The sequence below is a fragment of the Paenarthrobacter sp. RAF54_2 genome (assembly GCF_052113945.1).
In the GTDB taxonomy this organism is placed as follows: domain Bacteria; phylum Actinomycetota; class Actinomycetes; order Actinomycetales; family Micrococcaceae; genus Arthrobacter.
This window is the reverse complement of the sequence record NZ_JBFRDV010000012.1, coordinates 56825-147571: the sequence shown is the minus strand read 5'-3', so window position 1 is coordinate 147571 and position 90747 is coordinate 56825. Positions and strand designations below refer to the sequence as shown.

The window sequence follows — 90747 nt, the reverse complement described above, 5'->3', positions numbered from 1 at the left end:
CCTACTCCCGCCCGTACCGATCAGAGACCGAGCGTGTTGCCGCCTTCGCGGACTGGCTCCATCACTACAATCATCATCGAGGCCACACCTCACTCAAAGGTCAGCCACCAGCCAGCCGCGTCACCAACCTCCGTGGGCAATACATCTAGGCTCAATCCATGAGTGAAGCTCCACAGGTGAAGGACGCGCCGGCTGCTACAGCCGACGCGTCCTTCGCTGAAATTGCCCAGCGCCGCCGGGGCCGTATCCGTCGGTACTTTTTCGAGCRTCCCCGTGCGATGGATGCCGTAGTTGTCCTTTGCTACGTCCTTTTGGCCTTGCCTACCATCATCGCCTCGATCATCGACGGCAAGTGGCTCGTCGTCGGGCTCTTGCTGCTGATCGCGACTGTCCTGATATTCCGGCGGCGCTACCCGCTTCAGGTGGTTGCCGCCGTCGCGGTTCTGGAAGTCCTGGCCACCGTGCTGAACCCGTGGGGCTCAAACGTTTCCGCGGGTCTGTGGTTCGCCCTCTACGCTGTAGCCACGAACCGGAAGCGGGCAACTTCACTGGTGGTGTTTGGCGCTGCCAGCCTGCCGCTGAGCCTGCTGTACCTTTTCATGTGGACAAGTCCCAGCAGTATGAACACCCTGCAGGACGTCCCCGAGAACTTCCACCTCATCAACAACATCGCCACTGCTGTAACCATCATGTTGTCCAACCTGTTAGCCACGGGCATTGGTATCTCGGTCCGCCAGCGGCGTGAGCATGAGGCCGAGATCGCCGCATGGGCGGCGCGGACAACGCAGTTGGGCAAGGTCACCGAGCGCAACAGGATCGCGCGGGAAATGCACGACGTCGTGGCTCACTCCCTGACGGTAATGATCAGTTTGTCGGACGGTGCGGCAGTCGTGGTCAAGAAGGACCCCGATCGCGCCGGCGACGTCCTGGGTGAACTGTCCCGAACGGGTAGGGCAGCACTTGCGGATATGCGTCGGGTGCTTGGCGTCCTGCGCGACGATTCCGGCCGCCCGGCGCCACTGACGCCGCTCGAGTCGGGGCTGAACCTGGCCAAGCTGCTGGATGGATTCCGTACGGCCGGCCTGCCGTTGCACTACGCGCACACTGGGCCCGCGCTTCCGGCCGATCCTGCGTTCGAGCTCACCGTTTACCGGATTGTGCAGGAATCGTTGACCAACGTTCTCCGCTATGGGCGCTCTCTTAGCCGCGTGGACGTGCAGGTAGCCCGCGACGGCGATCTGGTGACCATTGACGTGCTCGACGACGGCCGCGGAACCCGGGAGGGTGGCGAGTCAATGGACAGCCTGGGAACACGGCAAGGCGTTGCCGGAATGCGTGAACGGGCGGGAATCTATGCTGGAATCGTTAGTGCCGGTCCGAGCAAAAGGGGAGGCTGGGCGGTCCACGCCGAGCTGCACTGGAACGGCGACAAGGGGGAATAGTGGTAGATCAGGGCGTCATCAAGATCCTGCTGGTGGATGACCAGCCACTGCTGCGGATGGGCTTTCGACTCATCCTTGAAGGTGAAGAGAACTTCCATGTAGTGGGCGAGGCATCGGACGGAAACGAGGCTGTCCGGCAGGTGCAGGAGCTGCAGCCGGACGTGGTGCTTATGGACGTCCGAATGCCCACCATGGATGGCATCGAAGCCACGCGCCGCATTTCGGACTCCGGTTCCGAAGCCCGGGTCATCATCCTCACCACGTTTGATCTTGACGAATACGCCTTCTCGGGACTGCAGGCTGGCGCTTCTGCATTTCTGCTCAAGGATGTGGCCCCGGTTGAATTGGTGCACGCTGTGCGACTTGTGGCCAGTGGCGACGCCGTCGTGGCGCCCCGCGTAACGCAGAGGCTGTTGGAGACGTATGTACGCGGCGGCAGTGTGCCCGGCCAATCGCCCAGCCCACATCGGGATCCGTTATTGGACGATCTCACACCCCGCGAAACCGAGATCCTCACGACCATCGCCGAGGGGCTGTCCAACGCGGAGATCGCCCACAAGTTCTTCCTGTCCGAGGCCACTGTCAAGACCCATGTCCGCCGCATCCTCAGCAAGCTGCAATTGAGGGATCGTGTGCAAGTTGTGGTGTACGCGTACGAGACGGGACTTGTTGTACCGAGCAACCCGGACTACTAACCCCCCGCCGCACGTAACGTGCAACATATGCATTAACAAATGTTTTTAATGACCGTTTGCGCCGAGATTGTGTTACCTTCGTCACTACAGACGCCCTTCTTGGCACCCTCAGTCCGGATGTCCTCAGGCGTACCGTTCGCATCTGTCATTAACCGGAGACACCACATGGAACCTTCAGCACCCCTGCAATTGGACCATCTACCTGATGCTCCCGCTTCTCCCGGCTCGTCCACCGCCGCCGAAACCGGCCTGCGCCGAACGATGGGTCCGCGCCACCTCATCATGATCGCGATGGGAGGTGTTATCGGATCGGGCCTGTTCCTCAGTTCCGGATACACGATTTCGCAAGCAGGTCCCCTGGGCGCCGTCCTTGCATATCTGGTGGGGGCCTTCGTGGTCTACCTTGTGATGGCTTGCCTCGGTGAACTGGCCATTGCCTACCCGGTTTCAGGCGCCTTCCACATTTATGCTGCACGATCCATCGGTCCGGCCACGGGCTTCGCCACAGCCTGGCTCTATTGGCTTTGCTGGGCGGTTGCGATCGGGTCCGAATTCACGGCGTCGGGCCTGCTCATGCAGCGGTGGTTCCCCGGCGTGGACGTGTGGGTCTGGTGCGTGGTGTTCGCAGCAATCCTCTTCGGACTCAATGCCATTTCCTCCAGGTTCTTCGGAGAATCCGAGTTCTGGTTCTCCATCGTCAAGGTGGGTGCGATCATCGCGCTGATCGTGTTTGGTGGAGCCGCGCTCTTTGGATTCCAACCGCTCTCGGGATCCGGCAACCACCCCTTCCTTTTTGAGAACTTCAACACCTCAGGCGGACTCTTTCCCAATGGCTTCTCCGGGGTCCTTGTTACGGCCCTGGCAGTCTTCTATGCCTTCTCCGGCTCCGAACTCATCGGTGTCGCTGCTGGAGAAACTACCGATCCCGCCCGGAACATCCCCAAAGCCATGCGCAGCACTGTAATTCGTCTCCTGATCTTCTTCGTCGGTGCCATTGCCGTCATCGCCGCCACCGTTCCTTTCGATCAGGTGGGCTTGGATGAGAGCCCGTTCGTTACCGTGTTCTCCTCCGTTGGCATCCCCTACGCGGCGGACATCATGAACTTCGTCATCATCACGGCACTGTTGTCTGCCGGAAACAGCGGACTGTTCTCCTGTGCCCGCATGCTGTACTCGCTATCCGATGAGGGGCACGCGCCAAAGGCACTGAAGCGACTGACGAAGCGCGGGATTCCCCTTGTTGCCCTTTCTGTCAGCATGCTTGGTGGGCTGGCATCGCTGATCAGCAGCGTGGTTGCCCCCGAAACGGTGTACGTTGCCCTTGTTTCCGTGGCGGGATTCGCGGTGGTAGGGGTATGGATGTCAATCACGGCATCCCACTTCTTTCATCGCCGGGCATTTATCCGAAACGGCGGGCAGGTGGCCGATCTTGCCTACAAGGCCCCGTTCTTCCCGTTGGTTCCCATCCTGGCATTCACGCTTTGCCTGGTCTCACTGATAGGCATTGCCTTCGATCCAAACCAGGTTGCTGCCCTTTACTTCGGTATTCCGTTCGTGGCCGCCTGCTACATCTACTTCCACTTCAGGCATGGACGCGCGGCGGTTAAGCAGATCGCCTGATCAATCCAGCACGGGGCTTCACGGCCGGACTTCAGAGAGAGTCCGGCCGTGAAGCCGTTTGTCGTCCTGACCAAGGGCCCCTGATTCTTGCCCCTGACACGGGCGTGTGAGAATGGCGTGAGCGCTTGGCGGAAGGAGCGGGATTTCTTGGAGGTGTCACCGGAGGCGTCGTCGTTGGCGCAGGGGCTTCGTCTCGTTCGGTTGGTTATTGACCGCGAAAAGCAGGGCCGTCAGCTCCTTGGCGTATCCCAGCTCGCGGCTGAGCTGGACATGGAGCAGAGCCGGGTCTCGCGACTGGCCCAGGAACTGTGCGACTTGGGGCTGCTGGAGCGGCTGGAGCGCGGACCTTTCCGTGCGGGACCCCGGTTCTTCAGCCTGGCCGCCTCCCTTAATGTTGGCTGGGTGCGTGATTCCCGGGCAGAACTGGAAGAGTTGGTCTCGGCCCTGGGGCTTAGGTCCCGGCTGTCAGTGCGCGATGGTGTCAAGGTTCTGCTGCTGCGTTCCTCCACCAACAACTCGGTCCTGGGCGGATTCGCGAAGCCGGGAATGGTCACGCCTGTGTGGTGTACGGGTTCCGGGCGGGCATTGCTATGGGACCACTCCCGTAACGAGCTTGAAGCCCTGCTCAAGGATGTCAACTTCATTGGAGTTGGGGGGCCTGCTGCAGCGCATTCCGAGGCGGAAGTCGACGCCCTCATGGAGCGCGACAGGCCCCGGGGATTTGTTTTGGCGGCCGAGGAGTTCGAACACGGTGTGTGGGAACTGGGCGTACCTGTTCGGGATTCTTCAGGCGCCATCATTGCTGCGCTCAGTGTCCTGGGTACGCTTTCCGATCTTGAGAGGGCCGCGCCGGAACTGGCCCCGCTGCTGCATTCGGCAGCCCACCGGCTCGGTTCCGCATCCGGGACTCTCGGTTCCGCAACGGGGAACTGAGGTCAGGGCGGCTATTGAGGCCGTCCACCCACCATGGACTCCAGCCATCCCTGCCAGGAGTGGAGCGCGACGGCGTACGTTTCGCGGTGAGGTTCAATGCGGGACTTCGGGCCAACTATCTGCAGGGCCGCAGCAACCTCCCCTTTGAAGTCGCGTATAGGCGCAGCCAGTGAGTAGAGTCCGGGCTCAGCTTCTTCGTCCACGATCGAGTAACCGCGTTCGCGAGCATCATTGAGCCGCGCCAGGAAGTCCTCCACGGAGGAAGGCGTATTGGGTCCATGCTTCACGAACTCAACAGACTCGAAGATCTTGCGAACTTCATCGTCCGGGGCGTCCCACAGAAGTGCTTGGCCCGCGTCACTGCAATATGCAGGATAGGGACGTCCAAGCCACGATCCCACGAGGTTGGCGCTGGCAGGCACTTGTTCACCGATGGTGACCGTGCTGTTGCCGCTGAGGACGCCAAGAAAGCATGCCTCGTTGGTTTCAGAAGCGAGACCCTCAAGCGCAGTTAGCCCGTCCGTCTTCAGCCGTTGTTCAGCGACCAGTTGGGCGTCCGTCAGGATAGTCCAGCCCAAGCTGTATTTCCTCTGATCCCTGCGGGCCAGGAAACCCTCCTGCAAGGCACCCTTGAGACTCCGCGATACTTGGCTGCGGTCCTTATCCAGGTCGGCCGCGACGTCGGCGACCGTACCGCCGTCGTTTCCTTGCGCGTGACGGGCACCGACCGCAAGGATGGCCATCATGCCGCGGCCCATGCTTGAGGTCTTTGACATGGATTGATTCTAGCTAGTGGATGGCGAAAACCCTGGCCGGAAAGCCACTGCCTTCCAGGGGTTTGGCCCAGGTAGCAACCAGGACGGCGCCTGCCTCGGGCACGTTGTCCAGAGTGGCAAGGAGTTCAATCTGCCACTTATCGCGGGCCAGGACGTAAGTTTCCAGGCTGAAGTCCTGTTGGGAAGTGGCGACGCCGGGATCAGTGTCCGTTTGTTCGTGGCCGACCGCAGCCACGGCACGGTTCTCGAACAGGTATTCCAGAACCTCGCGTGACCAGCCTGGAGTGTGGCTGATACCGGCTTGGTCCTTGTTCGCCATGGCCTGGGCATCGGGCCATCGCCGGCTCCAACCAGTGCGGAGCGCCACAAACGAACCTGGCAAAATGTGCCCGTTCCTCGCCTCCCAGCCCTGAACGTCGGCGAGTGTTGGAGTGGCATCTTCATCGTTGTGGACACGGTCACTGATATCCAGGACGACCAACGGCAACAGCATTTGTTCCACGGGTATCTCGTCAAGCGTTCGGCCGCCCCGGACAAAGTGCGACGGCGGATCCACGTGGGTGCCCCACTGGCCAACTATCGAGTACCGGTGGGCGGTAAAGCCGTCCCCCTTTTCCATGTCAAAGAGGGCTTCGCGGGACTCATCCGGAAAGGCAGCAAAATGGGGCTGACCCGGATGGAACGCGTGCGTCAGATCGGTGTACGTCCTGCCTTCGAGCAGGGGCGCGAGCTGCTGCCATAACTGGGAATTCATCAGGCTACCCTGCTTTCAATGGCGGGAGCATGGACGCTGCTGGAGACACTCAGTGGCCCGGAGACTTCGATGACGGGAACTTCCCACGGGTGGATGTCCACGATCCGCTGGACGAGCTCATGAACGGCCTGGTCAGAGAGCGAGTCATCGAAGTATGTGGTGAACACGAATGTCGGCGAGATGGTCCTCTGCCCCACGCTTCCCAACGTGGGATTGGCACCTTCCGCGACGGTAAAGCCCTCGAACCCTGCCGAGGACTCGAAGACGTGGTGGTAATTACCGAAGCCACCCAGCTCCGGCGTTGCAGTGAGCGCTTGCAGCAGCGAGGCGATGCCTGGGTCAGACTCTAGGGCCCCCAGATCGCCACTGGCCAGTTGGGTCATCGTGTCCAGCGGGATGGGCCAGTGGATGCGGAGCTTTCGCACGGCTTTAAGTTCAATGTTCATGGGGCAATGCCTTCCGTGGATGTGCTTACTGGGAGCAATCGTGGCACAAGGTGACGAGCATTACAAGCATATAGAAATGTTTATATTGCACACACTGTTCGCGAGTCCTTAGCCCGCAGCTTTCACAGCTCCCCCATGGGTTTGGCATGTACAAGGCACAGCCCCTGTGGGTTTGATGGACCCATGACCTCCCCGCAGCCCCATCCAGACCACGATCGCGGCCTTGAATTCGATCTCTCCACTCTCCTTAGCCGCCGGCGCACATTGGGCGTCCTGTTCGGCGCCGGGACGGCAGCAGCCCTGGCTGCTTGTACGCCGGGTTCCGGAGGTGGCAGCGCATCGCCGTCGTCGTCTTCCAGCGCTGCTGCCGCTACCGGAACAGAAAGCACGACGGCGGCCGGAACGCCTTCCGCCACCAGTACCGTGACGCGTGCACTCGCTGAATGCGGAGTAGAGATCCCCGAGGAAACACTCGGCCCCTACCCCGGCGATGGTTCCAATGGGCCGAATGTGCTCGAAGCATCGGGAGTGGTCCGCAAGGACATCACCTCAAGCTTCGGTAGCTCCACCTCGAAGGCCACCGGTGTCCCACTGACTTTCACGCTAACTCTGCTGGACAACGCCAACGGGTGCTCGCCGCTGGCGGGCGCAGCGGTCTATGCATGGCACTGTGACCAGAATGGAAAGTATTCCCTGTACGACTCGGGGCTGAAGAACGAGAACTACCTCCGGGGCGTCCAGGAAGCCGACAGCAACGGCCAGGTCACTTTCACCACCATCTATCCCGGCGCCTACAGTGGCCGGTGGCCTCATATTCACTTTGAGGTATTTGAATCCATGAGCAACACGTCTGCGGCTGGGCAGGTGTTGGCAGTTTCCCAGATTGCCCTGACGGAGGCGGCCTGCAAGGACGTCTACGCCTCGGCGGGATATGAATCGAGTGGCCGGAACTTCGCAAAGAGCACCCTGGCAGACGACAACGTCTTTGGTGACGATGGAGGCATATATCAGCTGGCCACCATGTCTGGTTCGGTCCAGGGAGGTTACACAGCCGCGCTGAACGTCACGGTCTGACGCGAGGAGGTCGAAGCGCGCGGCTAGACTCGGGGGCATGCCTTCGAATGCCTCCGCAGCAGTTGACCACGTCCAGGACCTCGGTGCGTATGTTTCGGCGTCGCCGTCCAGCTTCCATGCAGTGCACGAGGCCGCTCGCCGGCTGAATAGCGCTGGCTTCAGCTCACTGGATGAACTGCAGCCGTGGGAAGGTGGCGCGGGTAACTTCTACGTCATCCGCGATGGCGCCCTGATCGCATGGGTTACTCCCCAAAATGCTGGTCCCACCACAGGCTTCAATATCCTGGGCGCCCACACGGACTCCCCCTCCTTCAAACTGAAGCCGAAGCCCACCACTGGCAAGTTCGGTTGGCTGCAAGCAGGAGTCGAGGTGTACGGCGGGCCTCTCCTTAACTCCTGGCTGGACCGCGAGCTGCAACTGGCCGGCCGCTTGGTGCTACGCGACGGCACGCACCACTTGACTGCAACCGGCCCGCTCCTGCGCTTCCCGCAACTGGCTATCCACTTGGACCGTGCGGTCAATGACAGTGGCCTCCTTCTGTCCAAGCAGCAGCACATGAACCCGATTTTCGGGCTGGGCGAGCCGGCCAACGAGGATCTCTTAGGCCTGCTTGCCGGTCGAATCGAGGGCATCACCGTTGATCCGGCAGATATCGGGGGTTACGACGTCGTGGTGGCGGACACGCAGGCACCCGCGGTTTTCGGCGCAAAGGGTGAGTTCTTCGCCTCCGGCCGCTTGGACAACCTTTCTTCGACCCACGCTGGCTTGGTGGCATTGATAGAACATGCGAAAGCGGGCGCTCAGGACGGCCCCATCGCTGTCCTCGCCGCGTTCGACCATGAAGAGATCGGTTCCAACTCGCGCTCGGGCGCCTGCGGACCCATCCTTGAGGACATCCTGACCCGAATCTCTGACGGTCTTGGCGCCTCGGGGAGCCAGCGGCGTCAGTCCCTGGCAGCGTCGTTCTGTCTCTCTGCCGATGCCGGCCACGCCGTCCACCCGAACTACGCTGAGCGGCATGATCCCGTAAACCGTCCCGTACTCAACGGTGGGCCGCTGTTGAAGATCAACGCCAACCAGCGCTACGCCACCGACGCGACGGGAGCTGCGCTGTGGGCGCGTATGTGCAAGGACGCTAATGTGCCGTATCAGGAATATGTCTCCAACAACGACCTTCCGTGCGGTTCCACCATCGGTCCACTGACCGCGACGCGGCTGGGCATCAGGACAGTTGATGTCGGCATCCCCCTGCTGTCCATGCATTCGGCACGGGAGTTGTGCGGCGTCGAGGACCCGCTCCGTTTGGCTTCTGTGGCGGAACTGTTCTTCCGGACCCAGGTCTAAGTTCCCGCATGGAGGCTAAAAAGCCTCAAAGACTCATTTCAATGGCGTTTCTAAAGTTTCCTATAGGAAACTTTCGATGCTTATTATCATACTTTTTGTGCATGCTTCCTTTTTTGAGAACCGCAAAATGTGCACCCGCACAGGATTTTTGCCCTGCCCGGATGGCTACTGTGGAAAAGCCATGTGGCCCGCTGCACATCAACTCGGGCACTCTCCAAAGACACTAAGGACGGCGCCGACCCATGCACGCTGACCAACAGCTCTCAAAGTCCCTGAAACCACGACACCTCTCCATGATCGCCATTGCCGGCGTGATTGGTGCTGGGCTGTTTGTGGGCTCCGGTGCCGCAATCCAACAGGCTGGGCCGGGCATCCTCGTCGCCTATTTGGCTGCTGGCCTGGTGGTTATCCTCGTCATGAGGATGCTTGGCGAGATGGCCGCGGCCAACCCGGAGACAGGCTCCTTCTCCACCTATGCAGACAAGGCGCTGGGCCGCTGGGCCGGATTCAGTATCGGCTGGCTCTACGCGTGGTTCTGGATCATCGTGCTCGGCATCGAGGCCACCGCCGGCGCTGCCATCATGCATCGCTGGGTTCCAGGCGTCGACCAATGGGTTTGGGCACTGGTTCTCATGGTGCTTCTGACGCTGACGAATCTTGGCTCGGTGAAGTCGTACGGCGAGTTCGAATTCTGGTTCGCATCCATCAAGGTGGCCGCAATCGTCATCTTCCTGCTCGCAGGCATTGCAGCGATCCTTGGCCTGATCCCGGGCGTTTCCGCGCCGGGCGTCGCCAACCTCCTGGATCAGGGCGGCTTCATGCCCAACGGTCCGGGCGCTGTCCTGGCCGGCATCCTCGTGGTGGTCTTCTCGTTCTTCGGTGCCGAGATTGCCACCATCGCCGCTGGTGAATCCGAAAATCCTGTGGACGCCGTCAAGAAGGCCGTGAAGTCCACGGTATGGCGCATTCTTATCTTCTACATCGGCTCCATTGCCATTGTGGTCACGCTCCTGCCGTGGAACAGCGCTTCAGTTGCCAAGAGCCCGTACGTTGCCGTGATCGAGCTCTACGGAATCCCGGGTGCCGGCACCATCATGGACATCGTGGTCCTCACATCGGTTCTTTCCTGCCTGAACTCGGGTCTGTACACAGCAAGCCGCATGCTTTTCTCGCTCTCGCAGCGTGGCGACGCCCCCAAATCCTGGATGAAGATTTCCAAGCGCGGCGTGCCTGCGGCGGCAGTACTGGCCTCCACCGTGGTCGGGTTCATCACGGTTGGCCTGAACTACGTTGCTCCGGACACCGTGTTCCTGTTCCTTGTCAATACGTCCGGTGCCATCGCCTTGTTTGTGTGGCTGGTCATCGCCAGCTCACAGCTCATCCTTCGCCGCCGAATGGGCGCGGCCGCCAAGGACCTCGATCTCAAGATGTGGTTCTTCCCGTACCTCACGTGGATGGCGATTGGAAGCATCATCGCGCTCATCATCGGCATGGTGATCCTTGAATCCACACGAGAATCGCTCTTCCTCTCGCTTGCTCTGGCTGCGGTTGTCGTCGCCATCGGCGTATTCCGATACCGCAAGCGCGGGACGCAGTCCGCTCCGGTGGGTGATGGGCAAGCCGAGCGTGTGACGTTGGGTTCCGGTCCGGCGTCGTAAGCGTCCTTTCGTCCGGGCAGCCGCCGTCAGCGTTCGACGGCGGCTGCCCCGTTTGTGGTTAAGGCACCTCAACGGGGAGGTACTGGATGGGCCCGGGGCATTGTGCGCCGGTGGTGTCCGGAACACCCGGTATCGCAGGGATGTCGAAGATGGCGTCCCGCTGGCGTTTGCCTGTCTCCTTGACCACAACGCGGACCCTGGCCACCACGCCCGGAGTGGAGGTTGACTGCCCGGCGGGTAGGTACGGAGGCTCCTGAGGGACGAGCCAGCGGCCATCCGTCTGCTGCTGGAGGGGCCGCGGTGTGCAGCCGTCTCCGAAACATGCCTGGACGCGGCTTGGCGTCGACGCTATCTTCAGCTCGATCGGCGTGGCGCTCCCAATGGCTGGGCACACGCGCGACTTGTCCACCGCGAACCACACCAGTCCGCCGATCGCGGCCACGAGAATGACGGCCGCAACCCAAATCAGCCGGGGCTTCATGGCAAGTAGCCTACGCCTGGGTGCGCCGCCGGGAACTTAGCGTCCCACCGGGAACGGAGCGTCGGGCGGTATGGGCTACTGGGCCAAGCCGATAACGAGGTTGATGGTGACTGCCAGGATAACGGTGCCGAACAGGTAGGACAGCAGACTGTGTTTCAAGGCCTCAAGCCGGATCCTATGGTTGCTCAGGTTGGTGTCTGAGACCTGATACGTCATGCCCAGGCTGGTGGCCAGGTAAGCGAAATCCGTGTATTGCGGTGGGCGATCCTGGTTAAAGCTGATGCCGCCAACTCCACCACCGGCGTCGGCGTCAGGGCTGTAGTAGAGCTCCGCATAGCGCAGGGTGAAGAGCGTTTGGACCAGCGTCCAGGACAGGGCTACGCATGCAAGGGACAGTGCGGCCGAGTAAAAGCGCGTGTCCGATCCTTCGGTGTGCGAGTTGACGATGACCGCGACCGCGGCTGCGATGCTGGCCAGGTTTGCGATGAGGATCAGAAGGTCGGTGGCCCCACGGGACGGGTCCTCGGAGGTCGCGTGGTGCTGCGTTTCGGCGGGATCCATCCGCGCTATCACCAGCCACACCCACGCAACATAGATCAGCGCGGCCGTTGCCCAGCCCACGGCCGGGGCATCAACCCAGCTGCCTGCGAAGCCTGTGACCACGAAGGCTGCGGCGCCCGCTGCCACCATGACAACGAAGCGCAACCGGCTGCGCCTGACTCGGACATTGTTCATGGCCACCTAGTCACCGACGCCGGTGCTGCTGCGCTTCTTGTCGGCCTGAAGGATGCCATCCCGTACGCCCGAACGGACCACGAAATAGAGGGCGTAGAGGAAGATCGCTGCGAAAACGACTGTCAGGACCAGGGAGTTGAGTGCATCCATGCCCCCACCCTAGCTCGGGTTCCCCTTTTGATCCGGGACGCAGGAATCTACGGAATGGGCATCCTCGTGTTAGTGTCTTTGTCGCTGTTACGGAGAAAAACGAAACACTGTTTCTTCGAATCACCCTGCGCGGGTGGCGGAATGGCAGACGCGCTAGCTTGAGGTGCTAGTCCTCGAAAGGGGGTGGGGGTTCAAGTCCCCCTCCGCGCACAGGAGACCCCTGGAAGATCGCTGATCTTCCAGGGGTTTTGTCGTTTCAAGCGGGCGCCAGCTTCCTGCAGAGCCGGGGTTATCCACATACGGCAACTGGCAGGTTTCGGTCCGCGACCCCACCGAATAGCTTTGAGTGCAGGAGATGCACTAAGATATTGAAGTCTGTGTTGCGCCCTCCTTCCGAGTCTTCGGCGGGGGAGCGAGCCACAGCATCGCAAATGAACCTCCTGTTACGGAAATACCGTAACCGCTTAGCCCAAAGGAGGTGGGTTCACATATGCGTCCTTACGAATTGATGGTAATCATCGACCCCGAGGTCGAAGAGCGTACCGTAGAGCCGTCGCTTCAGAAGTTCCTCAATGTCATCACCACCGATGGTGGAACCATCGAGAAGGTTGACATCTGGGGCCGTCGCCGTCTGGCATACGACATCAAGAAGAAGTCCGAAGGTATCTACGCAGTGGTGAACTTCACCGCTGAGCCGGCTACCGCCAAGGAACTTGACCGCCAGCTGTCTCTTAACGAGACGATCATGCGCACCAAGATCATCCGCCCCGAAGACCAGAAGGTCGTTGCTGAGTAATCAGCCCCTTCCAGATCTTTACACCGCAGGAACGAACAAGGAGGCAGTAGATGGCAGGCGAAACCACTATTACGGTTATCGGTAATCTCACCAATGACCCGGAGCTGCGGTTCACCCCGTCTGGCTCAGCAGTAGCGAACTTCACCATCGCTTCTACTCCCCGGACCTTTGACCGCCAGTCGAATGAGTGGAAGGACGGGGAAACCCTGTTCCTCCGCGCTTCTGTCTGGCGCGAAGCAGCCGAGAACGTGGCCGAGTCCCTCACCAAGGGCATGCGCGTCATTGTCTCCGGCCGTTTGAAGAGCCGTTCTTACGAAACCAAAGAAGGCGAGAAGCGCACCGTTATCGAGCTTGAGGTCGATGAAATCGGCCCCAGCTTGCGTTACGCAAACGCCAAAGTCAACCGTACCCAGCGCTCCGGTGGCCAGTTCGGCGCCGGAAACGGTGGCCAGGGTGGCTTCGGTGGCGGTAACGCCGGTGGCTTTGGAGGAGGTGCAGCAGCTGGTGCAAGCCAGGGCGGCAACTCCGGTGGAAACTGGGGCGGCAACCAGCCCGCACAGCAGGATGACCCTTGGGCTACGCCCGGTGTCAGCAATGCAGGCGGCTGGGGCAACGGCCCGGATTCCGAACCTCCCTTCTAAACACCAAGAAAAAGTCCGACGCCGGAACCCGCCGGGACTGCCGCAAGGCATCCGGGCGATTACCGCCGTCGAACACCACCATCCCGTGGATCAATATCCACGGGCTCCATAGAAAAGGAGCTCCACGATGGCTAAGGCTGAACTCCGTAAGCCCAAACCAAAGTCCAACCCCTTGAAGGCCGCTGACATCACCGTCATCGACTACAAGGACGTAGCACTGCTGCGCAAGTTCATCTCCGACCGCGGAAAGATCCGCGCTCGTCGCGTTACTGGCGTTACCGTTCAGGAACAGCGCAAGATCGCCCAGGCAATCAAGAACGCCCGCGAAGTTGCTCTGCTGCCTTACTCCGGCGCTGGCCGCGGCTAAGGGAAGGGATTAACTAACATGGCAAAGCTCATTCTGACCCACGAAGTAACCGGTCTCGGTGCTGCTGGCGACGTTGTCGAGGTCAAGGACGGTTACGCACGTAACTTCCTGCTGCCCCGCGGCTTCGCTCTGACTTGGACCAAGGGTGGCGAGAAGCAGGTTGAGTCCATCAAGGCTGCCCGCGCTGCTCGTGCCCACGCTTCTGTTGAAGCTGCACAGGCACAGGCTCAGGCTCTGTCCTCCAAGAAGGTCAAGCTCGAGGTGAAGGCCGGCGAGTCCGGTCGTCTCTTCGGCACCGTCAAGCCTGYTGATGTCGCTGCTGCTGTTGAGGCCGCTGGCCTCGGCGCCATCGACAAGCGCAACGTTGAACTGCCGAACCACATCAAGTCTGTCGGTTCGTACCAGGCCAACGTTCGCCTGCACGAGGATGTTTCCGCTGTTATCGACCTCGAGGTCGTTGCAGGGAAGTAGTCTCTGACTGCTAAGAAGGACCCCCGTCACCGGTTTCCGGTTGTGGGGGTCCTTTTGTTGCCCCCAACCCGCGCCGAGATGGCATTTAATGCCAATCCGGAGCGCTGGGATTGTCATTAAATGCCACCTCGGCGGAGATTTACGGGGTGTGGAGCTCCGACATGACGTGTTGGTAGCCCGTCCGGATCATCTCTGCGAGGACCTCACGGTCCACGTCGTCCAACCTATTGATGTATAAACATGCGGCTCCGGTCTTGTGCTTGCCCAACTCCGGAAGCAGGCGGTCGGCATCGGGGCCGTATGTGAGGCCATAGAGCGCCAGGTTCGCCTTGCGCGGTGAGAATCCGACGGCGGCGGAGTCACCTTCCCGTCCGCTCTCGTATTTGTAGTGGTAGCTGCCGAATCCCACGATGGTCGGCCCCCACATAACCCCTTCCTCGCCAGTGATCTCCTGCATCATCCTCCGCAGTTCCAAGCCATCGGCGCGCCGGCCAGGGTGCTCCACGGAGGACAGGAATTCATCCACGGACATGCTCGTGGGCTGGGTCTTGTTCTCTGCCATGCTCGTAGTTTTGCATGGGCACGCCTGGCCAGCCACCCAGTGATAGCCTGCAGCGGTGACTTCAGAATCCTTGCGCATCCGCCCGTTCCACCAAGTTGACGTCTTCTCAGCCCAGCCATATCGCGGTAACCCGCTGGCAGTAGTAGTTGACGCAGAGGGACTGAGCAGCGAGGCGATGCAGCACTTTGCTAATTGGACCAATCTCTCCGAGACCACCTTCCTTCTCCCTCCAACAGATCCGCGTGCCGATTACCGTGTACGCATCTTCACGGGCAGCGAGGAGTTCCCGTTCGCTGGGCACCCAACCCTCGGTTCCGCACACACCTGGCTGCAGGCGGGGGGAGAGTCCAAGGAAGACGGCGTCGTGGTGCAGGAATGTGGCGCAGGTTTGGTCCGGGTGAAGCACGACGCCGGTCGGCTGGCTTTTGCTGCACCACCACTGACCCGCTTCGAGCCGGTGGATGCCGATGTTCGTTCCCAGCTGGCGGCCGGTCTTAGGCTCCCGGAGGACTCCTTGCTGGACGCATCATGGCTGGTGAACGGCCCTGAGTGGGTTGGTGTCCTGCTTGAGTCCGCCGAACAGGTCCTGGCGATCGAGCCGGATCTGGTGGCCATGGGTGATCTCAAGGTCGGGGTGATCGGCCCGCACGAGCCCGGTTCCGACGTCGACTTTGAAGTGCGGACGTTCATTCCAGGCGACGCGATGGTGGAAGATCCCGTGACCGGCAGTTTCAATGCCGGTGCAGCGCAGTGGCTGATCGGCAGCGGCCGGGCTCCTGAAGAATACGTGGCGGCGCAGGGCACTGCCTTGGGCAGGGCGGGTCGCATCCATGTGAAGGCTGGGGGCGGTGACATCTGGGTCGGAGGGGCATCTGTTACTTGCATCCAGGGCACGGTCCTGCTGTAGTTCTACCGGCCCGGGGATTGGCGTCCCCTCCGGCGAGCGTTTAGCGTGAGACTTATGTCAGCATCCGATGCTTCCGTGAAGGCCAACGGCAACCCTTTGCTTGTCCTTGGCAAGATCACGTCCATCCTGGACGCCTTTTCCCTCTCGAAGCCGGTGCTGCAGCTGAGCGACATTCGCGAGTACACCGGGATGCCGACATCCACGGTGCAGCGTCTCGTCACCAACCTGACGTCCCAAGGATTCCTGGACCGGGAGGGCGACGCGTACCGCATCGGCATGCGGATGGCCTATTGGGCGGCTCCGGCCACCCGTGGCATGGAAGTGGTGGACATCCTCAGCCCGCTACTCAAGACGTTGCGCGATACTACTGGTGAGACAGCATGCTTCTTCAAAGCAGAACAGCACTACCGCGTATGCGTCGCCATGGCAGATACCCGTCACGCGCTCCGCCGGGAGATGCACCTTGGCAAGATCATTCCGCTCCACGCAGGTTCGGCCGGCAGGGTCCTGCTCGCTTGGTCTCCTGAATTAATGGAGGCTGTCCTTCGCGACCCGTTGGAGCCCATTACCGACTACACGATCACCAGCTCCGAGGAATTGGAGATTGCGGTCAAGAAGACGCGGGCCGATGGCTTTGCGATCACTGTAGGGGAGCGGGAAGACGGGGCCTCCGGGCTTTCGGCGCCAGTGTTCGATTCAGCCGCTGCCCTGGTGGGCGCAGTCACCATCAGCGGCCCCAAGCTGCGGATGCCACTGGAAACGTGCCAGGTGTGGGTGGAACCTTTGCTTGCGACCGCCGAACATATGACCAGACTCATTGGTGGGCGTTTCCCGGGGGAGTCGTAGGGGATATTAAGAGCGAACGGGTAGTAACCAAACGGGCGTACACGCAAGGAGCACATTATGGATTCTGCACGGACTTTTGAATCGATCGCCATTATTTTCAATCCCAACAGCACGGGTAATGCGCCCGAACTGGCCGAGCAATTACAGGTCAAGCTGAAGGACATGCTTCCCTACGCGCCGGAGATTACCCTGCAGCCCACCGAACACGCTGGACACGCCGTTGAGTTGGCCCGGACGGCGGCAGAAAAGGGAGGCGACGTCCTGGTTGTCTCTGTCAGCGGTGATGGTGGCTATAACGAGGTTGTCAACGGCGTGATGCACGCCGGAAATCCGCAGGCGGTATGTGCGGTCATGGCTGCGGGCAACGCCAATGACCACCGCCGGATCACGGGAACCAAGCCACTGGAAGAGGCCATTGCTGAGGGCCACGTCCGGAAGATTGACGTCCTGAGCATTCACACTGGCCAAAAAGACGGCGAGCCTTTGGAGTATGCGCATTCCTACATTGGCTTCGGCCTCACACCTGTTGTGGCCACCGAACTGGAAAAGGGTAGCAAGGGAGCCCTGACTGAAATGGTCTCCGTCATCAAGACCTTCTCAAAGTTCGAGCCCTTCGCCATCCGCACCTCCGATGGCAGACGCAGGAAATTCGACAGCCTGGTTTTCGCCAACATCCCCGAAATGGCCAAATACGCCACGCTCAGTGAGGCCGAAGATCATCCGTCGGACGGAAAGTTCGAAGTAATCGTCTTTCCGCACATGCCCAAATGGAAGGTGTTGCTGACTGCCCTCCGCGCAACCACGCAGGGCCTTGGCGATCAGCCGAGCGTGAGCAGCTACGAATTCACTACGCTCAAGCCCCTGCCGTACCAGATGGACGGCGAAGTGAAGACGGTGGAAGCCCATGTGAAAGTCAGGGTGGAATGCGCTCCGGCCGCTCTGGCGACAGTGGGCTAAGTAAGGCCGGTGCACGGCCAACCTAGCCGCGCGGAGATTTGCGTCACGTTTCCCCATGAACACTCACATAGCAAGTATCGGCACGTCACCTGTCATGGCGAACAGGCATCGAGACAAGGCCGTGTAGTCACAGTGCGAGGGGAAAATGAAACGTCTATTGAAAACCCGAACAACAACTGTCCTTCTGGGTGCAGTTCTTCTCGGGGGTGCCGGAATCGGAGTTGCCAGCGCTACATCCCAGCCGACGGYCAAGCCCCAAGTAGTGCCGCATGCGCCAGCTGTCGTGTTAGGTGACGCCACCTTCGAGAAGAATGCCGCTGGCCAAACGTATGGCCTTCCAACTGAGGTCGATGGGGTTTCCCTTGAACCGGACCTGATTCGGGCGTATGCAACCAACGATCGAATTGGGTATGTCAAGAACGAGGAACGAAAAGTAGCAACTGGCGATCCATCGCTGTTCAAGTCGCCAGAAGAGGCATTGCATTGGCAGGCAAGCCGGGCCAAGGGTCCGGTGAGTATCCCGGTTTACGAGCTCGACGGCGTCACCATCATAGGTGAATTCGTCTTCTCGGATGGGACCGTCACTTCGAGTAGTGACGAATAGAAAATCCCTAATGAACGGCTCCACCACAGGCCGCCGTCACGAAGTCGTAGATACGCCCACGCAACTCATTCGATGCCGCAACTTTCAGTACGCCTTCCCGGCCGCCCACCGAAATCCTTAGCGGCAACAGTGTTCCAACCTTGTCCTCGGCCACTGCATGCGGGTCGCATCGCGCCGGACGGATAGTCAAGGGCACCTCCTTCGGGGCCGCACCGGATGATATCGCGATGTCCCGCGGCCAAGGATCCGCGGGCGATTCGGCCAGCAGGGTGGTTCCGTCGATGGAGTTGATCGTGAGCTTTTGCGGTGACTCACCAGGAGTGCTCGCAGGAGTAATGACAAGACGCACGACGGCGGTGCGACCCGCCGGGGCCACCTCAAGATCGGGGTCCAAGACGATGGCAGCTACGGCGGCAGCGTCGGCTGCCAAGCACAGCTCGTCGGCGTTCCGGGGCAGGACGTTGAACGGATCCCGCGCCTCAACCGAGGTTTCTGTGGGTCCCTTGGCTGGCTCCGAATATTGAACGACGGCCATGAGGGGTTCAGTAGGCGACTGCCCGCAATACGGCGCAGGCAGGTTGGCGGGAAGGCTCTTGGGCTGCCGGGGTGGTAGCTCCAGGGCGCCGCCTGTTGGCTCCCAGATGATGTCCTTCTCAAACAACGCGGACTTCAGCCGCGCACCGCTCACGGTAACGGGAGTGTCTGTGGTGTTGGTGAGCTGTATGAGGATGGCTTGCTTGCCGTATTGGTCCCGGGATTGATTAACCTCCACCGAAATGGGTTGTGGCCCGGAACTGGTCGGCGGTTCTTGGTCGGGGGAGCCGTCACATGCCGCCAGCGGCAGGGTGGACAACAGAGCCAGGCCTGCCGCCCAATACCGCCATTCCCTGCACACCATGCCAACAGTGTAGGCGGCCTATGGCGGACAATTTATAAGCATGCTTAGCTTAGTCTCACCACAGATGACGAAGGCACACAGAAGGGAACTCCATGTCCACCGTTACCCAGCTGTTCAAGTCTTCTGCCGCAGACGTCTGGAACGTCATCGCTGACGGCTGGCTATACTCCGGCTGGGTTGTTGGCGCCTCAAGGATTCGCGCGGTGGATGACCAGTGGCCACGAGTCGGTTCCAAACTCCATCACTCCGTGGGAGCCTGGCCTCTCCTCCTCAACGACAGCACCAGCGTCACCGCCGTCGAACCTGGCCGGAGCCTGGAACTCCTGGCCCGTGGCTGGCCCGTAGGTGAAGCAACGGTCCGCATCACTTTGGAGGACCTGGGTGGTAACCAGTGCCGCGTTTCCATGGCCGAAGACGCGATCCGGGGCCCGGGAAAGGTGGTGCCAAAGGCACTTAGGGATCCGATGATCACCGTCCGCAACCGGGAAACTCTACGTCGTCTGGAGCTGATGGCGGCTGGCGGAGCGGGGAAGCCCAGCAGCTAGTCGCCCCCTGGGGAGGGGATGACCCAGTCAAAGGCTGCCGCCCGGGAGCGGGCGCCTTGGGCAGCCTTTGAACGGTTGGGTTCGCCCAGCTCTGCCAGCAGCTTCTCGGACAATACCACAAGTTCCCCGAACACATCCGGTGTCAGCCATTCGGGACGTGTGGCAAACAGGATGTCCTCGCTGGAAGTGTTGCCGCTGGCGCCGGGTGCGAAGGGGCAGCCACCCAGGCCTCCCAAGGCGCCGTCCACCATTGCAGCGCCCGCCTGGATTGCGGCGAGCGTGTTGGCGACGCCCAGGCCCCAAGTGTCGTGGCCGTGATAGACGATCCGCCGGGCAGGAGAATCATCCCGCACACGCGCGATCAGGCTGGACACCTGGGCAGGAACGGCCTGCCCCAAGGTGTCGCAGATGACGATGTCAGTGGTGCCCTCCGCCCGGGGATCATTGGCAATGGACAGGATTCGCTCCTCGGGAACGTAGCCTTCGAAAGGACAGGTGAAGGACGTCGCGATGCACAACTGAATCTGGCCATTCACTGCACGCGCGTACTCAACGGCCTCAGGCAAAGCAGCCAGGCTCTCGTCCGTCGTCCGGCCGATGTTCGCCTTGTTGTGTGAATCCGAAGCAGACAGGCAGTACTGAAAATTGCGCGCGCCTGCAGCTGATGCCTTGGCAACGTGGCCGGGTGTCGCTACCCAGATCCAGCACTTTTCGAGTTCCTCGGGCGTGAGAGCCCGGACCACCTCCAGAGTGTTGGCCATGGTGGGGACGAGGTCCGCGCGCGCCATGGATCCGAGCTCGATCGCCGGGACGCCCAGGCGCAGCAACTCGCGGACTGTTTCGATCTTTTGCTCTGTCGGCAGGAGTTTTCCGGTGAGCTGCAGCCCGTCCCGCAAGGTGACGTCCCTCAGGATGACGCTGCCCAAGGTGTTTCCAAGCGTTGTGGCGTGGGTGCTTTCAAAGCCGTTCATGGTCGGAGAGCCTCCTCGCGGCCGGAAGCCGCATCGATTTGGGCAGCATCCAAGTGAAGGAGCCCGCCAAGGATTTCTTCAGTATTCTCGCCGAGGTCCGGCCCAAGATTGCGGATGGGCAGGGACTGCTCCCCGATCACGGGCACGATACCCGGGAAACCTACTCCCGGGAGGATCTCCTCGCCTGTGGAAACATCGAACTTCTGGATCATGTTGCGGGCCGCGTACTGGCTGTCTGTGCTGATATCCGCGGCTGTGTAGATAGGACCAGCAGGAACTCCTGCCTCCTCCAGGGCGGCCAATGCTTCAGACGCGGTCAGCTGCCCGGTCCACTCGCCGATTGCCTGGTCCAGTTCCTCGCGGCTGGCCCAGCGCCCGGCATTTGTCTGCAGTGCTGGGTCCTCAGCCAAGTCCGGCCGGCCGATGGTCTGCATGTATCGCTGGAAAATCGAGTCGCCATTTCCGGCTACGACAATGCTGGCGCCGTCCTTACACACGTACGCATTCGAGGGCGCAATGCCTTCCATCCGGCCACCCACGCGCTGCCGGTCCACGCCGTAAGCCTGATAGTCAGGAATCAGCGATTCCATCATGGAGAACATCGCTTCGTTCAGCGCGACATCGATGATGCGCTCGGTGAGGGGAACAGCGCCAGTCGAGCTTCGGCGTCGTGCTTCACGTTGGTACAGGCTCATCATGGAGCCGAAGGCGGCGTAAAGGCCCGCGATCGAGTCTCCGATGGAGACGCCCACGCGCACCGGAGCGCGGTCCGGATCCCCCACCAGATTGCGGAAACCGCTAAAGGCCTCGGCGACGGCGGCAAACCCAGGCCGCTCGGACAAGGGCCCGGTCTGTCCAAAGGCAGAGATGCGGGTGACGATGAGGTCCGGATTGGCTTCGTTGAGGACTTCCGGTCCGAGGCCCCACTTCTCCAGCGTTCCGGGGCGGAAGTTCTCAAGCAGGATGTCCGACTTGGCAACCAAGGCCAGGACAGCCTGCTTGCCGGCCTCGGTGCGGAGGTCCAGGACCACTGACTTCTTGTTGCGGTTCAGCGTGCGGTAGAGCATGGAGGTGTTGCCCTTGTGGAGTCGCCAGTTGCGGAGCTCGTCGCCGGTGCCTGGACGCTCGACCTTGATGACTTCGGCGCCGAAATCGGCCAGCAGCCTGCCAGCCGTGGGGGCGGCGATGTAATTGCCGAGTTCGAGGACTCGGACGCCGTCCAACGGGGCGATTGTTTCGTGTGTCATGGTCTTCTCTCGTGCGGGGCTGATGCGTTCCCTGTGAGACGCGCCATATTCGCTAATCCCATACTATGAGTCTGAACTCATATTGAAAGCCTTCCCACAAATTAGACTGTCCCAATGTCTTTCCTCATACGTCCCGCTCGTGAGAGTGACGTTCCTGGCATCAGCGAAGTAGAGCTCACCGCCGGGCGAACATCCCTGGCCGCTGCCGGCAGGTTCGGAGAAGGAATCAGTGCCGCGATCAGGGATTCCCATCGGCTGGTCCTGGTGGCTGAAGCGCCACCGGACATGCCCCGGGATGGAGGTTCCGCCGTCGTGGGTTGGTCCAAAACGCACTATTGGGACTATTCCGACGGACACGCGCCGGCTGGCCATTACCTCGGCGGAATCACTGTTGCTCCGCATTTTCGTCGCCAAGGGGTGGCGGCAGCGCTGACGGAGGCGAGGCTGGAGTGGATCTGGGAGCGGGCGGATACGGCGTGGTACGTGGTCAATTCCCGTAATCAGGCGTCGCTCGCCCTCCACCAGCGTTGGGGCTTTCAGGAGTTGGCCCGCGGTCCCGGATTTCACATGGTAACGTTCGACGGCGGTGAGGGACTGCTGCTCAGGGCGCCCCGCCCGGAGGTCTAAAGAAGGGGACGCGGGCGATTTCACTGCCGTGCCCTTCGTGATGCAACTCCGGCGGCTTAGCATGGTCCCCAAGTACACCGACTGGGGGAGTGTGTAATGGGGCCACTGGAATCGACTCAAGCCAGCATGACTGGCGCGGCATCAGCCCGAACAGCGGCGGGAGGCGATTCCCCCTTAGGCTCAGGCTCCCGTGCGGCTTTGCGGGCCAAACGACGGCGCCCTTCCCGCCTGAGGAAACTGGACCTGGCCATCATTCTGGTCCTGATCATCCTCCTAGCCGTTTCCGCTACTCCTTGGCCGTCCGCCATGTTAATTCGCAGCGTTTTTGAACGCGGAGCTCAGTCCACTATTGATGAGATGACGCCGTATGTCCCGGACACTCCATTGCAGGAGCTCTCCGATGTCGTTTACAAGCCTGGCTCTGCCTTTGACGTTTTCAGCCCTGCGGGCACCACCGCGGCGCTCCCGACCATCGTTTGGATTCACGGCGGCGCATGGATTTCCGGGGCTCAAGGCGATGTGGAACCCTATCTTCGGATTCTTGCCGCTGAGGGATACACGACCATCGGGATGAGCTACCCGATTGCACCGGAGGCCGTCTATCCGACGGCTGTGCGGGACATCAATGATGCCCTTGGCTATATCAAGGCACACGCCACAGAATTGAATGTGGACACCACGCGGATTGTCCTGGCCGGCGATTCTGCAGGAGCGCAGTTGGCCAGCCAAATGACCACTCTCACTGTTAATCCCGAGTACGCCAACCTGATGGGGATCAAACCCGCGCTCCAGAAATCGGACCTTGCTGCCACCATCCTGCATTGCGGAGTCTACGATCTCCGGGCGATGGCGGACCTCAATGGCTTGGTGGCGTGGGGCTTCAAAACCTCGCTGTGGGCATACACGGGAACGAAGGACTGGTCCTCCACATATGCCGGCAGCACCATGTCCACCATCGATTTCGTGACCAAGGATTTCCCGCCGACCTTCATCAGTCGGCGGCAATGGCGATGGTCTGACGTGGCTTCAGTCGGTTCCCTACAGCAATCGCCTGAAGGAAGCGGGTGTTCCGGTGACCGAATTGTTTTGGGCTGCGGACCACGATCCCGAGCTGCCGCATGAGTACCAGTTCCACTTGAACTTCAGCGAGGCTCGCGATGCCAGGGACAAGACCTTCGACTTCCTGTCCACGCATGCCGCTAGAACGAATTGAGGTAAATGCCGTGGAGCACTCGGAAGAACATATCGAGGCCGGAGCCTTCTCCCTGCCGGAAGCCATGACCGGGAGGGCAAGCCCCGCCAAGGCGGCAGTTGGCGACGAGCCCGTCTTCGCCTACATTGCCAGCCTTCCGCAGCCTCAGCGTGGCGTCGCCGAAGCCATTGATGCGCTGGCGGCCAAGACACTACCGGGGCTCGGGCGCTCGGTGAAATGGGGCATGGCGTATTACGGCGTCGGCGACGGCTGGTGCTTCAGCTGCGGTGGCTTCGCTGGCCACGTCAAACTCATGTTTATCAATGGCGTGACACTCCAGCCGGTGCCGCCGGTGACGCCCGTGGGAATGGGCAAAGCGACGCGGGGTGTGGAGCTCGAATCCGTTGACGACATCGACGAAGACCAAATTGCGACCTGGATGAAACAGGTCACGGCCGTCCCGGGTGTTGGAGGAAAGAAGCGCTGACCGTAGATACCGTGCGGGAATAGTTTGTGATGCTCCCCCGTTCACTCATTTAGATGCATATGCATGTATGCTGGGAATGAACGAGCAACAGGAGAATGCCATGGAAACCCGCCGCATCACAGTCCTTTCCGCCGGACTCGGCGTCCCGTCGTCGAGCCGTCTGCTGGCCGACCAGTTGGCGGCCTCCGCCGAGCGGGAGCTGCGGGCGGCAGGCTACGAGGCGAGGATCGACGTCGTCGAACTTCGAGATTTGGCCGTGGACATCGCCAACAACTTCGTCACCGGTTACGCCGCTCCGCGCCTCGCAGAGGTGATTGCCGGCGTCGAGGATTCCGATGGCATCATCGCCGTAAGCCCTGTTTTCAGCGCGTCCTACAGCGGCCTCTTTAAGTCCTTCATCGACGTCCTGGACCCCAAGTCCCTCGACGGCAAGGCCGTACTGCTTGGCGCCACCGGCGGTACCGACCGCCACCAGATGGTCCTGGACTACGCCATGCGTCCGCTGTTCAGCTACCTGCGGACCCGGGTTGCGTCCACCGGCGTCTTCGCCGGGCCCCAGGACTGGGGAAACGACGACGGCGGCTCGCCCCTCTCGGCCCGCGTAGACCGGGCTGCCGGTGAACTCGTGCAACTGCTCAGCGGCCCCCAGCCCGGTCGCAAGGCCCCAGCCCTGGAGTCGCTGCCATTCGAACAGCTGCTGGCCGGTATTTCAGCTGGCAGGTAATCCTATGTCATTGGAGTCGTGGAAGTAGGCGCATTGCCACTCCTGCGTCTTTCGCGCCTGGCGACTCGACGTAATGGACCACGGGGGATAAACGCGGAAACCACGCTTCCCACCGGTGCCGCCGACGGAAACTATGCCGTGGCTGATCAGGGCTGACCGTGGAAACACGAAGTGACCGGACTTCGCCCCTTCCCTTACTGAGATCACCAGGGTGTCCGCGTCGTCGGCGGAAGGGTGGTCCGCGGGGAAAGGTTCCGTGCCTCCGTCGGCCGATCGCCGCCACACAGCCACGAACAGACCCACCTTCGTCGGCGTGAGCTTGCCGACCCGGAAACGAATCGACGCCCTGCCACTGATGGCGATAGCGGCTCCGTACTCTGCGTTGTCGGCCTCCGGAGTGGGTTGGGGGCACTCCCTCCCAAGCCGTTTGATGAGCCGCTGTGCTTCGACCAGCTCCGGAGGGATCATCCGTTCAGTATGCATGGTCCTTCCAACTCTTCGAATTTCAGGCGTCGCTCAGAAGGAAGGATTCCTGGGGGACCTGTTCGACTTTTAGTCGCGCTTACTCGTCCAGGAGTTCGATGAATTCACGGGCCTGTTTGATGGTGATGTCAGAGTGCCGTGTGAGGGCCAGAGCTGCGCCCTCCACATCCCCACTTTTTGCCAGCGTCCGGATTCGTCCGTAGATCTCGTCGTTGAGCATGTTGCTGCTCACCTCGCGCGTCACGTCGCCTTTGCTGACGATCGCCCGGTACCGGTAGGGGAAGCGCTCGGGCTCGTCGTCGTCGTCTGACAACAGATCCTTGGGCTGCGCCTCTGGCGTGAAGGGCTGCGGGTGGGCGGCCAGTGCGCCGACGGCGTCGCGCGACGCCCGTAACCCCTCCCCGGTGGCCTGYAGATACAGCTTGATCGCTGCCATGCCCTGTCCTTGCGCTATGAGCGAGTAGAGCCGCCTGTGCTGTTCCTCGTTCAGCTTCGCCGCGGATTCTTTGGCCAGCTGAACAGGATCCTTGGGGGAGTTGGCTGCAGCAGCACCGGCCTTTGTCTCGGCCGAACGCTTGCTAAAGGAACGCATCAGCAGCAATACGCCCGCAATGACCGCGATCAAAATCACGAGCGGGACAAACAAGGAATCCATGGCGTTATCAGAGCCGATCTACGTAGTTCTTAGCAGTGAGTAAGTCTGAATGGGTGGCCTGGCGGAAGACCTTGATGGCTTCTATCTTGCGCCCGCCACGGACCAGGTTCTGCAACTCAAAGGCGAGCTGCGGATTCAGCTGTCCATTGGGGAGCACCGCAGGCTGGTGCCCCGCTGGTGTACCTGCCGTCCTGGCGATTTGGGCCTGATGAGCGGCCCGGCTTTGCTCTGTCTGCTGGGTGTGCTGGGCCTCGTTCTGGCTTGGCTTGGTGGAAGCCTCGATCTTGGCCCTGGCAGCAAGTGCAGCCTGAACTTGCGAGGCTTGGTGCGCTGCGGAACGGGCCGCAAGTTCGTGTTGATAGCGCTCGGCATCAGAAAGGCCTGTATCGCGCGGTTTGAAGGCCGCTGAAAGCGCCCACAGCAGGCCCACGAGGACAATTAGCGGAAGGGCAATCATCAGCACGTCACCAAAGTTCATCCCCATGCTTAGAGCTTATGCCAGAACTTGGTTATCCACAGCACATTCCAGTCTCGGCATAGACTTCTGAGAGGGCAGTGTCAAATTAAGGCCTGCTTTGTAAGATGCATCACATTTGCGGCATGTTTAGCATGGATTTGAGGCCCTGATGACCAACCAGATCAGCTGGGTCTGTGGATGGTTTTCCACCAAAACTTTCTTTGCTCCACAGCCTGTGATGAATGTTTCCGCAGGTCAGACCCTAGTTACTGCAAAAAGAATTTCTCTATCCACAGGGTAACGCACAGACTGTGCACAACGTGGGGGTGGTATTCCACAGGTTATCCACATGTGCACTTGACGGCGGACTTTGCGCCCGGACTGCACACCGCTAACGTGGCTCGGGTACCTGTTTCAGTATGGAATTTGCCCTCTCAGTGACCTTCAAGCAGCCGCGCGCAAACATGCTTGGGGAGACTTCTGTGGATAAGTTGTGGAAATTGGGGAAAGCCGAAAATTGTCGGACCCCCATGGATATAACAGGAGCACTCGGCTGGTCCGGAGGCTCGGGCAATCCATCCCAGGTTCACCTGCGCTTTACGCACCACTGAGGGATTAACTCTCTGCAGCGGTACACAAATGGAGGACGGCTTTGTCAGTTACGCACTTGGACTCGATCGAGGGCACACGCGCTTCGGACTCGAGCCGGAAACCTCCGCAGGATATCCCCGCTGAGCAGTCAGTCTTGGGCGGCATGATGTTGTCCAAGGATGCCATTGCCGATGTCGTGGAAATCGTCCGTGGTCATGACTTCTACCGTCCGGCTCACGAGACGATTTACGAGTCCATCATTGATCTCTATGGCCGCGGCGAACCTGCCGACGCTGTAACGGTTTCCGATGAACTGACCAAGCGAGGTGAGATCAACAGGATCGGCGGACCTGCCTACCTGCACGAGCTCATCCAAACTGTGCCTACGGCAGCCAACGCCGGCTACTACGCCGAGATCGTGGCAGAGCGCGCAGTGTTGCGCCGCCTCGTGAACGCCGGCACCAAGATTGTCCAGATGGGCTATGGCCAGGACGGCGAGGTGGAAGACCTCGTCAACCAGGCACAGGCCGAAGTCTATGCGGTTGCAGAAAAGCGCACTGCCGAAGACTACGTGGCGTTGAAGGACGTCATGGAGTCCACCGTGGACGAGATTGAAGCTTCCGGGCACCGCGGCGAGGGCATGGTTGGCGTTCCCACCGGATTCTACGAACTCGACGAGCTGACCCACGGCCTCCACCCCGGCCAGATGATCGTTATCGCTGCCCGTCCTGCGGTCGGTAAGTCCACATTCGCGCTGGACTTCGCTCGTTCCGCCGCCATCAAGAACAATCTGGCCACGGTCATGTTCTCCCTGGAAATGGGCCGGAACGAGATCGCCATGCGTTTGCTCTCGGCGGAGGCAACCATCGGGCTGCAGGACCTTCGTAAGGGCACCATCAAGGACGAGCAATGGTCCAAGATCGCCACCACAATGGGCCGCATGAACGACGCCCCGCTTTTCATCGATGACAGCCCCAACATGTCACTCATGGAAATCAGGGCAAAGTGCCGCCGGCTGAAGCAGCAGCATGACCTCAAGCTCGTGATCCTGGACTACCTCCAGCTGATGAGCTCCGGTAAAAAGGTTGAGTCCCGCCAGCAGGAAGTCTCCGAGTTCTCGCGTGCCCTCAAGCTGCTCGCCAAGGAACTTCAGGTTCCTGTCATTGCACTGTCACAGCTGAACCGTGGTTCCGAGCAGCGCCAGGACAAGCGCCCCATGGTGTCCGACCTCCGTGAATCGGGTTCCATCGAGCAGGACGCCGACATGGTCATCCTGCTCCACCGTGAAGATGTGTACGACAAAGAATCGCCGCGAGCCGGCGAGGCTGACATCCTCATCGCGAAGCACCGTAACGGTCCCACCAAGGACATTGTTGTTGCCTTCCAGGGCCACTACTCGCGCTTCGCGAACATGGCCGGCGATTCTGGTGGTGGGGGCGGGTTCTAACCCTTCAGGCTCAGGGCCCGGCCTAAGCGAACGGGGGAGGGCCAACGATTTCGATGCCGCCATTTACCCGACCGGATTCTCGAATCCGGTCGAAGTCCACGGCCTGAGCCTCGTCTTCCGTGCGAAGAGGTTCGCTGGCGCCGTCGTAAAACGCCTGCGAGCTGCCGGGTGTGTGGAGGCATAAAACGCGGGTTCCGTCCTGAAGAACTTTGAACGCGTGTGGCACGCCGCGGGGCGCAATGGTCACTCCGCCGGCGGCGACGCGATGCTCCTCACCGTCCATGTTCATCAGGATCTCTCCGGCCAAAATGTACATGGTCTCGTCAGAGGCCGGATGAGAATGCATCGGCGTCACTTTATTGAGGGACATCTCGTCTTCAAACAGGAGGAACGCCCCTGCTGTCTCGTCAGCCGTCGCCTTCCAGGTATGGACGCCACCACCGAAGAACCAGCGCTTGGCCCCCTCTCCAGACTGTCGGATGATTGCTGATGCTGCCTTCTTCGTCTCCATGATGCTCGCCTCAATGCGTTGTAGGAAGACTTTATGAGACGTATGTCTCATGACAAGACTCATGTACCATGAAGGGTATGTCAAGAGCCTACGTCGACGTTGGCCGGACAGGTCAAAAGCGCCGCACGCTGGAGGCCCTCGTCGGGTCAGCTCGTACCCTGATCGCGTCCGGCATTTCCCCCACTGTGGATGAGGCCGCTCAAGCAGCAGGGATTCCGCGGAGCACCGCCTATAGGTATTTCTCCGGACAACGGGAGCTCCTGTCTGCCGCCCATCCTGAAACCGCACGAACATCACTGCTTCCCTCCTCTCCTCCTGAGGGGGTCGCGGAGCGATTGGAGGCAGTGGTAGTGGAGTTCCTTCGGATTATTGTTGAAACGGAAGTCCAGCAACGCACAATGCTGCGGCTTTCGCTTGAGCAGTCACGCGGAGAAGGCAACAGCCTTCCCCTCCGACAGGGCAGGGCAATTGGCTGGATCACCGAAGCCCTTGCCCCACTGCAAAGGACAATGACGGATCAGGACATCCATCAATTGGTCCTGGCCATCAGGAGTGCCATCGGCATCGAGTCCCTCGTCTGGCTAACCGACGTCGGCGGGCTTAGTCGTGAGGAAGCCGTCGCCTCAATGAGGTGGACGGCAGGGGCCCTCTTATCCCACGCGCTCTCCAGCGGACTCCCGGTCCGCGCATGAATCCGGTGCTTGGTTATAGGCGATGTTCCAACAGGACTAAGGCGTCTGTTCAGGGCCGTGGCAGTACCAGCAGGTACCCGCTGGGGAGCGCGCTGCTCCAGCGTCGCGGCTCCCGGACAACGAACTGCGTCGCCAGCTGCTCAGGGGTCAGCAGGCTGTTGGGTGCAGGCGAAGGCCCCCACTGCCCGCTGCCGTAGGGGTAGAGCGGATCCTGCACACGAATTCCCGTGACGGAGAAGTCCGGGAACTGGGAGGGATCCCCGAGTGACTCGAATCCGCTCATCACCCAGGCGTGGCGGCCACTCCACATGACCAGGCCGACAGGGCGGCCTGTAGTGGCCATGGCCCGTGCTGCAGTTCGAATTGCTTCCCCATAATTAGCGACGCTGACGACTTCGTAGGGTCCCATCCCGACGGCAGTCAGCACTGCCGCCCAGCCGAATGGATTCGCCCCGTTGAATGAGTCGGAGGACCGCATTCGCGCCATTTCCCACAGCTCGGACTGCTGGGCACGGCCAGCCCACGTGCCGCCTCCGGTATCGTCGACGAGGTTATGCGCGATCTGGATGCTCGCTGCGACGCACCAATCAAAGGTGTACTGCGGTACGAAGTCGCCTTCTTGGTACAGGTTCAGGGAATACGCCTGAGGCGCCGCTACAGGCGTTGGAACTGGAGCAGGTGTCGAAATCGGAGCAGGGGCTGTTGTCTGAGGGGGCCCCTGAGCTGGACCGGCGACACCGCCGGCCACTGGCTGGGCTGTGGAAGATGATGTCTGTTGATTCGGGGCGGCCTCGTCTACGCCTATCGGGGACGAACAGGCCGAGAGAAGGGTGGCAGAGGCGACGAACCAAGCCAGGAGACGGGCACGGGCACCGGTCATGATCCAGTTTAGCGCTCGGCCCTCCACCACCTGAAGGCAGCCTTTTCCACCATTGGACGGGGGCTACACCACGCTAAATGCGACGGAGGGTGGAGTAGGGGCGACTTGGGAGGGTTCCTGCCACCCACGGCTGAACTGATGGTTCCAGTGGAATCTGCCCGCGGCCGTCGCGAATAATCAGCACCACCGCGCCTATCGCGGCGGCAAGGGAAGCCAGGCCCAACAGGACTAAGACAACAGCAAAAGCCAGAGACATCTCCACGCACCTCTAGGCTTAATTTTACCGGTGTTCGTGCCTGAGGTGATGGAGTTTCAGCTAGTTGCCGGTCGCCTTGAGCAAATGATCCGGCAGCCGATTCCCCGGAGCCCGGCCTCGGATTTCCAACAACTCGCGGGCGTGCGCATGCAACTTCCTGTCCTCTTCCGATACAGGAATCCACTCAGGAATGGGCACCGCCGTTCCCGTTTCGTCCCGGGCCACCATCACGGTGAGGCAGTACGTTGTTAGGTTCATCTCGCGGGTTTTCGGATCACCGGAGCGGACGTGGACAGCGATGTGCATCCCCTTTGCGCCCGTGTAAACGAGGCGAGCTTCTACTTCCACCACGTGGCCGATCAACAACGGCCGGTAGAAGCGCACGCCGCCTGAGAACACTGCCACGGTGTCCTTGCCGCAGTATCGCGAGGCGCAAACGTACGCGGCTTCGTCGATCCACTTCATGACGATGCCGCCGTGGACCTTGCCGCCCCAGTTCACATCAGTTGGGGCTGCCATAAACCGCAGGACGACGCGCTCGGCGGTCCCGGCGTCGGTATATTCCTGGGCGTTCATCGCATTGACGATCTGTTCACGAACTTCAATGCGCGCAAGCGCATGATCCCTTTGCTCGATTTCTTCCGGGGTGGCGGGCTCGAATTGCGGCACGGGAATCGGCTTGCCGTCAGGTCCGACGGCCACGAAAATCACCATGCACTGGCTGTGCATCGTCTCCGGTCCGCCCTTGGGGTCCCGGGAACTGACCACCGTGTGGATGTGCATGGAGGATCGACCCGTGTACACGATGCTGGAAGTTACCTCCACCATGTCGCCGCTGTTCACCGGATCGGTGAAGTGAATGTTGCCCACGTAGGCGGTGACACAATACGACTTAGCCCAGCCCACCGCTGCGGCGTACGCGGCCTTGTCCACCCACTCAAGGACTGTGCCGGCGTCGACCGATCCGCTGTGTCCAATGTCCATCGGAGCCGCAAGGAAGCGGAGGGTCACGGAATTGCCGGCTGTCTCACTCATGCTGGAAGTTTACTGTCGGCATGTTTCTGTTACGCGAGTAAGTCTGGACCCGCTGTCCAGGTGACCGGACGACCGCTGCCTACCCGCGCTGGATTCCCAAGGTTGCGATGAGATCCTCATGCAGCTCGAACCATGCCCGATGGAATGAATCACGGTCGGTCGCAGTGAACCAAGCCGTGTCCGTCCGGGCGTGCTCTAGCGCATCCATCAGCCGCCGGGAGTAGCCCGCGAATCGTGGCAATAATCCCGCCAGACGTTCTTCCAACGGACTCCACGAAGCCAACGCCTCCTCCAAGATCCCGGCGGCAGCTGTGCCAGCTACCTGCTGCAGTTGGATGGCGCTGCAGGCACTGACAACGGTCAGATTGAGGTTCACGAACTCGCCGTGCACGCCGATCACCAGCGGCCGGGCATCTTCACGCTCCAGCTCAGCTGCGAGGAGGCGTTCATTCTCGACCCGCCCCAGGCTGGAAAGTGCCCATCCGCTGCTACCTCCAAATGAAGTGTGGGAAACGAAACCGAGCACGCCGGCGTCGATGAGTTCGGATTCGACCAAGCTGTGATCCCGACTGAATCGATCCGCGACGGCCTGGGTGTCGGCGAACCCGAGGAGTCGGACGGCGTGAAGTGTAAGCAACTAGTCGCCAGTCATTCGGCTGATTCCACAACGGCAGCACCGGCAACTGTGCCCAAGGAGCCGTTGACCGTCAGGGAAGTTCCGTCCGCGAGCAACGTCATAACGTCGCGAACACCTACCACGGCAGGTATTCCGAACTCACGGGCAACGATCGCGGCGTGGGACAACATTCCGCCACTCTGAGTGACAACTGCCGCAGCCATTCCAAAAAGTGGCGTCCAAGCGGGGTCGGTGGTGCGGCACACCAACACATCGCCAAGCTGGAACCGACCGAAGCAATCAGGCCCATTGATGATTCGCGCTGTCCCATGGGCGGACCCCGCGCTCGCCGCGGTTCCGCTCAGCGTCAGAGCCATCGTCACCGGCCACCCGCCGGGTTGGGTCGATCCGAAAGCCGATCCAGTCGTTGTTGTGCGGCCTGGGCGGAGCGGAGCCCGAGGCTCTCTGCAATCTGCGGCCACGTGAGGCCTTCTGCCCGCGCAAGAAACAGAAGCGCGGTTTCGACGGCGTCCATCTCACCACGAGCGGCGGCAACCAGTGCGAGAGCGGCACGTAGATCCGCGACCTCGACGGGGACGGGATTCGCGTCTGCGCCCTGGTCGGAACCCCGGGACCGCCACAGGACGTGCTGGATCAGGTCCATGGCGGAAGGAGGCTGACCCGGGGCGAGCCACGGCCGGGCATTGAGGTCCGAACCACCTCTGTCCATGAGCAACCGGACAGCGCTGGTTTCCCGCTCCGCTTCGTCAGCGTCGTGGGAGCCTCCGACGTTTTCCATGTGCTGCTCCTTCGCTTCTTCGACCCCAAGCATGGAATATCAACATGATGTTGTCAACATATTGTTGATGGCAGCCCTTCTAAGTGACACAGCCGCTGGACTTGATACACAAATGAGAATCAATATCATTTAACCCATGCCTCATCATCCAGTCCTTATTTCCCCTGTCCCAGCCACCTCGAAACGCCGGTTCCCCGCAAAGCCGCTTGCCGCCGTCGGGCTTTCCGCTCTTCTACTGACGGCGTGCGGAGCCCCTGGAGGGTCAGCCGGAAATGGCGCAGAGCCCGCCGCTTCCAGCAGTGAGAAGTCCAGCCCGAAAGAGGCCGGCGGGCCCACTCCGCGTCTGGTTTACACGCACGACGCCGGTATTGGAGTCCTGGACGCCACCACCCTCAAGCCTGTGGGAGGAGCGAAATTGTCCGGTTTCAACCGACTGAATCCAGCTGGAGACGGACGCCATGTGTTTGTTTCCACGGGAGACTCGTTCCGCCTGTTCGACGCAGGTGCCTGGACCGAGCCGCACGGTGACCACAGTCATCACTACGTCGCGGAGCCCAAGTTGACCGAACTGGCGTTCGAAGCGGACAAGTCCGGTCACGTGGTCCATCATGCGGGCAAGACGGTCCTGTTCAGTGACGGATCAGGCAAGGTCGAGAGCTTCAAGTCGTCCTCATTGGGTGCTTCGATCGAGGATGGTGCCCTGCCCGCAACCGACGTCTACACAACGCCGGAAGCGCATCACGGTGTGGCAGTCGAACTTGAAGACGGCAAGTTGCTGGTGACGCTCGGAAATGAGGAAAGCCGCTCCGGAATCGCCATCCTCTCCGCAGGTAAGGGCCAAGAGCGTCAGGAAATCGTCCGCAATGAGGACTGCCCTGGCGTCCATGGTGAGGCTGTTGCTGCCGGAGAAGCTGCGGTGGTCGGTTGCGAGAACGGCATGTTGATCTACAAGGATGGCGTGATTACCAAGGTCGCCAGCCCGGATGCATACGGACGTCTGGGTAATCAGGCGGGTTCCGAGAAGTCGCCCGTGATCCTGGGGGATTACAAGGTGGACAAGGCTGCTGAGCTGGAACGCCCAACCCGTATTTCGCTGGTCAACACTGAGACCGCAAACCTTCAGCTTGTGGATATTGGAACCAGCTACTCCTTCCGCTCGCTGGGGCGCGGACCTGCCGGTGAAGCTCTGGTGCTCGGAACTGATGGTTCCTTACGCGTTATCGACCCGGTTTCCGGTTCTGTGACCTCGACGATCCCGGTTGTCGCCGCTTGGGAAGAATCCACCACGTGGCAGGACCCGCGTCCCACGCTGTTTGTCCAAGGCTCGACGGCGTTTGTCACCGAACCTGCGACGAGCACCATTCACGCGGTGGACTTGAAGATAGGCAAAGTGAAGAAGTCGGCTCAGCTGGAGAATGTCCCGAATGAGCTGACTGGTGTGGAAGGCTAAACGCTCTCTCACTTCCAGCGGCTTTAAGCCGGATGTTCTATCGCTTTCCTGACGAAAGGGAGAGAACATCCGGCTCAATGGGCTGGTATGTGAGAGAACGTCTGGGGTTAGCAGGGCGCTTACGCGAGGACGCGGAGCTTGGATCCCTGCCTGGCGAAGAGTGCGTTGTCGGCGGAGAGCTTGCCGGCACCAGCAAGAGCGAGGGCCAGGGCGGCGCCGGCGAAGAGCAGAACCAGTTCGTATCCACCATTGGCGACGAAGACGCCAGCCGGTGCGTGAACCAGGAACAGTGCGCCGAGCATGTCAATGGCGAGGAGGGCTGCGAAGACCCTGGTCAGGAGCCCGATAATCAGCGCGATACCTCCCACGAGTTCAAGGGTTGCAACCACTGGGGCTACCGCGGAAGCGCCGGGGACACCCATCTGCGCGAAGGAGGCCTGCGTTCCGGCGATGGTGAATTCGTTGAACTTCTGCCAACCGTGCGCGGCGAAGAGAAAACCTGCAATAACGCGGAGGACGGTCAGGGCTGTGGTGCTCAGGCTGGACTTGTTCATAGCTTCAACCTTTGCCCAGATAAGTTGAAGAGTCAACCAATTAAGAAGTTCCGTGACTTTTCCCACGTGGCCTTGCTTGTAGCCATGGCTGCAGAAGGCGCGTTGTGATCGGCAGGAAGATGTACGTCATCAACGGCGTCAGGATGACGATGTTGAGGAGCACTTGGAACACCAGCGGCCACCCCTGCGTCAAAGGGTGCAGCAGGAAATTAGCCAACAGACTGAGGGGGAAGAAAGGCAGGAAGATGCTGATAGCTTGCTTCCAACGAGGCGGCACAAGGGTTTCGGGGACGACCACAGAGGCGTCGCCCGGCTGTGAAAACCAGCCCTCGATTCCTGTGCGCCGTTCAACGCGGGTGGTCTCCATCATTTCCCGGGCGCTATCAATCCACCACCGTCGCTCTTCAGACTGCTCCCATCCGTGCAGCGTTTCAGCATCAGCGAAGCGGTAGAGCATGTGCCATTCGTTTGAGCCAGCGCCATTCCGGACCCAACCCGACCCCAGATATCCGGGCCACTCCCGTGCCAGTTCCTGGCCGGCGTGTGCCCAGGCGTTTGCTTGTCGGGTGTACCCCGGAAGGATGGTACGGGCAACGGAAACTGTAACGGGATGCTTGTGTGACACGGCCCCAAATTTACCCGCCCCCAACCGGACTAGGCTTGTTTAGTGCCTCAAACCACAACCATCACCACTCGCTCCAATGCCCGCGAGATTCTGCGCCTGGCAGTACCCGCGTTCGGCGCGCTCATAGCCGAGCCGCTGTTCCTGCTGGCCGACTCCGCCATCGTTGGCCACCTTGGCGTGGATCAGCTCGCCGGTGTGGGCCTGGCATCCACGATCATGCATACCGCTGTGGGACTTATGGTCTTCCTGGCATATTCGACGACGCCGGCGGTTGCCCGCGCGATCGGTGACGGTAAGTTGGCGAAAGCTTTGGCGGCAGGGCGCGACGGCGTGTGGCTGGCTTTGGTGCTGGGCATTTCGCTCGCTGTGGTCGGCTTCGTCGCTGCCGAACCTCTCGTAGGCCTGATGGGCGCCACCGGCGATGTGCGTGGGTTCGCGGTCGACTATCTGCGCTGGTCGATGCCCGGGCTCGCCGCGATGCTCCTGATATTCGCAGGCACCGGCGTGCTCCGTGGTCTTCAGGACACCCGGACTCCTTTGGTGGTTGCCACTGCAGGTTTTGCGCTGAACATCGGGCTGAACTGGTTTCTCGTGTACGGCGTGCACCTCTCCGTTACCGGTTCGGCGATCGGGACCAGCATTGCGCAATGGGCCATGGCCGCAGTGTATTTGGTGATGGTCGGGCGGAATGCACGGCAACACGACGTGTCCTTCAAGCCCGACTGGCACGGCATCCGGGCCATGACCAAGGTTGGCTCCTGGCTGATGCTGCGCACGCTCAGCCTCCGCCTCGCCATCCTCGCCACCGTCCTCGTGGTCACAGCCCAGGGCGCAGTGAACCTCGCCGCGCACCAGTTGGCGATGACCATTTTCTCCTTCCTCGCCTTCGCTTTAGACGCCCTCGCCATCGCCGCGCAAGCCTTGATCGGCAAGGAACTGGGTGCGAGAAATGCTGGCCGCGTCCGGGAACTCACGCGGATCATGATCCGATGGGGGCTCGGTTTCGGGGTGGTCACCGGGCTGCTGCTGGCGTTGGTTGCTCCCTGGGCCGGCTACCTCTTCACCTCGGATGCCGGCGTCCGGGAGGCTCTTACCCTGGCCCTTTGGGTCCTCGCCGTTGGACAGCCGTTGGCGGGCTATGTGTTTGTCCTCGACGGAGTCCTCATCGGTGCTGGCGACGCGCGCTATCTGGCGATTGCCGGCGTCGTAAATCTTGCGGTCTATGTGCCACTGCTGGCGGCCGTCCATGTCATCAGGCCCGACGGCGCGGCGGGGCTGGTGTGGTTGTGGGTCGTCTTTGCGCTGGGCTACATGCTGGCCCGCGGGGTCACGTTGGGGTTGCGTGCGCGCACTGATAAATGGATGGTGCTGGGTTCGCACTAAACTGGACGCGTGACTCTCCCAGCGAATTCTGCCCAGACACCGTCTGCCTCCGTGGCCGAGCTCTGGAAACCCGTGCTGATCCGCGCTGCGGTTGCACTGGTATTTGGCCTTGTCACGATCTTCTGGGGATCGCCTTCTGTGCAGGTCCTCGCGTGGGCTATCGGCCTCTATCTGCTGGGGACGGCAGGCGCTTTGTGGATGTCCCGCGTTCTGCCGGCGGCTGTTCCGGTGGTGGTCGCTGCAGGCGGTGTGGTGGCTTTGGTCACTCAGTCCGACGCCGGCGTCGCGCTTTCCGCCGCCGCAGCGCTACTGGTACTTGGCATCTTTGAACTGGTTCATGGACTGCAGAATCGCGACTCGTTGACCCGTGACTGGCTTGTTTCCGGTGTTATCGCTTTGGGAACTGCCGTGGCGTTGCCGTTCTTCATTTCGCTCGGGGCCCACGCTCTTTTGGGCGTCGCTGGTGGTGGCGCTATCCTTTCCGGAGTGTTGTGGATGCTCTCCGGACTTACCCTCCGGCATGACGTTCGGTCGGGGACTCAGGCCACTGCGCCGGGTGCTTCCCCCGAGGCCGTAAACTAGTAGCTGGACGTTCTACTCGCTGTAGAACTTTTGCAACCGGCGGGGAGCCGAACAGGCCCGCCATCATTGGAGGAATGACCGTGGCAGACCAGACACCAAGAGAGCCGCGCAAGATGCGGACCTCGGTCAAGGGACCCCTCATGTTCTCCGCGTTCTTCGCAGTATTGGCATTTGTTGCGGTGCTGATCTTCGCCTCGGGTGGCAGCGCACGCACTCCCCGGTTCGACCTCGCGTTCACCGGCGCCGGTATCGCGTTCATCGTGAGCCTCGTAGTGGCTGCGATGCTTTCCATGAGCCACAAGGAAAACGCCGAGCACCTGGGCAAGGGCTCGGGCGTCAATCTCAGTTCAAAGCGCCCAGGGCACGGCGGCTCCGCAGCCCCCGGTTCGGCTGCTGATGAGACAGAAACGCCCGACGGCGGCCACTAACCTTCCAGCGCTTCCCCACTTCGGTGGGGAGGCGCTTTTTTGTGGGGCGGCGCGATTTAACGTCCCGGCCTGCTGACACGCACGCCCGCGACCGCCACGAAAATTTGTCTGCGCCACCTCAATCCGGGTGGCACTCGTCCGTTTATTGGGCGCTGAGTAATTTGCGTGGCGTGGGTGACACGCGCTTGGGTCTTCGGGGAAAGCCAGCGTTTACCGCGAGGAACGTCAGGAGCAAGCATCCGCTCATGAGCAAGCCTACGTCCGGCAGGACGACGTCGTAAGTGAATCCGTCGATCTCACCCACCTGACGTTCAGGCTTGTTGTAGCCCCAAACCAGAAGCAGGGCGCCCGCCACAGCGAGAACGATATACACGGCCCAATTTCCCACCCACCAAAGGCTCAGTCGACGATTAAGGCGTAGGGGAAGACCCAGGGCCACGGCGAGGCCCGTTGCAAAAATGGGTCCGATCATCAAAAAAAGAAGAGATCCCAGGAACTCATATGTAGGGCTGGCAGACATCATGACGACGAGCCACATTGCGCCCAGGAATGGGTACGCGATGGCCAACTGACTAACGGGGGCCATGTCCGGCCAGTCTGGTGGCCGAACCCAGGCGGTATGAGGTTGCCTGTGTGCCTGAAATCGCCGATCCTGGTTTGGTTGTTCCCCCATGTCAGCCATTATGCAGGCCTCTTAATCGCCCTCCGCAGCTTTCCTTGCCCGATATGCCGCGACGTGGGCTCGGTTGGCGCAGTTGCCTGTGTCGCAATAGAGCTTGGAGCGGTTGYGGCTGAGGTCAAGGACCACGGCGTCGCAGTCGTCGGCGGCGCACACGCGCATGCGATCCATTTCCTGGCTTCGGATCACGTCAATGATTGCCATGGCAGCTTCAGTGCCCATGCGGTCGGCCAAGGGTGCTTCCGGGGTTGTGGCGTGGAGATGCCAGTCCCAGTGATCGTGCTTGACGAGCTGCGGGAGTGCCTTGGCGTCAACCAGCAGTTTGTTCACAGTCTTTGCGGCGGTGTCCTCATCGGCGGACCACAGTGAAGCCAATTCGCTCCGGAGGCGCTTGATACTGCGCAATTCCGCTTCGTCATGAGTCCTCGAACCGGAAAATTCTTCGGCCGCCAGAAACGCGTCGAGGTCCTCCACGGACGTCAGGGAATCCTCTCCATTCGCTGCGGTGTTGACGAGATTTACGACGCTGCGAAGTGCAATCTCGGTGTCAGGCGCAAAATGCACTTTGACTCCTTACATGTTTCGGGAGTACTGTCATGACCATAAGCCCACTTTACTCCTGACAGGAGGCTGCTGTGTCAGCTACAAAGACGAAGGCTGATGCAAAAGGTTTCCTGGCCTCAGGACTCGGCATCGCTCTCTTTTCTTCCGCAGTTTTCGGCACCTCCGGCTCCTTCGCCAAATCCATGCTGGAAACTGGCTGGTCACCTGGCGCTGCTGTTGCCGTACGACTCACCGGTGCCGCACTGATCCTGGCGATTCCCGGCGTCGTAGTTCTCCGCGGCCGCTGGCATCAGCTTAAGGACAACTGGCTGACTATCCTGCTGTTCGGGCTCATCGGAGTGGCCGGCTGTCAGCTGTTCTACTTCAATGCGGTGGCCCGCTTGTCCGTGGGTGTCGCACTGCTGCTCGAATACCTGGCTCCGGTGATGATCGTGCTGTGGCTTTGGATCGCCAGCCGACGCCGTCCCCGGTCCCTCACTGCAGCCGGCGCACTGCTTTCGCTGGGCGGACTGGTCCTTGTCCTGGACCTGACCGGTGCTGTGAAGGTGGACTTCATCGGCGTCCTCTGGGGCATGGCTGCAGCAGTATGCCTGGTGATCTACTTCTTCATCACAGCCAAGGAAAATGACACTCTTCCTCCACTGGTGCTCGCCTCGGGCGGGCTTCTGGTGGGCGCGCTGGTCATGTGGCTGGTGGGTGCCTTGGGGCTGATTCCCATGACATTCAGTACCGCTGATACGACCCTCGGCCCATGGACAATACCTTGGTGGGTTTCGGCTGTGGGACTTGTTATTCTCGCGACCGTCCTCGCTTACGTTTCAGGGATCATGGCGGCGCGCAGCCTGGGGTCCAAAGTGGCGTCATTCGTTTCCCTGACAGAGGTGCTGTTCGCCGTGATCTGGGCCTGGCTGCTGTTGGGCGAACTGCCGGGTCCCATCCAGTTGCTGGGCGGACTTCTGATTGTGGGCGGTGTGGTCCTGGTCCGTGTGGACGAATTGCGCGGCGACCGCAAGGCCGCCCGGACCGCTGAAGAGGCCGTTCGCGCCAGGGTCCTGGATCACGCGAACGACGTCGAACCTGTCCCCTCGGGGCCTGTCGCCAAGGTCCCACGGGACTAAGGGCGGCCGCAAGTTTTGATCCTGGAAAAGCGAAAACCCCGAACGCCTTTGCGTCCGGGGTTTTCCCCACTGTCTTAGTTGGAAGCCTGCTGCTGCTGCTCAGCGTTCTTCTGAGCGCGGTCGCCGGCTTCGCGAAGGGCGTCGGCAACCTTCTTCAGGTTGGAAGCGTGCTGGCTGTCCCACTCGCCGCGGAACTTGTCAGCGTCCGGGCCCTTCCAGTCGGTGCCGTCAAGGGCACCCTTGAGCTGTGAACGCTGCTGCTCGATGTTCTCGGCACCGGCCTTCAGCTTGTTACCGAGCTGACGAAGCTGATCAACATCTGCACCCCAAATAGCCATGAGATTCTCCTTCATTTGTTCGGACCCGAGCTCTTCGGCATCCCCAGCGGCCTCCGGCTCATCCGGAAGATCCAATAGCTAAAACCTATCGTGGGATTCCAAAGAGCGTCGATGGGCACCCCTCCCCATGCAGCGCTGCCCATAGTTAGCATGGGGTTATGTGCCGGAATATCAGGACTCTCCATAACTTCGAACCACACGCTACGTCGGCAGAAGTGGAGGCCGCCGCGCTGCAATATGTGCGCAAGATCAGCGGTTCCACCAAGCCGTCCAAGGCCAACGAGGAAGCTTTCGCTGAGGCTGTCCACGAGATCGCCCACATCACTCAGCACTTGCTGGATTCGTTGGTGAGCCATGCCCCGGCGAAGAATCGTGACGAGGAAGCCGCCAAGGCAAAGGCCCGGGCTGCTGTCCGCTTTGGGACGGCTTAGCGGTACAACCCTGCAAAGTGAATAGCAGCACATGACGTTCCGGGAACCCGGACCGTCATGTGCTGCTACGTAGTAGGCGCTACTTCCCGAACGAGCGCAGCCGCAGGGAGTTCGCCACAACAAGCACGGAGCTCGCTGCCATTGCTGCGCCCGCGATCATCGGATTCAGCAGTCCAAGAGCTGCCACCGGGATACCGATCGCGTTGTAGAAGAAGGCCCAGAACAGATTAGTCTTGATAGTGGAGAGCGTCTTGCGGGAGAGCTCAATGGCCTGGACGAGCTGACCCAGATCGCTGCCCATTACCGTAAGGTCCGAGGCTTCGATCGCGACATCCGTGCCCGATCCCATCGCAATGCCAAGATCGGACTGCGCCAACGCTGCGGCGTCGTTCACGCCGTCGCCGGCCATAGCCACAGTTGCACCGGAGTCCTGAAGCTTCCGCACCGCATCCACTTTGCCTTCGGGCAAGACACCGGCGAACACGTCATCAGGAGAAATCCCGACGGCGGCAGCTACCTGGGTGGCCACGGCAGCGTTATCACCCGTCAGCAGCATCGGACGAATTCCCAGGTCCTTCAGCCGCTGGATCGCAGCAGCCGAGCTGGGCTTGATGGTATCGCTCAGGCTGACAATTCCCGCAGCTTGACCGTCCACCGCAACCCAAATTGCGGTTGCACCGCTGTTCTCCTGGGCTGCGAGTTCGTCCCGTTGGCTGGAATCGAGGGCAATGCCGTTCTCCTCAAGCCAGCCTGAGCGCCCAACGACAATCGTTTTTGCGGTGCCGTCCAACGTCACGGTTCCCCGGACACCGCCGCCAGGAGCGGAACTGAAGTCATCCACGCCCGGAAAGGTACCGGCGTCGGGCATTGCTTCCTTGGCCGCTGCTGCAATCGCGTGGGCGATGGGGTGCTCCGATGCCGACTCAACCGCACCGGCAAGGGTCAGAACTGCTGCCGGTGAGTGGCCATTGAGGGCAACTGTATGATCCACGGCAAGCTTTCCGCTGGTCACAGTGCCGGTCTTGTCCAACAGGATGGTGTCCACGTGGCGGGTGTCCTCAAGCACTTGTGGACCCTTGATGAGGATGCCCAGCTGGGCGCCGCGGCCCGTTCCTGTCAGCAGGCCCACAGGAGTTGCAAGCCCCAAGGCGCAGGGGCAGGCGATCACGAGGACAGCTACCGCTGCGGTAAACGCCGCATTGAGGTCGCTTGAGAAGAACAGCCACAACAGGAACGTCACCAGCGCAAGCACCAGCACGATCGGAACGAACACCGCGCTGATCCTGTCCGCCAGACGTGCGATCGGCGCTTTTCCGGTCTGCGCCTGGCTAACCAAACGGCCCATCTGCGCCAGGGTGGTGTCGGACCCAACCCGTGTGGCCCGAACCAACAGACGGCCAGAGGTGTTGATGGTGGCGCCTGTCACCTGACTGCCCGGACCGACCTCGACCGGAACAGATTCACCGGTAACGAGAGAGGCGTCGACGGCGGACGCGCCGTCAATGACCACGCCATCCGTCGCGATCTTCTCACCAGGGCGCACCACAATGACGTCATCTACCAGGAGTTCTTCAGCAGGTATTTTCTGCTCCCGGCCGTCCACCAAAATCGTGGCATCCTTGGCGCCAAGATTCAGCAGGGCCTTCAAAGCATTGCCGGCCTTTGCTTTCGCATTTGCCTCCAGATACCGGCCCAAAAGCAGGAACGTGGTGACAACAGCGGCGACCTCGAAATAGAGCCCACCACCGGACATGCTTTCCATGCCGGGATGCTCAGTCATCCGGGGATCCGCGAACAACTGCCAGGCGGAGTAGAGGTAAGCCGCGATCACCCCGATCGAAACGAGCGTGTCCATGGTGGATGCGAAATGCCGGGCATTGATAGCAGCGGCCCTATGGAACGGCCATGCAGCCCAGCTGACCACTGGCAGCGCCAGTACACCCACAATCCAGCCCCAATTTGTGAACTGCAGGGCGGGCACCATCGAGATCGCGAAGACGGGGATGGTCAGTATGGCTGCCGTGATCAGGCGTGGGCGGAGTGTTGACGCGGCTGGGCCGTGGGACATGTGGTCGGCGTGATTCTCGTGCCCGGTGTGGTCGGGTTGTGCGGTGCCACGGGCGCCATGCTCTGCATGCTCGCTCGTTCCTCGCTTAGACGCATGCTGCCGCATGCCGCCGGTGGCTCCGCTGCGGACGTGGCCGCTTCCCGGTTCCGCAGCTTGGGTCGACTCAGCCAGCGCCGCGTCTCCATTGTGGGTGGACTTATTTTGGTGGCCCTCGTGGGCCGAGTGGTCGTTCGTGAGACCGGTGGCGGTGCTTGGGTGATGACCGTGTTCGCTGGGGACGGTGGATTCGCGTCCGTCCGAGTGGGCGCCGTAATCGTGGCGCTCGCGGGTGTGGGGGGCCGGGGGTTGGCGGACTTTGGCTTTGTAGCCCGTGGCGTTGACGGTGTCCACGATTTGTTGATCCGTTACTGTGGCCGGAACGGTCACATGGGCTGATTCCAAGGGCAGGTTGACGCTGGCTTCAACGCCTTCAAGCTTGCCGAGCTTCCGCTCAACTCGATTGACGCACGAGGCGCAGGTCATGCCCTCTATGTCCAGTTCGATGACCCGGGTTTCGGGCTGATTGAAGGTCTCCTGGTTACTCAAGAGGTCTCCTAGGCTTCGTTGGCTACCACCAAGTAGCCGGCTTCAGCAACGGCCTCGCCTATTTCTGAAGGCGAGAGCTGGTTGGTGGATTTGATGGTCACCGTGGACAGTCCGCCGGGGTTGAGGTCCACTGAGACCTCTTCCACGCCGTTAAGTGCTTCGAGTTCCTCGCTCACGCTTGAAACACAGTGGCCGCAGGTCATGCCGGAAACGTTGACGTTTGTCTGGATGGTCTGGCTCATGATGCGCTCCTTTGTAGTGAGTTGAATGGTGTGGTGTGTGGTGCCGGAGTTACCGCAGCAGGCGCCCGATGGCATCGGTGGCCTCCTTCACTTTGGCGTCGATCTGTTCGGCGCGGGCTTCCGGGTTGGGCTCGGAGGCAGCGCCAACCACACAGTGGCCGATGTGCTCCTCGACGAGCCCAAGGCTGACGGCGTGCAGGGCTTTCGTGGCGGCAGCTACCTGCGTGAGGATGTCGATGCAGTACTTGTCCTCTTCCACCATGCGCGCGATGCCGCGGACCTGCCCCTCAATGCGTTTCAGGCGGCGCAGGTATGCATCCTTGTTGCTCGTATAACCGTGTGGCGCGGCGTGCTCCAGATCCACTTCAATGGTCGGGAAGTCACCGCCCGGCTGACTAATACTCAGGTCTGCATTGCTCATGCATTGAATGTATACCCCTTGGGGGTATCAAAGCAAGTACCCCCCGGGGGTATCTTCCTGTTTGTTGCCAAGGAGAGCGAAGCCAGCCCGCGATCACGTAGTCTTTGCTTTGGCGGAAGGAGAATGCCGCTGAATCCGCTTTTCTCAACGGAGGACACGTGAAAACCTCGCCGCTCGCCATAAATCTCGATCCCGCCGCCTATTTTCGCGCCAAGCTGCAGTGCGAGATTGACGTCATGGAAGTGGCAGAGTCGGAGCCGGGTTCCCTCGTTGTGGTGGACACACGCAGGCAGGCCTCATGGGATCACGGGCATATTCCCGACGCGGTACATATTCCGACTGCGCAGATTCCGACGCTGGCTGCTGGCTTGATCCCGGCGGGTTCAATAGTGGTGGTCTACTCATGGGGTCCGGGATGCAACGGCAGCACCTTCGCGGCGCTCGCATTCGCCGAGCTGGGATATTCCGTGAAGGAAATGATAGGCGGAATCGAGTACTGGATCCGGAATGGCCTCCCACTTGAGACTGCTTCCGGAGTCAGCTCGCAGAAGCCCGATCCACTGGTCACAGCTCACAAGTACGGGGACGGCTTGAAGGATTCTGCCCAAGACATCGCCCGAACCTCGGGCCGGTGATGTGAGGAACTTCGGCCGTCAGGCTTTCTTCAGTTCCTGGGCGAGCATCACGAGGATTCCGCTGGGGCCTCGGAGGTACGTGAGTTTGTAGACGTCGCCGTAGGTTGCCACGCCGCGAAGCGGATGGAATCCGTGCTTTGCAGCTACCTCGAGGGCCTTATCGATATCGTCGACCGAAAAGGCCACGCGGTGCATGCCAATGTCGTTGGGGCGCGTGGGGTCAGACTCGATCGCTTCCGGGTGGATGTATTCAAATAGCTCAAGGCGACCCTGACCGTCAGGGGTTTGTAGCATCGCGATCTTGGCATGGTTTCCGTCAAGTCCTACAGCCATGTCGGCCCACTCGCCGCTGATCGTGTCACGCCCGATGACTGAAAGACCAAGATCGGTGAAAAAGGCGATTGCTGCTTCGATATCGCGAACAGCGATACCGACATTCTCAAATTTGATGGCCATGCGTTGAAAGCTACCAAGGTCTGGCGATTGGCTCCAGTGATGGGGCGGCGCCGCCTGTTCATCCAGGTGACGGCTCGGCTTCCCGTTCCCGTAGCCTTGCGCAGGTAATTTGGCCGGTGCCCCCAAAGCCAAACCGATCTCTGGAGCCTGATATGTCACTCACACAACGTGCCCTGGGCGTAGCCGCCGCCTTGGTCCTCGGTGCCATCCCCGCATTGCCAGCCCAAGCGGCCCCGAGCGCAGACGCCGGTGACTCCTCCTTCACCTTCGGCGTGATCGGGGATGTTCCGTACGGTCCCGCCCAAGTCGAACGCTTTCCGCAGATGGTCACCGAGTTGAACAACCAGGACGAGTTGAAGTTCGTCACGCATCTGGGCGACATCAAGGCAGGATCCGCTCAATGCACGGACGAGTACTTCGCCGCCATCAGGACCCAGTTTGACCGTTTCGAAGCTCCCCTCATCTACACGCCCGGCGACAACGAATGGGTGGACTGCCACCGAGTAAACAATGGCGCCTACAACCCGCTGGAGCGGCTCGACACCTTGCGCGAAATGTTCTTCAGCACTCCGGGAAAGACCCTGGGTGGCAACATGCCGGTCAAATCCGCCGCGGAGCAGGGGCTGCCCGAAAATGTGACATTCAGCAAGGAGCGGGTCGCCTTCTCCGTCATCAACGTCCAGGGTTCCAACAATTCACTCGCGCCCTGGTCAGGTCTCGGTGAGACCGTGCCCAATGAAGCTCAACTTGCGGAGGTCCAGGCAAGGACGGCAGCGGATGTGGCCCAGTTGCAGCGAACATTGCAGATGCCAGGAAGACCGACTCGCGCGCCGTCGTAATCATGACCCAGGCCGACATGTTCGACCCGTTCATGCTCTCGCAGGGTGCCGAAGCGAACCCGGAGCTCGTGAGCGGCTTCCGCCCGATCGTCGAGGCAATTGCTGCCGGGTCCGCGTCCTTCGGCGGCCCGATCTACATCTTCAACGGCGACAGCCACGTGTACAACGACGATGCACCGTTGACTGCGGGCTCACCGTGGCTGGGCATCTACGGCGTGGACGCTGCAGAGAACATCCGCCGCGTGACCGTTGAAGGTGCAGCAACGTCCAACGAGTGGCTGCGTGTGACGGTTGCCCCCAACAGTTCTTCGGGTAACGACGTCCTGAGCTGGCACCGCGTGCCCTACACTTCCTGACCCACGCAAGAAGGCTCGACGTCGGCACTCAGCCGGGTGCCGACGTCGGGCGTTCTATTCGGTCTCCGCTTCCTTCAGAACCAGCGCGGTCCCCTGGAAGGCCTGAAGTTCGAGGAAGAAGCTGCCAAGATCATCCACTTGCCCAACGTTTTCGCCACTGAACAGATCGTGGACGCTGGCGCCAGGGACAAGATGCGAGGACTGGATGCTGCCCGCGATGTCTTGGTCGGAGAAGTTCAGGACGGTGACCTCAAGCTCGCCGCTGCCAAGTTGATTGACCAGAACGAGCAGCCCGCGGTTGGAAACGTCAGGTACGTCCAGCAAAGTGCTCGTTGCGATCCCTGATTCTTCCCTTACTTTCAGGATCTGCTGGAGCCGCCGGGCGTAGGAGGCCGGATCCTTGAGCTGTTCAGGCAGCGGACCATAAAGGCTGGTAGCGCGTGGCATCCCGGCCAACGATGTCTTGGCATCGGGGCTCGTCCCCATGAGGTCGTGTGCGCCGCGGTTGATCCAGCGTGTGTCGCCCTGCGACGTGAGCTCACGTACCGTGGCGCGGTCCAAGGCTGTGATGCCCGTGAGGTCCCAGCCGGAAAGGGCGAAGACCCCGGGCTGCAGCGCGTTGTACATGGAGAGGAGCACGTGGGCGTCAAGGACCTGAGACTCTTGCTCCTTGGTGATGGCGGCGTGGTTCTTGACGCCCAGGGCCGCCATGATGAAGCTGACGGTGGTGCAGGCGATGCCATTGGTTGTGAAGACCGCGTTGTACGGGCCATTCTCGCCCGTGAGGCGTTCCCGCAGGGTGTTCTGAACTTTCTCGGCAACCTCGGCACCGGTCAGCTCTTCGCCGGCAAGCTCGAAGATGTCCTCCCGGTGGCCAGCGGCAAAGTGGAGCAGTTCGTAGGTCAATTCATCGTGGTTCTGCAGCGCGTGCACCAGGGAGGCCTGGTCCACGCCGATCTCCATGGCAAGCCGAAGGGTAAGCCGCAGGAACTCGGTATCACCGGTGACCAGCGCGTAGTGGTAGGCGGGCCTGGTGATGAAGTCGTAGGACAAATCCGGGCCCGATTCGGACTGAGTCTTGATGTCGTCAATGGTGAGGTTGAGTTCCTGAAAAGAGAACCCACCCACCTTGCGGATCATGGAGCCAATGAGCTGGTTCGCTGCCTCGGACAAGGGGTGGCCTTCCGACCAGCCCGGCTGCTCCTCAGCGCTCTTCTCCACGCCGAGGAACCCGTTGGCATCCAGCCGCAGGGCGCCGGTGCCCAGGTCCAGGAGGGAGTGCAGCGCATCGCCCACCACCAAACGCATCCCGGCGAAGGTTGGGTCCAACCAGTTGATGGACGGCTGTCCGGCCTTGAAGTAGTGCAGATATACCCAGCGACGGGTTTTGCCGGTGGTATCCACGATCGGCCTGGTGGCGCTCCAGTTAGTCTCCTTGACCCCGGGCTCGTAGAAGATCACCCGTTGGAGCCTGCCGATGATGTACCCGGCCTTTTGCAGGGCCTGCTCCGCGTCGGGACTGATGTTCACTGAGTCTTCGCCCTCTGGAACATCAGGCAGCAGGTGCCAGTCTTCCTCGGGGATGTCCACCATGTGGTAGATGCCCGGGTAGTCGCGGAAGTTCATCTCGGCAAGACGGAAATCCGCGCCCTTGCCCGTGTGCCCGGGCACGATGTCGTCGATGACCGTCCCCTCATGATCTGCGGCGACTTCGCACATCCGGCGGAACTCTTCTTCGGTGCCGAACGCGGGATCGATCGCCATGCTGATGCGGTCAAAGTGACCATCTACGCTAGGCGTTTGGGACCAACCGCTGATGCCTCCGGCCAGCTTGACGGGTCCGGTGTGGAGTCCACGGATGCCGATCTCCCGGAACGCTTTCCATAGCCCCGGATCTCCCAACGCGGACAGGAATGACTGGCCCTCGCGGGTGATGAAGGAGAGAGGGTAGGCCGTGAACCACACGGGTGCGCGCTCCACAGCGGCCCTGGGGTTTGGCCGGGCGTAGGCGTTCTGCCACATACTCGCCTGGCCTGAGAGTTGCCGTGCCATGGTGTTCGCGTCGCCGAGCATCGACTGGTTCCGAAGCCAGTCCACATACGTTGGGTTGCGCCCGTCGAATTCCAAGGAGGGGCGGGCTGCGAAGAATTGCCGCCTGCGCGCTATTGGCCGCAGGGCTTTCGGGCGGGCGGGATAGAACTGTTCGTCAAAAGTGATTTCCGCCGGCTCGGATGCTGCAGTGTCAGCGGCCTCCGCGCCATTCGTAGGCTCTGCACCGTTCACACCCTGTGCAGGCTCAGCGCCGTCCGTGGGTTTCACGCCGTTGGCCGGCGTATCCTGCCCCCCGGAATCTCCTGCGAGGCTTCGGTTCTCTGACACGTTCTCGCTGGCTATGGGCTCCCGCACAGTTTTCTCCTTTACGCGGTCGCCGCTTTCGCGCCGACCTTCCGAGGGGTCGTTCAAGAGGTCGCGTACTCCGGCTTCCCGGAGTCTTCATGCTAAGCACCGGAGCACACCATTTGTMGACCCATGACGGACCTGTGGGTTGCGGAACCACCCGAAAAGGCTCGACGACGGCCCTCAGGTGAGTGCCGGCGTCGAGCCTTGGCTGTTGCTTTGGTCAGCCCTGGTGCAGTGCTTCCTGCCGGCGCTCCTCCAGGGCATTGCGGACACGCTCCACGTCCCGCGGGTAGCAGAAGTAGAGGGCCGTGAGGACTGCCGCGTTGACCAGCATAAGGATCACCAGGGTCCAGAGGAACACGGCCTGGATTCCGAGGCTTGAGGCCAGTGCGCCCGCTCCGAGGGAGAAGACGGCCCACCCGATGGTCTCGAAAACGGTCAGGAAGATGGCGAAGGCCTGGCCGCGAAGTTCCGGCAGGACGACGGCCGCGACGATCGGACGGTTGGCGGGCGGATTGGCTCCTTGGGCGAAGCCGATCAAGGCCCAGAACGCGCTGTAGATGCCGATGTTGTCGTAGTCGAATTGGGTGGCGAAGAATGCGACGGCGGCGAAGAGAACCTGGGCGCCCTGCAGGTAGGCAACCCGGCCGCGATCGGGAAGGACCCGATCCAGGAGGGCGACGAGCCAGCCGCCACCCGCGGTTCCGGCAAAGTAGCCAAGCCCAAAGGGCACCAGGACGATGGCCGCGACAGCGTTGGTGAACCCCCGTTCCACCACGAGGAACTGGATACCGAAGATCGCGATGAGGAGGTGCCCGGACAGCAACCGCGAGAGCATCATGATGGAGAAGCTCGGAATCCGGAACAGCGAGGTCACCGAGCGGACAGTGACTTTAGGGGCCAGGCGCTCGCGGCCGCTGAGGTCTGCGAGCTGCTTCTCGGAAGCGCCAACTCCCGGGTCCTTCAGGAGCAGTGCCACAAGCAAGCCGGCCAGGAGGCAGATGCCACCGATGGTCCACATGCCGAAGCGCCAGCCGTCAGTAATGCCCGTAAACAAGGCGATGAGCGGGGCAATGAAGGAGCTGATAAGGCTCATGAATCCGTAGAAGTAGCCCGCAGCCTTGCCGCGCTGGCTGTCATCGAAGGAGTCCGCGATGATGGCGTTGGCGATCGGGCTTCCACCGATGATCGATGCCGACATCAGCGTGTTGAGGATCAGCAGTTGCACGAAGTCCTGGGAAAAACCTGCTGCTATACCGAAGACGCCACCTGCCAAGGTAGTGGCGATCAGCGCTTTCCGTCGGCCGATCTTTCCGGCAAGCCAGGCCCACGCCGGACCGGCCGGGACAGCAATGATTTTGCCGAGTGCGGCCAGCAGGCCAAGGTGGCTGCTCTGCAGTTTCAGGGCTGCCGCAATGGTCGGGAAGAGGGTGGCACTGAGGCCGGCTTCCGTATTGTCCACGACGGTAACGCCGGTGAGGACAGCGAGGTTTCGCCAGCGGTGGGGGACTTTGCTGGCCTGGGCTGCTCCTTCTGCTGGAGCTTCCGTGGCGAGGGCGGGGCTGGGTTGGGTGGTCATGGGCTGTAGGTCCTGTCTACATTGTCAGGCTGGGTTGGGGATGTGTCACTGGCTTGGAGTTACGCCGTGGGGACGGCAGCCAGTTCCTCGGCAATGGACCCGAGGGCGCTCGAGGGAACCGGGATGACGGCTGCGAGCTGGTAGAGGCTGAGCTGGGCGGGGATGTTTACCAGCTCAGTGCTGATGAGGTCGGGGAGGTACCTCTCCACGGCTTCGCGGCCGCGGACGTCCTGGAGCAGTTCCAGAAGGGGCAGTGCCAGGGCCGCTCCGCCGTCGCCGAAGCTGTCGATCGGAGGCAGGGGTTCCAAGGCGAGCCGCGCCCTGTCCGCTTGCTGGGCGGCGAGCAAATGCTGCTCTGTGGGTTCGGAATCGAAAGGAATTCCGAGCCGCTGGAACTGGCTTTCCGGTGCATCGTTGGCGTGCATGAGTTTGGCCAGTGTTTTCAGAAGGCGCAGTTCCAACTCGTCATCGATGATCGGGTTCGTTTGGTGTGGGTCGTTTTCCACGTCGAACAGGAGGGTTCCGTGGACCCACGAGTTCATCATGGAGGTAGTCTGGAGTTGCATTGTCCGCAGCCCCTTGGTGAAGCTGAACGCTTCCGCAGGTTCCCACTGCGCGAGTTCCGCCGTTGAGAACCGGGACCGCATGTGGGTGGGCATCAGCGTGTAATCCTCCAGCGGTGCGTTGGAAGGATCGACGGCGGCACGCATGTAAACGTAGTGGCCGTCAGTGACGTTGACGTGGCCACCGTGAATACCGAACAGGGCCGCCTCGCGTACTTCGCTGTCATCCTGCAGCACGGCGGCAAGGTCGTGGCCCTGCATATCCTGCGTAGGTTCGACGCCGAAGAAGCGCAGCATGGTGGGTGCGATGTCGATGGTCTGGGCAAGAGCTCCACGCCGGGTGTCCTTGCCGCCGGTGCGCGGGTCCCACAGGAACATGGGCAGGTGAACCAGCTCGTTGAACCATGGCTGAACAGATTTGGCCCACCAACCGTGCTCGCCCAGCAGGAAGCCGTGGTCCGTGTTCACCAGGAGGAGGGTGTCTTCCCACAGGTTGTACTGATCCATGGCATCCAGAACGCGTCCGAGCGACTTGTCGCACATCGAGACCAAAGCGGCATACTCGCAACGGGCGTGCTCCACCTGATCCTGAGGCTCGGTGACCTTCTGATATCCAGGCCAATCGAATTCGGGGCCATCGTAGTCGTGCTCGTACAAAGCCTTGTATTTGCCGTGGGTGAAGAAGGGCTCATGCGGATCGAAAAGCTCGATCTGGAGCATCCACTTGTCTGCTTCATGGTTGGTATCTATGAAGTGCAGGCCAGCGTCCACGGTTTGGGTCTGGGAGTGGTCTGCCTCGGTGGACATGTAGCTGCGGTTGATGAGGTCCTGCCGTTTTATCCCGGCACGCCAGTCCTGGCTTCCGTCGGAAGGATGTACTACACCCTTCCACGGGTCGCCTTCCTGGCCCCGGAAGAACTCCCAGGTGGTGTACCGCGGATGGTATGTGGCGCCGCCGTCCTCCCAATAGTGCGGGTGGTCTGATACGAGATGCGTGTGCACCCCTGCTTTTCCCAGCATCTCCGGCATGGAATCGTCGAACGGTTCCAGCGGGCCCCAACTGCGGTGCAGGAAATTGTGCCGGCCCGTGTGCATTTCGCGGCGGGCTGGCATGCAGGGCATCGAACCGGCATAGAAATTGTCGAACGTGGCCGTCTTTGCTGCGAGGCGGGCAAAGTTGGGCGCATCCACGAACGTGTCCGCCGCGTAAGGGGAGAGCATGTGCCTGTTGAGGCTATCGAACATGAGAATGATGGCCCTCATGGTCGCAGCTCCGCCGGTACTGCGGTGAGGGAGCGGGACGACAGCTGTCCATCCAGGAGCTCCTTGCGCAGGCTGATCAGTCCAGCCACGTGGGCATCGATGGCGCTCGCGCCCATGACGTGCAGGCGCTCTCCCACAGATTCGGCCAGCTCGGTGTCAAAGGCGATCGTGGGAGCCCATTGTTCCCTGCGGTCGCGGTTGCGGTACCTGGCGATCTCGTCCTGGCGGGTCTGGATTTCGACGTCGAGAATCCGGAGGAGTTGCTCGGCGCTCATGAAGCCGGCAAAGGACAACCGTGCAGCGAGTTCGGGGTCCTGGAAACGGCTGGCCGGGTGGTACGGACCGGTGAGCCAATCGAGGAACACGGTGGCTCCTTCATCAGTGACGCGGTAGGTCTTTGCGTCCTGTGCGCCGGGCCGGGGGTCCACGCTGTGGGTCACCCAACCTTGGCTCTCCATGCTCCCGAGCGAGCGGTAAACCTGGCTCATCTGCGTATTGGAACGCAGGAAGCGGCCATGGGTGTCCAGGTACTTCTTGATGTCGTAGCCCGTGCTCGGGTGCTCCAGCAGGACTCCAAGAAGGATGTGTTCGAGCTTCATTGTTCTCTCCATTGGCGGGTCATTGCGTGATGCGGGTCACGCTCTCTAAGAAAAGAATGACACAAGTGGAATGGTGCGTCAATGACACAAGTGGAATGCTTTTTGCGCGATAGGCGCCGAGGCAAGTTCCGGCGTCGAACCTTAACGCCCAAGCCTGTGTACACAAGGGGGACGGGAGGCGAAGCTTAAGGGGCACGTGCACCCAGGGGGAGTTCCGAATGTACAAAGCGCCGAACAAAGGAGTCACGGACAGTCGACTCGACCACGCTTTCTTCGTCCTCGGTGGAGCCGCTGCGGTGTGGCTGGCATTCCTGTTAGTGGGGGAGAGCTTTCACCTGGGGTGGGGCCAGGTGTGGTTCTCCTTTGTGTTCTGGGCATTTTTGGCCTACCTGCTGCTGCCTCGCCTCCACCGCATCCTGACCACCATTTACGTTCCCGGCTACTTCATCGGCCGGGCCCGGACCAGCGACGGACTGCTCGGCGACCCGGTGAACGTGGCCCTTCTCGGCACCGAGCCGCAGATCCACGCGATCATGCGGGCCGCCGGGTGGACCATTGCCGACGACGTGACCTTCGCCAGCAGCCGGCGCATCGTGAGCTCGACACTTTTGAGGCAGAGCTACACGCAGGCGCCCGTCAGCCCCTTGTACCTCTTTGACCGTCAGCAGGACTTCGCCTACCAGCAGGAAGTGGACAGCAACCCCGGCAAACGCCACCACGTCCGCTTTTGGCGCTGCCCCGAAGGCTGGATGCTGCCCGGCGGGCACAAGGTGGACTGGCTCGCCGCCGGCACCTACGATCGCAGCGTTGGCTTCTCGCTGTTCACCCTGCAGATCACCCACAAGATCGAGCAGAACACCGACGTAGAGCGGGACCACATCGTGCGGACGGTGTCCGAGGCTGAGCCTGCCGTGACCGTCCGTGTCATCAAGGACTTTTCCACCGGATATCACTCACGCAATGGCGGCGGCGATTCTATCTCCACGGACGGCGATCTGCCCATCATCGATGCCCGCCACGTGCCCGTCCCCGCCGACCAACCAGGCAGTCAGACGGACAGCCGCGACCGCCGTCCCGCACCCACTATGACGGGCGCATTCCTCGTGGTCATCCGGGCCTTGGCCGCGCTGGCTTTGGCCATCACTTTGCTGACCTCGGGCGGCAACATCACCATCGAGGACGCCAACCTTGACCCACAAACCACGACGGCGGCAATCGTCACCATAGCTGCGATCGTCCTGGTCTTCGGGCTCGGCGAGGTATTCCTTGCTTGGCGGATATTCCTGGGCAGCAACGGCGCCCGCGTGATTGCGATGGGACTCAGCTCCATCTCGATCGTGGTCCAGGCCATCGATGCCTCCACGGGGACCACCAATCTCACGCTTGAGGCAGGCCTGTCCGGCTTGGCGACGGACATCCTGGTGCTCCTGGCCCTGTCCAGCCAACGAGCCAGGATCTATGCGAAGCGCCAGCGGGTGCCGGCCGTCCCGCCGTCGGTGGTTCGCCGCGTGGCTTCCTGACCTTCTTTGACGCCGGGGTTCCCGCGGCGCGCCGTCCGACCCGGCGCGTCGGGGTGGTTTCACCTTCAAAGTGGGTGATGACGGTTCAGCCCCTGAAGCTTAGCCAATCAAGTACCCATCAAGTGAGACGCTCTACCAATAATGCTGCTAATCCGGCTCTAGTGAGACGTTCCCAACGGTCGGCTGGTTCCTCTATCAAGTTCCCATCAAGTAAATCCGACGGCACTGTCAGCTCACCGCTACGTAGTGATTGCCTGTGGCTCGGCCGCAGCCCACGTGGGCACGTAGCGCCGCATTCTCGGTGCGGCTTCGGGATCGAACGGCGCTATTAATCCGGCCTCAACAGCTTCGCGAATTAGGCGCGACGCTTGAGCACTGTTCTGAGGTTCTATGCCGAATCGCTCACGCACCGAGGTGTTGGTAGTGTGCTGTCGGGTGACGTGCCGCAGACACGCGTGAAGGTAGACTGCTCGAACTCGATCTTGTTTGTCCATTTTCGTAAGCGGCCGATACGCGAAGAGCACGACCCGGGTGTGGTTCTCCGTCACCTCTACAAGCGGCGCCGGGAGCTGGTGGTACTCAGTTTGAAAAACAATCTTGTCCCAGCCGCTTCCGCGTTCTTCACAGATTCCGGCCCTTCGCATGACAGAAGCAAGTGCTTCGTTCCTGGACTGAGGAGGTGTATCGACGAACCTGGCGGGGTCCATCAGCGGAACGCCAGGGCTCGTAAACTCGATGCGATCCTCGAATATTTCAAACATTGGCCCGGAACCACCGACAGTGAAGTCTTGATGGATCAGCGCATTGGCAAGAATCTCACGGATGGCGAGAGGAGGAAACATCGGAACATCTTTCCTCAAAGCTCGTTCCACAACCTCATTGGCTGGCAGCAAGGCCTCGATGTACCCAACAAGCCCATCAAATCCATTCGCGTAGCCTCTGGTGCCCACCTGCTCCTTGAGAGTTTCGATTCGACCTGCACCGCGGTATTGAATGACTCGGGCGGCCTTTCTGGACAGATTCTGGAACTCGGAGAGCCGCTTGGCAAACAGAAGGGCTCCGAGGTTGGAGATGTTCCAATCTCCGGACCCTGAGAGCTCAACGAAACGTTCGGATGCGAGGGCGTTAAGGATTTCGTTGGGGGTTCCCGGAAGTGGCTGTCCCATCAAATCAAAGTATGCGGGGTAGTCCAGTAGCCTGAGAACATCATCGCCGCGGACGTTTTCGAGAGCTATCAGCCGTTCAAAGGGCGTTCGGTCAAAAAGTCTCCAAAGCTCCCGCTCTTTTTGAGGAAACTCCTTGAGCTTCTTCTTGTAGCTGCCGATTCGGATGTATTCGGTGTCCTGGAACCGCACAGGATGTCCATATGCGCGCTCTATGCGCAGTACAACAACATCGTGAGCCTGAACAATGACTTCAAAGAACTCGAAGTTGATTTTGGGGGACACGACTCGTAAGAGCCAGTTTTCAAGTTCCTCATTGCCGATCTTCTTTTGCCGTGGCTTGAAGTTGGTACCAACAATGGCATGATCATCGTCTCTGACGCCCCAGATCATATATCCGTAGACTTGCCCCGCCATGGCGGCGGAGTTGGAGAGAGCCGAGATGTATTCTCCGATCGCGGCGGGGTCAGCGATATTCTCCTTAAATTCGACCCATTCGGTTTCGTTTGGTAGAGACGCGAGTTCCACAACAAGATCGGGGAGGCTGTTCTCGGGGACGGATATGCTCATTTGAAATCCTTTAGCAGCCGTCCAGAGACGACGCTCCTACGATTGCTCATCAAGAAGACCTCCTACGGAGTTTTTGTCCCAGCGGAATGTGCGCACAGGAAGAAGTAGCCATCGATAGTCTGCCATGTTGCGTCGAACATCAGCAGATATACGAGCGTTATCCACAGGTGGAGAACGCCGACGCCGCGCAAATCACTGGGGTCACAGAAACGGGCTGACGACGCCTGGATACAGGTGTCGCCAGCCCGAAACTGCGGCGCAAACGAAAATGGGTGTCGCGGCCAGGGAGCCTAGGCAGTAACAGCCAGGGCGTCGATCTCCACCAGCATGACCTCGTGCGGGAGATCCACAAACACGGTGGTGCGGCTCGGCAGCAAACCGCTGGGCACGTTCTCGCGGATGAACTCGCCGTAAACCTCGTTCATCGCGGCAAAGTCATCGCGGGTGGTGAGGTAGACGCGGAACATGATGACGTCTTCAACGGAGGATCCGCCGGCTTCGAGGATGGCCTTCACGTTCTCCAGTGTGCGACGTGTCTGAACGCGGACGTCGCCCTCGCCAATGTACTGGTTGGTGGCGGGATCCATGGGGCCTTGGCCGGAGACCTGGAACATCCCGCCCTTTTTGATGCCCTGGGAGAATACGTGCGCCGGGGCGGGGGCGTTTTCGGTCAGTACTACGTTCTTTTCACTCATGCTGAGTTCCTTTCGTGGCTGATCCAGCCGAGGTCATTCGAGATGGCCTCGGTGCTGGCTTTGAGATCGGGCAGCAGCTCCAGCAAGCCTTCATAGCTGAGCATCACTACCGGTACCGAACAAGAGGCTGCGGCAACAACGGCACCGCTGGCGTCGCGGATGGGGGCCGCGATGCAGTGCACGAATGCCTCGTGCTCAGCGTTGTCGTGAGCCCAGCCTTGGATCCTGACCTGCTCCAGTTCGGCCAGCAGGGCCTCCGGTGAGGTCAGGGTGTTCTCGGTAACTTTGATGTAGTCCAGCCCCGCCGCGATTTTTTCCTGCCGGCTGCGCGGCATGTCGGCGAGGAGGACTTTGGACACAGCGGCCGAGTGCAGCGATGCAGTGAGGCCGATGCGCGAGTACATGCGGACGGGGTGGTGCGACTCGAACTTGTCGATGTACACCACTTCATTCCCTTCAAATGCCGCGAGGTGGACGGTGTGCCCGGTCCGACCGTTCAGCTCGGCGAGGTGCGGGTGCGCTACCTTGCGGATGTCCCGCTGCTCAAGAGCAAGCGATGACAGTTCGAACAGTTTGGAGCCCAGCATGAAGCGCTGCTCTTCGTCCCGGACCACAAACCGCTTCTCCTCCATGGCGTGCAGGAGCCGCATCACGGTGGTTTTGTGCACGGATGCTTTGGACGAGAGCTCGTCAAGGGTGGCGGGCTTCGCCGCGAGTTCGGCGAGCAGGTCGATGGCCCGCATGAGGCTCTGGCTCAAAATGTCACGCTCCGGTTCTGGTGTTGAAATGTCCCTCTTCAACATGGATAGCAGCCCAGTCCTCATCCGAAGAATCGAGGATGGCCGCGAGCTCCTCGGCTTCGGGTAGCGGTCCGCGGTCGCCGTGAACAGTCAAGGTACAGGCGGCCGCGACGTGCCCCCTGCGGAGGCTCGCCTTCTGACCGAGCCCAAACAGCATGCCGCTGAGGTAACCGGCGGCGAACGAGTCACCGGCGCCAACAGGCTCGACGACGGAGACGGACAGTGCGGGAACCTCTTCCCGGGTGCCACTCCGATCCAAAGAAATGGCGCTGATCGCCTCGTTCTTGATGACCAGCACCTGAGGGTCCGGCATCAAACGGCGGAGTTCGGCTTCATCGGTGGTGCCAAAGGCGTGCTCAGCTTCGTCCTTACCAACAAGCACGACGTCGGCCAGGTTCGCCAAGCGCTGCAGGACGGAACGGTCCTGGCCCGCCCACAGTGCTTCCCGCCAATTGACGTCGAAGCTGATGATGCGTCCGTTCCGAGGTTCGCCCAGCATGGCTTCCAAGAGAGACAGGCACTCCGGGGACAAGGCAGCAGTGATGCCGCTCAGGTGGATGAGCGCCGCCTTTTCCAGCAGTGACGAAACAGCGGGATTGGAAAGCAAGGGGCGTCCCATGGCAGACGCCGCAGAACCTTGCCGGTAGTACAAAACTGAACTGCCGCCGTCGGGGTCTGTTTCCTGGGCGGGGACCTTCACGTAGAGGCCGGTGGGCCGGGACTCGTCCACCTCGACGCCAGAGACGCCCACTCCGTGTGCCTGAAGCTCGTCAAGGATGCGCGTGCCGAAGCCATCGTGGCCCACGCGGCTAACCCAATGCGTGTCCAGGCCCATGGCCGCCAGTCCCATGGCGACATTGGACTCAGCGCCACCAATCCCGCAGTGGAGCTCGGTGGCGAGGTGAAGGGGAACGGCCTGGACAGGGGTAAGCATGGCCATCGTTTCGCCAACGCATACAGCTGAAAGCATCGTTCTCCCACTAGTTCGTGCGCTTCTCAGCGGCCTTGACTCTCGATCCGTCACCATGTTAGACATATCACCAGCAGGTTTGCAACCAGCGTTGCAAAATACGCAACGCAACTGAGAATCTCATACTGAACAGCCCCACACCGCAGCTTCAAAAACGCAGCCCCGCGAAGGGAATGAACCCGTGAACACCTCCGAAGCCATCTCGGCACACGCCGTGGCCGGCCTTGCAGACCGTCAGCTCGATTGGCGCCACAAGGCCATTCCAGCCACCGCCAACGGGAGCACGCACGCCGAATTCCTCGCGGCGAAGCACACCCTGGCCGATCTCCAGACGCCGCTGCTCACGCTTGATAGTGCCGCGCTGCAGGCCAACGCCGACCACCTGGCCGCTTGGTGCAAGGAACACGGCGTGCTGTTGGCGCCGCACGGCAAGACCACCATGTCCCCCCAGCTCTGGGCCGAGCAGCTCAAACGCGGAGCCTGGGGAATAACCTTGGCGAACTTCGCTCAACTTCGCGTAGCCCGGGAGTTCGGCGTCCGGAACCTGCAGCTTGCCAACAGCCTCACGGACCCGCATGCCATCGAATGGGTGGCCCGAACGTCCACTGCCGATGCGCCGATCCTGTCCTGGGTGGACTCGGTGGGAACAGTGGAGGTCATCAACCGCGTGCTCGCCGGCAGCGACGCCGTGCTGGATGTGCTCGTGGAGCTCGGCGCCCATGGAGGCCGGACGGGAGCCCGGGGCGTTGACGCTGCCATGGCGGTGGCCCGCGCGGTTGCTGCCTCACCGAATCTGCGGTTGGTAGGTGTCAGCGGCTATGAAGGCTCGCTCGCGCACACAGCCGACGACGCCGGACTGGGTGCCGTCCGCGGCTACCTCGCCCAGATGCGGCTCCTCCATGAGGAACTGCTCGCTGACGGCTTGTACGGTTCCAGCGAAGTGATCATCACGGCCGGGGGCAGCGCGTACTTCGACGACGTCGTGACCGTCCTTTCACCGACCATCAGCACGGGAGCGGAAACGGGTGGCCCCGCAGTGGACCTCATGATCCGTAGCGGCGCCTACATCATCCACGACGACGGCTTCTACCGCGGAATCTCGCCCTTCTCCCGCTCCGGGAACCAGCCGTTCCGTGCGGGAATGCACGGTTGGGCGCGGGTCGTCTCGCAAACGGAGCCGGGCCTGGCCATCCTCGACGCCGGCAAACGCGACCTCCCGTTCGATGAAGGACTGCCGGAACCGCAGCTCATCGGTCCTGTCCTCGGCGGAGAGATGGAGCCACTGCATGGAGCCCACATCACGTCGGTCAACGATCAGCACAGCTTCATGACCTTCGACCCCGATACCACCAGCGTCCAACCCGGCGATGTGATCCGGCTGGGCCTGTCCCATCCCTGCACAGCCTTCGACAAGTGGACCGTGATCCCGGTGCTCGCGGACAGCGCGTCCGCCGAAAGCACACGCAACCAGACCGTCGTCGACCTCATCCACACCTTCTTCTAGGACCCCTGCCATGAAGATCCTTATCAGCAACGCCACCCTGGTGGATGGAACCGGAGCGGACCGCCGCCCCGCGGACGTCCTGCTGGACGGTGCCGTGATTGCCGCCGTCGTCGACGCCGGTTCCCTCACCGCAGCGTCAACCGGCGCGGACCGCGTTATCGATGCCACTGGCTTGGTCCTGAGTCCTGGGTTCATCGATATGCACGCGCATTCTGACCTGCAACTGCTTGTTAACCGGCAGCACTACGCGAAGCTCAGCCAGGGCGTCACCACGGAACTTTTGGGCCAGGACGGCCTGTCCTACGCACCAGTGGATGATGCCACGCTCGCCGGTGTCCGGGAGAAGATCGCTGGTTGGAACGATAACCCGGCGGACTTCGACTGGAACTGGCGGACCGTGGGGGAGTACCTGGACCGGCTGGATACCGAGGTCACCGATGCGGACGGCACCACAGGCCGCATCGCCACCAATGCCGCCTACCTCGTTCCGCAGGGAACCGTCCGCGCCATGGTGATGGGCTTCGCAGAAGGTGATCCCACCCCGCAGCAACAGCAGCAGATGCAAGACGTGATCCGCACGGCGATGGAGGAGGGCGCCGTCGGAATGTCCTCCGGCCTGACCTACACCCCGGGCATGTACGCGCAGACCGAAGAACTCGCGGGCCTCTGCAGGACCGTGGGCGAGCTGGGCGGCTTCTATGCACCGCACCACCGTTCCTACGGCAAGGGCGCACTGGATGCCTACGCGGAGATGATCGGCCTGAGCCGGGACACAGGATGCGCCCTGCACCTCTCCCACGCCACCATGAACTTCGCGGAGAACAAGGGCCGGGCCGGCGAACTCCTGGAGCTCATCGATAACGCGTTGGATGACGGCGTCGACATCACCCTGGACACCTACCCCTACCTCCCCGGTGCCACCACGCTCTCCGCGATCCTTCCCAGCTGGGCATCGTCCGGAGGCACCGAAGCGACGCTTGCCCGCCTGGCGGATGCCGACACCCGCGCCCGCATCCGGGAAGCCGTGGAGATCTACGGATCCGACGGCTGCCACGGAGTAGTTGCCGAGTGGGACACCCTTGAAATCAGCGGCGTCCAGAACCCGGCGCTCGCGGGACTCGTGGGCAAAACCATCAAGGACATCGCTGCCGAGAGCAACGAGGAGCCGTTCGATGTCTTCGCCCGCATCCTCACCGAAGACCGCCTCGGCACCGGCATCCTGCAGCACGTGGGGCACGAGGAAAACGTCCAGGCCATCATGAAACACCGCACGCACACCGGCGGCAGCGACGGCCTCCTGGTCGGCGCCAAGCCGCACCCCCGAGCCTGGGGAACCTTCCCGCGCTACCTCGGCCACTACTCCCGCGACCTCGGATTGCTCAGCCTCGAGGAAACCGTCCATCACCTGAGTGGGCGTCCGGCCGCACGACTCAAGCTCCACAAAAGGGGGCTGGTTCGCGAAGGCTACGCGGCCGACGTCGTGCTCTTCGACCCGGAGACCATCCGCGACGAAGCCACTTTTGAGAATCCCCGCCAAGCCGCCAGCGGCATCCATTACGTCTTCGTCAACGGCGCAGCAGCGATCGACGGCGGCCGGCCAACCGGTGCCCGCGCCGGCCGTGCCCTGCGTCGAAGCAGTGACGGACTCACCCGAGAAGGAAAGAAGCACCACCCATGACTCCTGAAGAATTCATCCAGCAGCTTGAAGCCGACCGCACCCTGGCCGTGGTCCGCGCTCCGTCCATCACGGACGCCGCGGATCTCTGCCGGGCATTGGCCGACGGCGGTATCCGCAGCGTGGAACTGACGTTCACCACCCCGGATGCGCTCAAGCACGTCAAGCGCGCGGCAGAGACCGCCGCAGACCATGGTGCCGCCGTCGGAATTGGTACGGTCCTGACCGCAGACCAAGCCCGCGCAGCGATCGACGCCGGGGCCAAGTTCCTGGTGACGCCTGGCATTCGGCCCGAGGTCGCAGCAGTCGCTGTGGCCGCCGGCATACCCTTCAGCCTTGGCGCCATGACGCCCACCGAAGTGGCGCAGGCACTTGACCTGGGGTCCGGCGTCGTCAAGATTTTCCCTGCCCGGCAACTCGGCCCGGCGTACCTGAAGGACCTGCAGGGCCCCTACCCGGGCATCCGCCTGTTGCCTTCGGGAGGCATCGACGCTTCCAACGCAAAGAGCTACCTCGACGCCGGTGCTGCCGCAGTCTGCTGCGGCACCAGCGTGGTCCCGCCCGCAGCAGTCGCTGCAGGCAACTGGGCAGACATCGCGGCCCGTGCCGCCGCGTTTACCGGCACCCTCAAGTAGGACTCACCCAGAAAGAAACCCCCATGAATGAATTCCTCGAATGGCTGCGGCACGACACCGCCGGCCTGCTCCTCCTGGCAGGCGCGGGCATCGCCCTCCTGCTGTTCCTGATCATCAAGGTCAAGCTCGAACCGTTCATCGCCCTGGTGGGAACCGGCGTGATCGTGGCTTTGGTGGGTGGGGTCTCGGTTGAAGCGTTGGTCGGCTCGGCCACCAAGAGCAGCGACGCCCTGATTGAGAAGGGCTTCGCCGGCATCCTTGGCCACATCACCGTGATCATCGGCCTCGGTACAGTGCTGGGTGCCATCCTCGAACGCTCTGGTGGCGCGGAAGTGCTGCTCGGCAGGCTCGTGAAGATCTTCGGCGAAAAGGGCACCCCGCTCGCCATGGGTATCACCGGCTTCGTGCTGGGTATCCCGGTGTTCTTCGATATCGGCATCTTCGTCCTGGCGCCGTTGGTTTATGTCGCCGCAATTCGCGGTGGCAAGTCGCTGGCACTGTACGCACTTCCGTTGCTGGCCGGCCTCTCCGTGACACACGCCTTCCTGCCACCGCACCCCGGTCCCGTTGCTGCCGCCGGCCTTTTCCATGTTGACCTTGGCTGGATCATCCTCATGGGCCTCATCTGCGGTATCCCGGCCTGGTTTGCTTCCGGTATTTTGTGGGGCACGTGGATCGGCAAGCGTGTGATGGTTACCGTGCCCGAGGACCGCATCGTTCCCGAGGCCGAGGAAGCCCGCGGCCACGAGCCGTCCATCGGACTGGTGCTGTTGGCCATCGGCCTGCCCATGATCCTCATCCTCGGTGGTACCTTCGGCAACATCTTTGCTCCTCCCGGTGCTTTCCGGGACATACTCCAGTTCTTCGGCAACCCGGCCATCGCGCTGACCGTCGCCGTGCTGCTGGCCATGTGGCTCCTGGGCATCCGACGCGGCATGAGCTCCGCCGAACTCAGCGAAATCACGGGTTCATCGCTTCGTCCCGTGGGCATGATCCTGCTGGTTGTTGGCGCCGGTGCCTTCTTCGGCGCAGTTCTCTCGGCCACCGGTGTGGGCAAGGCTGTGGCGGACTCGCTGGCTCAGGCCGGCCTGCCAATCATCCTCTCCGCCTTCGTAATCAGCGCGGGCATGCGCATTGCGCAGGGCTCGGCAACCGTGGCGATCGTAACCACCGGTGGCATTCTGGCCCCAAGTCTGGCCTCCGGTTACTCCCAGCCTCAGCTCGCCCTGATCGTGGTGGCCATTTCCTCCGGCTCCATCATTGCCAGCCACGTCAACGATGGCGGCTTCTGGATCATCTCCAAGTACTTCAACATGTCAGTCAAAGACACACTGAAGACCTGGACCGTTCTGGAGACAGTGTTGTCCATTGTGGGCTTCGCAATGGCGGCGCTTCTGTACACGTTCGTGAGGTAGCTGAGAGCAGGTTAAACAAAGAGCTCCGGAGTGCGTTATTGGGGGATACGCACTCCGGAGCGGTCTTTGAGCAGGTGCTTTCGCCGTCCTGCAGTAATCACTCTACGTTGGGCGGCACGGCATTGCCACCACCTCGAATAAGTACTTTCGCTTTAGTTTTTACGGGCAGCTTCCTGGGGCTTTTTCTGCGGCACAATCAGCACGGGCCGGCGTTGGTGGTGGCTCAACCATGCCGCCACAGAGCCGTTCAAAGCCTCGGAAATGCGGTGTCCCAAGCCAGGTTCCGGCGTTCCGACAATGATCATCGAGGCGTGGATGTCCTCGGCGAGTCGGCCGAGGGCTCGTGCGGGGTCTCCAGCGAGCAACCGCAGAGTCCAGTCCGCCGAGCCACCATCCATGGCCTCGCCGATGACCTTGCCCAAATCACTGCGAACAGCTGCGACGTCCTCGTCATCCTTCTCCGGATGAAGCGACATTCGGTGTGTCTCCCGCGCCGGGTCCCATTCCACGAGGTAGCTGGCCTCGTCCACGTACGCACAAACCAGCGGCACGCCGAGTTGCTCAGCCAGCGTCCGGGCCGTTTGCAGCACCTCCACATGCTGGTCGGGCAAGACGCCGACAACCAAAGGAATCCGTCCGCTGAAATTCTCCGCAGCCATACCTTATTGTTGCGCCGCGAGGTGTCCTTGAACAGGCTGTCTGCCCACCAAACCAGGTCGCAGATGAGCGCGTTTTGAGGGTTCAGAACGCGCTCATCTGCGACCTAGTTGGGCTGGGGCGGTTTGTTCCACGTCAGCCGCACCTTGAAGTTGGACGCAGTGCTGGCTGATGCAATGAAAGCCCCGGCCTCCGCGTGGAGGTCTATGCCGAACTCCACGCTGACCTCGTCAGGCCGGTTCTCCAAGCTCAGCAGCTCATCAATCACGCCCTGGACGGCGGGTCGAACATGCTCGAGTGCCCGTTGGAACGTCCGCTGGGCCCTCGCGAAGACGCCGGAATGATCCCCCGCATGATCGCCACCCCGGGTCACGATGCTCCCGGCTGTGCTCGCGACCTCCACAACTACCGTGCCGCCGTCGTCGGTGGTGAACTCAACCAGCCGGCTCATGGCGACGTTCCCGCCGTGGCAGCAGGCCCCGCTTCAGTCGCCGGGCGAAGCCGCCGTGCCATCACGACGAACACAACGCCCACCGCGCAAAGAAGCATCAGATGCAGCAGCAACGGCAGCGCCTGCGACATGTACCAGCTCTCCATGAACACGCCTTTCCCTTGGATCCAGATGATCGGTTGCAACACGGTGGGCAGCAGGAGGAGCCACGCAAACGTTCGCCTGGCCGGGTCCTTCAGAGCCAGGATGCCCGCCCAAAGTCCGAAGGCGGCCAGGATAAAACTGGCCACGACGGCGCTCACTTCCACCGTGTAGTTCAAGCCGGCGAGCCCAAAGATCGCCGCGGAAAGCACGACGCCGGTCATCGCAACACGCGCTGGTACGGTCCGTTCAGGCAGCCCGGCCACCATGAGCAGCAGATAACCGAGTGGTGCCAGCAGGCCGTACAGGATCCGGAGCACGATGTCGCCGCCGTTGTCCTGCCAGTAGGTCTCGTCGAACCACATGAAGAACACCACGGTGGACGCCCCCAAGCCGCCCGCCACCGCCAAGGCCGCACCGCCCCACGCGAGCGGTGTCCAAGCGAGTGCTGGTTGCAGCGGTTTCGAGGATGGAGTGCTCGACGCCGGCGCTTGGGTGGGTGCCGGGACTCGCGCTGCGGGGTGTGCAGTTGCGGGGGTCGCCGTTGGCCGCCGTGACTCTGCGGGCAGGTCCGCAGCCGTGTATGAACCTCTTTCCGGGGAAGGCTGCTTTGCTGGCTCCGGTTCTGGTGGCTTCGCCTTCTCGATCTCAGCCCTCGCCGCACTCGCAAGTCCGTCGGGATCGGCTGCGGTCGGATCGAGCGACGCAAGTTCGGCTGATACATCCACCACGGCTCCCCATGAGCCCAAAGACGAGTGGTAGCGCAGTTCGCCCTGGAGGTCGGAGATGCGTTGACGGCGCTCGCAGTCCTTTCGGCGGTTTGCTGCTTCGGGGAACTCCGGATCTTCCTGCACCAGGGCAAAGCCGTCCGCCGCGGCCAGCCAATCACCTGCCTCTTCAGCGGCGAGTGCCTCACGGTAGGTGCGGGACATGTCCAGTCGGTGCTGTGCGCTCTCCCTTAGCGCCGTGGCGTCACGGTAGCCGGGCTCCAAGGTCAGGAGGTCATCGAACAATTCAACGGCTTGCTCGAAACGCCGTGCCCTTAGCTCCGCGGAGGCCTGGACATAAAGGGCGCGCAATTGGGCTCGCTTCATGGCTTGGTCGGCGTTGGTTTGTGCGGCCCTCGCGGCAGCGCTGTCTCCCGCGCCGGAGCTTCCCGGGGCCTGCAGCGGGGCTGACGTTTGGACGCCCAAGGTGGGTGCCGGCGTCGGGACCGTAGCCTGGCCGGCCTGCACGCCCGAGGTGGGTGCCGGCGTCGAACGTGCTTCCGAAACCGCTGCGCGTGGCGTGCCGCGCAGCGTGAAGAGTTGAGTGGAACCGCCCCGGACGTAGAGGGCCGGAGTGACCCATTCCAGTGTGCCGTCCGGGCTGGCCATGACCGAGATGCGGCCGACGCGTGCTGCCTCGTCCACAGTTCGGCCGTTGGCGATCGCGGCGTAGAAGCCGTGGGCGAAGGCGATGGCCGCGGAGTCGCTGATGGCGAATTGCATTGCCGCGACGGCGCCTATCCCGCTCCTGACCAACGAGGAAGCGGTGCCGGAAAAGAGGTCCGATTGGCCCATCTCACCGGAGGAACACGAGTTCAACACAACGAGCCGCGGGCGTGGTGCGGCAACACTGAGCAGGGCCATGAGCCGCACGGCGCGGACCATCGCGGCCCTGCCGTCCGGCCCCACCAGAGCGATCCTGCCTTCATCGGTCCGGGAATCGTAATCACCGTGGCCCACGAAATGGACCACATGCCACGGCCCGGCCAGCAGCATGGACTGAACGTCGTCCCAGGTCCCGCTCCTGGACCAGACCAGTTCCACGCGTCCCTCGGCTACAGGACCAGCCAGTGCCCTGCTCAGGTGGTCCTTCTCGGCATCGACGTCGAGGGTAGGCAGGTCCCGGGGCGAAGCGACGATGCCCAGGATCCGCAGCGGGGGAGCCACGTCCAAGGGATTCTGGTTGTAGTCAGGGGCCGGGATGTGCCGTAACAGTGGTTCTGTTTGGCACAAGTACGTCTCGGTTTCGGGGTCGAAGAGGGTCTCCCACGGCATGGTAGCCAATTCCGGGGCGGCCAGCCGCAGGACCACCCTGAGTTGCTGGCCAGCGTGTTGGGCCGCGCCAAGGCTGGCCCGGTACGTGCCGTAGACCTCTCGGGTGAACAAAGCCTGGAACAACTGCTGGCCAACTTCGCGGACTGCCATCTCCGCCACGGGCATGGTGCGACGGGCAGCCACCGCGGAGGCAAGAACGGTGGCTTCAAGTTGTGGCAGCCGGTCCAGGATGCCGTCAACGTCCAAGGTGAACATCCCCGAAGCGTGGCCTCCCGCCGGAGCACGGACCACGTGCACCGTGTATTCGCCGCGTGCAGAGCCGGTATCGATCTCCAGCTCGATGTCACAGTCCATCGCGGATCCCTTGTGCGAGTGGGCGTCAGCACGGGTTCTTGAAACTGTGCGCCAGCGTCCTAGGTACAGATTGGCCCTTCGCCCGATTCCCCACAAGACCCTGGTAGCGGGGCGCCTGCGTAGCGACTCTTGGGGGACGGCAGCCCTTGTAGACGACCCGGCCCCGGCCTACGGTTAATCCGAAGGAAGGTGGTCTGCGATGGAAATCTTCATGTGGTGGCTGGACCTGCACTTGGACAGCAAGGAGTGGCTACGCGAAAACCTGCGTGCCGAGGAACTCCCGTTGCAGGTCCTGCAGCATATTGCCGAGGCTGGCGGCCCTCATCCAGACAAGGTCAGCGGGGTGCTGACGTTGCAGGATTGGGACTTCATTGAGACGCAGTCGGAGTTCGTGGACTAAGGCAGGGCCTGCTCCGTTTACTTCTGCTCCAGAGGTTGTTCGTGGAGAGCATTCTGGAATTGACTGACCATTTCCTGGCGGAAGGCATCGAAGTCTCCGGCCAGAGCCAGCTCAGCCAATTTCTCGTGCTCAACAGCGATATCGTGCAGGTCGCTATAGGTACGGTGATCGACCGCCAGGTAGAGACGCAACTTGTTCTCCCACCCGTTCCACATATTTTGCAGGGCGGTGTTCCCCGAAAATTCGTAGAAGAGCCTGTGGAAACGAAGGTGGGCGTCGATGCTGGCGGGGATGTCGTTGGTGTCGGTGGCCCGATAAAGTTCCTCGATGGTTTGCTTGAGCCGGAGCCGCTCGGGACCTCGCAGGGTGGGGGCTGAGAGCTCGGCAGCATAGGTCTCGACGAGTACCCGGATCGACGCGATTTCTGCGACGTCACGAGCGCTGACTTCTACAACGAAGGATCCCCGGAAGGGGACCTTGACCACCAGCCCTTCTTCCTCGAGCTTTGTCAGCGCCTCACGCAGCGGAGATCGACTGATACCGAGGTCTGCGGCGATATGTGTCTCGCGCAGTTGTTCCCCAGGAGGCACAGTTCCGTTCAGGATGGCGGTGCGGAGCACACGGTACACACCGTCCGGCGTCGTCATCCGCTGTTCCTGCCACGTGAACTTGCGGTCCATGTTCCGCCTCCCTTGTCGATTGTCGATTATACCGGGGCTAGCTCGTCCTGAACCGTTCCGGGCGTACGAATTCCAGGCCACCGAGTGATTGTTTGCCGAGCGCCTCGTACGCGGCGATGTGGCCGAAGCCCGTGGCGTTTTTGAACCCGCCTCCGGAGAAGCCCGTAGCGAAGTAGATCCTGCTCGACTCGCCGAGCCAGCCCAACAGCGGGTTCCGGTCCTCCGTGTAGAGGTCAGGGAAGGCATCGGAGCGGATGATGCTGGGAACCAGGCCGGGCAAGAATTCGGTGACGGTTTCCAAGGTGTCGGCAATTTCGGCTGTTGTGAGTTCCCTGGGGAAACCATCGGGGTCAGTCGTCACCGTGCCCCGGCCGTCGAGGGTGGCTTTGACCGTAACGCCGTCCACGGCGGGTGCCCCGTACATGGAGCGGTCCTCGTACATCCGGCTGAAAGTGGGGAACCTCTCCGGGGTGAACTGAGCGGCGTCGCGGGCAACGAACCAGCTCAGGAAAACCCTGCGGGTTTCCGTGTGTGCCTTCAGGTAGTCAGGCATGAGCCGCTGGGACCAACCCCCTGAGGCGACGACGACGTTCTCGAAAGTCCAGGCGGCGTCCCCGGAGGTGACGACGACGCCGTCGTTGGTTTCCCGGATGCCGGTAACAGGAGTGTTGTTAAGGACCGTTGCGCCGCTGGCTTGTGCAGCGGCAATGGCTGCCGTTACTGCCCGGTCAGTCCGTAGGACCCCGGCGTTGGGGTCGAACACCGCGGAGTCGTCAGCCCGGAGGTTGTGCTGCGGGTAGCGTTCGGCCATTTCCTCACGGTTCAGGATCTGGTGTGCAGCCCCATTGGTCCGGGCAGTCTCCAGGACGCTGCGGAGGTATGGCCCATCGGTGGTGCCGATGGAGAGTCCGCCACAGCGGGTGAGGATGTCTTGTCCGGTTTCTGCCTCGAGTTCCGCCCAGAGATCGCGTGAACGCTCCAGGATGGGGTAGTGCGCCGGGCTGCCACGATAAATCATGCGGAACAGTCGGGTGTCCCCGCCTACCGCGCTGCGTCCATGGGCCGGGGTGTGTGCTTCGAAGCCGACCACGGAATCGGAAAGACGGGAGGCCTGCCAGAGTGCCATGCTACCGATGCTGCCCAGGCCGATGACGGCGAGTTTTCCGTCCATGCTTAGAGCACCTCGATATCTTCATTCATGAACAGCACGGTGTCTGCTGTTGGGCGGGCGAAGCCCATGCTTCTGTGACTGATGGTTTGCATGTGGGGAGCACGTCTCCTAGTTGAGCTTGGCTTCGGTGATGGCACCGGATTCAAGGCCCCAGTTGGCGAGGGACTTCTTGTACTCCGGGCTGTTCAGGACGGATTGGACGGCGGCCTGGAGGGCGGGGGTCAGGGGAGAACCCTTTTTCAGGCCAATCGCCGTCACGTCGCTGGAGCCGACGTTGACCTGGGGGGTCAGGATGGTGAACGATTTGGGCTGCTGCTTCTCGGCCCAGGCGAGGGAGGTTGTGTCGTAGAGGATGCCGTCGATCCGCCTGGACGCCAACTGCGTGAGGGCGTCCTGGACGTTGGGCAGGGTCACGGCGTTGATGGCTGGTTTTCCCTTGGAGGTGCAGGTCTGCTCCGAGAGGGCCGGGAGGCGCTTGAGTTGGCCTGTGGAGCCGGCTGTGACGGCAATGTTTTTGCCGCACAGGGTCTCGTTGGTGAGTTTCAACGGATTTCCAGCGCTCACGGCCACTGAGTTGCCGGCTTTGAAGTAGTCGATCATGTCCAGGACCTTCAGCCGCTCCGGCGTTGGTGCCATGGTGGTGACGGTGAAGTCGTAGCGGCCACCGTCAATGCCCGGAATGATCGTGTCGAAGACGGTGTTCTCGAACTTCAGCTTCAGGCCGAGCTTCTTGGCTATCAGGCGGGCAATGTCCGGGTTCAGGCCGATCGGCGTCGAGTTGTCTTCAGCGAGGAACGTCGTCGGCGGGTAGTGCAGGTCCATCGCGACCGTCAGTTCGCCCTTGTCCTTATAGGACGCGGGCAACAGGCTCACAGCCTTTTCGTCAGGCTGGACGCCCTCGGAGATGTCGGCCGTTTTCGGATCTGTTGGGGAGGTGCTTGTTGACCCGGCACAGCCGGTGAGGGCCACCAGCATTGCAAACCCTGCGGCTGCAGCCTGGATCCTGCTTATGGTCTTCATGATGTACCTCCGGGGGCGTTTCAAATGAAGGTTTTTGGATGGTGCGTTTATTCGTGAAGTCCGGCGAGCCTGCTGCCGAATCTGGCCAGGAGGGACGTCTTGGTGGAATCCTTGCGCTCTTCCCACTGATCAGCAAGACCGAAAAGCCGGTACATGCCGTGAACACCCAGCCAGCGAATGGGTTCCGGTTCCCATTTTCGTGCCCGGTAGCCAACCCAGGGGAGTGTGGTCCGTTCCGTTTCCCGTTCGAAAGCCAATTCCGCGAGTGTTCGGCCGCCCACGTAGGCGGCGGTAACACCGTGTCCGGCATAGCCGGTGGACGATCCGATTCCGGAGGCCTGGTCCCAGTGCACGCCGCCGTTCCAGTCACGGGTAACACCCAGGACTCCGGACCACGCGTGGGCAACTTCGAGGTGGATACCCGGGAAGAAGGACCGAAGCTTTGTGGAGATCAGGTCAACCGTGGACTGTGCTGTGGCTCCGGCGCCGCCTGTACCGGAACCGTAGCGGTAGGGCCTTCCGCGGCCGCCAATGGCGATGCGGCCGTCCACTGTTCGCTGCGAATAGATGAAAGTGTGTGCGGAATCGCTCAGGCACTGAAGCCCGTTCCAGCCGATCTGCTCCCATGCCTCCTCGGACAGCGGCTTGGTCACGATCATCGAGGAGTTGATTGGTATCAAGGCCCTGCTGCCCAGGAGTTGCCCGGAGTACCCTTCCGTGCAGATGAACGTTTTGGCCGCCGTAACCTGTCCGTTGGCCAAGGTCAGGGTCCTGCCGTCAATACTGTTTATCCGGCTGTTTTCGTAGATCCCCACCCCCATGGACGTCAGGGTGTCCGCGAGGCCATAGACAAGCTTCGCCGGATGAATGCGGGCGCAGGGCTTGTAGAAGAGCCCGCCGTGGACTGTGGAGATGTTGATCTTGCTCTGGAACTCGTCCCGGTCGAGCAAGTGGACATCGTCTTCGGTCAACCCATACTTCCAGTCGGCGTCCCGCCTGGCTACCAGCCGGCCCAGCCCCGCCTTGGTGTGGGCAGCGACGAGCGCGCCGCCCTTGTGCTGATCCGCGTCGATACCCTCGGTCTGAAGGATATTAAGGACGGAGTCGACGCCGGTCACGAACTCCTGCTGCAATGCCCGGCTTGCGTCCAGCCCATCTCCTGATGCGCGGGCGAAGGTGGCCCGGTTTCCCGGGGGCATCGCCGAAAGCCAGCCGCCGTTTCGCCCGGAGGCTCCGTAGCCGATCTGTTCTGCCTCAAAAACCGCGACCTCGAGTGAGGGTTCGAGTTTCTTGGCGAAGTACGCAGCCCAGAGGCCTGTGTAGCCACCGCCTATGATGGCCAGATCCACGGACCCCTGGCCTGCGAAACGCGGGAATGCCGGCCGGTTTTTCGCGAGTCCTGCCATCCAGAAGCCGAGGTCTCCGTTTCGGGGTGTTGCTGTGAGGGCTTTCATCGTTGTCCTACTTTGTGGGGAGTTGGTGAGCCAGTGGAAGGCGGTGCGGTGTTCAGGCGGCCGTGTAGCCGCCGTCGACGGGCAGTACCGCGCCGGTGATGTAGGACGATTCCGGGGACGCCATGAAAAGTATGGCGTCGGCGATTTCTTCGGGAGTGGCCAGGCGCCGGAGCGGGATCTGGCCCTCGCGTTCTGCCCGGTAGGCCTCGGGGTCCTCCCTGCGCTGGAACGATGCCTCGATGACCGGAGTGACGGTCAGTCCTGGGGCGACGACGTTGACGCGGATATTGCGTGAGGCCCACTCGATTGCAGCGCCCTTGGCGAGCATGATGAGGCCGCCCTTGGCTGCGGAGTAAAGGACTTCATCAGGCTTGCCAACCATGCCCAGCCGTGAACTGACCAAGACGAACGAACCTCCCGTGGCCGGCATCAACGGTGCAAAATGCTTCATCATCAGGAAGGAGCTGAGGAGGTTGCTGTGGAGCACGTTTTTGGCATCTTCATACGCCATCTCCGTCAGCGGGCCGCTTACCTGCAGGCCATGGTTAAGGACGACGACGTCCACGGTGCCGAACGCTTCGGCTGCCTGGCGGGCCAGGCTTTCGACGAATGCCTCGTCATTGAGATCTCCGGGGGCGTACACGTCATCAGGTTGGGCGCTGTCGAGTTGCTCCCTGCGCCCGGTGAGCAGCAGCCGGGCACCTTCGCGGCGGAAGTGGGAACTCACTGCTTCCCCAATTCCGCTGCTGGCGCCGGTTATGACGGCAGTGGTCTTATCAAGTCTCATGGTGGTCAGTCCTTGTACGGTATGTTTCTTGGATTGCGAGCGGGGGCCGGACATGCCGTCCCCCACGAATCAGCTGAGGAATCCGCGGGCATCCACCCGCCACCGCTCCAGCGATGTGCCCGTGCTGTCAGTGACGATGTACTCCTCGAAATTGACCACAACCGGGCAAACGTGGTTCGGCACTATCGGGAGCACCGTGCCGATGCCCGGGTGGAAATCGCCGGCCGGCAGGGGGAGGAACCCGTGGTATTCGTTGAGCTTGGACAGAACGGCAGACGTGCCGGGGACGCCGCCATAGCCGATCTGGGGGCTGCCTTCCCGGCTTAGTGCTTTGGTGCCTACATCGAGAATGACCTGATCGGGAACCCAGTCGCTGACCACGGTGCCGGCGACGAACAGGGCAATCTGATCTGCCGTGCAGGCCCCGAGCCGGGTGTTGTTCAAGTCATTGAACACGTATTCGCCGGGCCTGATCTCGGTGATCACGTTGCTCGTGGAGTACTCAATGGTGGGTGTTGAACCCGCGCTGACGACGTCTGCGCTGATGCCCACGGCGCTGAAGCTCCGCACCGCTGTGGTGAGCGCGGCTTCCTGGTCCATTGCAGCGCGCTGGCGGGCGTCCGGGCTGGAGCTTCCATGCCCTGGATAGGTGAAGACACCCACCGGCACCAGTCCACGCCTTCGCGCGGCGGCGGCGAGGTCGCCGGCAAACTCGGGTGGTGCTCCGGAACGACGCGCACCGCAGTCCACCTCGATCACAACCTGAAGCCGTTCGGCCTCAGATCCCATCGCATCAGCAAGGGCATCGATCGCCGCGAAATTGTCGACGCCGACCCGCAGCCGGGTGGTTACGGCAAGTTTGCGGATACGCAGGCCTTTCGTTCCCGAAGGCCAGATTGGGTAGGCGATGAAGATATCGTCGAAGCCCGCTGCGGCGAAGACTTCGGCCTCACCAACATTGCCTGCGGTGATTCCCACAGCTCCGGCCTTGACTTGGCGACGCCCGATTTCGACGCATTTATGCGTTTTTACGTGCGGCCTGACGTCGAGGTCCTGCTGGGCGGCGAAGCCCTGCATGCGATCGATGTTGTCCTGCATAACGTCGACCAGCACAATCGGCGCTGGGGTGTCGACCCGCTCAACCAGGGCGTTGAGTGCTCCTTGGATACGGTTCACGCTGTTCTCCTCATGAATTTGCAGCCAACATGTCCGCGCCTAAACGGCTGTGCAGATCATCTGGATCTCTACAGGAGTGTTGGCTGGCAGCCCGGCGACGCCGATTGCGGTGCGGGCGTGCCGCCCGTTCTCCCCCAACACTTCGATGAGCAATTCGCTGGCCGCGTTGGCGACCCGCGATTGCAGGCCGAAGTCCGGTGTGCTGGCCACGAACACCAACATCTGCACGATCCGGACCCGGTCCAGGTCTCCCACCGCCTGCACAGCCGCGGCGAGGCAGTTGAGCGCGGCATGGCGGGCGTGCTCCCGCGCTGTCTCCAGCCCCACGTCCCGGCCCACGATGCCTTGGCCCAGCAGCACGCCGTCCTTGTAAGGCAGTTGGCCGGCGATGTGGATACTGGAACCCACGGCGCGGTGATCCACGTAGTAAGGGCTGTCAGCGAGGGTTGGAAGCTCCAGGCCAAGGGCCCGAAGCCGATCCAAGGCCGAGCCCGCCGTAGTGACGCTCATCTGTCATCAGGTCTTTCTTACGAAGCAGCGGAACGGGGCAGACCGAAGAGGACGGGGAGCTCGGCGATGTCGGTGATCCGCTCGTAGCCGAGCCAGTGCTCGTCGTGCTCGAAGCCACGGTCCACATACACCTTGTTCTTGATGCCCATGGTGGCTGCGGACCGGAGGTCGTACATCGGGCTCGCAGAGACGTGCACAATCTCCTCCGGTGTCACGCCAAGCTTGTCGAACATGTACTCAAACGCTCCGAGCCGGGGCTTGTACATGCCCATCTGCTCGGCGCTGATGACGGTCGCGAACGGAGCTTGGAGGTTTTCCGAAAGTCGGTCAGCATGCGCGCTGTCGCTGTTGGTGATGATGACCAGGGGGACTGCCTCTGCCAGGCGGTTCAGGGCCTCGGTCACACCTGGGTACGGGCCCCACGTGGGGACAATTTCGTAGACCGCCCTTGCGTCGGCCTCGCGGTACTCCAGGCCGAGTCGGCGTGAGGCGCGTTCCATGGAGTTGGCGATGATTTGGTGGAAGGGCTTGTAGTCGCCCATGCACTCATCGATCCGGTATGCCTTGGTGGCCTGCAAGTATTCATCGGCGAGCTCTCCCGGCAGGCGTTCGCCCAAGACCTCACGGGTCGCGTCGGCGATAGCGAACTTGATCAGTGTTCCGTTCATGTCGAACGTTGCGAACTTCGGCTTGATGTCGAATGCCATTTTTCCTCCAGTTTGGATTTTATCTTCGTCGATTGTCGACGAGGTTTGATTGGGGAGTATCGTCGATTGTCGACAATACTCGCGATGGCTGTAGATTGTCAACGATGTTTCGCCGAAACGATTTTTTCTTTCTCGTCCCGCATACGCCGGTCCCTGGGCTACTGAAAGCCCGACGACGTAGGGCACGACCGTGATCCCAAAAGGCGGCCTTCATCCACACAAGTTCAGTGAGTGCTGACGTTGTATGGATGGGGACTTCATTGAGGCGCAGTCGGAGTTTGTGGTCTAAGGGGCTGCCCAGTTGGCCGGCTTCCATCCCAGGGCCGGCCCCAGTTTGTCCGCGATGTCGGTGAGGATCTGTACGTAGTCCTCGTGGTTAAAGCTGAAGGGCAGCGCGAAGGCAACCTCGTCAACTTCCTGGAATCCTTGGTGAGCGTAGAGCTGCTCAGCGATGTCCTCGCTCGTCCCGATGAGGTCCTGCGCGAACATCATGCCCTTTGGCCCCTGTGGCGCCCGCGTGCGTGGTGTGCGTTCATCGACGTACCGTTGGTATTTCTGTCGCTGGGCCGGCGAAGCCGAGTCGGTCGGGATCACTACCAGGCCCTGCGACACCCGGGCAGTGTTCCCTGCCAGGGCAGAGGCTTCGCGGTAGGCGCGAATCTGCGAGGTCTGGACCGCAGCGAAATCCGATTCTTGGCCCGGTTCGGGGAAGATCACGCTGCTGGAGAGCAAATTGAACCCATTTGCCCCGGCCCATACGGCCGACTTCATGCTTGCCGCCCCATACCAAAGCCGCGATCGCAGCCCGGCTGAGTACGGCTCCACGCGGTTGGAGAATTCCTCCACCACACCTTGCTTGCCTGAGAAGTCCCGCACCTTTTCTCCAGCAATCAGACGGGCAAGCCGGTCCACGCGGGTGTAGCTAAAGTCCTCAACGTCGGCGGTGTCCGGGTAGAGCTCATGCTTCACGGTGTCGTAGTTCATGGGTTCCCCTACGCTTAGCCCCGGATTGATCCGTCCCCCGGAGAGCAGATCCACGGTGGCCAGATCCTCTGCCAAGCGCAAGGGGTTTTCCCATCCCAATGGCGTCACTGCGGTGCCAAGCTCGATCCTGGAGGTGCGCTGGCTTGCCGCGGCCATGACCGCAACCGGAGAGGAGATCCCGAACTGCAGATGGCGGTGCCGCAGCCAAGCGCTGTTGAAGCCGAGCCGCTCGCCGAGTTCGATGATCTCCAACGTGGATTGGTGCCCGGCGGCCGGGTCCACGGGGTCGAACAGGCCAATGGTGAGGAAACCAAGCTTGCGCAGGGGATGTTCGCTGGTGGGCATGGCTTCCTTCACTGTCGGGCGCTGGCTACTGCCCAGAATAGGCTCTGGTCCACGGGGCGAAGACAGGACGTTACCTTATGTGATGCGACCACAGGACCTCGGAACCCAGCGGGCAGAAAAGCGCCTAGTTCAGGGCCGGAGTGTCAGCAGGCATGACGCCAGAGCCATAAAGGTCGCTGGCCAGGTCCCGAAGTGCGCGCAGAGCCACCCGCTGGGTAAACGGACCGTAGGACACACGTGCCACACCGAGTTCCTGGAGCTCTGCTGCCGGCAGGGCTCCAGGTGCGCCGATCACGGAGAGCTTCCCGTGCCCGAGGCCCTCAACCAGCGGCTCGATGACCTCACGGGTCACGGCGCCAGGTACGAAAACCAGTGACGCACCGGCGTCGAGGAAGGCGCGTCCCCTCCTGATGGCGTCCTCAATACTGTCCTTGATCGGCCGGTCCCCACCCCGGGCGATCGCGTCGGTGCGTGCGTTTAACTGGAACGGGATGCCTTCGTCTGCCACGGCTGAAATGATTGACTGGACACGGGCGACGGCCTCATCGAACGGCCGCAACCTGTCTTCGACGTTTGCACCAACTACCCCGATCCCAATAGCCCGCCGGATAGTCTCGGCCGGGTTGTCGTAGCCATCGTCCAGATCGGCGGTGACCGGCAGATCGACAGCGTTGACTATTCGTTTCACCCCTTCCAGCGCGACGTCCAAGGGCATGGTCCCGTCTGCATAGCCAAAGGCCGCAGCAATCGAATGCCCCGCAGTGGCAATGGCCTTCGTTTCAGGAAGTGCTGCAATGGTCTGGGCGCTGATGGCGTCCCACACGTTAACCACACTCAGGATTTCCGGTGCCTCGTGCAGGGCTTTCAGCAGCTGTGCACGGGCATTGGTGTTTGCTTCGGTCATCGTTGTTCTCCGTCATCGCTGTTCTCGGTGATCCACCGGATGGGAATCAGTCTCACTTTCCAACCTCAGCCTAGACATAACGTCACACAACGCGATAGCAAGCGCCTGGGGACAGTGAACGTCCTACCCTTGGATCGTGACTTTTTCCAAGATCTGCACCGCCGCCGCGAGCTCCCTCGCCGCCGCTGGTCTCCTGATTACCCTCGCCGCCTGTTCCACGCCGGCTGCCACCCAGCCAAGCACCGCGCCGTCCGCAACCTCGGCTTCCTCCAGCGCTGACGCCGGGCCCTGCACCGGTGTGAAGGTCATCGTCGATTCCGGCGCCCTGAAGCAGGCTGCCGCCGACAAGACTGTTTGCGTTGCCGTGGACGCGCCAACGACCGCTGCCAAGGTGCTCGATGAGGCCAAGGTGAAAACCGAGGGAACAAAGCAATACCCCACCGAACTGGTGTGCCGGGTCAATGGCGTGCCGGCCGCCGACTTCGACATCACCCACAAGGGCGGCACATACCGCGAAGAATGCGACAAGATGCCAGCGGGCTTTGCCTACTGGTCCATTTGGGTCAAGCCGGCCGCCGGCGACTGGGCCTACGCCCAGGAAGGCCTCGCCACCCAGCAGGTGAAGCCAGGAGAGAGCCTGGAACTGCTGTACACCATCGACGGCGCACCGGCCGCACCCAAGGCATGACCTTTCGACCCGCGCCGTTACGCGCTGCCGCGGCGCTCGCCGTCGTCTTCATAGCGGCGCGGGTCATCTATCGCATCCTTTTCAACGGAGCGGGCACCGTCGGGCCGGTGCTGCTGGAACTGCCGTCAGTGCGGCTGCCCGCCCCATACGCCCACGTGGTCTTCCTCGGACCCGTAACATCGCCTGGTCTGTGGGAGGCGGTTGTTTCAGCCCTGCCGATTGCCGGGATGATCCTTGCCTTCGGACTGCTCAACGCCTTCGTGGACGTGGCAAGGGGCTTCATGCGGCTGGCCCGCGGCGGCCCATTCCAAGGCATAGCCCGCACGCTTGTGGTGGCTTGGGCTGCGCTCCCCGCACTCGCCGACGCCGTTGCCTCCGTCCGCTTGGCCTTCCGGTTGCGGGGCGAACGCCTGGGGCCGAGAGCCCTTGTTCCGGTACTTGAGCGAACTCTTGAGCACGCCAGCCGGGTAGCCGCGGCCTTGGAATTGCGTGGCTTCGGGAGCAGGGCGGCGCACCAAGCCGGCAGCGATTCCGGCTTGCCCCTTGAGATCCGGGACGCCCAATTCCGCATCGGCGACACGCGGCTGCACATCGAAGACTTCAAGCCAGATCCCGGGACAGTAGCAGTCATTACCGGGCCAACCGGCTCCGGCAAGTCCACCATCCTGCGGGGTATTGCGGGCCTCCTTTCACATGTCGACGGCGGAGAACTCACCGGCACGGTCCGTGTCGCCGGAGTGGACCGTGCCGCCGCGCCGCCACGCGATACCGCTGGCGTCGTCGGCGTTGTCCTGCAAAACCCACGCGCCGCTTTCGCCAGCACCCGCGTCCGGGACGAAATCTCACTTTCGCTTGAACTGCGCGGCATTGCCGCCGGCATCGCCCGGGCCCGCACGGTGGAGGTCGCGGAGTGGATTGGAGTGTCGGCGCTCCTCGACCGAAACCTCAACTCCCTCTCGGCTGGCGAGGCAACGCTCGTGGCCATCGCCGCTGCCGTGGTGGAGCACCCGGCCCTGCTCTTGGTTGACGAGCCGCTTGCCGACCTCGACACCACAGCCCGGGCCCGTGTCATCGCAGTACTCGACGCCCTCGCCCATGGATCGGGCATCTGCATCATTGTGGCTGAGCATCGGGCGGAGCCGCTTTTACGCGTCGCCGATTTGTGGTGGAGAATTCACGACGGCGGCTTGGTAGCAGGCGCCGCGCCAGCACCTGCACGTCCGGGTGGAATAGGTCCGACGCCGGCAGTGTCACCGAGGTTGGCACTGTCACCGACGGCGGCAGTCTCACCGACGTCGAAACCGGAGGACGCGCCGGTGTTGACCGCGACAAAGCTTGCGGTGCACCGCGACGGCAAGGCGCTCGTCCGCGACGCCTCACTGACCCTCCACCCAGGCGAAGTGGTCGCCCTGATTGGGCCGAACGGGGCCGGCAAGTCCTCGCTCCTGGTGGCCCTCGCGCTCGGAGAAGGAACCGGTGGCATGGTGGAGGGCGGCCGCGTCGCCCTGGTTCCGGACGCCTCCGACGACCTTTTCACGAGGGACACGGTGGCTGCTGAGCTCCGGGCGGCAGATCGACGCGAAGCGCGGGCCCGGCGTAAATCAGACCGGAATGGCTCGGACAGGACCCTGTCCCAACCGGCAACATCACGCCTGGCCCGATTGCGTGGTGACGTTCGAATTCCGATAGGAGACGAGCACCCGCGGGACCTGTCGGCCGGAGAGCGCCGTATCCTCGCCATCGCCCTTCAGACCGCGGACAACCCCCAAGTCCTCCTGATCGACGAGCCCACCCGCGGGCTCGATCCGGAGGCCCGCGCAGGAGTCTCGGCCGCCTTGCGCGCATTGGCGGACACTGGCGCAGCAGTCCTGATCGCCACTCACGACCTCGATTTCGCCCACGGCCTGGGTGCCCGCATCGTGCAGATGAACGACGGCGTGGCGCCGGCTGAGTCAGCACCAGCGGTCCATGCCAGCGAAGACCCGGCTGCCGGGACGCCCCTGGCCGCGATTCCGCCGGTTGCGACTCCCGCGGTTGTGGGGCGTGCTCTGCGCGCTAATTCCGAGGTTCGGGGCGTAGAGCAAGCCCCGCAACGCCACCTCCGCTTGCCGCGGGCCTTGGAGATCGCAATTCTCGCGGCTGCCAACGTTTTGGCCCTCGGCGCGTTCTGCTGGCCGTTGCTCGCGGCGGCCCTACCCGAGGATGCCGCCGCGGCCGTACCTTTCGCAGCCCTGGCGATCGCACCTCTGGCCGTAGTGGCCGTCGTGGTCTCCGTCGATGGTTCCGTCCGCTCCGCGCATACGGTGGCGTTGCTCGGCGTACTGGCCGCAGTAGGTTCAGCCGTCCGGGTGGCGAGCACCGGCGTCGGCGGCGTCGAAGCAGTGTTCATCCTGCTGATCCTGGCCGGCCGCGCCTTCGGTCCCCGCTTCGGCATGCTCCTCGGGGCGCTGACCATCGCCGTTTCCAGTGTCCTGTGGAGCGGTATCGGCCCTTGGTCGCCGTTCCAGATCTTCGCCTGCGCCTGGGTGGGGGCTGGGGCGGGCCTGTTGCCACGCCGGGTTCGAGGACGGGCTGAACTATGGATGCTTTGTGGCTACGGCGTTGTGGCGTCCTATATCTTCGGCCTGCTGACCAATTTCTGGTTCTGGCCCTTCGCTGTCGGTGCCGGAACCGGCATTTCGTACGCGCCCGGTGCCCCGTTGGGCACCAACCTCAGCAGCTTCTTGCTCTACTCCCTAGTGACCTCGACGGCGGGATGGGACACCCTGCGTGGCATCACCACGATCATCGGAATCGCTGCTGTGGGACGGGCTATCCTCGCCGCTTTCAGGCGAGCGAAGCCAGTCTCCAGCCAGGACGGCCAAACCACCCGGGCTGAGGACGCCGGATCCAGGAGGACGAGCACCAGGAAGGCGGGCATAAAGAGTGCCCGCCCCCAAGGCCCCAAAGCCAAGGACCGGCGCCAACTTACACCTTGAGCCGCCTCATACCTTGAAGTACTTGGCCTCCGGGTGGTGGAACACGAAAGCGTCCGTTGACTGCTCGGGGTGCAGCATCAGTTCATCGCTGAGGATCACTCCCATCCGTTCCGGTTTCAGCAACTCCGTGACCTTGCGGCGGTCCTCCATGTCCGGGCAGGCCGGATATCCCAGCGAGAAGCGCGCACCGCGGTAGTCGAGCTTGAAGTATCCGGCTTTGTCCTTCGGCTCCTCGGCTGCGAAACCCAGCTCGGAACGGATCCGCGCATGCCAGAATTCAGCCAGCGCCTCGGTGAGCTGCATGACCAGGCCATTGAGTTCGTAGTAGTCGCGGTAGTGGTTTCCTGCGAACAGCTTGGAAGTCACTTCTTCGATCTTCGAGCCCGCGGTGACCAGCTGGATCGGCAGGACGTCGATCTGGCCGGATTCCCGCGAGCGTACGAAGTCGGCGAGGCACAAGTGCCGGTCCCGGCGCTGGCGTGGGAAGTCGAAGCGCAGGCGCTCGGTGCCGATTGGACCGCCTGAGCCGCCATCGGGTGCGAGCAGCCCGGGAGTGCCGAGGACGCCGTCGAGGTCCTCTCCATGGTGCAGCACCACCACCTGTTCGCCCTCGGCCACCACCGGGAAATAGCCGTAGGCGACCGACGCGTCGAGCATGCCCTCGGCGAGGATCCGGTCCAGCCAGTACCGCAGACGCGGCCGGCCTTCGAGTTCCACCAGTTCGTCGTAGGAGGCGCCGTCGTCGCCCCGCCCGGGCTTGAGACCCCACTGGCCCATGAAGGTGGCGCGCTCATCGAGCAAAGCAGCGTAATCGTGCAATGCGACGCCGCGGACAATGCGCGTGCCCCAGAACGGTGGAGCGGGCACAGGGTTTTCGGCGGTGACGTCGGACCGGCCGGGCATTGCCTCCGGTTCGGTGACCGTGAACTTCGGGCCACTCTTGTGGATCCGCTTCTTCAGCGGCGGGAGGCCCACCGCGTCCGGGTCAGCGCCGCGGGCCACCTGCACCAACGGTTCCATGAGGGCGAGGCCCTCAAAGGCGTCCTTGGCATACCTGACGGTCCCTTCAAACTGCTCCGCCAGGTCCTGCTCCACGTAGGCACGGGTCAGGGCTGCACCGCCAAGAATGATGGGCCACTTTTTCGCCAGGCCCCGGGACTGGAGCTCGGCAAGGTTTTCCTTCATCACCACAGTGGACTTCACGAGCAGGCCGGACATGCCAATCACGTCGGCGTCATGCTCCTCCGCCGCGGCCATGATCTCGGCGATTCCCTGTTTGATGCCGATGTTGACCACTTTGTAGCCGTTGTTGGTGAGGATGATGTCCACGAGGTTCTTACCAATATCGTGCACATCGCCCCGTACCGTGGCGATTACCATGGTGCCTTTGCCGGAAGAGTCCGACTTCTCCATGTGCGGCTCGAGCAGTGCGACCGCGTTCTTCATCACTTCAGCAGATTGCAGCACGAAGGGAAGCTGCATCTCACCGGCGCCGAAGCGTTCACCCACAACCTTCATGCCCTCCAGCAATTGGTCGTTGATGATGCCGAGCGGGGTCATGCCCTCACTGCGTGCGAGGTCGAGGTCCTCCTCAAGGCCCTTGCCTTCGCCGTCGATGATGCGCCGCTGCAGACGTTCGCCGGTTGGCAGCGCGGCGAGTTCCGCGGCGCGTTGGTCCTTGAGCGCGGCAGTGTCGACGCCGGCGAAGAGGTCGAGCATGATCGCCAAGGGGTCATAGGTGACGTTGCCATCGGCGTCGTACTCGCGACGGTCCCAGACTAGGTCCAGAGCCACCTTGCGCTGTTCGTCCGGCAGCGATGCGAGCGGCACGATCTTCGCGGCGTCGATGATGCCACTGGTCAGGCCCGCCTGTACGGCCTCGTGCAGGAACACCGAGTTCAGCACCATGCGCGCGGCAGGGTTCAAGCCGAAGGACACGTTCGAGACGCCGAGGGTTGTCTGTATACCGGGGTACTTCGTGGTGATCTGGCGGATGGCCTCGATGGTTTCGATGGCGTCCCGGCGGGTTTCTTCCTGCCCGGTGGCGATGGGGAAGGTCAGCGCGTCCACGATGATGTCTTCGACGCGCATCCCCCATTCGCCCACCAGAGCGTCTACGAGCCGGGAAGCGATGGCCACCTTGCCTTCGGTGGTGCGGGCCTGGCCTTGTTCGTCGATTGTCAGGGCAATTACGGCTGTCCCGTGTTCCTTCACAAGCGGCATAATGCGCGCAAAGCGGCTGTCCGGGCCGTCGCCGTCCTCGTAGTTCACGGAGTTGACCACCGGTCGGCCGCCGATGTGCTCGAGTCCAGCCTGCAGCACCGGCGGCTCGGTGGAGTCGATGACCAACGGCAGTGTGGAGGCCGACGCGAAACGCGAGACGATCTCCTTGATGTCTGCGACCCCATCACGGCCCACATAGTCGATGCAAACGTCCAGCAGGTGCGCGCCCACCCGGACCTGCTCGCGGGCGATATCGACGCAGTCGTCCCAGCGCTCTTCCAGCATCGCTTGGCGGAACGCCTTGGAACCGTTGGCGTTGGTGCGCTCACCGATGGCCAGGTAGGCGGACTCCTGATCGAAGGGAACGTGGTGGTAGAGGGACGCGACGCCGGCCTCCCGCTCGGTGGGGACCCGGCCGCCGACGCTTTTCGCGCCGCCGGTGACGGTCCCGGCGTCGGGCGCGTTGCCGTTGGTACGGAAGGGCTCAAGACGTTCGACGACGGCGGCCATGTGCTCCGGCGTCGTACCGCAACAGCCGCCCACCAGACCCAAGCCGAATTCACGCACGAACTGCTCGTGCGCAGTGGCGAGTTCCGTGGGGGAGAGCGGATAGTGCGCCCCGTTGGCGCCGAGAATCGGCAGCCCGGCGTTGGGCATGCACGCGATTGCGACAGAGGACTGCTTGGAGAGGTGCCGCAGGTGCTCGCTCATTTCATCCGGCCCGGTGGCACAGTTCAAGCCGATGGCATCGACGCCGAGCGGCTCCAGGGCGGTGAGTGCAGCGCCGATTTCGGAACCCATCAGCATGGTTCCGGTGGTCTCAACCGTCACCTCCACGAAAATGGGGAGGCGGACGCCGCGGGAGACAATCGCCTGCTTGCAGCCGTTCACGGCGGCTTTGGTCTGCAGGAGGTCCTGGCTCGTCTCGATGAGGAATGCGTCGGCTCCGCCGTCGATGAGCCCTTCGGCCTGCAGGGCAAAGGTCTTCTTCAGGTAGTCGTAGCTGGTGTGGCCGAGGCTGGGAAGCTTGGTGCCAGGGCCCATTGAGCCCAGGACCCACCGCATTCGTCCGTCCACGGTCTCTGCCGCTTCGGCGCGCTCACGGGCGATTCTGGCCCCTTTATTCGCGAGTTCTTCGATGCGGTCGTCGATGCCGTAATCGGACAGGTTGGACCAGTTGGCGCCGAAAGTGTTGGTTTCCACGGCGTCGATTCCCACAGCGAAGTAGGCGTCATGAATGTCCGCGATGACATCCGGACGGGTGTCGTTGAGGATCTCGTTGCAGCCTTCGAGGTTTTGGAAGTCGGCCTCGAGCGACAATTCCCGGTCCTGCAGCATGGTGCCCATCGCGCCGTCAGCAATGACGACGCGCTGGTTGACGGCGTCCAGAAGCGACTGGGAGCGAACGGGACGAGGAACGGAATCGATGTCGAGTGCAAAACGAGGCATATAAACAGAGTACGGGTGAGGCCGGACACAGTACGGAGTATTTCCGTGTACTACTTCCATATGTGGATAACCGTGGAGGGCTTCAAACCACCACGGCTGGCTTCCTCTATCTCTAGGGACTAGCATGAGCCAAAACGAACAAAACGATAAATTCGCAGGAAACGGAAAATGAGCACACCATGGCTATGAGTGCAGCGACCAAAGAAACCTTCCTCGCACCAGAGGCACCTCAAACGGGGAAGATCTACAACTTCATGGAGGCCCATGCTGAGAAGAATGGTTCTCAGCCTTCTCCTCAGGTGTTCCTTTCCGGCGCGGATGCCGGTGATCAGGTTGAGATCCCTCACGAAATCTACGAAGTGCTCGTTAAGACCGTTGAGGCTATGCGTAAGGGCCTGGCAATTACGATCACACCCAGTTCGATGACTTTGACGACCCAGCAGGCGGCAGAGCTTTTGGGCGTGACCCGGCCTACAATCGTTCGACTCCTCGATGCTGGAAAGATTCCCTTCGAAAAGCCTGGAACTCACCGGCGTATCAAGCTTGAAGACGTACTGGCGTTCAAGGAAGTCCGAAAAGCCGAGCAGTACGAAGCTTTGGATTCCATGGGAACGACTGACGATGAGGACCCGGAATCGGCGATCAACAGGATGAAGAAGGCTCGTGCTGTAGCGGCGGAGCGGCGCCGGCAGCACAAAGGGTGACACGATAGGGCCATGTTCACGGCCCTTCTTGACAGCTGCGTCCTTTGGCCGAGCACGCAACGCGATTTTCTATTGTCTCTGGCATTCGAGGGGGCTTACCGCTTCATCTTCAGTGAGGCCATCCTGGCGGAGGTCGAAGCCAATGAGGAGATTAAGCGTGTCGAGCGGGGGGATAGCGAAGAAGAGGGACGGAAAAAGGCTGCCCATCTGGTCGGGCGCATGCGTTCCAGCTTTGGAGACGCGATTGTCATGCAGTGGGAAGGGCTCGAAGGAACCTACAGCTTGCCTGATCCCGATGATGAGCATGTGCTGGCCGCCGCAGTTGTGGGCGGCGCCGGAAGTATCGTGACGGAGAATTTCCGCGATTTCCCTGAAGAAAAGCTCCCCGGGGGAATCCAGATCGTGAGTGCCAAGGAGTTTGCCTTTGACACGGTATCCATGAGGCCTGACCTGGGTCTTTGCGCCGTTTGGACCATGTCTGTTCGGTCAGGGCGAAAGGGTACTGCATGCTCCCCGGAGGAGATTCTGGATACGTTGAACAAGCTGTACGGCATGGATGCTGCAACGGAACTCATCCGGGACCTCCTCTAGCGAAACATGACGCGGGTCTCCCCGCAGGCTGCCATCCAAACCACCGTGGTTATCCACATAGCTCCAAGGAACCCGTTGCCACCCATGCGCCCTGATGGTTCGATGGGGTTCATGGCTACCGCAGAAAGTTATGTCCTAGCGATCGGGACCAAGAAGGGTTTGTGGCTGGCAACCAGCCCGGACCGCAAAGAATGGTCCCTCTCCGGCCCGCACTTCCTGATGAGCGAGATCCCCAGCATCGGGATAGACACCCGGGACGGCAAAACCAGAATCATGGTGGGGGTGCGTTCGGAGCACTGGGGACCCACCGTTGCCCATTCCGATGACTTCGGTGCCACCTGGACCGAGCCCGAGGAGGGCGCCATCAAGTTCCCGGACGGCGCAGACGCTGCCTTGGAACGCATCTGGCAGATTTACCCCGACACCGAGTCCCGCCCTGGTGTGGTTTGGGCCGGGTGCGAACCGATTTCAGTATGGAAATCGACCGACGGCGGCGAGCACTTCGAGCTGAACCGCGGACTGTGGGACCACCCTCATCGCAGCGAGTGGGGTGCGGGGTATGGTGGCGCGGCGGCCCACTCGATCGTGGTGGATCCGTCCGGCGAGAAGGTCCATGTCGCCATGAGCACGGGCGGCGTTTACAGATCGCTCGACGGCGGGACCTCCTGGGAGCCCCGCAACAAGGGAATCTCGGCCTACTTCATGCCCGATCCCAATCCCGAGTTTGGCCAGTGCGTTCACAAGATTGCTGCGGATGCCGCCGTCGAGGGCCGTTTGTACGCACAGAACCACCACGGCGTGTACCGCACGGACGATGACGGCGAGAACTGGAACTCCATCGCGGACGGGCTGCCCGCGGACTTTGGTTTCGTGATGCTGACCCATCCCCGGCGCGAGGGGACAGCCTGGGTTATCCCACTGAAGGCCGACGGCGAACGCATCCCGCCGGACGGCAAGCTGAGTGTGCACCGCACAGAGGATGCCGGTGGAACGTGGAGAGAGCTTCACACTGGTTTGCCGGACCATGAATACAACGCTGTGCTTCGCGATGCCGCATCCGTGGACACCGCCGAACCGACTGGCGTGTACTTCGGAACCCGCGGCGGATCGGTGTACGCCAGCGCCGACGAGGGCGAGACCTTTACTGAGGTGGCCTCGCACTTGCCGGACGTGCTGTGCGTGCGTGCCGCCGTCGTGGTTGGAAGCAGCAGTGGCGCGGAGCGGGAAGCATCAGCCAGCGCTCCGGTGCCCGGTTAGGCCCGTTGTGGCTGACTTTACGGTGGTGTTGCCGGGTGTCCTGCAGCCGCTCGTCGGCGGACAGTCCTATCTGACTGCGTCCGCCGACGGGGCTGTAACCGTTGGACAGTTGCTGGACTCGGTAACCGGAGAATATCCGGTGCTGGCCAGGCGTTTGCGGGATGAAACCGGTGCGCTCCGCCGTTTCGTGAATATTTACGTGAACGGTGATGAGGTCCGGCGTCTGAAGGGTCTTGATACGGAGGTCGCGGCTGGCCAGGAGGTCTTGATAATCCAGTCCGTGGCCGGCGGCTAAGCGGGTGTTTGGGGTCAAGCCGGGGTTCAGGCGACGCGCCAAACACTGCATTCGTCGGTATTGATGGCTTTCCTCATCCCGGAGACGTGGTCCATGATCCAGACGACGCCGATTCCCGGTGCTGTTTCCTGGACCCGTCCGCGGCGGATGACCACGTCATCGTAAGCGGGACCAACGGACATGCGGGCCTCGATCTCGTCTCCGCGGTGGAGCTGGCTGAGAGCGCGTATACGTGTTGTGTGAGTGGTGACTTCCTTCAGCATGGTGTCCTCCTGAACTGGAGCTGGTGCCTGCACTTGCCGGCTATTCCAGTGTGGCGGTGCATTGTTGCCGGAGTATTTCGGCGTGGTTAGGGTCCGGTTAGCATTCCGGGATGCTTGCGTTTCGGGTAACCCCCGACGTCGGAACGCGCCATGGGCGGCAGGACTCGCCCACGGTTGGCGCGCACCTCCAGAGACCCCTGCCGGCTCGGCTGTAGCCTGATCACGGTTCTTGAGACTCACAGGAACCACAGACTCCGTCCCCGGGGAGATTCAATGGGTTTTTTGCGGCGCGCAATCGCGGTGTCCACAGGCCTGGTGGTTTTCACCACCGGCCTGTTTTTCGTCCAGGCCCCTGCTTCGGCAGTGCCGGAACCCACACCCGATAATCCGAACGTACGGTTCTTCGAGGGGACACCGCATTCGGAGCACGTCTTCGAGACGCCGCCCGGACAGGCCCCGTCCAGCAGTGGCGAGATCACCGACGTCGAATCCCTTCTCGGCGCGGGCGCAGCAGCAGCCGGTCCCAATGGCGATATCCGGGTCCGTTTGGTGACGGCCAAACTGGCCGATAACACCAACCCAATCTCCATGTCAGGGGCCGAGCAGACGGTCGCGGCCACCAGCAGCTACTGGAAAGCCATGACGGACAACAAGCTGTCCATGACTGTGGACAGCAAGGTCTCCGGGTTCCAATCCAAAGCCAAGTCGACTGACAGTTACAGCACCATCATGTCCATCATCACCAGCGAGTTGAAGTGGACAGCCAGCCCGTACACGGCACTGGTGATCTTCATTCCGACGTCCACGCTTTCCGGGAACGCCCTGGGCGTGGGCTACAGCAGTGGCAGCTACAGCGGGCGGGTGCTGATGCCGCAAATCAGCAACTTCTCCAACAACGTCATGAGCCATGAATTCGGGCACGTCATCGGACTGATGCACGCCGACGCGTTGCAGTGCTACAGTGGCGCGTCCGACGTCGGGGTGGATAGCACCGGGCGGTTCACGGATAGCTCCTGCTACATCCGAGAATACGGGGACACCACGGACCTCATGGGCGCGGCGCAGTACGCCCAGCCGGTGGTGAGCTCCAGCTTCTGGGACTACGCGGGGCTGGGCCGCGGCGACGAAATTCGGGATGTCGGGGTGGCCACAGGCGTCAAAAGCTACACGCTGAAGCCGTGGGGAGGCACCGACGCGCAGAGGGCCATCAAGTTCACGGACCCCGTCAGCGGGGAAGCCTATTATTTGGAGCTGAGAGAGCCTGCGGGGTACGACAGTTATCTCGGGGAGCAGGGCAGGCCCCCTGGCAACAGGGGCGTCAAGATCGTCCAACGCGGCGGCGCCACGATCGCCTCATCGCTGATTCTCATGCCATCTACCATCCCGTTCCAGGAACAGTACTACGCCAAGAACCACGCCTGGCAAGCCGGCAGCACCTTCACCACATATACGGGCACCCAGGTTACGATCAACTCCGTCTCCACAACCTCGGCGACTGTCACCATCAACGCCGATCCCAAACTCAAGGCGCGCATGCGCTTCTCCGCAGGCGACTTTGACGGCGACAAACTGGCGGACGTCATCTCGCGCGAGGCCGACGGTTCCCTGCTGCTCTTCAGTGGCCTCCCGGGAAACCGGCTGGATGATCCGGTGCAGATCGGCTCGGGCTGGGGCATTTTCAACGCCGTACTTGGAACGTCGGACTTCAATGGTGACGGCTTCGCGGACATCCTGGCCCGGACCAGCGACGGCGCACTCTGGCTTTATCCCGGCAACGGCAAGGGCGGTTTCCTCACCCGGAGCCAGATCGGTTTTGGTTGGCAGGGCTTCACCCAGTTGGTCGCGGCGGGGGACTTCAACGCGGATGGCCGGAGTGACCTGATTGCTGCCGGCTCTGATGGCCGCCTGTGGTTGTACCCAGGCAATGGCACGGGTGGTTTCCTCGCCCAAACGCAGATCGGCCAGGGCTGGGATTCCTTCAATGGTCTGGCAGCCTCAGGTTCATTCGGCGGCGGCGCCCCGGGTCTGCTTGCCCGGG

General features: G+C 61.9%; 96 protein-coding genes, 1 tRNA gene and 1 pseudogene (1 of these 98 running past the window's edge). 46 read left to right on the top strand and 52 right to left on the bottom strand.

All coding sequences use genetic code 11. The features are described from left to right. The 5 genes and pseudogenes from AB4Y87_RS14030 to AB4Y87_RS14010 all read left to right on the top strand — a co-directional run. A pseudogene (locus AB4Y87_RS14030) lies at positions 1-149 on the top strand (IS481 family transposase); the annotation flags it as partial. A gap of 9 nt (positions 150-158) precedes the next feature. Further along, positions 159-1442: a sensor histidine kinase gene (locus AB4Y87_RS14025; protein ID WP_442004933.1), complete on the top strand. Its 1284-nt coding sequence runs from the start codon at positions 159-161 to the stop codon at positions 1440-1442. 56 nt (positions 1443-1498) lie between these two features. Further along, complete coding sequence (locus tag AB4Y87_RS14020; RefSeq protein WP_442004939.1) at positions 1499-2137, top strand: response regulator; 639 nt, start codon at positions 1499-1501, stop codon at positions 2135-2137. A 165-nt stretch (positions 2138-2302) separates the two neighbouring features. Beyond that, positions 2303-3757, top strand: a complete 1455-nt coding sequence (locus AB4Y87_RS14015) for an amino acid permease (RefSeq protein ID WP_442004932.1) — start codon at positions 2303-2305, stop codon at positions 3755-3757. Between the two features lie 147 nt (positions 3758-3904). After that, positions 3905-4690 carry an IclR family transcriptional regulator gene (locus tag AB4Y87_RS14010; RefSeq protein ID WP_442004931.1) on the top strand — a complete coding sequence of 262 codons (786 nt, stop codon included), beginning with the start codon at positions 3905-3907 and terminating at the stop codon, positions 4688-4690. A gap of 11 nt (positions 4691-4701) precedes the next feature. Here AB4Y87_RS14010 and AB4Y87_RS14005 read toward each other — a convergent pair whose 3' ends face one another. Genes AB4Y87_RS14005 through AB4Y87_RS13995 form a run of 3 tightly spaced genes read right to left on the bottom strand, consistent with a single transcriptional unit; the run spans position 4702 to position 6666 of the window. After that, a complete protein-coding gene (locus tag AB4Y87_RS14005; RefSeq protein ID WP_442004930.1) occupies positions 4702-5466 on the bottom strand; it encodes an IclR family transcriptional regulator in 765 nt (254 codons plus the stop codon). A 13-nt stretch (positions 5467-5479) separates the two neighbouring features. Beyond that, complete coding sequence (locus AB4Y87_RS14000; RefSeq protein ID WP_442004929.1) at positions 5480-6220, bottom strand: cyclase family protein; 741 nt, start codon at positions 6218-6220, stop codon at positions 5480-5482. Beyond that, positions 6220-6666: a hypothetical protein gene (locus AB4Y87_RS13995; protein ID WP_442004928.1), complete on the bottom strand. Its 447-nt coding sequence runs from the start codon at positions 6664-6666 to the stop codon at positions 6220-6222. The genes AB4Y87_RS14000 and AB4Y87_RS13995 overlap by 1 nt, the downstream gene beginning before the upstream one ends. 183 nt (positions 6667-6849) lie before the next feature. On the opposite strand from AB4Y87_RS13995, the gene AB4Y87_RS13990 reads away from it, so the two are divergent. The 3 genes from AB4Y87_RS13990 to AB4Y87_RS13980 all read left to right on the top strand — a co-directional run bounded on the left by AB4Y87_RS13990 (position 6850) and on the right by AB4Y87_RS13980 (position 10743). Then, positions 6850-7740: an intradiol ring-cleavage dioxygenase gene (locus AB4Y87_RS13990; RefSeq protein ID WP_442004927.1), complete on the top strand. Its 891-nt coding sequence runs from the start codon at positions 6850-6852 to the stop codon at positions 7738-7740. 37 nt (positions 7741-7777) lie between these two features. Next, positions 7778-9085 (top strand): M18 family aminopeptidase, encoded by a 1308-nt coding sequence (locus AB4Y87_RS13985; protein ID WP_442004926.1) that lies wholly within the window; start codon positions 7778-7780, stop codon positions 9083-9085. 242 nt (positions 9086-9327) lie between these two features. Beyond that, complete coding sequence (locus AB4Y87_RS13980; protein WP_442004925.1) at positions 9328-10743, top strand: amino acid permease; 1416 nt, start codon at positions 9328-9330, stop codon at positions 10741-10743. A gap of 58 nt (positions 10744-10801) precedes the next feature. Here AB4Y87_RS13980 and AB4Y87_RS13975 read toward each other — a convergent pair whose 3' ends face one another. The 3 genes from AB4Y87_RS13975 to AB4Y87_RS13965 form a co-directional block, all read right to left on the bottom strand. Beyond that, positions 10802-11224: a hypothetical protein gene (locus AB4Y87_RS13975; protein WP_442004924.1), complete on the bottom strand. Its 423-nt coding sequence runs from the start codon at positions 11222-11224 to the stop codon at positions 10802-10804. Between the two features lie 75 nt (positions 11225-11299). Continuing rightward, positions 11300-11959, bottom strand: coding sequence for a DUF1345 domain-containing protein (locus AB4Y87_RS13970; RefSeq protein ID WP_442004923.1), 660 nt, complete (start codon positions 11957-11959; stop codon positions 11300-11302). A gap of 6 nt (positions 11960-11965) precedes the next feature. Then, on the bottom strand, positions 11966-12109 hold the full coding sequence (locus AB4Y87_RS13965; RefSeq protein ID WP_442004922.1) for a hypothetical protein: 144 nt from the start codon (positions 12107-12109) through the stop codon (positions 11966-11968). 127 nt (positions 12110-12236) lie between these two features. On the opposite strand from AB4Y87_RS13965, the gene AB4Y87_RS13960 reads away from it, so the two are divergent. The 5 genes from AB4Y87_RS13960 (at position 12237) to rplI (ending at position 14384) form a co-directional block, all read left to right on the top strand. Then, a tRNA-Leu gene (locus AB4Y87_RS13960) sits at positions 12237-12319 on the top strand. A 280-nt stretch (positions 12320-12599) separates the two neighbouring features. Continuing rightward, a complete protein-coding gene (gene rpsF, locus AB4Y87_RS13955; protein ID WP_021473324.1) occupies positions 12600-12905 on the top strand; it encodes a 30S ribosomal protein S6 in 306 nt (101 codons plus the stop codon). A gap of 50 nt (positions 12906-12955) precedes the next feature. After that, positions 12956-13546 (top strand): single-stranded DNA-binding protein, encoded by a 591-nt coding sequence (locus tag AB4Y87_RS13950; RefSeq protein WP_216924481.1) that lies wholly within the window; start codon positions 12956-12958, stop codon positions 13544-13546. A gap of 127 nt (positions 13547-13673) precedes the next feature. Continuing rightward, a complete protein-coding gene (rpsR, locus tag AB4Y87_RS13945) occupies positions 13674-13913 on the top strand; it encodes a 30S ribosomal protein S18 (protein ID WP_003800144.1) in 240 nt (79 codons plus the stop codon). Between the two features lie 18 nt (positions 13914-13931). Then, positions 13932-14384, top strand: a complete 453-nt coding sequence (gene rplI / locus AB4Y87_RS13940; protein ID WP_442004921.1) for a 50S ribosomal protein L9 — start codon at positions 13932-13934, stop codon at positions 14382-14384. A 139-nt stretch (positions 14385-14523) separates the two neighbouring features. Here the strand turns inward: rplI and AB4Y87_RS13935 are convergent, their stop codons facing one another. Beyond that, entirely contained in the window at positions 14524-14946 is a 423-nt protein-coding gene (locus AB4Y87_RS13935; RefSeq protein WP_442004920.1) for a DUF1801 domain-containing protein, read from the bottom strand. Positions 14947-15001: 55 nt separating this feature from the next. Between AB4Y87_RS13935 and AB4Y87_RS13930 the strand changes: the two genes are divergently transcribed. From AB4Y87_RS13930 to AB4Y87_RS13915, 4 genes are all read left to right on the top strand, one after another. Further along, positions 15002-15853, top strand: a complete 852-nt coding sequence (locus AB4Y87_RS13930) for a PhzF family phenazine biosynthesis protein (RefSeq protein WP_442004919.1) — start codon at positions 15002-15004, stop codon at positions 15851-15853. A gap of 54 nt (positions 15854-15907) precedes the next feature. Further along, positions 15908-16699, top strand: coding sequence for an IclR family transcriptional regulator (locus AB4Y87_RS13925; RefSeq protein WP_442004918.1), 792 nt, complete (start codon positions 15908-15910; stop codon positions 16697-16699). 57 nt (positions 16700-16756) lie between these two features. Beyond that, the gene (locus AB4Y87_RS13920; protein WP_442004917.1) at positions 16757-17656 is read left to right on the top strand and encodes a diacylglycerol/lipid kinase family protein; all 900 of its coding nucleotides are present in this window, start codon (positions 16757-16759) and stop codon (positions 17654-17656) included. A gap of 157 nt (positions 17657-17813) precedes the next feature. Further along, positions 17814-18260: a hypothetical protein gene (locus AB4Y87_RS13915; protein ID WP_442004916.1), complete on the top strand. Its 447-nt coding sequence runs from the start codon at positions 17814-17816 to the stop codon at positions 18258-18260. Between the two features lie 7 nt (positions 18261-18267). Here AB4Y87_RS13915 and AB4Y87_RS13910 read toward each other — a convergent pair whose 3' ends face one another. Further along, a complete protein-coding gene (locus tag AB4Y87_RS13910) occupies positions 18268-19158 on the bottom strand; it encodes a hypothetical protein (RefSeq protein ID WP_442004915.1) in 891 nt (296 codons plus the stop codon). 92 nt (positions 19159-19250) lie between these two features. On the opposite strand from AB4Y87_RS13910, the gene AB4Y87_RS13905 reads away from it, so the two are divergent. Then, entirely contained in the window at positions 19251-19703 is a 453-nt protein-coding gene (locus AB4Y87_RS13905; protein WP_442004914.1) for an SRPBCC family protein, read from the top strand. Here AB4Y87_RS13905 and AB4Y87_RS13900 read toward each other — a convergent pair. Both AB4Y87_RS13900 and AB4Y87_RS13895 read right to left on the bottom strand, forming a co-directional pair. Further along, on the bottom strand, positions 19700-20674 hold the full coding sequence (locus tag AB4Y87_RS13900; RefSeq protein ID WP_442004913.1) for a hydroxymethylglutaryl-CoA lyase: 975 nt from the start codon (positions 20672-20674) through the stop codon (positions 19700-19702). The two genes, AB4Y87_RS13905 and AB4Y87_RS13900, sit on opposite strands and share 4 nt — an antisense overlap. Beyond that, positions 20671-21921, bottom strand: a complete 1251-nt coding sequence (locus tag AB4Y87_RS13895; protein WP_442004912.1) for a CaiB/BaiF CoA transferase family protein — start codon at positions 21919-21921, stop codon at positions 20671-20673. The genes AB4Y87_RS13900 and AB4Y87_RS13895 overlap by 4 nt, the downstream gene beginning before the upstream one ends. Positions 21922-22035: 114 nt before the next feature. Here AB4Y87_RS13895 and AB4Y87_RS13890 point away from each other — a divergent pair, with 114 nt between their 5' ends. The 4 genes from AB4Y87_RS13890 to AB4Y87_RS13875 all read left to right on the top strand — a co-directional run bounded on the left by AB4Y87_RS13890 (position 22036) and on the right by AB4Y87_RS13875 (position 24951). After that, the gene (locus AB4Y87_RS13890) at positions 22036-22548 is read left to right on the top strand and encodes a GNAT family N-acetyltransferase (protein WP_442004911.1); all 513 of its coding nucleotides are present in this window, start codon (positions 22036-22038) and stop codon (positions 22546-22548) included. Between the two features lie 96 nt (positions 22549-22644). Further along, on the top strand, positions 22645-23670 hold the full coding sequence (locus AB4Y87_RS13885; RefSeq protein WP_442004910.1) for an alpha/beta hydrolase: 1026 nt from the start codon (positions 22645-22647) through the stop codon (positions 23668-23670). Between the two features lie 71 nt (positions 23671-23741). Continuing rightward, a complete protein-coding gene (locus AB4Y87_RS13880; RefSeq protein ID WP_442004909.1) occupies positions 23742-24227 on the top strand; it encodes a DUF1801 domain-containing protein in 486 nt (161 codons plus the stop codon). A gap of 100 nt (positions 24228-24327) precedes the next feature. Next, positions 24328-24951, top strand: a complete 624-nt coding sequence (locus AB4Y87_RS13875; protein WP_442004938.1) for an FMN reductase — start codon at positions 24328-24330, stop codon at positions 24949-24951. On the opposite strand, the gene AB4Y87_RS13870 is transcribed toward AB4Y87_RS13875, so the two are convergent. From AB4Y87_RS13870 to AB4Y87_RS13860, 3 genes are all read right to left on the bottom strand, one after another. Further along, positions 24937-25434 (bottom strand): MepB family protein, encoded by a 498-nt coding sequence (locus tag AB4Y87_RS13870; protein WP_442004908.1) that lies wholly within the window; start codon positions 25432-25434, stop codon positions 24937-24939. The two genes, AB4Y87_RS13875 and AB4Y87_RS13870, sit on opposite strands and share 15 nt — an antisense overlap. A 79-nt stretch (positions 25435-25513) precedes the next feature. Further along, positions 25514-26089, bottom strand: coding sequence for a hypothetical protein (locus AB4Y87_RS13865; RefSeq protein WP_442004907.1), 576 nt, complete (start codon positions 26087-26089; stop codon positions 25514-25516). A 7-nt stretch (positions 26090-26096) separates the two neighbouring features. After that, positions 26097-26567, bottom strand: a complete 471-nt coding sequence (locus tag AB4Y87_RS13860; RefSeq protein WP_442004937.1) for a hypothetical protein — start codon at positions 26565-26567, stop codon at positions 26097-26099. A gap of 631 nt (positions 26568-27198) precedes the next feature. On the opposite strand from AB4Y87_RS13860, the gene dnaB reads away from it, so the two are divergent. Continuing rightward, positions 27199-28584 (top strand): replicative DNA helicase, encoded by a 1386-nt coding sequence (dnaB, locus tag AB4Y87_RS13855; protein WP_442004906.1) that lies wholly within the window; start codon positions 27199-27201, stop codon positions 28582-28584. Between the two features lie 22 nt (positions 28585-28606). On the opposite strand, the gene AB4Y87_RS13850 is transcribed toward dnaB, so the two are convergent. Then, positions 28607-29095 (bottom strand): cupin domain-containing protein, encoded by a 489-nt coding sequence (locus AB4Y87_RS13850; RefSeq protein WP_442004905.1) that lies wholly within the window; start codon positions 29093-29095, stop codon positions 28607-28609. A 77-nt stretch (positions 29096-29172) separates the two neighbouring features. Here AB4Y87_RS13850 and AB4Y87_RS13845 point away from each other — a divergent pair, with 77 nt between their 5' ends. Beyond that, complete coding sequence (locus AB4Y87_RS13845; RefSeq protein ID WP_442004904.1) at positions 29173-29787, top strand: TetR/AcrR family transcriptional regulator; 615 nt, start codon at positions 29173-29175, stop codon at positions 29785-29787. Positions 29788-29836: 49 nt separating this feature from the next. Here AB4Y87_RS13845 and AB4Y87_RS13840 read toward each other — a convergent pair whose 3' ends face one another. From AB4Y87_RS13840 to AB4Y87_RS13815, 6 genes are all read right to left on the bottom strand, one after another. Continuing rightward, positions 29837-30667 (bottom strand): hypothetical protein, encoded by an 831-nt coding sequence (locus tag AB4Y87_RS13840; protein WP_442004903.1) that lies wholly within the window; start codon positions 30665-30667, stop codon positions 29837-29839. 73 nt (positions 30668-30740) lie between these two features. After that, the gene (locus AB4Y87_RS13835; RefSeq protein ID WP_442004902.1) at positions 30741-30923 is read right to left on the bottom strand and encodes a hypothetical protein; all 183 of its coding nucleotides are present in this window, start codon (positions 30921-30923) and stop codon (positions 30741-30743) included. A gap of 60 nt (positions 30924-30983) precedes the next feature. Then, the gene (locus AB4Y87_RS13830; RefSeq protein WP_442004901.1) at positions 30984-31958 is read right to left on the bottom strand and encodes an acyl-CoA thioesterase; all 975 of its coding nucleotides are present in this window, start codon (positions 31956-31958) and stop codon (positions 30984-30986) included. Between the two features lie 79 nt (positions 31959-32037). Continuing rightward, a complete protein-coding gene (locus tag AB4Y87_RS13825) occupies positions 32038-32514 on the bottom strand; it encodes a hypothetical protein (protein ID WP_442004900.1) in 477 nt (158 codons plus the stop codon). A 92-nt stretch (positions 32515-32606) separates the two neighbouring features. Continuing rightward, a complete protein-coding gene (locus AB4Y87_RS13820) occupies positions 32607-32951 on the bottom strand; it encodes a PEP-utilizing enzyme (protein ID WP_442004899.1) in 345 nt (114 codons plus the stop codon). Between the two features lie 2 nt (positions 32952-32953). Continuing rightward, complete coding sequence (locus tag AB4Y87_RS13815; RefSeq protein ID WP_442004898.1) at positions 32954-33373, bottom strand: MarR family transcriptional regulator; 420 nt, start codon at positions 33371-33373, stop codon at positions 32954-32956. Between the two features lie 136 nt (positions 33374-33509). On the opposite strand from AB4Y87_RS13815, the gene aztD reads away from it, so the two are divergent. Next, the gene (aztD, locus tag AB4Y87_RS13810; RefSeq protein WP_442004897.1) at positions 33510-34823 is read left to right on the top strand and encodes a zinc metallochaperone AztD; all 1314 of its coding nucleotides are present in this window, start codon (positions 33510-33512) and stop codon (positions 34821-34823) included. A gap of 119 nt (positions 34824-34942) precedes the next feature. On the opposite strand, the gene AB4Y87_RS13805 is transcribed toward aztD, so the two are convergent. Next, complete coding sequence (locus AB4Y87_RS13805; protein WP_442004896.1) at positions 34943-35377, bottom strand: DoxX family protein; 435 nt, start codon at positions 35375-35377, stop codon at positions 34943-34945. Positions 35378-35417: 40 nt separating this feature from the next. Further along, entirely contained in the window at positions 35418-36002 is a 585-nt protein-coding gene (locus tag AB4Y87_RS13800; protein WP_442004895.1) for an antibiotic biosynthesis monooxygenase, read from the bottom strand. Positions 36003-36044: 42 nt separating this feature from the next. On the opposite strand from AB4Y87_RS13800, the gene AB4Y87_RS13795 reads away from it, so the two are divergent. The 3 genes from AB4Y87_RS13795 to AB4Y87_RS13785 all read left to right on the top strand — a co-directional run bounded on the left by AB4Y87_RS13795 (position 36045) and on the right by AB4Y87_RS13785 (position 38395). Next, entirely contained in the window at positions 36045-37385 is a 1341-nt protein-coding gene (locus AB4Y87_RS13795; RefSeq protein ID WP_442004894.1) for an MATE family efflux transporter, read from the top strand. Positions 37386-37394: 9 nt separating this feature from the next. Continuing rightward, complete coding sequence (locus AB4Y87_RS13790) at positions 37395-37967, top strand: DUF308 domain-containing protein (RefSeq protein ID WP_442004893.1); 573 nt, start codon at positions 37395-37397, stop codon at positions 37965-37967. Between the two features lie 74 nt (positions 37968-38041). Beyond that, positions 38042-38395 (top strand): hypothetical protein, encoded by a 354-nt coding sequence (locus AB4Y87_RS13785; protein WP_442004892.1) that lies wholly within the window; start codon positions 38042-38044, stop codon positions 38393-38395. Between the two features lie 142 nt (positions 38396-38537). On the opposite strand, the gene AB4Y87_RS13780 is transcribed toward AB4Y87_RS13785, so the two are convergent. Beyond that, positions 38538-38981: a hypothetical protein gene (locus AB4Y87_RS13780; protein ID WP_442004891.1), complete on the bottom strand. Its 444-nt coding sequence runs from the start codon at positions 38979-38981 to the stop codon at positions 38538-38540. A 108-nt stretch (positions 38982-39089) separates the two neighbouring features. Then, positions 39090-39638: a CGNR zinc finger domain-containing protein gene (locus tag AB4Y87_RS13775; protein ID WP_442004890.1), complete on the bottom strand. Its 549-nt coding sequence runs from the start codon at positions 39636-39638 to the stop codon at positions 39090-39092. 71 nt (positions 39639-39709) lie between these two features. Between AB4Y87_RS13775 and AB4Y87_RS13770 the strand changes: the two genes are divergently transcribed. Further along, on the top strand, positions 39710-40756 hold the full coding sequence (locus AB4Y87_RS13770) for an EamA family transporter (RefSeq protein WP_442004889.1): 1047 nt from the start codon (positions 39710-39712) through the stop codon (positions 40754-40756). 74 nt (positions 40757-40830) lie between these two features. Here AB4Y87_RS13770 and AB4Y87_RS13765 read toward each other — a convergent pair whose 3' ends face one another. Further along, positions 40831-41094 carry a WXG100 family type VII secretion target gene (locus tag AB4Y87_RS13765; RefSeq protein WP_011776688.1) on the bottom strand — a complete coding sequence of 88 codons (264 nt, stop codon included), beginning with the start codon at positions 41092-41094 and terminating at the stop codon, positions 40831-40833. Between the two features lie 158 nt (positions 41095-41252). Here AB4Y87_RS13765 and AB4Y87_RS13760 point away from each other — a divergent pair, with 158 nt between their 5' ends. Continuing rightward, the gene (locus AB4Y87_RS13760; RefSeq protein WP_216924537.1) at positions 41253-41525 is read left to right on the top strand and encodes a DUF2277 domain-containing protein; all 273 of its coding nucleotides are present in this window, start codon (positions 41253-41255) and stop codon (positions 41523-41525) included. A gap of 79 nt (positions 41526-41604) precedes the next feature. On the opposite strand, the gene AB4Y87_RS13755 is transcribed toward AB4Y87_RS13760, so the two are convergent. The 3 genes from AB4Y87_RS13755 to AB4Y87_RS13745 are packed head-to-tail and all read right to left on the bottom strand — an operon-like array spanning position 41605 to position 44841. After that, a complete protein-coding gene (locus AB4Y87_RS13755; RefSeq protein WP_442004888.1) occupies positions 41605-44178 on the bottom strand; it encodes a heavy metal translocating P-type ATPase in 2574 nt (857 codons plus the stop codon). Positions 44179-44186: 8 nt separating this feature from the next. Further along, positions 44187-44420 (bottom strand): heavy-metal-associated domain-containing protein, encoded by a 234-nt coding sequence (locus tag AB4Y87_RS13750; RefSeq protein ID WP_442004887.1) that lies wholly within the window; start codon positions 44418-44420, stop codon positions 44187-44189. Positions 44421-44469: 49 nt separating this feature from the next. Then, positions 44470-44841, bottom strand: a complete 372-nt coding sequence (locus AB4Y87_RS13745; protein ID WP_442004886.1) for a metal-sensitive transcriptional regulator — start codon at positions 44839-44841, stop codon at positions 44470-44472. Between the two features lie 236 nt (positions 44842-45077). On the opposite strand from AB4Y87_RS13745, the gene AB4Y87_RS13740 reads away from it, so the two are divergent. After that, on the top strand, positions 45078-45476 hold the full coding sequence (locus AB4Y87_RS13740; protein ID WP_442004936.1) for a rhodanese-like domain-containing protein: 399 nt from the start codon (positions 45078-45080) through the stop codon (positions 45474-45476). 18 nt (positions 45477-45494) lie between these two features. On the opposite strand, the gene AB4Y87_RS13735 is transcribed toward AB4Y87_RS13740, so the two are convergent. Then, complete coding sequence (locus AB4Y87_RS13735) at positions 45495-45932, bottom strand: VOC family protein (protein ID WP_442004885.1); 438 nt, start codon at positions 45930-45932, stop codon at positions 45495-45497. Positions 45933-46084: 152 nt separating this feature from the next. On the opposite strand from AB4Y87_RS13735, the gene AB4Y87_RS13730 reads away from it, so the two are divergent. Both AB4Y87_RS13730 and AB4Y87_RS13725 read left to right on the top strand, forming a co-directional pair. After that, on the top strand, positions 46085-46771 hold the full coding sequence (locus AB4Y87_RS13730) for a hypothetical protein (protein ID WP_442004884.1): 687 nt from the start codon (positions 46085-46087) through the stop codon (positions 46769-46771). 2 nt (positions 46772-46773) lie between these two features. After that, on the top strand, positions 46774-47127 hold the full coding sequence (locus AB4Y87_RS13725; RefSeq protein ID WP_442004883.1) for a hypothetical protein: 354 nt from the start codon (positions 46774-46776) through the stop codon (positions 47125-47127). Positions 47128-47181: 54 nt separating this feature from the next. On the opposite strand, the gene treS is transcribed toward AB4Y87_RS13725, so the two are convergent. From treS to AB4Y87_RS13705, 4 genes are all read right to left on the bottom strand, one after another. Next, complete coding sequence (treS, locus tag AB4Y87_RS13720) at positions 47182-49410, bottom strand: maltose alpha-D-glucosyltransferase (protein WP_442004935.1); 2229 nt, start codon at positions 49408-49410, stop codon at positions 47182-47184. 337 nt (positions 49411-49747) lie between these two features. Further along, positions 49748-51106 (bottom strand): MFS transporter, encoded by a 1359-nt coding sequence (locus AB4Y87_RS13715; protein WP_442004882.1) that lies wholly within the window; start codon positions 51104-51106, stop codon positions 49748-49750. A 59-nt stretch (positions 51107-51165) separates the two neighbouring features. Next, entirely contained in the window at positions 51166-52932 is a 1767-nt protein-coding gene (locus AB4Y87_RS13710) for a sulfatase (protein ID WP_442004881.1), read from the bottom strand. After that, positions 52929-53531: a PadR family transcriptional regulator gene (locus AB4Y87_RS13705; protein WP_431117268.1), complete on the bottom strand. Its 603-nt coding sequence runs from the start codon at positions 53529-53531 to the stop codon at positions 52929-52931. The genes AB4Y87_RS13710 and AB4Y87_RS13705 overlap by 4 nt, the downstream gene beginning before the upstream one ends. Before the next feature lie 218 nt (positions 53532-53749). On the opposite strand from AB4Y87_RS13705, the gene AB4Y87_RS13700 reads away from it, so the two are divergent. Beyond that, entirely contained in the window at positions 53750-55051 is a 1302-nt protein-coding gene (locus tag AB4Y87_RS13700; protein ID WP_442004880.1) for an LssY C-terminal domain-containing protein, read from the top strand. 239 nt (positions 55052-55290) lie between these two features. Here AB4Y87_RS13700 and AB4Y87_RS13695 read toward each other — a convergent pair whose 3' ends face one another. From AB4Y87_RS13695 to AB4Y87_RS13680, 4 genes are all read right to left on the bottom strand, one after another. Next, the gene (locus AB4Y87_RS13695) at positions 55291-56784 is read right to left on the bottom strand and encodes an ATP-binding protein (RefSeq protein ID WP_442004879.1); all 1494 of its coding nucleotides are present in this window, start codon (positions 56782-56784) and stop codon (positions 55291-55293) included. A 290-nt stretch (positions 56785-57074) separates the two neighbouring features. Continuing rightward, a complete protein-coding gene (locus AB4Y87_RS13690) occupies positions 57075-57479 on the bottom strand; it encodes a RidA family protein (RefSeq protein WP_216924578.1) in 405 nt (134 codons plus the stop codon). After that, complete coding sequence (locus tag AB4Y87_RS13685; RefSeq protein WP_431117265.1) at positions 57476-58237, bottom strand: IclR family transcriptional regulator; 762 nt, start codon at positions 58235-58237, stop codon at positions 57476-57478. The genes AB4Y87_RS13690 and AB4Y87_RS13685 overlap by 4 nt, the downstream gene beginning before the upstream one ends. Positions 58238-58241: 4 nt before the next feature. Next, positions 58242-59249 (bottom strand): sugar kinase, encoded by a 1008-nt coding sequence (locus AB4Y87_RS13680; RefSeq protein ID WP_442004878.1) that lies wholly within the window; start codon positions 59247-59249, stop codon positions 58242-58244. 181 nt (positions 59250-59430) lie between these two features. On the opposite strand from AB4Y87_RS13680, the gene AB4Y87_RS13675 reads away from it, so the two are divergent. The 4 genes from AB4Y87_RS13675 to AB4Y87_RS13660 are packed head-to-tail and all read left to right on the top strand — an operon-like array spanning position 59431 to position 64478. Next, positions 59431-60753, top strand: a complete 1323-nt coding sequence (locus tag AB4Y87_RS13675; protein WP_442004877.1) for an alanine racemase — start codon at positions 59431-59433, stop codon at positions 60751-60753. Between the two features lie 10 nt (positions 60754-60763). Then, a complete protein-coding gene (locus tag AB4Y87_RS13670) occupies positions 60764-62431 on the top strand; it encodes an N-acyl-D-amino-acid deacylase family protein (RefSeq protein WP_442004876.1) in 1668 nt (555 codons plus the stop codon). After that, entirely contained in the window at positions 62428-63063 is a 636-nt protein-coding gene (locus AB4Y87_RS13665; RefSeq protein ID WP_431117261.1) for a bifunctional 4-hydroxy-2-oxoglutarate aldolase/2-dehydro-3-deoxy-phosphogluconate aldolase, read from the top strand. The genes AB4Y87_RS13670 and AB4Y87_RS13665 overlap by 4 nt, the downstream gene beginning before the upstream one ends. 23 nt (positions 63064-63086) lie before the next feature. After that, positions 63087-64478: a GntP family permease gene (locus AB4Y87_RS13660; protein ID WP_442004875.1), complete on the top strand. Its 1392-nt coding sequence runs from the start codon at positions 63087-63089 to the stop codon at positions 64476-64478. A gap of 152 nt (positions 64479-64630) precedes the next feature. Here the strand turns inward: AB4Y87_RS13660 and AB4Y87_RS13655 are convergent, their stop codons facing one another. The 3 genes from AB4Y87_RS13655 to AB4Y87_RS13645 all read right to left on the bottom strand — a co-directional run bounded on the left by AB4Y87_RS13655 (position 64631) and on the right by AB4Y87_RS13645 (position 68123). After that, the gene (locus AB4Y87_RS13655; RefSeq protein WP_431117259.1) at positions 64631-65137 is read right to left on the bottom strand and encodes a universal stress protein; all 507 of its coding nucleotides are present in this window, start codon (positions 65135-65137) and stop codon (positions 64631-64633) included. A 104-nt stretch (positions 65138-65241) separates the two neighbouring features. Beyond that, entirely contained in the window at positions 65242-65586 is a 345-nt protein-coding gene (locus tag AB4Y87_RS13650; RefSeq protein WP_442004874.1) for a CU044_2847 family protein, read from the bottom strand. Beyond that, positions 65583-68123, bottom strand: coding sequence for a CHAT domain-containing protein (locus AB4Y87_RS13645; protein ID WP_442004873.1), 2541 nt, complete (start codon positions 68121-68123; stop codon positions 65583-65585). Before AB4Y87_RS13645 ends, AB4Y87_RS13650 begins: the two co-directional genes overlap by 4 nt. A 199-nt stretch (positions 68124-68322) precedes the next feature. Between AB4Y87_RS13645 and AB4Y87_RS13640 the strand changes: the two genes are divergently transcribed. Then, positions 68323-68523, top strand: a complete 201-nt coding sequence (locus AB4Y87_RS13640) for a hypothetical protein (protein ID WP_431117256.1) — start codon at positions 68323-68325, stop codon at positions 68521-68523. A gap of 17 nt (positions 68524-68540) precedes the next feature. On the opposite strand, the gene AB4Y87_RS13635 is transcribed toward AB4Y87_RS13640, so the two are convergent. The 10 genes from AB4Y87_RS13635 to AB4Y87_RS13590 all read right to left on the bottom strand — a co-directional run bounded on the left by AB4Y87_RS13635 (position 68541) and on the right by AB4Y87_RS13590 (position 78261). Continuing rightward, positions 68541-69203: a GntR family transcriptional regulator gene (locus AB4Y87_RS13635; RefSeq protein WP_442004872.1), complete on the bottom strand. Its 663-nt coding sequence runs from the start codon at positions 69201-69203 to the stop codon at positions 68541-68543. 37 nt (positions 69204-69240) lie between these two features. After that, positions 69241-70374, bottom strand: coding sequence for an N-methyl-L-tryptophan oxidase (solA, locus tag AB4Y87_RS13630; RefSeq protein WP_442004871.1), 1134 nt, complete (start codon positions 70372-70374; stop codon positions 69241-69243). Positions 70375-70482: 108 nt separating this feature from the next. After that, entirely contained in the window at positions 70483-71394 is a 912-nt protein-coding gene (locus AB4Y87_RS13625; RefSeq protein WP_442004870.1) for an ABC transporter substrate-binding protein, read from the bottom strand. A 47-nt stretch (positions 71395-71441) separates the two neighbouring features. Beyond that, positions 71442-72848 carry an NAD(P)/FAD-dependent oxidoreductase gene (locus tag AB4Y87_RS13620; RefSeq protein ID WP_442004869.1) on the bottom strand — a complete coding sequence of 469 codons (1407 nt, stop codon included), beginning with the start codon at positions 72846-72848 and terminating at the stop codon, positions 71442-71444. Between the two features lie 52 nt (positions 72849-72900). Beyond that, on the bottom strand, positions 72901-73635 hold the full coding sequence (locus AB4Y87_RS13615) for an SDR family NAD(P)-dependent oxidoreductase (RefSeq protein WP_442004868.1): 735 nt from the start codon (positions 73633-73635) through the stop codon (positions 72901-72903). Positions 73636-73704: 69 nt separating this feature from the next. Beyond that, the gene (locus tag AB4Y87_RS13610) at positions 73705-74811 is read right to left on the bottom strand and encodes an alanine racemase (RefSeq protein WP_442004867.1); all 1107 of its coding nucleotides are present in this window, start codon (positions 74809-74811) and stop codon (positions 73705-73707) included. Between the two features lie 39 nt (positions 74812-74850). Beyond that, entirely contained in the window at positions 74851-75321 is a 471-nt protein-coding gene (locus AB4Y87_RS13605; protein WP_442004866.1) for a RidA family protein, read from the bottom strand. A 17-nt stretch (positions 75322-75338) separates the two neighbouring features. Then, positions 75339-76028 (bottom strand): haloacid dehalogenase type II, encoded by a 690-nt coding sequence (locus AB4Y87_RS13600; protein WP_442004865.1) that lies wholly within the window; start codon positions 76026-76028, stop codon positions 75339-75341. A gap of 285 nt (positions 76029-76313) precedes the next feature. Next, entirely contained in the window at positions 76314-77357 is a 1044-nt protein-coding gene (locus AB4Y87_RS13595; RefSeq protein WP_442004864.1) for an LLM class flavin-dependent oxidoreductase, read from the bottom strand. 124 nt (positions 77358-77481) lie between these two features. After that, entirely contained in the window at positions 77482-78261 is a 780-nt protein-coding gene (locus AB4Y87_RS13590) for an isocitrate lyase/PEP mutase family protein (RefSeq protein WP_442004863.1), read from the bottom strand. A gap of 136 nt (positions 78262-78397) precedes the next feature. On the opposite strand from AB4Y87_RS13590, the gene AB4Y87_RS13585 reads away from it, so the two are divergent. Both AB4Y87_RS13585 and AB4Y87_RS13580 read left to right on the top strand, forming a co-directional pair. Beyond that, a complete protein-coding gene (locus AB4Y87_RS13585) occupies positions 78398-78949 on the top strand; it encodes a hypothetical protein (RefSeq protein ID WP_442004862.1) in 552 nt (183 codons plus the stop codon). Beyond that, positions 78946-81927, top strand: coding sequence for an ATP-binding cassette domain-containing protein (locus tag AB4Y87_RS13580; protein WP_442004861.1), 2982 nt, complete (start codon positions 78946-78948; stop codon positions 81925-81927). The genes AB4Y87_RS13585 and AB4Y87_RS13580 overlap by 4 nt, the downstream gene beginning before the upstream one ends. A 6-nt stretch (positions 81928-81933) precedes the next feature. Here the strand turns inward: AB4Y87_RS13580 and metH are convergent, their stop codons facing one another. Further along, complete coding sequence (gene metH, locus AB4Y87_RS13575) at positions 81934-85599, bottom strand: methionine synthase (protein ID WP_442004860.1); 3666 nt, start codon at positions 85597-85599, stop codon at positions 81934-81936. Positions 85600-85778: 179 nt separating this feature from the next. Between metH and AB4Y87_RS13570 the strand changes: the two genes are divergently transcribed. From AB4Y87_RS13570 to AB4Y87_RS13555, 4 genes are all read left to right on the top strand, one after another. Next, entirely contained in the window at positions 85779-86303 is a 525-nt protein-coding gene (locus AB4Y87_RS13570) for a helix-turn-helix domain-containing protein (RefSeq protein WP_442004859.1), read from the top strand. A 12-nt stretch (positions 86304-86315) separates the two neighbouring features. Beyond that, the gene (locus AB4Y87_RS13565) at positions 86316-86894 is read left to right on the top strand and encodes a PIN domain-containing protein (RefSeq protein ID WP_442004858.1); all 579 of its coding nucleotides are present in this window, start codon (positions 86316-86318) and stop codon (positions 86892-86894) included. Positions 86895-86996: 102 nt separating this feature from the next. Beyond that, a complete protein-coding gene (locus AB4Y87_RS13560; RefSeq protein ID WP_442004934.1) occupies positions 86997-88151 on the top strand; it encodes a WD40/YVTN/BNR-like repeat-containing protein in 1155 nt (384 codons plus the stop codon). Positions 88152-88158: 7 nt separating this feature from the next. Further along, on the top strand, positions 88159-88446 hold the full coding sequence (locus tag AB4Y87_RS13555; protein WP_216924633.1) for a MoaD/ThiS family protein: 288 nt from the start codon (positions 88159-88161) through the stop codon (positions 88444-88446). Positions 88447-88472: 26 nt separating this feature from the next. On the opposite strand, the gene AB4Y87_RS13550 is transcribed toward AB4Y87_RS13555, so the two are convergent. Continuing rightward, positions 88473-88709 (bottom strand): hypothetical protein, encoded by a 237-nt coding sequence (locus AB4Y87_RS13550; protein ID WP_442004857.1) that lies wholly within the window; start codon positions 88707-88709, stop codon positions 88473-88475. 273 nt (positions 88710-88982) lie between these two features. On the opposite strand from AB4Y87_RS13550, the gene AB4Y87_RS13545 reads away from it, so the two are divergent. Beyond that, on the top strand, positions 88983-90747 hold the 5' portion of the coding sequence (locus AB4Y87_RS13545) for an FG-GAP repeat domain-containing protein (RefSeq protein ID WP_442004856.1). The gene runs 977 nt beyond the window's last position; only the first 1765 of its 2742 coding nucleotides appear in the window; its start codon is at positions 88983-88985; its stop codon lies beyond the right edge, outside the window.

Excerpts from the sequence above, each read along its gene's own strand:
- AB4Y87_RS13590 (WP_442004863.1), bottom strand. The coding sequence starts at position 78,261 with ATGACCGAAGCAAACACCAATGCCCGTGCACAGCTGCTGAAAGCCCTG.
- AB4Y87_RS13650 (WP_442004874.1), bottom strand. The coding sequence starts at position 65,586 with ATGAGCCGGCTGGTTGAGTTCACCACCGACGACGGCGGCACGGTAGTT.
- AB4Y87_RS13655 (WP_431117259.1), bottom strand. The coding sequence starts at position 65,137 with ATGGCTGCGGAGAATTTCAGCGGACGGATTCCTTTGGTTGTCGGCGTC.
- AB4Y87_RS13595 (WP_442004864.1), bottom strand. The coding sequence starts at position 77,357 with ATGCCCACCAGCGAACATCCCCTGCGCAAGCTTGGTTTCCTCACCATT.
- AB4Y87_RS13740 (WP_442004936.1), top strand. The coding sequence starts at position 45,078 with ATGGAAGTGGCAGAGTCGGAGCCGGGTTCCCTCGTTGTGGTGGACACA.
- AB4Y87_RS13920 (WP_442004917.1), top strand. The coding sequence starts at position 16,757 with ATGGATTCTGCACGGACTTTTGAATCGATCGCCATTATTTTCAATCCC.
- AB4Y87_RS13690 (WP_216924578.1), bottom strand. The coding sequence starts at position 57,479 with ATGAGTGAAAAGAACGTAGTACTGACCGAAAACGCCCCCGCCCCGGCG.
- AB4Y87_RS13680 (WP_442004878.1), bottom strand. The coding sequence starts at position 59,249 with ATGCTTTCAGCTGTATGCGTTGGCGAAACGATGGCCATGCTTACCCCT.
- AB4Y87_RS13620 (WP_442004869.1), bottom strand. The coding sequence starts at position 72,848 with ATGAAAGCCCTCACAGCAACACCCCGAAACGGAGACCTCGGCTTCTGG.
- AB4Y87_RS13640 (WP_431117256.1), top strand. The coding sequence starts at position 68,323 with ATGGAAATCTTCATGTGGTGGCTGGACCTGCACTTGGACAGCAAGGAG.
- AB4Y87_RS13605 (WP_442004866.1), bottom strand. The coding sequence starts at position 75,321 with ATGAGCGTCACTACGGCGGGCTCGGCCTTGGATCGGCTTCGGGCCCTT.
- AB4Y87_RS13760 (WP_216924537.1), top strand. The coding sequence starts at position 41,253 with ATGTGCCGGAATATCAGGACTCTCCATAACTTCGAACCACACGCTACG.
- AB4Y87_RS13670 (WP_442004876.1), top strand. The coding sequence starts at position 60,764 with ATGAAGATCCTTATCAGCAACGCCACCCTGGTGGATGGAACCGGAGCG.
- AB4Y87_RS13860 (WP_442004937.1), bottom strand. The coding sequence starts at position 26,567 with ATGAACTTTGGTGACGTGCTGATGATTGCCCTTCCGCTAATTGTCCTC.
- AB4Y87_RS13780 (WP_442004891.1), bottom strand. The coding sequence starts at position 38,981 with ATGGCCCCCGTTAGTCAGTTGGCCATCGCGTACCCATTCCTGGGCGCA.
- AB4Y87_RS13725 (WP_442004883.1), top strand. The coding sequence starts at position 46,774 with ATGACCCAGGCCGACATGTTCGACCCGTTCATGCTCTCGCAGGGTGCC.
- AB4Y87_RS14015 (WP_442004932.1), top strand. The coding sequence starts at position 2,303 with ATGGAACCTTCAGCACCCCTGCAATTGGACCATCTACCTGATGCTCCC.
- AB4Y87_RS14000 (WP_442004929.1), bottom strand. The coding sequence starts at position 6,220 with ATGAATTCCCAGTTATGGCAGCAGCTCGCGCCCCTGCTCGAAGGCAGG.
- AB4Y87_RS13750 (WP_442004887.1), bottom strand. The coding sequence starts at position 44,420 with ATGAGCCAGACCATCCAGACAAACGTCAACGTTTCCGGCATGACCTGC.
- AB4Y87_RS13820 (WP_442004899.1), bottom strand. The coding sequence starts at position 32,951 with ATGGCTCTGACGCTGAGCGGAACCGCGGCGAGCGCGGGGTCCGCCCAT.
- AB4Y87_RS13570 (WP_442004859.1), top strand. The coding sequence starts at position 85,779 with ATGGCTATGAGTGCAGCGACCAAAGAAACCTTCCTCGCACCAGAGGCA.
- AB4Y87_RS13965 (WP_442004922.1), bottom strand. The coding sequence starts at position 12,109 with ATGGATGCACTCAACTCCCTGGTCCTGACAGTCGTTTTCGCAGCGATC.
- AB4Y87_RS13980 (WP_442004925.1), top strand. The coding sequence starts at position 9,328 with ATGCACGCTGACCAACAGCTCTCAAAGTCCCTGAAACCACGACACCTC.
- aztD (WP_442004897.1), top strand. The coding sequence starts at position 33,510 with ATGCCTCATCATCCAGTCCTTATTTCCCCTGTCCCAGCCACCTCGAAA.
- AB4Y87_RS13950 (WP_216924481.1), top strand. The coding sequence starts at position 12,956 with ATGGCAGGCGAAACCACTATTACGGTTATCGGTAATCTCACCAATGAC.
- AB4Y87_RS13925 (WP_442004918.1), top strand. The coding sequence starts at position 15,908 with ATGTCAGCATCCGATGCTTCCGTGAAGGCCAACGGCAACCCTTTGCTT.
- AB4Y87_RS13710 (WP_442004881.1), bottom strand. The coding sequence starts at position 52,932 with ATGAGGGCCATCATTCTCATGTTCGATAGCCTCAACAGGCACATGCTC.
- AB4Y87_RS13975 (WP_442004924.1), bottom strand. The coding sequence starts at position 11,224 with ATGAAGCCCCGGCTGATTTGGGTTGCGGCCGTCATTCTCGTGGCCGCG.
- AB4Y87_RS13625 (WP_442004870.1), bottom strand. The coding sequence starts at position 71,394 with ATGAAGACCATAAGCAGGATCCAGGCTGCAGCCGCAGGGTTTGCAATG.
- AB4Y87_RS13745 (WP_442004886.1), bottom strand. The coding sequence starts at position 44,841 with ATGAGCAATGCAGACCTGAGTATTAGTCAGCCGGGCGGTGACTTCCCG.
- AB4Y87_RS13815 (WP_442004898.1), bottom strand. The coding sequence starts at position 33,373 with ATGGAAAACGTCGGAGGCTCCCACGACGCTGACGAAGCGGAGCGGGAA.
- AB4Y87_RS13880 (WP_442004909.1), top strand. The coding sequence starts at position 23,742 with ATGCCGCTAGAACGAATTGAGGTAAATGCCGTGGAGCACTCGGAAGAA.
- AB4Y87_RS13905 (WP_442004914.1), top strand. The coding sequence starts at position 19,251 with ATGTCCACCGTTACCCAGCTGTTCAAGTCTTCTGCCGCAGACGTCTGG.
- rpsF (WP_021473324.1), top strand. The coding sequence starts at position 12,600 with ATGCGTCCTTACGAATTGATGGTAATCATCGACCCCGAGGTCGAAGAG.
- AB4Y87_RS13695 (WP_442004879.1), bottom strand. The coding sequence starts at position 56,784 with ATGAGCATATCCGTCCCCGAGAACAGCCTCCCCGATCTTGTTGTGGAA.
- AB4Y87_RS13705 (WP_431117268.1), bottom strand. The coding sequence starts at position 53,531 with ATGAAGCTCGAACACATCCTTCTTGGAGTCCTGCTGGAGCACCCGAGC.
- AB4Y87_RS13890 (WP_442004911.1), top strand. The coding sequence starts at position 22,036 with ATGTCTTTCCTCATACGTCCCGCTCGTGAGAGTGACGTTCCTGGCATC.
- AB4Y87_RS13550 (WP_442004857.1), bottom strand. The coding sequence starts at position 88,709 with ATGCTGAAGGAAGTCACCACTCACACAACACGTATACGCGCTCTCAGC.
- AB4Y87_RS13580 (WP_442004861.1), top strand. The coding sequence starts at position 78,946 with ATGACCTTTCGACCCGCGCCGTTACGCGCTGCCGCGGCGCTCGCCGTC.
- solA (WP_442004871.1), bottom strand. The coding sequence starts at position 70,374 with ATGGACGGAAAACTCGCCGTCATCGGCCTGGGCAGCATCGGTAGCATG.
- AB4Y87_RS13985 (WP_442004926.1), top strand. The coding sequence starts at position 7,778 with ATGCCTTCGAATGCCTCCGCAGCAGTTGACCACGTCCAGGACCTCGGT.
- rpsR (WP_003800144.1), top strand. The coding sequence starts at position 13,674 with ATGGCTAAGGCTGAACTCCGTAAGCCCAAACCAAAGTCCAACCCCTTG.
- AB4Y87_RS13665 (WP_431117261.1), top strand. The coding sequence starts at position 62,428 with ATGACTCCTGAAGAATTCATCCAGCAGCTTGAAGCCGACCGCACCCTG.
- AB4Y87_RS13885 (WP_442004910.1), top strand. The coding sequence starts at position 22,645 with ATGGGGCCACTGGAATCGACTCAAGCCAGCATGACTGGCGCGGCATCA.
- AB4Y87_RS13990 (WP_442004927.1), top strand. The coding sequence starts at position 6,850 with ATGACCTCCCCGCAGCCCCATCCAGACCACGATCGCGGCCTTGAATTC.
- AB4Y87_RS13875 (WP_442004938.1), top strand. The coding sequence starts at position 24,328 with ATGGAAACCCGCCGCATCACAGTCCTTTCCGCCGGACTCGGCGTCCCG.
- AB4Y87_RS13850 (WP_442004905.1), bottom strand. The coding sequence starts at position 29,095 with ATGGAGACGAAGAAGGCAGCATCAGCAATCATCCGACAGTCTGGAGAG.
- AB4Y87_RS13560 (WP_442004934.1), top strand. The coding sequence starts at position 86,997 with ATGGGGTTCATGGCTACCGCAGAAAGTTATGTCCTAGCGATCGGGACC.
- AB4Y87_RS13730 (WP_442004884.1), top strand. The coding sequence starts at position 46,085 with ATGTCACTCACACAACGTGCCCTGGGCGTAGCCGCCGCCTTGGTCCTC.
- AB4Y87_RS13660 (WP_442004875.1), top strand. The coding sequence starts at position 63,087 with ATGAATGAATTCCTCGAATGGCTGCGGCACGACACCGCCGGCCTGCTC.
- AB4Y87_RS13845 (WP_442004904.1), top strand. The coding sequence starts at position 29,173 with ATGTCAAGAGCCTACGTCGACGTTGGCCGGACAGGTCAAAAGCGCCGC.
- AB4Y87_RS14005 (WP_442004930.1), bottom strand. The coding sequence starts at position 5,466 with ATGTCAAAGACCTCAAGCATGGGCCGCGGCATGATGGCCATCCTTGCG.
- AB4Y87_RS13635 (WP_442004872.1), bottom strand. The coding sequence starts at position 69,203 with ATGGACCGCAAGTTCACGTGGCAGGAACAGCGGATGACGACGCCGGAC.
- AB4Y87_RS13835 (WP_442004902.1), bottom strand. The coding sequence starts at position 30,923 with ATGTCTCTGGCTTTTGCTGTTGTCTTAGTCCTGTTGGGCCTGGCTTCC.
- AB4Y87_RS13600 (WP_442004865.1), bottom strand. The coding sequence starts at position 76,028 with ATGGCATTCGACATCAAGCCGAAGTTCGCAACGTTCGACATGAACGGA.
- AB4Y87_RS13805 (WP_442004896.1), bottom strand. The coding sequence starts at position 35,377 with ATGAACAAGTCCAGCCTGAGCACCACAGCCCTGACCGTCCTCCGCGTT.
- AB4Y87_RS13870 (WP_442004908.1), bottom strand. The coding sequence starts at position 25,434 with ATGCATACTGAACGGATGATCCCTCCGGAGCTGGTCGAAGCACAGCGG.
- AB4Y87_RS13765 (WP_011776688.1), bottom strand. The coding sequence starts at position 41,094 with ATGGCTATTTGGGGTGCAGATGTTGATCAGCTTCGTCAGCTCGGTAAC.
- AB4Y87_RS13840 (WP_442004903.1), bottom strand. The coding sequence starts at position 30,667 with ATGACCGGTGCCCGTGCCCGTCTCCTGGCTTGGTTCGTCGCCTCTGCC.
- AB4Y87_RS13785 (WP_442004892.1), top strand. The coding sequence starts at position 38,042 with ATGACCGTGGCAGACCAGACACCAAGAGAGCCGCGCAAGATGCGGACC.
- AB4Y87_RS13700 (WP_442004880.1), top strand. The coding sequence starts at position 53,750 with ATGTACAAAGCGCCGAACAAAGGAGTCACGGACAGTCGACTCGACCAC.
- AB4Y87_RS13900 (WP_442004913.1), bottom strand. The coding sequence starts at position 20,674 with ATGAACGGCTTTGAAAGCACCCACGCCACAACGCTTGGAAACACCTTG.
- AB4Y87_RS13895 (WP_442004912.1), bottom strand. The coding sequence starts at position 21,921 with ATGACACACGAAACAATCGCCCCGTTGGACGGCGTCCGAGTCCTCGAA.
- AB4Y87_RS13910 (WP_442004915.1), bottom strand. The coding sequence starts at position 19,158 with ATGGTGTGCAGGGAATGGCGGTATTGGGCGGCAGGCCTGGCTCTGTTG.
- AB4Y87_RS13565 (WP_442004858.1), top strand. The coding sequence starts at position 86,316 with ATGTTCACGGCCCTTCTTGACAGCTGCGTCCTTTGGCCGAGCACGCAA.
- AB4Y87_RS13715 (WP_442004882.1), bottom strand. The coding sequence starts at position 51,106 with ATGACCACCCAACCCAGCCCCGCCCTCGCCACGGAAGCTCCAGCAGAA.
- AB4Y87_RS13735 (WP_442004885.1), bottom strand. The coding sequence starts at position 45,932 with ATGGCCATCAAATTTGAGAATGTCGGTATCGCTGTTCGCGATATCGAA.
- AB4Y87_RS13935 (WP_442004920.1), bottom strand. The coding sequence starts at position 14,946 with ATGGCAGAGAACAAGACCCAGCCCACGAGCATGTCCGTGGATGAATTC.
- metH (WP_442004860.1), bottom strand. The coding sequence starts at position 85,599 with ATGCCTCGTTTTGCACTCGACATCGATTCCGTTCCTCGTCCCGTTCGC.
- AB4Y87_RS13830 (WP_442004901.1), bottom strand. The coding sequence starts at position 31,958 with ATGAGTGAGACAGCCGGCAATTCCGTGACCCTCCGCTTCCTTGCGGCT.
- AB4Y87_RS14020 (WP_442004939.1), top strand. The coding sequence starts at position 1,499 with ATGGGCTTTCGACTCATCCTTGAAGGTGAAGAGAACTTCCATGTAGTG.
- AB4Y87_RS13970 (WP_442004923.1), bottom strand. The coding sequence starts at position 11,959 with ATGAACAATGTCCGAGTCAGGCGCAGCCGGTTGCGCTTCGTTGTCATG.
- AB4Y87_RS13995 (WP_442004928.1), bottom strand. The coding sequence starts at position 6,666 with ATGAACATTGAACTTAAAGCCGTGCGAAAGCTCCGCATCCACTGGCCC.
- AB4Y87_RS13645 (WP_442004873.1), bottom strand. The coding sequence starts at position 68,123 with ATGGACTGTGACATCGAGCTGGAGATCGATACCGGCTCTGCACGCGGC.
- AB4Y87_RS13615 (WP_442004868.1), bottom strand. The coding sequence starts at position 73,635 with ATGAGACTTGATAAGACCACTGCCGTCATAACCGGCGCCAGCAGCGGA.